This is a genomic window from Exiguobacterium sp. SH0S7, from assembly GCF_004337195.1.
Taxonomy (GTDB): domain Bacteria; phylum Bacillota; class Bacilli; order Exiguobacteriales; family Exiguobacteriaceae; genus Exiguobacterium; species Exiguobacterium aurantiacum_A.
The window spans coordinates 1-115,343 of record NZ_SJVA01000005.1; the positions used below are offsets into that span (position 1 = coordinate 1).

Below are 115,343 nucleotides of genomic sequence, written 5' to 3' on the forward strand. Positions count from 1 at the left end.
TGCTTTGAATTCATCTGTATAGGTGCGGTGCGCTCTTTTTGGCATATCTGATGTTCTCCTCGTATGGATAATTTGTTTCAGTCTAATCGACCTCTACTTTTATGTCCAATTGAGTGTAGCCTATCCAAAACTACTCGTGGCGTTGAATGATGCCTTGAGCGACGCTCAAAAACGAAAACCGTACGAGACCGTCTCAGAGTGGTTTGCACGCATTCAATTCGATCAATCTGCGAAGCCGTATGCCGATGTACGATATGGAGAACGAGACGTAATCGACGAGCGCTCACTTCATGATTTCAAAGTATCTGTCAGACAGTACATACAACACCATAAAGGAGAGCGATCTTGATGAACATTCGTGCAATGATTGAAGAAATCAACCAAGTTTATTTGGGCAACCCGAAAGTGGTCGAACTGTGTGTGACGTCGCTGCTGGCGAACGGACATGTGCTCTTGGAAGATGTCCCGGGCACTGGGAAGACGATGTTGGCAAAGACATTGGCGACGAGTTTCCATGGCGACTTTTCAAGGATCCAGTTCACAGCCGACTTATTACCATCTGACATTATCGGTTCGGATTTTTTTAACCTGAAGACGCAAGAGTTTGAAAATAAGCAAGGCCCGATCTTCTCCAACATCGTGCTCATCGATGAAATCAACCGGGCGGTCCCACGTACGCAGTCCGCGTTGCTCGAAGCGATGGAAGAACGACAGGTGACGGTCGGGGGCAAGACATATCATCTACCTACCCCTTTCTTCGTCATCGCGACGCAAAATCCGATTGAATCATCCGGCACATTCTCTTTGCCTGATGCGCAGCTTGACCGCTTCATGATGTGTCTACATACAGGGTATCCGACTGAGGAATTCGAACTTCAATTGCTAGAGGAATCCGTCACCGAGACCCGTAAGACCATTTTAGCGAATGTCGATTTTGAGCAACTCTTACAATATCGAGCCGATGCAATGAAAATTCACATCTCGAAAGACGTGTCACGTTATATCGTCTCAATCGCGACCTCGTCACGTAGCCACCAGAACGTTCAGACGGGCATCAGTCCACGTGCGACGATCGCTCTCTCGAAAGCCGCGCAAAGCTATGCCTATATCCACAATCGTGACTATGTCACACCAGAGGACATCAAGTTCTTGGCCCCGTACGTTTTCGCTCATCGGTTGACACTGACGCTCGAGGGCGAGATCAAGTCCTCGAAGGCCATGGTCATGGAAGAACTCTTGGCGACCGTCCCGGTCCCGGTCGAGATGGGCATGTGACTCCGATGAACATCTCGACCAATGTATTTTTCTTGCTTGAGAAGCGCATCCAAATCGTCTTGTTTTCAGTGATTCTCATTTTATTGTTCGTGCCGTACCTCTCGATCCTTTCATTCGTTCTCGCTGTTTTTTTGGCGGCAAGTGTTTATATCGAGCGTTACACGAAACGGATTACTGCACAAATGGATGTCACCTGGAGGCAGTACGACTCGATTCTGTTCAAGGGCGACAGGTGTAAGTTCACCCTCGACCTGACGAACGTGCACCTGTTAAACGAAATGAGCACGAAAACATATATACGTACGCCGAAGGATGGACATTATGTCGTGAACTTAGAGGGGCATACGGAATCCATCATCGAATTGGACGAGCTGCCGTCTGATTTCGTCTTCGAACTTACAGGTAATCGAAGGGGACCCATCGAAGTAGCTGAAATCTCTATCACGATTAGCTTGCCTCTATCGTTAGGGACGCTGACACTCTATTTGGCTCCCCCTTTACGTTGGACGGTCTATCCATCGATTTCAAGTACTCATGCGCAACGTATCCGGTCACACCTAAAGCTTGGTGAGCGCGTCTCTAAATATTCTCCAATTAAAGATCGGTTATTACAAATCTCCTCGAAGCCCTATGAGGATGAACCGTCTAGACAAATCGACTGGTATGCGACGGCGAAGAAGTCCACCTTGCAAACGAAACTGTACCAGCCAGTCAATCAAGACATGTTCACGGTGTATCTCGACTTGTCGGCTTCGAACGGGATCGGCCTACATCATAAGTTTGAGGAACTGATAGAGGATACGGCATTGGTCAGTCGGGAATTGATTGAAAGCGGCGGGAAGGTCGAGCTGTTTGTGAACCGATTAGATCAAAAGGGGCACGTCAATCACTTGAGCATCCAAGAAGGGGCGAAGCAGCTTAAAAACATCCTTGCCTTACTCTCTAGTCTATCGGAACAAGATCACTATATGGGTTCAACCCGTTTCTCCCCTTACGTGACGAAAATAAAAAATAAACAAGCTCAGCTCATAAAAATCGCATCAACTAACTGACTTTTTAAAAGACAAGTTAGCTGATGCGTTTTTTTTATTCAAAAAGCAGTTCAACCAGCTGATTATGGTACATCTGTAACTTCACTAACGCTTTCTTTATGACATGACTCATTTCAAACAAGAGATCGAGCGTTATGTCGACTCCTACTATCATCGCCGCATCAAAAAACGACAAAAAAACTGAGCCCGGTGGAATACCGGACCCAGGTTCTCGAAGTCGCCTGACAAATTATTTAGTGTCTAACTTTTTTGTTTCAGTTCACGAGAGCGGTTTTTAGTCTTCAAAGAACCACTTCTTGCGCGGTTCCACTTTCAAGTTGTCGCTATGCTTCTTCATCTCGGTGATGAGGTAGCGTTCGAGTTCGTTCATCGCCTTGACCCAGTTCGTCATCGCCGCGACGAGCGGGACGACGGTCAAGATGAGTTCTTCCTCTTCGTCGCGCATCTTCTCGATCATCAGTTTGGCGAAGTCGAAGTTCTCGTGGATCAAGTCTTCCTCGCGGTCGATGATGTGTTCGTTCTCGAGTTCATACGCCGAGAACAAACGCTCATGCCGACGCAGCAAGTGCCGCATATGGCGCAACAGTTCTTCTTCGAGTTGTGGCGGCAGATGTTCGACCGTCAAATAATCGTCGTACAACTTGTCGAGCACGTGGATGGCGGCACTGTTCGTGTCGATCATCTTCGACTTGAGGACGGCCCGACGGTAGATCGGCGTCTTCTTCTCGAGCCAGCGGTTGGCTTTGATCTCTTCTTCGAAGTAATCATACGTCGTCTTCGAACCGCGATGTTTCTTTTTCGTCTCGTCGAGCGATTCGAACGACGAGCGGCCGCCTTCCGTCTCGGAGAACAAGCGAGCGATCCGGACCGCCATTTGAAAGACGGTAGTGATCTCATCTTCGAGCTTCCGTTCATAGCGCGGCGGGAACAATAACGCGTTGACGAGCAGCGCGACGGTGATCCCCATCATGATGAGCAAGTAACGTTCGCCGGCGAACATCCAAATCGACAAGTCGGACTGGCTCGCCCCTTCCATGATCAAGATCGTCGTCAAGATGACGGTCCGCGTCGTCGACTCGAGGTTCAAGAAGAGCAGGATCGAGATGGCGATGATGATGACGACGCCGATCGCGATCGGTGTCGGGTTCGGTGTCAGCATCAACGAGAACACGGCCAGTAAGGCACCGATCAAGTTCCCTTTCATCTCCTCTAAAAGCCGGACACCCGTCTGATACACCGACGGCAGTAAGGCGAGTGAGGCCGCGAGTGCCGGGACGACGATTTGTTCAAATTGAAACGCTTCGGCAATAAGTAACACCAGGGCGACAGAAATCCCGGTTTTGATCGTTCTAGCTCCAAATCTCATGCGTTCTCGACACCGGAGTGTCTTCCCCCTTTGTACACGTCATGCAATTTTTTTAGCCGACTTCGGCGTGCGTGAAATATTTGGCCTTCGAACCGGTCGAAGTCAGGTCATTTTGCCCGATTCGAGAGCGCTTCCGTGGTATGATGGCGTTGGATATTTTCTTTAATCTTGATGGGGAGGGGTTTACTTGTCAACCATTGCTTTATTTGGAGGAAGCGGCCGCACGGGGATGCGGATGCTTGAACGATTACTGGAGGACGGACATCACGTCCGCCTATTAACGAGACGACCGCTTCAACCGAGGGACGGTCTTGACGTCATCATCGGCGACGCCACCGACCAGGAAGCTGTCATTGAAACGATACAACGTGCTGACGTCGTCATGTCAGCGCTCGGCACCGACAAACAAAACGTCTTGTCGCGCTTCACCCCGCTCGTCATCGCAGCGATGCAACAGGCAGGACTCAAACGCATCTTGATCGTCGGCACAGCCGGCATTTTACGGGCACACGACTCGGACAACTATCGCTTCGAGACGCGTGAGTCGAAACGGTCGATGACGACCGCAGCCGAGGACCACGCCCGAGCCTATGAGCTGTTCGAAGCATCCGACCTCGACTACACGATCGTCTGTCCGACGCAATTGATCGAAGGCGAATCTGTCGGTGAGATTGTCATCACGGCCGACGTGTTGGGCACGGTGAACTCAGGTCCGATCGCACGGGATGACGTCGCCGAGCTCGTGCTTCGCGCCTGGAAAGACAGAACATACATCAGACACCGCGTCGGGATCACGACGGAATCATGATTAGGGGATGGGGATTATGAACGAACAACGCATGCGCCTGGCGCAATTGACCGACGTATTTGAAACACAAGACGAGACCGAGTCGGCTCGGCTCGCCCGGACCGCACTCCGGAAAGTGACGCGTGACGAGATTTGGATCGCCGTCTGCGGTCACTTCTCGGCCGGTAAATCGACGCTGCTCAACAACTGGCTCGGCGACGGGGTATTACCGACGAGCCCGATCCCGACGAGCGCGAACATCGTCACGCTCCGTAACGGTGATGCAAGTGCCTCGGTCGCCATCAATGACACGGACTGGATCCGACTCGGGACCGATGAGCTCGAACATTTAGGCGACTACTGCAAAATCGAAGAGATCAAAGAAGTCGAATACGCGCTACCGCGCTTCCCGTTCGGAAGTGACGTCGTCTTGATGGACACCCCCGGTATCGACTCGACCGATGAGCGTCACCGCCAAGCGACGGAACGTTCGCTCTTCCTCGCCGACCATTTGTTCTTCATGATGGACTACAATCACGTCCAATCGGAACAGAACATCCAGTTGATGAAACAGTTCAGCGCTGAAGCCCGCCCCTACTCGATCATCATCAATCAGATCGACAAGCACGATGAGACGGAACTTCCGTTTGACGCGTTCAAACGCTCGCTCGAGACGGCGTTTATGCGTCATGCCATCAATCCGGACGATATGTTCTACATCTCGCTCCGTGAATTCGATCACCCAGAGAACGAGGTCGAACGGCTCCGGACCCACGTCCAAGCCGTCATCGAGACGGCCCGAGAGCAGAGTGAGGCGCGAGCAAGTCTCCTCGTCGACACGTTGCTCGACCGGTCTGTGCGGTCAATCGAGACAGCGCTCGAACAGCTTCCGGTCGTCGAGAAGCAGACGGCGGAGATCCAATCCCGGCTCCAGCGACTCGAGAAGAAATCGACGTGGCTGCAGTTGTTCCGTCGTGAGTTCTTTAAACACCAGTCCCCGATCGTCGCCAGTGCGCCGATCATGAACTATGAGTTCCGTGAACTGTTGCGGGATTATCTGGAGAGTTGTGCACCTGAGTTCAAAGTCGGCCTGTTCTTCTCAAAAGAAAAGACGCGCCAGGAACGTGTGCGGCGTGAAGACGTCGCCGCCAAAGAGTTCAACCGATTGATTGATACGAACTTGCGGCCCCACTTGATCAAATACGCCGAGGACATCGTCCGTGACTTGAAGCTGCCAGAAGCGATCTTGTCTCGTCCCGACACATTGCCGTCCGCACCGAAGACGCTCATCAGCGAGCAAGTGAAGGCCGGGGCGTCACTCAGTGGCGACACGGTCCTCCAGTTCAGCCGTGACATCGAGTCTGCCCTCGCCGCTTGGGTGACGAAAGTGTCCGACCCGTGGGTCACCTCGGTCGAGACGTATCTCGAGGCTGAAGGAAAAAAACGGATCGACCAAATCAAGGCCGAGCAAGACGACTTATATGACATGCTCGATACGCTGGCGCTTCAACGCCGGCTTGCTGAAAAGCAAGCGCTGCTCTCTACTTACGCCACACGTGACATTTCGGAAGACCGGTTGGGCGACCTCGAGACCCGACATTACGTAGAGGCCGACCAGTTACCGAAAAAACAAGTCGAACACCAGCAACAAGAAGTTGCGTCGACCTCGCTTTTGGGCGATAATATTGTTGCTTTTTCATTAGATTTTTCTTATGAATATTCGGTATGTGAAATATTAGAACGTCATCCGTTGTTTAAGTCACGCGTGAAGTCGTTGCGCCACAAGTTGGCCCGGGCCGAGTCCGAGCGTTACACGCTCGCCATCTTCGGTGCGTTCTCGTCCGGAAAGTCGTCGACGCTTAACGCGTTGCTCGGCGAAACGGTGCTCCCGACGTCGCCGAACCCGTTGACGGCCTCGATCACAAAGATAGTGCCTCCGAACGGTCAAGCCCATAAGAGCGCCTCGATCACGTTCAAGACACGGGACGAGCTCGAGGCGGAACTGAACGGCTACGGCGCTTCACTTGAAGCGCTCAGCATCGACCACCCGTTCGTCAACGCCGTCAAGAACGCTCCTCTGTCCTATCTCGGCAGTGAGCAGTCGGTCGACTACGACACGTTCTGCTCGTTCGTCACCGAGGAAGAGAAGAGTTGCATCGTCAAGGAGATCGCGCTATATGTCGACTCCCCTTGGGCCGAGCGCGGGATCATCTTCGTCGACACGCCGGGCGCCGACTCCCAGTTCAACCGCCACAGCGAGGTACAGTTCGGCTATATGCGCGACGCCGACGCCGTCCTGTTCGTGACGTACTACAACCACGCCTTCACCGAGGCCGACCGCGAGCTCGTCATCCAGCTCGGGCGGGTCCAAGGGACGGGCGGCCATGACATGTTCTTCCTCGTCAACGCGTCCGATTTGGCGACCGATGACGCGGAACGCGATGCCGTGACCGATTACGTGTCGAACCAGTTGACGAAGCTCGGCGTCCGCAATCCGACCGTCCTGCCGATCTCAAGCCGGAACGCCATCCAAGGCAGAGACAATGGTTTCGACCGCTTCTCGGCCAAGATCGAGCAGTTCGTCGACCATGACCTGCGCCAAGCGAACGCCGTCCGCATCAAAGACGAGACGAGCGCTCTCGTCGCCGCGTTCGAGGACGTATTACGCGAAGCCGAAGCCGATGCGACTGTTAAAGAAACACATCGTACACAACTCGAACAGTTGCGTGAGTCCGACAACCGATTAAGCGTCACGACGCTCGTCGACCCGTTCACGCGCGAAGTGAACGAACTGCTCGCCCACCTCGAGACGCGCTCCCTCTTCCGGCTCTCGGACTTCGTCAAGGAGACGTTCCATCCGGTCGAAGTCGACGGCTCGAAGGCGAGTCTCGAGCGCGCCCTGACGCGTACGCTCGATAAGTATGCGTATGACATTCACCAAGAGCTGCAAGTGTTCCAATATCGGCTCGAGCGCTTCTTGAAGCAAGAGACAGAACGGTTGATCGAGCGTGAGACGCTCAAACTGCGCCCCGTCTTGCCGACGTTATCATACGAAGAAGACATCGACATCGACTGGCTTCGCGACGCCGTCGATCCGGTCACGTTCGAAGCGGACCCGTTCCGTCCCGTGTTGAAGCACTATAAGAACGCGAATCAATTCTTCGAAGCCGACGGTCGGACGAAGCTGCGCGACGACTTGAGCGCGCGCTTAAAAGCCGCCGTCCGGGAACAGCTCGAAGCAGTCGGTGCCGCTCAAGCCGAACGGACCGCTTCGCACTTACAATTGCTCGAGACGACGCTCAGCACTGCTTGGAACCGTGAAGTGAACGACCTCGTTACTGGCGAACTGAGCATGCTCACGGACGGACAGTCGTTCGATGACATGAAACAGCGCCTCGACGCACTCAGAAAGGACTGAACGCATGGGTTCATTATTGCTCGTCGGCCTGATCCCGGCCGTCATCATGACGGTCGCACTCGGGTTGTTTATCCGCCACCTATATTTGAATAGAGAGTAAACCATCGTGAGTTCCGATGGAGATGAATCAAATCATATAGTACTTAAAGGATGGGACCGAGAACGGCCCCATCCTTTTTTCATGACGTCGTGAGTCGACTTCAAATCTCTTCTTGACGGTCCCATAACTTTTCGACGTTTACGAGTACATGTTGATCGAAGGTCACTTTATATACATCTGGCATATCGAGATCTTTCCAGAATGAATAACCATACTGCTCATCAAAATAATTCAGGATTAACACCATGATATTCCCGTATGTACCGATTGCGATTCGCTTGCCTTCGTATTGATCAAGTAATGATCGGATGGCTCGGACTCCCCTTTTCTGAGCATCAACGTTCGATTCTCCACCTTCCCATGTAAAAGTAGGGTCTTTCCACACTTTTGTCATGGCCAACGTAAAGTCTTCAGCCGGTTCTGTCGTCAATGTCCGTTCTCTCAAGTCATCAATGGTCAGAACTTCTGTTCCAATCTGATCAGCAATTCCTTGTACCGTTTGAATGGCCCGTTCATATGGGCTCGAGACGACGAGATCAATCGCTTCTTCACTTAAGATGTTTGTGATCTGAGGGACGTCTCCCTTTCCCTTTTCGGATAAAGGTCTCGTCCACTCATCTGCTGTATATGTAGAGTGTGCATGTCTAACGAAATATAAGGTCGTCATGTCATTGTCTCCCATTCTTGATTTGTCATCATTCACTATCATTCCACCGAAACTTATTGTAAAATTATCCAGCGATACTTTAGTATACCCCTTAAATTGTTAAATGCTGTTGATTCTGCTTCGAACCATTTACAGCTCTCATAGCGTTACAAACAACTCAATCGACGGGAACAAAAAGAGAGGACGGATGCATTTGAATAGACAAACACAAACCAATAAAACTGCTTGGGAATACCGTGCCTATGAGTTTTGGCAAAAGCGCGATGGCACGCCGGTAGACAAGGCAAAAGAGCTTCTAAAAGACCCACGAGCCAGCCTTAAGAAGCACAAAGATTATTTTCATGACGTCGAAGGACTGAACGTGGCTAATATATGTGGGTCGAACGGAAGAAAAGCCGTCCCGTTGTCGTTGATGGGGGCGAACGTCACAATTTTCGACGTATCCGAAGAGAACAAAAGATATGCACTGGAATTAGCGACTTGTGCCCAGACAAGCATCGATTATGTAGTGGGTGATGTCTATGACCTAGATGTCAGCAAGTATGAGGGCCGATTCGATCTTCTTTACTTGGAGGGAGGCATTTTACACTACTTTGATGATCTCAAGCGATTGTGCAATATCCTTTATTCAATCTTAAAACCCGGGGGAAGTATGATTTTGAGTGATTATCATCCTCTTAAAAGATGCATTGGTCCTGAGTCTACATATATGCCCGTCTATTTTGACAACGAGTTATATCCTGAGGACATCTCTTACAAATCATTTTTCAGCAAAGACGAACAGAAGGATTTCCCTGATGTCTTGCTGACACATCATACGCTGAGCGACATCATGAATTCAGTGATCACTGCCGGCTTTCAGATTCGTCGATTTGACGAACATCGAGGGTGGAACGATGAAAATATCCCATGGGAGTTCACGATGTTGGCCGCGAAAAGTATAGGTCGATGAGGGAGACAAACATGAAAAGTAGAATTCACATAGTAGGTGCTTCGGGTTCTGGAACATCGACTCTCGGAAACGCGTTAGCCGCAGTCCTGCCCCATACTAATCTAGATACGGATGAGTATTTCTGGGTCACCAAATTCACCGAGCCGAGACCAATACCCGACAGACAGGAACTTCTCAAGAACGACCTCCAACAATTCGAACATTGGGTGCTATCCGGCTCCCTCGCAGGTTGGGGCGACTGCTTCATCCCCTGCTTTGAGTTAGTCATTTTTCTGTGGATCCCACCCGAAGTTCGATTGGCCAGATTGGAGCAACGGGAACTCGAGCGCTATGGAGCTGAAGCACTAGCTGGCGGCAGTCTATACGAGCAATCACAAGCCTTTTTGAGATGGGCCGCCCTCTACGACCACGCCGGGACGGAAGTCAGAAGCAAGACGTTGCATGAACAATGGTTGGCTGAATTGTCTTGTCCCATCCTAAGAATTGAAGGCGACTATTCGACCGAAGAACGGATTGCGATGGTGATGGATGTGTTAAAGCGGGATCAGCATCAATGATATTCCTTCCCAATCCGGATTTTGGTGAAATGAATTTCAGCGCTTGCCGGCGGAAACAATAGATTGCATACGAATATTTCGGTTCCGTCCAACATGTAACTCGAGACAGCGATATCTTGCATGAAGTAAGGTAGCTGCCCTTTAGTTAATTCTTTGATGGGTGTCGCCCGGTCGTTCAAAGCAGCAGAAATGTCCACTTTGATACACCCTAAAAATTCAATCTGATGATGCTAATACTCATATTCTTCTTCGATTTTGTTCAACACTTCATCCCCGTAGTACCGACAATCACACCCGAGAACACGATCATCCCAATAATGTATCTTTTCAATTTCTTCTAAAATCTCTTGTACGTTCATTGTTTGATATTTCTCCTCCATTCAGAATGAGAGCCTCGAGCACATGCTCGAGGCTCATTTATTAGGCGTCGGCCGGGTAACGGACGTCGATGCGCCGCCGGATATCGGTCATGACGTCAGCAAGCAAGAACATATCGTCAAATGAATGGATCTCGGTCTCCCGCTCCCCTGCCTCAATCATGTTCACGAACGTTTGAATCTCATACGTCATATGGCTCGCCTGTTCTGAACCAAGTTCGACGGTCGTCCCGTCGCGCCCGACGAACGTCAAGCGGTCGAGCGAGGCGATATCGTCGATGACGATGCGGCCCGCTTCCCCGATGATTTCAGACGGTGCGTCCGTGCCGTGAATCTTCGAATGGAGCACGATAATGTCCATGCCGTCATACGACAAGATGGCCGAACCACTCCCGTCGACCCCAGAGTCGAGTTTGACGGCGTTCGCCTGCACGGCGTCCGGCCGACCGAACAGTTTCAAGGCGGGACCGAGGCAATAGACGCCGAGGTCCATGAGCGATCCGTTCGAGAACATTGGATTGAATGTATTCGGGTTATCCCCGCGCTTATACAAGTCGTAGCGCGACGAGTATTGCGACTTGTTCAAGATGACGCGCCGGACTGGACCGACGCGAGGCAGCGTTTGACGCAATATTTGGAAGTTCGGCATGAATAGGTTGCGGAGCGCCTCAAGGAGGACGACATCATGCTGACGTGCCGTCTCGAGCATCAATTTGACCTCGTCAACGTTCGAGGCGAACGGTTTCTCGCAGAGGACGTGTTTGCCATGTCGCATGAACAAGATGCTCTGCTCAGCATGGAGCGAGTTCGGGCTAGCGATATAGACCGCGTCGATGACGTCGCTCATCGCCATATCTTCAAGCGAGGTGAACGTATGGACGATCCCACACTCTTTTGCGAATTCGGTCGCCCGCTCCGCTGTCCGTGAATAGACGGCCGCAACGGTCGCACCTTCGACTTCGTGGATGGCTTCTAAAAATGAATGGGTGATAAAGTTCGTGCCGATAATACCGAATCGAATCATAGGAAGACTCCTCTTTTCTTTAGGTTGTAATGACTTTGCTAAGAATGATCTCGTCATGTAGCGGGATGCCGTGCTCGCCGATCATTGGAATCGACGGTTTTTGTAGGCGGGCCTCATCAACCGCACCAGGGATGATGCCTGCGAGGCGCCAACCCCGCTTTTGATAGAAAGCGAGCGCTCGTAAGTTATCGTTCGTCGTGATGAGCGACATACGCTTGAGCCCATGAAGCCGGCCCAAGCGCTCTACTTCATCGAGTAGTGACGACCCGATGCCGCGGTTTTCTCGCAAACTATCGAGCGAGATGATTTCAAGTTCCTCTTCTCTAATGACATACGTGATCAGCCCGATGATTGTCGCTTCTTCCATCGCGACGAAACCGTCGAGCGTAGCGCAGTCATACGTCCCGGTCGAGATGACCATTTGAGGTGATCCCCACTCAGCGATAAAGACGTCACGCACCGGCTCACGCAGCGTCGGAATAATAGGTCGAATCATTGTCACTCCGCCCCCTGAACGGAAGGCTGCTTCGGTGCGCTCGCTTCCGTATAGATCCGAAATTGTTTGAACTGATCGTCGTAAATGAGCCGAATCGCCCAAGCAAAGCTTTTCACGTACAAGGAGTACAGCCATGATGATGGGATGAGTGTGAGGCGAATTATTACGTCCGTCCCATTCGGGGTCTCGGTCAGCACATAAGTAGACGTCGATATTCCCTGATTCGTCATCGCTAGCACTTCACACTCATAAGGGCGATTCACATACGTCAATTCGGATTCGACCCGAATCTCTTTCTTCTCGAACTGTTGGACCGAGATGAACCGTTTCCCCGTCACGAGTGACGCGTCCCCATCCTCATAAATATTTTCAATCAAATGATCGTTCCATTTGACGATATGTTCATCTTCTGTGAGGCAGGAGAAAACATGGTCGATTGGTGCGTCAATTGTCATGTGGTATGTAGCTACTTCAAGTTGTTTCACCTCAAATCTCCCTTAAGAAATCCCTTTCGGATAACGGATATACTGTCGTTGCCCCTCGATGATTGCTTTATTTTTATTAATTAAGTGGTCATAATTCAACTTAACCATTTGGTCAAAATCATTGGCTTCGAGCACGTTTAAAGCGTCCATGTTCTTCTGCATATTTTCTTTGCCGACCGCAATCCCTTTGATGAATTTCTTTTCTTCTCGAGACAGACTTGACCACTCTTGTGTGTTTTCAAGAAACGCCGCGAACGCTTGAATGGCTTCACCCTGGCTCGTTAAAATCTTCAACGTTTGATGTTGATAGATGTCTGCTAGCACGGCGAATTCTTTAATCTTAGTCAAATCCGTGTCCGTAATGTGTTTTCGGATCAATACGTCATCGTTATAGTACGCCGTATAGTCACGAAGCACCTGGTTATACGCTTGTTGAACCTCCCAAAAATCTTCAAATGCGTCTCTCCCCTGCTGAACTTGTGGACTCGCATTAACAACCGGTATGCTTAACGGTTTCGTGTAAAAAGTAATCGGAATGTTTAAGCGTTCCGTCGCCATCTGAGATAGGTTGCCGCTTAAATCGGCAAAATAAGACAGGTTTGGCTGCGCAATCAGTACTTCGTCTACTTTCTCATCCCCGATTGTAAAGTAGGCGCTTGCCACCGATTGATTGTTTCGCGTAAAGCCTGCCATGTAGTATGGCGTTTCGTTTACCATCCAATAGACCGGATTGACAAAAACGCCTTCGGTCCATTTTTTATGTTTCTTTGCCTTTTTCATCAGTAACTTCGTTGTTTGATCCCACATCGTTGAATCTCCCCTTCTTGTCATGTTGATGACTGTTCGACGTCCCCTCGTGTATGTAGCCCCTTTGAGTTGCTCCGACTCAGTTCTCTTACATCGGTATAGTAGCCCATTTCCTTTTCATAGAAACATATTTTGGACTTCGTTCAAGCCAAACCGTGACGGCAGACCATTGCATGATTTAGACAAGCTCCTTTTCAAAACAGACATACCGTTCATGCCCTTTCGGTTTCGAATCAAAATGGACGTTTCCGCGTTCGACGTAACCGTGCCGCTTATAAAAGTTGCAAGCTGCTTCATTCCCTGTGAAGCTGTCGAGCCGGATACTGGCATAGCCTCGCTCGACAGCCAATCGTTCCGAGAACTCGAGCACGTTTCTTCCGAGACCTTTGCCTTGCCCCTCAGGATGTACCATCAAGGAATGGATGACGAGCGGGTTATCGTGACGCCAGTCGATTTCTCTCCATTCCGGCGACTGTAATTCATCGATTACGACGACTCCGAGCAACTGCTCACCGTCTTTCATGATATAGATAGAGCCTTCTTTGATACAATCCTCGAAATAGGCGCGGTTCGGGTACGTGTCGTCCCATTGGAAAATCTGTCTGTGGAGCAAATCGTCTTTACAGGCGAGATACAGTTGTTCGATTGCATTCACATCTGATGGTTTGGCTAAAGAGATTGCTTTCATTCCAATGCTCCATTCTTAAAAGTGACTATTTTTTATTGATCATCCGCTCATATTTTTTATACTCGTCATGGGACATGCTTAGACCGAGCAGCTCAGCGATGGTGTCTTGTCGCCACGTGGTGGGATTGAAATATTGTGATCCCGTATTGAACCAGCGCCCCTTTTGATCGAATCCCCATGTATCCTTCACTCGGTCAAGTCCTTGCTGGATGAGCATCTTTCCTTCTGCAGAATTAGAATAAAGGTGGCGCTTCCCGAGCCATAAGTAAGGTTCTGGTGTCCAAGGACAGCGTTCGATGGCGAGTTGATAACAGTGCTGCTTCAGATTTTCGCCAACGCAATGCAAAGCAAGCCACTCACTTCTTCCGGTCCTTGTTCGATGAGCGACTCTGCCAAGGCGACGTCCTCATCCGTGATGACAAAGTTATTCCATCCCGTCCAATATAAGGCGAGCGCATAATAGAACGTATCATTCGGATGATATGTATAGGCGGTGAGAGCGAAGCTGTTCACCCGTGCAAAATCTTCGATTGTTTCAATTAAATTATACCCAATGAGCCAGTCCCATCGGCTTTTATCAGTCGGGTCCATCATCACGTGGTCAATCAACAGCTGTTCGATACCCTGGGTCTGTTGAAGGTAATACTCGAGCTGTTTGAACTGTTTTGCCTCAACGTATGCATTGATGCAATCCATCATCGCTTGTTGCTCCGCCGAAAGAACCTCGTTTCCTGAGTACAGCTCAAAAATATTCCCTACCGTGTAATCATTCAAATTGGGCTCTCCTCTCACACGTCGCTTTCCACAATACGCGCTAGTTCTTCAATCCATTCACGTGTGATGCCTTCCCACTGCTCAACGGCTAGCGGATGATCAGTCGGCTCTAATTCGATGAACGGCCGCATCACGACCTCTCGGATATGGACATTCGTCTTCAAATTAATTGTATCCGGATAATCGGGCAAGTCTGTCGAAAACCAGCCGAACATCGGTTCAAGTCCGACACGAGCCGGGTCTTCCCACGCATCAAACATCCGAAAGAAGTTATCAGCGCTGAGCGATACCCAGACGTTCCAAGTGAAGACGTCGTCCTCTCCGATAATCTGGAGTTCGAGGCAACCATTCACAAAGAAATGTTCCTCGTCTAGGACGCAGATGCCCTCGGTCAAAAAGACACGCCGCTTCATGTCTTTCTTTGAGAAATCCTCGATATAGGTCGGCATGAGCGAGCCGTATCCAAGCGGTGTGTCGATCGGCGTCTGGCCACACTCGCGCTATGCTTGCGCTTCTGTTTGAAACAGTTCATCATTTTATGCGTTCTTCTTAAAAAAACAAATACAATTGCGGTATGTGAAATAAAATTATTCTGCTTCTTCGATGGCTTCTAGGACGGTCTCGGGATCATATTCCATCCCTTTCAAGTCACTAGGCCAGTCCAACCCGCATAACAACCCGTCCTCTGACATATTCGGCAACCAAGCCGCAATGAATAAATCGAGCGGTAACTCAATCACATGATAGTTGTCCCATTCCTCTACTCTGCAAGAAAGTGCACGTTCACGAGTCGAAAAGAACAGCAATACGTCTGTCTCCTCAATGACCGAGGGCGCATATGCCCAACCGTCATTCGCTTCTGCCGACAACCCGAACACCGTCTCGCTTTCATTGACACGTTCACAGAACGTCTCAATCACGTCCGACTCCAATCGAGTCACCTCGACGAACACCTCGATTGAATCAGCCACTCGTTCGAGTTCATCCGTCTCGTGCCACCAGACATAAATCGTCTCGACGTCTGAAGTCAAAAAGCCGAGCTCGTCCCCGCTCCCGTTCGTAGCGACCGTTATAAAGTGTTCAGGCAAACCGCGCTCGTCCCTGTTCGCACGGATGGTATCGTCCCACGTTTTGTTGAAGAAGCGTTCGTCTTTAATCGGGTAAAAGAACCACTCTCCGACCTCGAATTTACTATCATGTCGCCACGCCTCCCGAAGTTCGTTCGGAAAACGACTCCCGAGCTCTTTTTCGACCGCTTCGATTGTTTCTAACGTAAATTCTGGAAGATTTGTTTCGATTCGCATTGCATTACTCATTTCGTCATTCAATAACATGAGTATACTTTTTTTGGCGAAAAGAGGGAATGCGTTTTTCGTGGTTTGCTTTGGTATTTTAACGCTTCAAACACGAAGAAACGTTACATCCGTTCCGTCGATTTGAAGGAAACCGGCACCTTCGCTATCGTGGACGCCTCGTAGTTTTCCTGAAAGCTGTCCACATGCGACCGCCTTCTTCCGCAGACCGAACGCCCAGCGATACAGTACGCCTTCTTTCACGAAATACGCGGTCTCACCCTCAATCGTCATCGCCTCGCTGTCATGTAGCATCTTCGGCGTCCGGTATGTGACGAGTCGACCGTCACGATGAAGATGAATCAAGTCATACCAAATGGACGGACAAAGCCAAACGCCAGAGGCAGTCGCGATCATCAACTCACAGTCGACGATAATCGGGGCTTTACGCGTGTCGTGGTTATAGCGAAACAAGACGTCTCCGCTTCTTGAGAAACAGACGAGCGCCTCGGTCGATATCCCCTCGCCAAAGATTCCTTCATCTCCATAGCCGACCCAAATACCCGACTCATCGACGACGATGGACGCGATAAACGTACCGGCGTGAAAACTTGTCTCGATGGAACCGTCCGCTCGAACGACCCAGGCGTTTGGTCGCAAGTCATCGCGTGTGAAGTCGACAAGCACAAATGTGGTTTCATCCATCACGCGAATGAACGGATCTGTCAATGCGAGTGCGAGTTTGATTTCTTCGCCTCGCCACGTCACGATGGTAGCGTCGTCTGCTTGATGCAGCGTGATGAGTGTCCCGCTCCACAAGTCGGCATCAAGTAACCGGTTATGTGATCCGCTCATCGTCATCGCGTTTCACTCCTTTTTGTTTGGCTGACTTAAACCATTTTTTCAGCAACTGAATCCCAATCCATAAAATGACAATGATCCAGGCAGACTCACAGGAACTCGTGAATAGGATGAAAGCCAATCGCCAGACGTCTTCAAGCTCACGAAAACCAAACTGTGGAATCTCCCAACTGATAAAAATTTGATAATAACCGACCAGCCCAAAAACAAACGGAAACATCGACCAGAAAAACGGATTTATTCGCTTAGGCAAACGTAGCTCCACGTGATTCCCTCCAAATTAAAGTGATTCCCACTACATCCACGAGCTGAACTTCCGTCTCTGAAACGGGTAACAACGCAATCAACTGTTCTTTCGTCATACTCATTCCCCTTTCCAACTTCATCTATTTTATAGCAAGGATGATTCCGAATTATATACATAAAATGAGAAATCGCATTGACACTGTTCATGCTTAGTGTAAAATTACACTTGTAACTAATTGTAAATAAAACACCTAGAAAAGGGTTAATGCTTTCAAGCAAAGAGGTGCTCGATGAACAAATCGGATTTCATCCAACTCGTATCGAAACAAGTAAAAACGGTTCGTCTGGAACGACAATATTCTCAAGAAGAGATGGCTGACATCTTAGGCTTATCCAAAAAGACGCTCATTCAAATCGAAAAAGAGCGGACCATCGCCAACTGGAGCACGATCGTCACATTGTGCGCCCTGTTTAATGATAGCGAGATTCTTTTGAGCGAAATCGGGGACGACCCAGTCGAGTTCGTCAGACTGATCGCCAAAGACGTCTCGTACGAACCGAAGTCAAAGACACTCGGTGGTCGTGTATGGTGGAAGCAAACCGCAACAGAAGGAGATTATGTGTTGCAACAAAACCTGATTAGCGGGCATTACCGGATTTTAGATCGTCAAAACGTCCGGTGGCACAGCTCGTTCGACGTAGAAGAAGCCACACTCCTGTTGGCCAAACTAGCGCAAGACGTATGAAAGGAGTCAAATCGTGAAAACTAATAAAAGATGCATCGTGACGTTGTCAGTCGTTTATGTCATCGCGTTAATAGTGAACATTATCCCATCGGCCACCTTCCCCGACGCAACGATTCGTCCCCTGCATGCCGCAGCCTCAGTCGCGCTCCTTTTCTGTCTACTAGGAACTTGTTTATTACGAAATCAGGTTTCCAAGCTGTTTATCACGGCACTCCTGTTCGCGAGTGTCACCGTTTTCACATTGAACAGCTTCGAGACGTATATGCGTGACATCCTTCTTTTGGACGCTTTATTTTCAATCCAATACCCGCTCTACATTCTATTCGTGTCCCCGTTGTTCGGCCTCAACTTCTTTTTGAACGTCGGAGCGGAATACGTCTCATTGATCACTTTCTTCATCGCGATTCTGTTACTCATCATCCACGAGGTCGCAATGACGGCTTCACGTGAACGGCTATGACAAGAGCGCAACTCATCGGATCTTCAAGCCTGCTGATTGCCATTCCCTACTTTCTACTCGCTCCGAACTGGACGCATGCTGGATTCGTCTGGATAGGCGGTACAGCCACCTTGCTCATCATTTCGGCCACCGGTTTCAGCTTTCACATATGCCACAGTCGAAAGTGGACGCGACGACAAGGCATTACTTTCGGGATCGGCTTGCTCACAACCTATGCTCTCGCGTTTCTATTTCTATTATGGCGAGTCGTCGCATACAACATGAACACGATTTAGGAGGCCACTTATGAAGTTTTACATCGGGTCCGGTTTTTATAACATCAATCACGTCCGGCAATTGCGGGACCATTTCATCGAACAAGGCCACACCCATACATACGATTGGACCATGAATGAACGAGCAGCGACAATCGAGGACTTGCGAGACATCGGCGCTAAAGAATTCGAAGCGATTCGTACATCTGATTTTGTCGTCATCTTGCTGCCGGCCGGGAAGAGCAGCCACGTCGAACTCGGGATCGCCCTCGGCGCGGACGTACCACTGTTCATCCATGATGGAGCGAATGGGTTCAACGACTTCGAGATGACGAGTACGTTTTATCATCTATCCTCTGTCACTCAATTGACAGGGCCGCTCGAGGCCATCCCTTCACATATCGCCGCCCATTACGCAACGGTATACGTAAAGCAGGATTCTCTATGATTTTCCCAATTTATTTGGTCGTAGGATTTATCATTCTGCTTTATATCATAACTATGGCCACGATTTATTTCACAGTGTACAAACGACGTCGAACTAACACTGTACAATCAAATCCAGGCCAAGGTGCCGCCATCGCACCGCCTGATAAACTTGCGGTTGTCTTATTCATCGTCACTATAGTCGTGAGCGTCTTGATCAGTTATGTTGCAGGATACACCGACGCCTACAAAGCGTATGAACAAGATATCTGGGTCCTTTCACCGTCTGACATTGAAACATTTTATGCAGAAGTACGAGAAGTTGAAGACGATGCTATTGAAGTCCAAAAGATGTCGTTCGATGACGCAACTGATCAAGGCACGCTTCGATATGAGATTGTGGAAGAACAGGTGAGCATCTATCGACAGGATAAAATCATCCAACTTTCTGACTTGTCTGAAGAGGATTTAATCTCAGTCATCCTGATGAAAGATCGATCGGGAATGACGAGTGTATTAAAAATCGAATTACTCAACGCCACAAAATAATACTTCTAAACCGAAAATCGTAAACCAATAAAAAGAAAATATTTGATTTTTCTAGCATGACAATCATTTTTGTGACATACTGTTCAAAATCTTATTTGAACGGGGACGATCTGTATGCACACTTGGAAACATACGATACTCTTACTGACCGGCGTCGGCATCTCGAATTTGGGCGCTTGGGTGTATTTCATCGCCCTCAATTTGATCGTCCTTGACATGACGCAGTCACCGTTCGCCGTGTCTGTTTTATACATCCTCGTCCCGCTCGCGGCCCTTTGCGCGAACTTTTGGTCAGGTACGGTCATTGACCGTGCCGACACGCGACGCTTGATGATAATGCTTGACGCACTCCGCGCAGCAGTCGTCTTCAGCCTCGCCTTCATCGACTCGCTTGCAATCATCTATGTGCTCGTCTTCGCGTTGAACGTTGCGAACTCAATCTTTGAATCGGCTTCGCTCGTCTATATGACGAAGCTCGTGTCGAGCGGCGACCGCCAACGGTTCAACGCTTTGAAAAACTTCGTCCAGTCGGCAGGCTTCATTTTAGGACCGGCCATCGCCGGAATCCTGTTCATGATCGGCACACCGACGCTCGCCATTCAGTTGAATGCAGCAGCACTCCTCATTTCTGTCGGTATCTTGTCCCTCCTGCCGACGTTGTTCACCCCGAAAGATGAAGTCGAGGTGTTCAGCTTGCACATGATTATCGAGGACTGGAAAGCAGTCGTCCGCTTTGCGTCGACGCGGCGTTACGTCACGCTCGTCTACAGTCTGTTCTGCGTCATGACGATCTTCATGTCTGGGCTCGACTCGCTCGAGGCGTCGTTCGCGACGCAAGTGCTCGACTTCTCCGAGAGTCGATACGGCTTTCTCGTCAGTGTCGCCGGAGCAGGGATTATCGCCGGCTCTATCATCAATGCGACGTTCAGTGCTCGGATGACGTTACCGTTCTTAATCAGTTTCGGTGCCATCATGACACCCGTCGGCTATCTCATATTCGCCTTCTCAGAATCGTTCACCGTCGCCGCAATCGGTTTCTTCATATTGACGTTCGCTCTGTCGTTCGGGAACACTGGCTTCTTGACGTTTTATCAAAACAACGTCCCGACCGACCTGATGGGCCGTTTCTCCGGGGTGATCAATGTAGCGGAATCAATCTTGATTATCGGGTTGACGTTCGGCATCGGGCTACTCGCTGAATATGTCGGGATTCGTTCGACGTATATCGCCTTCTCGCTCGCATTCTTACTCGTCGGCTTCATCACCATTCGCGTTGTCCGGGAACGGTCTAAACGTGCGCTGTATGTAATGAACATAGATGAAAAAAATGTGTCGTGATATTTTATGAAACGGGTTTGCAAGAATCGTACTTCGTTTACATTTAGAATAGAAAAACCGGGTGATCGATAGTTGTTTCTCGATCACCCGGTTTTTATATGAATCTAAAATTATACTGAATAAGTCCTTATTCAAACTGTCTACTCGGTTTCAAACGAGACAAGCATTCCTCCACGACCGAAATGATGACGTCTGGACGATCTAAATGGATTGCGTGTGACGCCTGCTCTGCAATCACGAGTCGGCTGTCCGCAGAGAGAGTCGTCTGTTCGCGAATGAGTTGACCCCAAGTTCCTTCTAAAAGTCGTAACTCGGATTCAGGCAGACCGTCCGCCTTCCCTCTGTCTACCTCGAAGTCAGCGTCGCGCCCAATCACGTAAAGAGGTGTGGTTGACAGGTTACCTAATCGTTTGATCAGACGGGCATCGTCATACCAACTCTCGACTTCGGCCAGCATCACTTTATACAAGTTTGGTCGACAGACAAACCCCTTTAATTCGGCTTGAACGTCCACTGGCAACTTTGATTGGTTCGGTGCTAGCGTTGGCTGTATCAATTCGGTTTCGGTTCGTTCCGCATAATCCTGGCATTGTTTCAGCCAATCTTCGTCTGAAGATAAATCGTTCATGACAGGTAAATCTAACGTGTCGAGTCTGTCCAGGTCATGTGATGTGGAATCGATGAGAATAAGTGCAGCCACATCATTTGGATAACGTTTTGCGAAATGCTGCGCACACAATCCGCCATATGAATGTCCCAATAAAACGAGGGGCTCAGTAATTTGTAAGACGTCCAAAAGTTCCCTTAGTTCTCGTACGGTTGCTTCCGTGTTACGTTTGCCTTCGCTCGGCTCACTTCTTCCGATTCCTGGTCGATGATATAGAATCACTCGGTTCGCCTTACTCAATTTTTCCGAGACCTCGTGCCATTCGTCAAATGCGCACCCCATCCCAGTTAAGATGACAATCGGAAACCCGTGCTCACCTTTTGTCATCACTTCAAGTTTCTTCCCGAACACGTTTACGAATCGCTTCATCAGTCACCTCGCTTTTAAAAAGTATTGGGATAAATTCAGAGACCAATTCTGTTGCTTAGTCTATAATCAATAGTTTAGTCTATACTATTACTAGATGAACGAGGAATTTCCGTAAACATGGGACAACACGAACTCAGAAAGAGGAATGATCATGAATCAATGGACTCAAGAATCAATTAAACTATTCGGGCTCATATCTTGCCTAATCATCGGCACCATCCTATACGTGTCTCTACTCTTGATGAGTGACGTCGGAGTCATCGGATTAGTCATCTTACCAATCATCGTCATGGCCTCTCTCGCCTTTGGGATGCGGGCAGGATTGACGTTTTCTGTCGCCTTGCTGGCATTCTTGTTTGTCTACTTCTTGTGGTTCGCTCCTATCTATCAAGAAGGAGAAGTTCAGTTTTTCAACTGGAAAGGGCTTAGCTATACAGCTCTCCTCCTCACCATGTCTATCGTGTCCGGCCTCATTCATCAACTCGTGAAGAAGGTCCAGTTGTCACGACACGAGCTAGAAGAACGGTCCCGGCAACTGATTGCCGTCGATCCCGAGACGTGGCTCGACAACGCCGAACGGTTTCGGATGGACGTCAACTCAGAACGAGACCGTCTCATCCGCCACGGTGGTTCCTTCGCGGTCTCGTTTATCCAGCTGCACGAGTTCACGCATTTCGAGGAACGTTATGGACGGACCGAATATGAATGGTTTTTGAATTACTTCAGTGACGAACTCCACATGGCGACAAGACGTACCGATCAAAAATATCGGATCGCACACGATACGTTCGCTATCATTTTCCCGTATACATCACCTGAATCTGCACAAGTCGTCCATGATCGCATCCGCCCACTGCTCGAACAATATGAATTGCAGAGCGGCGAACACGTTGGATTGACGTATGAGGACACGTTTTATGAAGTGAGTCGAGAAAATTGCAATGCGGTCGTCGAGCAAATCCTCTCTAAAGCATCAGCAACTGGCCCGGACGTACGATGAGACCTTGAATCAGCATCACTTGGTACAAGTGGTCATTCAAGGTCTTTTTAACTGAATGAAATCTCGCTCAATAAGTCGTTTTGATAGGTGAATCAAGTACTTCAACTGTTTTTTGCACCGTATCGACAATCCGAGTGCGGGTATCATCTTTCGAGAGCAAAATTGGCTCGCCCGTCTCATCAAAGAAGAAAGCGATCGGAATCGAGTGACCACAGTTTCGATAGGAACCGTCCGCATGACTTGTCCCTAAAATAATCGCTTGCTGTTGAATGGCAATCTTTTTCGCTTCTTGTGACCAGTCTAGATATTGATCTTCACTAAACATCCCGACACCGATCGGATTGAAGATGATCTGTAACGACGAGTCGTCCTTTAGCCCGTTGAGTCCCATGAAGATTTCACGACAAAGCAAGTAGCCGTATCGAAGGTCATCGTCTTGTACGGTGAACGGGGTGAACAGCGCCATCGTTTCGGGCGTTTTAGCGCGATCTAACATGATGTCGCCTCGAGTATTCATAATGAGTGCCCGGTCTTTCTGTTGCGCATCGCGATACCCCATCACGACAGCCGTCTTAAAACGATTGGCTAGCTCGCTGACTGTATCGAGATGCGTAAGTTTACAATACCCTTCCGGATAAAGGATGAGATCGACGGACGGGTTCATCTCGATGTCGTGGATGAATTGCTCTAGATGTTGTTCCAGCTTTGGTTGGCCGATTAAAATTTTCATATTGCTGCACCTCTATATGTATGGATTAGTGTCATCCTCAAACTAATATGGCATGACGAGTCACTCATTTTGTTCATTTACGATTCCAACGACGTGATGTGACTTATTCTGCTGAATCGCCTCGACCACGCCTCCGGCAATCTCTTCATGCGTCAACCAGCGTCGCTCCCCATTCACGACTTGATGACCGAGTTGCACTTGGCGATAGCGGACGCCTTCAGACAGCACCAACCCGCTCCTTACGACGTTAGAATTGGCGCGGCTACCGAGAACATGGAATACGTCCGTGCCCCCGCGTAGTGCTGACAACACACTCGGCAACGCGTCAGCCGCGTCCGAATGAATCCAGGCAACGACCAGGTCAATGTCCCCGTGGACCGCAATCGAACGTTGTAGCGCTTCTTGCAGACGCAAACTGTCCTGATAATCGACCAATATAGCAGACAGTCGGTCGGGCGATTGCTCGGTCAATCGTCTCATTTTCTCGGCATCACGTCCGATGATGGACACGTGATACCCAACCTCTTCCAACCAACGGACCGTTCCAGCCAGCATTCCACTCCCGCCAATCACCAACGCATGCTTCATTGTTTCCCCTCCTCTCGATTCATTTCGTATTCCACGTTCGAACAGGAATAGTGGATTATAAAAGCGAACTGAACGATAGCACTCACCTCAAGTCAAGGAGGACTGATTCCAATTCAATCTACCATCTATTCGATCAAACCAATTGAGACGCCGTTCGCACTCGACCAATCGTTCGTTGTCATGAAAGAGCTTCGCACCGAATTGACGCTAGACACCTATCGCGAACTCGTCGCCGCGATGCAAACGCAAGGCTATGAGCTGTATGCGCTATACGCCGACGACACCATCGTCTCGCTGGCTGGCATCGAGCTTCGCGTCAACCTGTATCTCGGGAAACACGTCTTCATTTATGATCTAGTCACGAGTGCTACGCATCGTTCAAACGGATACGGCGAGAGGTTGCTCCATTTCGTCAACGAGTATGCCCGTGATCAGGGAGCGACGTGTGTCGCGCTCGAGTCTGGGCTCGCCCGGACCGAGGCGCACCGATTTTATACCGAAAAGATGGGCTACACCATCACCAGTTATTCGTTCCGAAAACAATTGTAGAGATGGAAAAAGGAAGAGCGAGCCTCTCTTCCTAGCTTCATTATATCGTGATTTTTAAACCAAAAACAGACTACCTTCTCCTAATTTCAGCCACTATACTTTGGATACATGACCAAAGGAGAGATGCCTCATGACGAATGAAACGAAACCACTCGATCCTGGCCCGTTCTTTCACGGCACGAAAGCCGAACTGAAGATTGGAGAGTTGCTGGAACCTCGACGCAACTCGAACTATCAAGACAAGCAATCGAACTATATCTATTTCACGGCGACGCTCGATGCCGCCAAATGGGGAGCGGAACTGGCGAGCGGAGATGCCCGTGAGCGCGTTTATCTCGTCGAACCGACCGGTGACTTCGAGAACGACCCCAATTTGACGGACAAACGCTTCCCCGGCAATCCAACCCGGTCGTACCGCTCGAGCGCCCCGCTCAAAGTCGTGGCCGAACTCGGTGCTTGGGAGCGACATCCTGACGACATGATTGCGCACATGCTCGTCTCGCTTGAGAAACTGCGGCAAACTGGAGAAGATGTGATTGACGATTGAGCATGTGGGAAAATCCTTTTAAGAAACCACACACAAAACGCCAACGCCTTGCAATCGCTTGTCTCGTGCTCGGGTTGCTGTACGCGACGACGTATATCCCGCAGCGGGTCATCACGACATCCCCGTCGGAAGTGTCCCGTATCCATGTATTTGACGGTCAGAGCGGCTATGAGGTCTCATTAAGCGAGCAGCGTGATATCGACTCCATCATGCGTAATCTGAGTGACATCACGTTTCAAAAAGGAAAACCTAGCTTCGGCTATATGGGGTACTCGTACCGTGTCACATTGTACGATGAGGACGGGGACGAGCTCGATGAATTCATCATCAATAGCGAGAACACGCTCAGGTACCACGGTTTCTTTCACACGGCGAAATCAGGAGAAATCGACTATGACACACTTGATGAATGGATGGAGCAAGTAAAATCACAGCCTGGGAAATGAAAACTATATCATTTTAAAAGCAAAAAACGGATGACATCACTTACTGATGCCATCCGCTTTCTTTTGATTCATCTGTTGAAACGATGTATTCGCATGCATGAGTGTGAACGGGCCCTCAAGCGTTGCCGCTGCCGCCTCAGCTTCAGACATCGTCGCCTCGGTGAAGACTACTTCTTGACGCCGTAACCGGAACGCCCGCTCGAGCCGGCTCGTTAACAAGTTACTGACGAAAACGAGCAGGGACAGTCCAATCGCTGGAACGAGAAACATATGGTTCGTCATCCATGTCGTCGCCGTAAACTGCGTGAAATAAAAACCGAACATCGACGACCACTCAAACAGCGTCGGTCGGACCCCTTCAAACAGGAAGACGGTTCCTCCGAAAAAGACCCCGAATAAAGATAAATGAATGAGCAACATCAGTGTTTGCACAAATTGCTGCATGAAGACGATGACCAACGTCGGGACGAGGTGCGGCCACAAGTGCCGCCTTGTCCGATGCCAGACACTGCCGCCTAACGTCTCGGCGACGATCATAAACTCTTGTTTAAGTAATTGCCGTACCTCTGTAGTCAAATAGAGCGTGACGGCAGGCAATCCTAGCACCACGAAGACCGTCAACTGTAGCGTTACGCGGTCTAATAACGGCGGCACCATCGTCGAGTCTGCGAAGAAAAAGGACGGGAATAACATCATCATGGCCAACAACGAGATTGGCAGAATCAAGAATCCATCTAACACCATTTTGAAGATTCGGTTCAGACGTGCCCCGCGAAATGCGAGTGGGATCCCGACCAATAGGCCGAGCGCCATCCGTCCGAGCGCGACCGTCGCACAAATACCGACCGTCCACTTAAAGCCCTCAATCATCATTTGGAACAAGTCATTCCCGGCCCGGTCGGTTCCGAGCCATTGATCTTTAGATGGTTCGAGTGGTGGGATACCGATCAAGCGGCCCTCGTCAGAGTAACGGTTCAGGAATTGATCGACTTGCCCATCACGGAACACGGTATTCCCGATACTGAGTAACAGCAGACTTACAAAAATTATAAAACCGATCATAAAAATTGGGTCACGTAGGAGTGTACGACGCATCAAATCCCTCCTTTCCAAGCGTTCGGGATGAGCCATTCCGCCAGTAAATCCAATATAAAGATTGGGATATAGACGACCAACAAGATGACAAGTAGGATCGGCATGACAGGATTATAGACGACGAAACGGAAAATCCCTTGTACGTTAAATAAATATTCGATGATTAAAAGACTTGATAATACCGTGATCAAGTTCGAGCGGAAAAAGAGATAGAAGCGATACACCAAATTCGGGAGCAAGTGTCTCCAGAACAGGGCGGCCGGTCGGACGCCTTTGGCCCGCGCCAGCTCGAGAAACAGCGTCGCTTCCTCCTCAAGGATGTGTTTCGTCAACCATTTGAGGAAGAAGAACAGGATGGTGAGCGTCAACGTCACAATCGGCAAAAAGCGTATGTATTCGGCAAACCCGCCTGCGACTTCAATCCGATCAAACCCCGTCTTCTTGTAAATCGTGATGGCGAGGAATTGCGAGAAGATGAGCCAAAATAAATCCGGGATCATCTCGAGCGTCTGGCTCGTATGTTGGAGCACCGTGCGCACGCGCTTCCCGCTTCGATAAAAGAAATAAGCGTACAGAAGAGCGAACCCGACCGAAACGACAAGCGACGTCATAAAGATGATGACCGTCTCTTTCATGAGCGGACCGAGTGCAGGCAATAACGGTAATTCTCGTTGCGCGGTTACGTTGAAGTATGTAATCTCATCAAGTTTCGCCAACTGACTAAATTGTTGTTGCAGCCCGTTCCAGTAACTCGATGGCACGAACTCGAGCTGCACGACGAGTGACGGCAAGGCACTGATCGCAATCAACACAAACAGTGTGATGAAAAACTGAGCCGATTTTTGAGCAATCAAATTCATCATGTCTTCCCCTTTCTAAAAATAAATCGATTTTTGATGAGGTCGTTGGTCTCGCAAATAAGCAATGAGCCATGGGATTTTCTAACCGTTGTGTTCTTTATGAAAGGAACATCTAGTCGAAAAATCTTTATCGGAAATAAAGAAGCCAAACCAAAATAAAGCATATCATTGATACGAAAGTAAAAAATATCCATAGACACTGTTATGATTCTATCACAATCCATATAGAAATAAAAACAATATTCCGAAAATTATGCATTTAAGACGGAGTAACATCTAATCGTAACCAATAGCAGTGCTGGGACTTATAGGCATTTCACAAAATAAAGCAGCCTACTACATATTATCCTTTAAAAAAAGTATTCCCATTTGAAAGGAATACTTCAGTATGTCGAAAACAGAACGTTACCGTCCTCAGACCGTAACTCATAATCGACGAGCGTATTCAATTGTTGCGTCAACGTAACACTGCAATCAAATTCATTTCCCGGACCGTACGGTATATCGGGCCGGACGCGCGTCTCATACGGTATGTCATTCATATAGACGTCGACATCACGGGCTCTCGCCCCGTTATCAACGACATAACACGACCCCGTCTCCGTTTTATACCGACCGCTCGCCCGGTCATACGTATCAGGGACTATCATGAGTAACACGAGAACCACTAATAGCATCGATCCTATGGACGCAAACAGCTTTGCAACTTTCCGTTCCTTTCGCCACTGGACATAATACATCAATGTCGCACCAATGAGTGCGAGCGCGATGCACCAAAAACCAATAAAATCAATCATGCCATCACTACCTATTCTTCAGTGTGTAGGAGAAAACATTTGAATATATATCGACTATGTGTATCCGGAATGGCAAGCAGGAAACACATGATGGTAAAGAGAATACTAAACATGGCTCCCAACAATTTCATCAGTTTGCGCTCGCTCCGCCACTAGGATGCATAATAAACATCGAGAGCACACACATGAATCCAACAAACCAAAACGCAGTTAATTATGCCAACCTAATCACTTCTTCCATACTATACGAGCTCTTCTGAATAATGTTTCATCAATTCTTCATTTCCAAGGAGACTGTTATGACCCATTTTCTTAAATTACAAACAATCTCCATCTTGCTAGCGGTCCTACTATTTTTGAACATCCAACTCCTCGCCAACAGTGGACGGCTCTATTTGATAATGGATAATGTTTATATGCTTGTCATCGCTACTATCGGTCTTGCTTCACTCGTCTTGTTCACACAGGTCATCGTCAAACGCATCAGGCGACTTGCACCTTCAACATGGAACCTATCCCTGTACGTTTCATGGCTCCCTTATTTGGCGCTGTTCACATACGGCTGGACGCGTGTCATCCCTGCTCCTAGCGAAGCAGCCTGGCCAAGTCCCGCCATCGGACTCGTCATCATCGCGCTCGTATTGACGTTCCCGCTTTATATATTCATCGTCCATATGATTGCCCGCTCCAAACAACCAACGACCTAAAAAAACGTGTGCGACCGATTCCGGTTGCACACGTTTTTCACGAGAGACCTTGACGCCGCTTCTGCCACGCCACGAGCAAGATGCTGATAATGACGAGCAAGAACCACGATGACAACTTGCCGAGGTCGACGAGTGCCCAGCCGCTCAACTGATTCGGATACGCCCAACCGTTATAGAACGTGACGATATTCTCGGCGAACCAGATGAAGCAGGCGATCAAAAAGAAAGCGACGACGACCGGCATCGTGAAACGGCGGTCGTCAAGCCGATACGTGACGATGGCCCGACCGAACGCGAGAAAGACGAGTCCGATCAACAGCCAGCGCAAATCGAGCCAAATGTGGTGCCAAAAGAAGTTGAAGTAGATGGCAATGCCCAGCCCGAAAGCGATCAGCGGTGGGGGCATCTTCAAAAACTCGAGGTCGAGCCGGCGCCACGACTGGACGACGTAACTGCCGACACTCGCATACATGAAGCCGGCGTAAAGCGGGACACCAAAAAGTTTCGTCAGCGCCTCGTCGGGATAGCTCCACGACCCCATCTGTACTTTGAACAGTTCAAGGCCGAGACCGATGACGTGGAACCAACTGATGACTTTCAGTTCTTCCATCGTCTCGAGCCCTGTCTTGACGAGCACGACTTGGACGAGCAGACACCAAATGAGCAGCACGTCATAACGTGGCAGCGGAAAGTCGAGCCATTTCGTCAGCGCGAGCGCGCCGAAGATCGCAACCGGGAAGATGCAACTGAGCGCCTGTTCGTAACCGAAGATGAACAAATAACGTAGCCGTCGCATGATGTCACCTACAATTCGATGTATTCATAGAGGAATGACGACTCACCGTCAAAGAAACGCGGATCGTATAGACCAAGACGTTCATCCTCTTCGACGACGACAACGAACGGGGACCACTGTTTGAGCGTGATCGCTTCTTTATTCTCATCAAACAGCGGCGTCAAGTCCGCATCGTCCGCGCTCGTCAGCTCGTATTCGAGCTCAGGTGTCTGGTAGATCGAGTCACTGAAGATCGAGACACTTTCGTCCGTTTTCGTAACGACCGTGAACTGGGTCGGGATGAACGAGGCCGATAGTGCCACTTCTTCATGCTCGGCGGCGTACGTCTGATACAAGTACGCACCCTGCGCACTTTGAATCAAGACGTGGACAACGATGGCTGCCCAAGCGTAGCGATACACCGTATGCCGGACGTCCGCCCGACGCGCGATCAGCCAAGCGACGAGGAAAATCCCCCAATAGACGAAATCGACGATCGGGATGACGCCGAACGTGACCCGGACGTCGGACAACGGTTCGAAATAACCGGTCCCCCAGGCGTTGAACAAATCGGCCGTATTGTGGATGAACACGGATAAGAGCGCCCACCAGAAATAGCGGACATCGGTCACGTTGAACAAGACGCGGACGAGTATGTAAATCAGTAACGCGAACAGCGGCACGAGGAAAATCGAGTGGGTGATGCCGCGGTGCCACATCTGATACATCCCTTCCGTGTCCCATAACCGCGAAATGACGTCACTGTCCGGGATCTGACTCCCGACGAGCGTCGTCACGAACAGCGCCCGCTTTTCATTTTTTTGTAGTTCCCGTTTGTCGGCCGCCCCGTAGAGCGTCAAACCGAACAACGTATGTGTGATCGTATCCATGCAACACCTTCTTTCTGTTTTGAAAAGACATCCCCCTCATCGCGAGGCGGATGTCCGTCCGTGCTTTATTTCTCTTGGTCCATTTTCATGGCGCGTCTTGCGACGACGGCGACAAAAATGACAGCGACAATCGGAATGATTAAAGGCATCCAATTCAACATCCGCCTGTCCCCCTTCTACAAGTGTCGCAAGCAGTATATCACAGTTTCAAATCAATCGTTTTAGTGGATGCTCTCCTTGGCGTAACGGCCTGCCATCGACTCAATCGTTTCACGCATATGGTCGCGGAGCGTGACCGGTTCGAGCACCTCGACTTGCGTGCCGAGCGACAGGAGCCAGAAGACGAAACCGTCTGATACGGCCGCGTCGAAGCGGATGAGGAATCGTTCCTCTTCACGTGTGATCGATACATCTTCCCCGAGCTTGTCGAAGATGACCGGGAGCACCCGCTCATCGACGGCAAGAATGATCTCCTCATCGAGCCCGTTATACATGTTGAACGATTTTTGGAAGTAATCGTCCGCCAGATGATGCTTCAGGCGCGGCGTGTCGTCTTCGACGATTTCCGAATTGACGATGCGATCGACACGATAGTTGCGAATCTCCCCGATCGATTCGTCGATGCCGATCAAATAGTACTGCTCATGGTTCCAGTGCAGATCGATCGGATTGACGACGTAGCGCTCGCCGTCACGGCGGAGCGGGAACGTGCGTTTCGTGACGTCGAAGCCGACGACGTCCGTGTATTGGAACGAGATCGCCTTCTGTTCTTGGATCGCCCGTTGGATGCGGTCGATATGGTACGGGATCTGTCCATGCTTTTTCTTCGGTGTCTTGATGATTGATTGGAGCGTCTCTGCTTCCGGGATGCTCGTCAGCTTCTGGAGCTTCTCGACGATACTTTCCGTCACATCTTCCGAGATGAACTTGGCCGCGACGATCGCATCGACCATCATGCGAAGTTCATGAATTTCAAACAGACGGGCCGAATGCCAGTATTTTTTGGCGAGACCGTTCTTTTCAAGCTCATCCTGCACCTCGAACCCCGAATCGGTCAATGCTTGGATGTCGTCTTTCACCGATTTTTTTGCTAACTTAGAAGTATCTCCAATTGTCGATAAATATTCGAGCAAGTCTTCTAACGTCTTTGGATGATTGTCATCTGTGTGGCGTTCGAAAAACCGTCTCACCTCGAGTAACCGTTCTCGGTTGTTCACGGTTTAATCCCCTTTCAGTTCTCTATATGTATGATGTATAAACAGACATTATCATGTAATTTCCATGAAATAAAGTTATTTTCCATTACAATTCATTTAAGGAGGCGCACGCCGCTGTGAAACACTATGCCCATGTCAACGGCACGAAAATCGAATATATGGACCGCGGTCATGGTCCGGTCGTCATCTTGATTCATGGGACCCAATCGTCGAGTCTAGAACCGTACCATGTGGACCGTCTCGTCTTGTCCGGCTTCCGGGTCATTGTCCCATCGCGACCTGGATACGGTGAGACTCCGTACTCATTTTCGGCCACGCCACAACAGTTCGCAGGACACTTACAGCGCTTGATGGAAATCATGGCCATCGACCGCTATCACATCTACGGCATCTCGGCAGGTGGACCGACGGCGATCGAGCTCGCTTCTGACAATGAGCGGGCGTCGAGTTTAACGCTCGCCGCCGCCGTGACGAGCGTGGTCGACTTCCCGTATCGCGACTACGTCAGCCGAAACGTCGCTCAGCCCGCGTTCATCCTGGCACAATATGCGATGAAGTACTTCGTCTTTAAAGCGATTCAAAAGCAACCGTTCGAGGCGACAGCACGGATGATCGAATCGACGAGTCTGCTCGCGCTCGACGTCATCCGGGACGAAGTGACGCCGTACGATATCTTCTTATTGAAGCGGGTCGCGAGCCAGATGGCGTTCGGGCTCGGTGCCCAGTTCGATCTTAGGCAACGTGTCGCCGCCGAGGCGTTGCTCGGGGTGATTTGTCCGACGTACATCGTCCATTCGAAGAACGACAAGGCCGTCCCAATCCGTCACGCCTATTATGCGAAGCGGCTCATCCCGCACGCCCAACTCACCATCTTGAACAGCCCCGGTCACTTGATTTGGATCGGCCGCCACGCCCGGAAGAGCGAACAACAAATCGAACGCTTCATCCGCTTCAACTCGTAAGGCGCCATTCTAGGCGTCTTTTTTAGTCGCCTGACTCGAGCAGTTTGATCAATTCCTCCGTCACGTCAGCAGGGAGGCGATAGCCGATGTTCGTGTCGTCCGCGTCGTAAAGGCTACTGACCGATTTCGGATCATCGTTGAGCCACAAATAATAGCGGTCCGTCTCCCCGTCCTCGAAACGGATTTCGATATCGTATTCAGGTCCGACCGAGTCTGCTACTCCCGGCAATTCATCAGCCTGTTCGATCATGTGCTCGAACACTTGAATCGCTTCCGGCGTGTCGAACGTCAAGATGTCTCCCTCTTGAAAGCTTGAGAATCCGTCCGATTCCGAGACGCGGACCTCTTCAATCCCATCCGTCCGGAAATCGTTCGAGCCACAGCCGGCCAAAGCGATTGTCAAAACGGTTAGAGCAATTACCGTTCCCATCCGTCCTCGCTTCATAAGTCACCTCTGCCTCTTGTCATGTGCAACTAAGCCCCCAACATGATTGTTGAGAATCACTCTGCAATAAGTCGAACGAGCGATTTTCTGAATCAATTGTACTACCCATCAAAGGTATCATCCCAATCGACGTCATCCTCTTCAACGAGTTCACGTTTCAAAAGTAATCCTTCACCCAACATGATTCTCGCTTCTTCCACACGAGCCTCCATATCAGGTGCATCCATCTGCTCCGTCAATTGGTAGAAACATCCGCTTTCGATTCGTTCTCGACCGAACCATTCGAACGCGTCAATATCTGTCGCATCTCCACTGGCCAGTAAATCGTCGCTCCAATAATTGAACCACGAGACTTCTTCGGGTTTGAGAAACCAAAAATTTTCCCGGTCATAATCATAAAACGAAGATTTTGAACTATGATCCATACACATGTCGGCTCGATATGGTTTAAGTTCGATACACATCGCTTTAAATAGAGTGAGCCATCGGTTTGGCCGGTCGTTATAATGGGATTTCGACAGACTGAGCGAGATATATACACTAGCCGGTCCGTCATAACAAGGATTGATGAGTAGAAAACTTTTTCGTTTATGCAGGCGCGCAAAAAAATCAGACATACCGTCCTGTTCGACACCCCACATATTCATGAATCCGTCTCGCGAAAATGGTGTGTTGATGGGTTCATAATAGCCGACATAGCCAATCTCAACATCGTACTTGTCAAGTAATTGAAGGAGCTTTTCGCCATACGTTTTGTCAGAAAGGTCTTTATCGAAGCGAAATTTCAAATCAATGTAATCCATTTTTCATAATCCTCACGTTCCTCACCTTATTCGTCCACCCCGAGCACTTGAATCAACTGATTTGTCATGTCTGCCGACACGCGGTAGATGAGGTGTGGATGGGTCACGTCCATCAAATAACTCGGTTTCAGCTTCTGACCGAGCCAAAGCTGATACTGTGCCATCAATCCGCCCTTCCAATGAAGCTCCAGGTCAAAGTCCGGTTCCCCCTGAATGGAATCTTCGAGCGCCTCATCTGCATTGCGCAACATGTCCGCGAACGGTCTCACTTTTTCGATTCCATTGAACATGATGAAATCCGTCTCATTGAACGAACCAACCCCTGACGACTCAGCGACTCGCGCTTGAATCATTTCTTCGTTGTTCAATTCATTCCAGTCCGGTTCCATGAACGCTTTGATCATCGCCGAAGCCCCTGTCAACATGGCTCGATTTAATTTCATGTCCTCCACCCCATTCACGTTGATAGTCATCCTTTACGAAAATCCGGACGAAAGGTTTCACAATTTTTGACATCAGATCATTCATGCCTGTTTCCGCGTTCGCTCCAAGAAAATCGGCAACAGGTTCAAGAAAATTGAGATGCTGGTGAGCACCCATAATGCCCGTCCCATGCCGGGGATGACATCCGCCAATGCACCCCAATCTTCCGCTTCGACCCAGACCGACAAATAACTGTAATCTGCACACACCGTCAACGCGGTCAGCGATAACGCAAGCGCCATCGGCAGTTTGTAATCTTTCCCGACGCTGAACGTATACAAGTTGAACAGCGTCGCCGCAATCGCAAGTAATCCAAATATGATCCACATTGTCCTATCGTCTCCTGTTGTTTGATATGTAAGTTATTACCTATTCCCAGAATAACACACGCAAGGAATGAAACAGTCGGATTTTTAGGACAACAAAAAAGCCGGGCCGAAGCCCAGCTCTTCCTTATTGATACGTCCAACCTGTCAGACTTGCGACCGCACCCACGTAGCGCAACTGCTTCTCGAGCTCGCTCGGGAACACGCGGAGCGTGGCGACGGCCTCGCCGTCATTGACGAAACATTCGACACTCGACGAGTCGACGAACACGTGAAGTGATTCGACGGCGATCGTTTTCGTCCGGGTCGTTCCGAACTCGGTCGCGAACGGCTCACCGGCGTTCGTCCGGTCAATCGTCAGTTCATGCGTCGCTGCATCATAACGAATGACGAGTGACTCATTCCCGACTTGGAGCAAGTCGAGCGTGAAGTCAGATCCATCCGTTTTTAGCTCGAGCTCGTAACGGTCCGGAGTCGAAGTTTCAATCACCGTACCGGACGCGTTGACGAATTCGTCTTGGCGCAGCTTCGTCATCGCTTGCACCGGACGCTGTTTAAGCAATCCGTCCTCGAGCGAGAGTTCACGCGGCAACGTCAAGGCGTGGGCCCAGCCGTAGCGGTCCGTCGGGTAGTCGATCTCCGGTAAGCCCATCCAACCGACGAGCACGCGACGTCCCTCATGTTCGGTCGTCTGCGGTGCGTAGAAGTCGAAGCCGAAATCGAGTTCTTCGAACGTTCCGTGCGTGAACGTCAACGTTTCGACGTCGAGTTTGCCGATCAAGAATCCAGACTGATAGATGTTGTGGTAACGGTGACCTTCCGGCTCGATGCCTTGCGGCGAAAAGACGAGGACGTGTTGACCGTTCAGTTCGAACACGTCCGGGCATTCCCACATGTAGCCGAACGGGTCGAGACCCGTTTTGACTTCGCCGAGGAACGTCCAGTCGTTCAAATCAGCTGAACGATACAAGACGACACAGCCCGTCTCATTATCACGCTGCGCTCCGACGATGGCGTAATAGACATCGTTCTCGAGCCACACTTTCGGGTCTCGGAAATGTTCCGTGTACCCGGCCGGTATGTCCGGGATGGCGACGTTCCGGCGTTCAATCTTGCCGTCTCGTAGCACGCCGATGATTTGCGAGGCGTGACGCGTCCAGTCGTCGGTCCGGTGGTTGCCGGTGTACATGACGTGGAGTTCACCGTCCTTCACGAAGCCGCTGCCCGAATAGGCACCGTGTGAGTCTTCGGTCGTCTCCGGGACTAACGCCACCCCGCGGTCCGTCCACGTGACGAGATCGGGTGATGTGACATGATACCAATGCTTCAGACCGTGTACCGGTCCGAGCGGGAACCATTGATAAAACATGTGATATTCCCCGTTGTAATACGTGAATCCGTTCGGATCGTTCAGGAGGCCCGTCGGCGGTTGGATATGGTATCCGAACCGCCACGGGGAAGCCGCCGTCTTCGCACGGAGCGTCTCCATTTCGAGGGCACTCACGTCACTTAACGAGCGGTAACGCTCTGCCTTCGTCCAACTCATACAATCACTTCCTTTTTCTTTCTTATGCTGCTTGTTTAACTGCTTCTTTTTTCGTTTGGCGTTTCGCAAGGACGAACGTCAATCCGAAGGCGACCGCGAAAGCGATGGCCATACCGATGATATACGAGACAATTGATGCCGGTGCAATCGAGATGATCCCTGGAAGACCTGCCGCGCCGAGGGCGACAGCGAGGACTTCACGACCGACGATGAACGCCGAGGCGATCCCTGAACCGATGATGGCCGCGATGAACGGATAGCGTAGTTTCAAGTTGACCCCGAACATGGCGGGCTCAGTGATACCGAGTAGTGCCGAGATACCAGATGCCGAAGCGACACCTTTCATCTTCTGATCGCGTGTCAAGAAGAAGACGGCAAGCGTAGCCGCACCTTGGGCGACGTTTGACATGGCCGCGATTGGGAAGATGAACGAACCACCTGTGCGCGCGATGTCTGCGAGAAGTTGCGTCTCGATGGCGATGAAGCTGTGGTGCATCCCTGTGATGACGATCGGGGCGTACAAGAGACCCATGACGAGACCACCGAAGAATCCGAGCGAATCATACGTCCAAACGAGCGAATCGATGATCAAGTTACCTGCTTCACGCGTGATCGGTCCGACGAAGGCGAACGTGACGAACGCCGTGATGAGGAGCGAGAGGAGCGGTGTGAGCAAGATGTCGAGTGAAGCCGGCATGAACTTACGGATGTTGATTTCAAGTTTCGATAAGATATAGGCGGATACAAGGACCGGTAACACTTGTCCTTGGTAACCAAGCTTCTCAATCTCAAAGCCGAGAATGTTCCAAACCGGAATGTCACCGACCGTCGCTTGTGCGTAGGCGTTGACGAGATCCGGGTGGACCATGATCATCCCGAGCGCGGCGCCGAGGTATGGATTACCCCCAAACCGCTTGGCGGCGGAGAACCCGATCAGGACGGGTAGGAAGACGAAGGCGGCGTTGGCGAACGTGTTGATCATCGCGGCAAGATCGGCGATACCAGGGTACTGGTCGATCAGCGAGCTGCCTTCGAAGAACAAATCAGGTGCTGTGAGCAAGTTGTTGATCCCCATCAAGAGACCACCGGCGACGATGGCCGGGATGATCGGTACGAAAATATCAGATAGCATCTTCACGAACTGTTGGAGCGGGTTACCTTTCTTCGCCCCAGCCGACTTGACGTCAGTCGTCGACATGTCACCGAGACCTGTCAATTCGGCGAATTCGGCGTACACTTTGTTGACTGTACCTTGGCCGATGATGACCTGATACTGCCCGCCCGTTGAGAACGTCCCTTTGACGACGTCAAGTGCGTCGAGTTTCTTCTCGTCGACTTTCGATTCGTCGTTTAGGACGAGGCGGAGCCGGGTCGCACAGTGGGCCGCAGCTGCAACGTTGTCTTTCCCGCCGACCGCCTCTAAAATCGCTTCTGCTTCTTGTCTGTAGTTCATACTGGTTTCCCTCCTAGTGCTTCAAGCACACGTTGTTGTGATGGTATGGCTGGAATCGCGCCGTAAGCGGTGCACGTAAGCGCTCCGGTCACGTTCGCATATTCGATATCCTTTAGTAAACGAGCGTCATCGACCCCGAGTGTCGCTAAGCGATACAAGTAGGCACCGACGAAGGCGTCACCCGCTCCCGTCGAATCGACGCTGTCAATTTTCACCGACGAAATCACGTTGTTGCCGTCTTTCGTGGCGATCAACGTCCCGCGCGAGCCGAGCGTGATGGCAATCCGTGACGCACCCGTTTCGAGAAGTGACGCGACCGCTTGATTTAAATCGTCATGCCCGGTCAAAAGTTGCGCTTCCTCTTCGCTCAACTTCACAAAATCGGCTTCTGCGATAAAGTGAAGCGAGTCTTCTTTGAACGCGTCGATGTCTGTGACGAGCGCGTCCCGGTAGTTCGGGTCGAACGAGACGAACAGGCCGTCACGCTTGGCGAACTGTAACAGTTTGAAGTAAGCATTCTTCAACTCACCGTCGAGCAGTGCCGTCGCTGAACCGAAATGGACGATGTCACCTGGCTTGAACGCGGTCAAGTCGATCGCTTCGAACGCATAGTCGCCGTCACTCCCACGACGGAACGTGAAGTCACGCTCCCCGTCCGCTTGGATCGAGACGAAGGCGAACGTCGTGTCACCCTGTTCGACTAGATTCTCGACGCCGACGCCGTTGTCGACGAGCGTCTGTTTTAAAAATTGTCCGAATGGGTCGGCTCCGACCTGTCCGAGAAAACTTGAGCGTCCCCCATGTTTACTGACGACGGCGGCCACGTTCGCCGGTGCGCCACCTGCTTTCTTCACGAACGTCGTCCCATTGACGAGATCGCTCGACGCGTCTTCACAAACCCAATCAATCAATAGTTCACCAATGCAATGTACGGTGTTCATCCGTCCACCTCCATGTTTGAATGTATTGCTTCGTATCATTTATCGAACCGGTTCCAAAAGCGAATAAAAAATGTTGCGGAACCGGTTCCGCAACACAAATGTAAACGATTTAATTCAACATGTCAACGCTTTCTCGCAATTTTAATTCGAAAGTTGTGAACGTTTTCATCGGGGTGGCTTCACCTGTCAGCAACTGGAGGATCATGTCAGCCGCACGAGAACCAGTCCGCCGATATGGAAGGTGGACCGTCGTCAGCGATGGATGCAATACTTCTGTGAAATCGTACCCACCGAAACCGCTGACCGAGATGTCGTCCGGCACTCGTTTGCCGCCGTTCGCTAACCCTTTCAAGACACCGAGCGCGATGTTGTCGGTCGCACAAACGACGAGCGTCGCGTCCGTCACGTCGGTCGCGAGCTGCTCACCGATCGGGATGGCGTCGTCGATTCTGAACGTCGTCGTCATCGAACGGACGATGGCGCCAGCTTCATTGAACGCTCTCAAAAATCCGTCACGACGGGCTTGTCCGACGGCGATATCATCCTCTGCCACCCCGACATAGATGATGTCCCGGTGCCCCCACTCCATGAACTGTCGCCCGAGCGCATAAGCCGACTCATTGTCCGGGTAGACGAGGCTATGCACGTCATCGTGCTGCTGACCAATCAACAGGACCGGGATTTGAATCGCTTCGATCGCCTGTAGATGCGCTGGCGTCACGGTCGTCCCGAGCCAAATGATGCCGGCCACTTTTTGCTTGGCCAAGTTATACAGTTGCTCGATCTCACGCTCGGTCTGTTGGGCCGTGTTGACGACGAGCATCTGATAACCATGCTCGGTCAAGCGTTCATCAATCCCCATCATCGTCCTTGAAGCCGCATACGAATCGAGACGTGGGACGATGACGCCGATCATCTTCGTCTGCTTCGACTTCAAACTTTGGGCGAACTGGTTCGGTTCATATTTCGTCTCACGGATGACCCGCTCGATTTTCTCACGAGTCGCCTTCCCGACCGACCCTCCATTTAAATAACGGGAGACAGTACTTTTGGCGACACCGGCGAGTTTAGCGATGTCGTTGATCGTCACTTGTTTCATCCAAAAACCCTCCATACGAAAAAACTGACGCGCTAGACGCCGTCAGTTCAGTGGTTCATCACATATCGTTTTTTAAAGTTTAAATAGTAAAGTCCGTTGCGTTTCTCGAAGCCGTTCTGTTCGAGGACCCGACGCATCGCTTCTTGATGCGGACTGGTCGGCGGGATGCCGGCGCGGACGGTGTGACCGTCTTTTAAATCGGACTGTTCGAGTGCAAGGCGTAATCCCTCTGTCGCATAGCCTTTATCTTTATACGGGTCAAACACCATCAAATCGAGCTGATAGACGCGAGCTAGCTTGAAAAGCAGTACTTTACCGACGATTTGTCCGTCTTGAACGAGGTCGTAGTAAAAATCCTCGCCATAACTATGTTCGTCGGCCATGTATACATGTTCGGCCCCCATCTCGACAAAAATACCTTTTAGTTCTTCGGCCGACATGCCGTATGAGCTTTGACCATATTTCTGAAAATGTTCATATTCGATCTCATCGATCTGGCGAATAGGTTGACGCACGATTTTCATCCCGTGCCCTCCTTAACAGTTATTCCAACGTCTTTCCAAACTCATTATATACGAAGCGCATCATGAAGCGCAAAAGATAACCTAAATCAGACCGGTTCGATATGAATGTGGACCGAATCCACGGCGTGGTGTTTATCGAGTTCCCGTTCGATATCGTCACAAAGCACATGAGCCTCGTCGACGGTCAAACCACCGTCAACGGCGATCGTCACGTCGAGCATGACGTGGTTGCCGAGGTGCCGGCCCTTGATCTCCCGAACTTCTTTGACGGTGTCAAAATGTTGAATCGTCTCTTCATAAGACTCGACGAGATCAGGCGGGAAACCGTCAGACAGTTGATGCGTCGCATCGAGAAAAATTTGGATGGCCGTCCGGATGATGAGCCCCGCGATGACGACCGCGAGCACTGTATCCATCCACGGCAGCTTAAAATAAGCGAACAAGACGCCGAGCGTCGCACCGATCGAGATCAAGGCGTCGGCCAAATTGTCTTTCGCGGCCGCTTTCAGCGCGAGTGATTTGGTCTGTTTCGCCAAGTTCAAATTGTAGCGATGGACGCCGTACATGACGATTGCACTAAAGAATGCGACGACGGCGGCGAGCGGGTTCGGCTCGACGTAGACACCTGCGAGCAGATTGGCGATGCTGTTCAATAACACGAACACCCCGACCGCGACCATGATGAGCGAAGCGACGAGCGCGGCAATCGTCTCCATCTTCGCATGGCCATACTTATGTTCAGCATCCCGCGGCGTTGCCGCCACACGAATCCCGATATAGACGGCAATTGATGCGATGACGTCGGTCGTATTGTTGAAACCGTCGGCGAGCACGGCTTCCGAATTGTAAATATAGCCGAAGACGACTTTGAGAACAGATAAAATCAAATAAGTCGTGATTGATAAAATGGCTCCTTTGAGCGCTTTTGGTGGATGATTTGTCGAATGCATCCGCCCACCTCCTTTTTAGCTAAGTTAGTATACCAGTTGTTCTTCGTGTGGGCATAGAGAAACAGTGTTTCCCGAAGTCAAAATAAATGGAATATATTCCCGGTAGTTTCGTCTTCCGAAAATTATGGTAAAGTAAACAAGAAGAGACCCTTGTGGTTAAACCGTAAAAGAGGTGAAAGATATGTTCACAGAACGTGATGGTATTAAACTTCGTTTGGAACAAATTGACAGATTGTTATCCGATTTGAATCGTGAAGCGAAACAATTGATGGTACGCTTACGCGAACTTGATGCGAGTGGTGAGAGCCCACAAGAAGCGTCACTTAAGCCAGAAGATCGTGATACGCTCAAAACGTCGATCGATGAGACGCTCGAAGCGCTCCAAACCCGCTCGAAACGCCCGATCAACCCGAACGATGAGAAAAAGAAAGAACTCGCCTCAAACAAGGCGCTCATCGACGAGTTGTCAGATCTACTCAGTAAGAAAAAATGAGACGCCACCGCGTCTCATTTTTTAAGTAAGGAGATTAAATGATGTATATCGTCACAACTTGTCTACGGCCGACTGAAGCAATCATTCATAAGGCAAACGAGCACTCATTGCTACACGATGTGCCGTTCGTCTCGCGGCGAAAGCATTCAATCGAGACGTTGATGAGCCGGCACGGTGCCGCCGTCCTCGTTTTCGATAAGCGCCGCGTTGAGTATACGCCGCTCGGCGGCAAAGAGCCGTTCTTCTTCCATCCATCAAGCTCGGTCTTCCGTGTCAAGCAACTGCTTCGTGATGGCAACGACCCACTGATCGATGCGGCCGACCTTCAACTCGGAGACCGCGTGCTCGATTGTACACTCGGACTCGGTTCCGACAGTATCGTCATGAGCCACGCCGTCGGCCCGAGCGGTCGCGTCGTCGGCCTCGAGAGCGAATTCATCACAGCGACACTCGTCAAAGAAGGCATGTCGGTCTGGGAAGAGAAAGAGAACGCTTTGAATGAAGCGATGCGACGCATCGAGGTCGTTTGGACCGACGCCCTCACTTATTTGAAAAATTGTGCGGATGACGAATTTGAGGTCGTCTATTTCGATCCGATGTTCGAAAAAACGATTTCAGAATCAGTTCATCTGAACCCGTTACGAGCGTTGGCAAACGAAGCGCAGTTGTCAGATGAACTGATTTCAGAAGCCAAACGCGTTGCGAAAAACAGAATTGTCCTAAAAGCACATTTTGAGAGCCCGGCATTCGAAAAGTATGGATTTAAGCGACTTTCACGCAAAACTTCGAAGTTCCATTATGGATATATCGACTGAGAGACTCGTTCGGATTAGGTAGTTTGACTTAATCGGGACGAAAGTCTCTTTTTTCTTATTTTTCATAATTGTTATTTTCTGAATATTGACATTAATCAGACACAAGTTTAACGTTTACATCAAGCTCACACAATTTCCCATTATTTTTACAGGAGGTCAGTCCAAATGAAAAAACGTTCCATCCGTCGTACGACGCTCGCCGTCGCGCTGACATCGGTCATGAGCGTCAGTGCGATCCCGGCCGTCGGTGCCGCTCCACTTGCCGCTTCACCGTTACCAACCGCAAGCAACACCGCCCCATTCGATCACAACATCATCGATGAGGATCGACTCGCCAAAGCGCTCGAAAAGCGTGGCGTCATCAAAAAAGGGCTTTCAACGAAAGAGCGACAGAAAGCCGTCGACGCGTATATTAAAAAGAAGCAAGGTACAGCGCAAGATGCCCACGATCACAAACATGATGACAAATTGAATGACAAAGCGGCGAAAGCGAAAGAGAAGATACATAACCAATTCGAAAAAGAATCGAAACGTCTCCTCGACAAAGCGAAAAAAGGTCAAGGCAATTATCGAAAAGGCAAACCGAATGGCCAAATCAAAGTCGATCCGGCCAAAGCAACGGGCTATAACGGTGCGGTTCGTGAAGACAAAGTGCTCGTCCTCCTCGTCGAGTACAGCGACTTCAAACATAACAACATTGTCCAAGATCCCGGTTATATGTATAGCGACAATTTCAGCAAAGAACACTACGAGCAGTATATGTTCGGTGATAAGTCGTTCGAACTGTTCAACGGTGAGAAAGTTCAGACGTTCAAACAGTATTATGAAGAACAGTCTGGCGGCAGCTACACAGTCGACGGTACCGTCTCTGATTGGTTGACCGTACCAGGTACGGCGAAAGACTACGGCGGTGACAATCCGGCCGGCGGGAATGACAACATTGGTCCAGGTCCCCGTCAACTCGTCAAAGACACGTTGAATGCGGCGGTCGCTTCAGGAATGGACCTCGCCGAATACGATGAGTATGACTTGTATGACCTCGACGGCGACGGCGACTTCAACGAACCGGACGGCTTGGTCGATCACTTGATGATTATCCATGCTGGTACCGGCCAAGAAGCGGGCGGCGGTGTCCTCGGTGACGACGCGGTCTGGTCACACCGTTGGGTACTAGATGGCGTATATGGCGTGGAGAACACGACGGCTGACGTCCCGTATTGGGGCGGTAAAATGGCCGCATACGATTACACGATCCAACCTGAAGACGGAGCGGTCGGCGTATTCGCCCACGAATTCGGTCATGACCTCGGTCTTCCTGACGAATATGACACGCAGTACACAGGCCAAGGCGAGCCGGTCCAATCATGGTCGATCATGAGCGGCGGCAGCTGGGCTGGTAAAGTGGCAGGAACGGAGCCGACGAGCTTCTCGCCACAAAACAAGGAATACTTCCAAAAATTGATGGGCGGCAACTGGGCCAACATCACGGAAGTCGATCTTGAAGACATCACCCAGCAAGGTTTCGTCTCGAAACTCGATCAATCCGTGACGAAATCGAACAACCCAGGGTTGTTGAAAGTGAACCTTCCGGACAAGAAAGTGAAAGGTATTGAACCTGAGTTCGGACAGTACTACTACTACTCGACAAAAGGTGATAACTTGCACACTGAACTCGTGACACCAAGCGTCAAGCTTGGTGCTGACGGCACACTCGCCTTCGATACACGGTTCGAGATCGAATATGATTACGACTACTTGTACGTCAAAGCACTGAGCGGCGGCAAAGAAGTCGTCCTTGACGTCTACGGTGACGACAACACCGGAAATGACGCCGAGTCAACAAACGGCGCGTGGGTGAACAAATCGTACGACTTGTCACAGTTCGCCGGTCAAGACGTCCAGATCGTGTTCGAATACGTGACAGATGGCGGTCTCGCCCTTGAAGGATTCGCCCTCGACAACTTGGCGATCACGTCAGGCGGGCAGACGCTTCTCGCAGATGACGCGGAAGGTGCTGAGGCGGTCACGCTCGACGGCTTCGTCAAGTCGGACGGTTATGACACGAAACCGCACTACTACTACCTCGAATGGCGTAACCACGCAGGCGCTGACACGGGTCTCTTGAACGGCCGTGGCGTCAAGTACAACACCGGTCTCGTCGTCTGGTATGCCGACGACTCGTTCTCGGACAACTGGGTCGGTATCCACCCGGGTGAAGGTTTCCTCGGAGTCGTCGACTCACATCCAGAGGCGATCGTCGGTAACTTGAACGGAGCGGAGACGGTCTCAGGCAGCACGCGCTACCAAATCGCGGACGCCGCGTTCAGTTTAGACAAAACGCTCGCTTGGTACCTCGATTCTCCGAGCCGCGGAATTTACGACTACAAGGCGCAATCTGGCGTGAAACAGTTCAATGACGCCAATACGTACATCAACTCGCTCATCCCGGATGCGGGCCGTAAGCTTCCACAATACGGACTCGTCGTCGACGTCGTCGGCGAAGCGAAAGACAATTCGGCTGGAGCTGTTTGGGTCCGGACGAAGTAAGCATGATTTGTTTGACCCTCGCTCTTCTCATCAAGAGAAGAACGGGGGTCTTATTATTCTAAAAAAGCTTGAATTTTCAATCGAGACTGTGTAACATACTAGTTGTAACGCCTCTGTAGGTTAGTGGCAGACCTCAGCAATGGTAATGCTGCAGCACGAGTTCGATTCTCGTCGGAGGCATCAACTGATTCGACCTCTCCCGATCATTCGGGAGAGGTCGCTTTTTTGTCTAATCAATCATGTGAACTGTCTTGACACGTCTCCGGTTCCTCTATAAACTTGAAAAGTTGAATTGAATGATTTTTTTGGAAGGAGCATGACAGATGCTGAATGAATGGTTATGGATCCCTTCTGCCCTGCTCACGCTCGGTCTGCTCGTCCTCAGCTATAAACTGTTCGGACGGGTCGGACTGTACGCCTGGATCGCGATGGCCTCGGTCGTCGCCAACATCCAAGTGACGCAGCAGATTGTGATTGGTGGTTTCATCTTCACACTCGGGAACATCGTCTACGGTTCCCTTTATTTAGCGACAGACATCTTGAACGAGAAACATGGCCGTCACGCCGCCCGCAAAGGCGTCTGGCTCGGCTTCTTCATCTTGATCGTCTCGACGGTACTCATGCAGTTCGCCTTGCTTTACGAACCGTTCGAAGAAGCGCTCTACATGCATGAGAGCTTCAAGGCGTTGTTCTCGATGCTCCCGCTCATCACGCTCGGCAGTCTCGCGGCGTACCTCGTCTCGCAACTGTTCGACGTCTTCATCTATTCGAAGATTCGGGCGAAAACGGGTGAGAAGAAACTGTGGCTCCGGACGACTGGATCGACGGTCGTCTCACAGTTGATCGATACGCTCACGTTCTGTACGATCGCCTTTTGGGGAATGGAATGGGATATCTGGTGGAACATTTTCGTCACGACGTATGTCGCGAAGTTCATCATCGCTTGGATGGCCACGCCGTTCATGTATTATGCGAAACGGACCGAACCACAAGACGACGAGACGGAAAAAGCAGCCTAAATAAAAAACCGCAACCTCAACGGGTTGCGGTTTTTTCTCGAATTTGCAGACGCACCGCGTAAGGCCGCGCATCTTCGAGTGACGACGTCTCCCGACAAACAGTGAGCGCCATGTAAGCGTCGATAGCGAGCGCTTCGATGGTCTCGTCCGTCGTCTCGACCTCAAGTATGGTGTAGGGCGGCAGATGTTCGAGCTTGACCCACTGCCCGTGCAGGTTCTTCACATAGATGATTGGTTCGTCAATCGAGTAACGTCGGAGTAAATCAGACACGTTCACGCGATCCCCTCCTTAAACCAAACCTTTATCCTCATTATAGAAAGCGCTTACGATTCTGTAAACCGTGCTTCCCGAAAATTTGGCAGTCTAACGCTTCAAAAATGGTGGAATCGAACCGATAATCTAGAAGAGAAATGAGGTGAACCGATGCGTTATCGCCGACAAGAAACGTTCCGCTACATTTTACCGAACCCCCGTTTCATCCCCTACCGCCTCGTATGGGAAGATAAGGAGTTGCATGACGGTGAAGGCATGCTGCTCAACATTAGTGCCCACGGCTTGAAGTTGCGCTGCGACTACTTGTTCCCGCTGTCGGAAGGGCTGAAAGTTCAGGTCGTGCTCGACCTCGTCCCGCTCATCCAGTCAATCGAGTTGACTGGTCACGTCCGTCACCGCAGTCAAATAGGAAGCATGTACGATTACGGGATCCGTCTTGAAGCGAATTCAGAAGAAGCCCAACAGCTCGTGACGATGATCAAAGCTTATGCAAGAGAGAACCAATGAGAACGTGTCGTCAGACACTTCTCATTTTTTGTTCGTCCGATAACAGGGTATACTAATGACAACAGAGACAGATTAGAGGTGTAGCCATGACTAGAAAATTTTTATTGATTCCTTGGGCCGCCGCGATCGCGATCGCGCTACTTGGTCCCAACACCCCGTTCTCGAGCCGGTTCTTGCTCGACTTCCTGACGTACAATACCGATGCCTATGAAGGATATTCTTTATCCCTCTTTAGCGTGCTAGGCGTCTACCCGCTCGCGCTGTTCCCGCTGCTTTGGTCGGAAGTGAACCAACTGCGGCCGAATCCACTCCTACCGGCAGCAACCGGTTTCGTCGTCGGAGGATTCATCATCGCTCCGTATCTCGCGTTCGCACGGCAGTCGCCCTACCCGACGCCAATCAAGCCGTTGCCGACGAGACTGCTCGGGGTCGTGTTGCTCCTCGTCACGATCGGTTTATTCATCGCTGCCGCGATGACTGGGAATGTCGCACAGTATTGGTCATACGTCGAACAGAATCAATTCGTCCGCACGATGACGGTCGATTTCTTTTTGCTCGCCTTCGTCCAAATGACATTGATGACCCGGGATGCGAAGCGCTATAAGATGAGCTTGTGGCCGCTCCCGTACATCCCGTTATTCGGTCTATTGTTTTGGCTCATCATTCGTCATAAGCAACCGTTCAACGAGGCGCCGCCGCGACGGCCGAAAGTGGTTTGATGCTGTACTTGAGAGTGGGTTTCCCAAAACCTACTCTTTCCTTTATACTAGAGCGAGAGTTTATCTAGAGAAAGAAGGGTCAAATCCAATGAGATTTTTTAAAGTAATGACACACACGAACGACAAGGGAGAAGACGTCATCCTAAGCGAGTATTTCAAAATCGCCGACAAACAGGCTGAACAATTCCTCAAAGATACGTTAGAGCTCGACATGTTCGACGAGAAAGTGACGCTCAAAGAGTGCCAAGTCGCGAAAGACCGGTGGGAATGCCCGGTCGGTGACTTCGTCGTCGTCGAATACTTCAATGAAAAAGAGTTTGATAAAATGAACGAGTATCGTGTGGTCGCACCGAAAAAGTGACCCACAGCAAAGGCGACCTTCCCGATTGAATGGGAAAGTCGCCTTTTTATCGTTCGAGTCATCGACGTGCGTTATGACTCCTCGTTATCTTCTTCCGGGTCCGGATCTGGATGTTGCGTCGGAGCCGGTTTTTTCGCCGGATCAGACTCATCGTCTGGCATCGGGTCTGGGTGAACCCCAGGTTGCGATTCGTCACGTTTCATTGAGCATCCCTCCTCTGTCATAGTGGACTAATTCCACATCGATCAAGAGTCGAAACATCAGTGTATGTCTTTATTGCCGATGACACGACGTGAGATCGCTTTTTCAATCTCGACGATGACGAAGACGATGGCACCGAAGACGACCGGATAGATCCAATCATTCAAATCAAGTGCCGCTGTCCCGAACAACGTGTGCATAAACGGCACGTACGTGATGAACAGTTGAAGTGCAATCAATAGTGCCGATACGATAAACGCAATCTTGTTATCGAAAAAATGCCGGTTAAACGCCGGAGCGAGTTCGGTCCGACAGTTATACAAGTGGAACAACTGGGCCATGACGATCGTATTGAGTGTGATCGTCTGCAGCTTCGCAGTCGAGAAATCAAAGTCGGCTAACATGTAGTTGATGATCAAGCTGCCTCCCCCGATCAAGATCGAGACGAAGATGATCCGGAACACGTAATAGCGACTCAACAGCGGGACGTTCGCCGGACGCGGCGGACGTTTCATCGTGCTCTCTTCGAGTGGTTCGAAGGCGATCGCGAGCGACAGCGTGATGGCAACGACCATGTTGACCCAAAGGATTTGGACCGGGCTGAGCGGGGCCGCGGCACCGAGCAAGATGCTCATCGCGACGAGGAGCGCTTGTCCACCGTTCGTCGGGAGCAAGAACAAGATCGTCTTCTTCAAGTTGTCGTATACACGGCGGCCTTCACGCACCGCGTTGTAAATCGTTTTGAAGTTGTCGTCGACGAGGACCATCTGCGACGCCTCTTTTGCGACTTCGGTCCCTTTGATACCCATCGCGACACCGATATCGGCCCGTTTTAAGGCCGGGGCATCGTTGACACCGTCACCGGTCATCGATGTGATGAGCCCGTTTTGTTGCAATCCTTTGACGAGACGCAACTTATCATTTGGGCTCGTCCGGGCGAACACATCGTTATGAATCGACGCTTCTTTGATCTCCTCATCCGACATGTTCGTCAATTCTTTCCCTTCAAGTGCGCCTTCGACTTCCATGCCGAGTTCACGGGCGATGGCGACGGCTGTGTCTTTATGGTCACCCGTGATCATCTTGATGCGGATACCGGCGTCGCGGCACGCCGCGACGGCTTCAATCGCCTCTGGACGTGGTGGGTCGACGATTCCGTACAAACCGAGGAACGTGATACCGGATTGGACGTCCTCATGGTCGACCGTCTCTTTCGAGCGATCGACCCGTTTGAATCCGCCACCGAGGACACGTTGTCCGCGGTCGGCGATCTCTTTACGTTTCTCATCCCAATAAGCGCGGTCAAATTCCGTATCTTCAGCCATATCGAACAGGCGGTCCGGCGCCCCTTTGATGAAGATCATCCGCTCATCTTTATAGTCGACGAGCGTCGCCATATACTTATACTCCGAATCGAACGGGATTTTCGAGATGACTTTCAGCCGCTCAATCGGTCGCTCCGCTTTTTCGGCGAGCGTGAGCAAGCAGGCTTCCGTCGGGTCGCCATTGATGACCCATTCACCGTTTTCTTCATACAATTGGGCATCGTTACACGTCTTCCCGACCGTGAGCAAGTCGATCATCGACTCGTCATCATCGAGGTCGAACGGTTGACCGTTTTGTTCGAGGTCCCCATCTGGAGCGTATCCGCCGCCAGACACTTCGATGTCGTGTTTCGCCGTGACGACTTGCTTGACGGTCATCTCGTTTTTCGTCAGCGTACCCGTCTTATCGGTACAGATGACAGAGACCGCACCTAACGTCTCGACGGACGGCAGACTACGGACGATCGCTTTCTTCTCGGCCATGTTACGAACACCGAGTGCGAGAATAATCGAGATGACTGCAGGGAGACCTTCCGGGATCGCTGCGACCGCTAACCCGATCGTCGTCAGCATCAGTTCGATTGGATCGAAATCACGTACAAAGTAGCCGAACGCGTAAATGATGACCGAGATCACAAGGATCGCAATCGAGACCGTTTGACCGAATTTCGTCGTCTGACGGATGAGCGGTGTCTTCACCGTCTCGACTTCAGCGATCGATGCGTTGATTTGACCGAGCTCCGTCCCTTCACCGATCGACGTGACGATCGCTTTCGCGCTGCCCGTCGCTATACTCGTTCCTGAATAAATCATGTTTTTCCGGTCACCGAGGACAGCATCTTCCGCCACGACTTGAATTTTCTTCTCGACCGTCGTCGCTTCACCTGTCAAAGCCGATTCTTCGACTTTGAACTTCTCGGCTAGAATGACTCGCGCATCGGCCGGCACTTTGTCACCGGCGGCGAGCACCAAAAGGTCTCCAACGACGAGTTCGCTCGATTCGATTTGAATCTGCTTGCCGTCTCGGATGACGCTTGCTTTCGTCTCGAGCAGTTTTTTAATCCCTTCAAGCGCCTGTTCAGCCTTGTTTTCTTGCAAGTATCCGACGACAGCAATGATCGTGACGACGAGCGCGATGACAATCGTATCGATATACTCACCTAAAAAGCCAGTGACGACGGCCGCACCGATCAGGACGTACACAAGAATGTCATTGAACTGTCTCAAAAATTTTATGATTTCAGGTGTCTTTTCCTTTTCCGGCAGAACGTTCTTCCCGAACTGTTCTTGCCGACTCGACACTTCTTGCTTCGACAGCCCGTTGTCTACGTCTGTCTCAAGACTACTCCTCACCTCTTCCGGTTCGAGTGCGTGCCAATTTTTGTTCTCCATTTGCATCTCTACTCCTCCTTGGTCGATCCTATATGAAAATCTATCTCTTTTATGTTCCCACTCCACGGCTTCCTGACACATCAGACGACACATTTTCACAACTTTTTCAAAAAATCCGTTCACATTTGTCTCGTTTTCCATTTGAAAACGCTCCCATCCAAAAAAGTCGTGTCAGATGGATGAAATGGCTTTACATAACGGTCTGAATGGTTAACTATAGAGAAAATAAAACAGAGAGAAAGAGGTACACGTATGGTCATTATTCAAGGGATCGCCCTGTTGCTGTTGATTCTCGCCTTGTTCACGTTATTCAGTTACAAAGCACCGTTCGGGATGAAAGCGATGGGAGCACTCGCCGGCGCCGCAATCGCGAGCTTCCTCGTCGAAGCGTTCAACGCCTACGCGATCGGTGGGTTACTGCCGCTCCCTTTATATGAAGAAGTCGGCCAAGCTGCCGGTGCGCTGTCGGGACCTGCGGCAGCAGCACTTGTCGCGATTGCGCTCGGCATTAACCCGGTCTACGCGTTGATGCTCGGTTTGTCCGTGTCAGGCTTCGGGATTCTCCCCGGCTTTTTCGCAGGGTACGTCCTCGCCTTACTCGGCGGCAAGCTCGACCGGCACCTCCCGGCCGGTGTCGACATGATTTTTTACGTCATCGTCATGGCACCGCTCGCCCGTCTCGTCGCCATCGGTGTCGATCCGCTCGTCTCGAACACGCTCGCTCAAATCGGGGCGGTCATCGAGCTCGCAGCGACGCAAAATCCGATTGTGATGGGACTCGTCCTTGGTGGAATCGTCACGGTCGTCTCGACATCACCGCTCAGTTCGATGGCGCTCACGGCGATGCTCGGTCTGACCGGTGTCCCGATGGCAATCGCGGCCCTTGCCTTGACGGCGTCGATTTCGATGAACTATTTACTCTTTAAGCGATTGAACATCGGCTCGAAGAAAGACCAACTTTCGGTCGCAATCGAACCGCTCACACAAGCCGACCTCATCTCGGCGAATCCAATCCCAATCTATAGCGTCAACTTTGTCGGTGGTGCCATCGCCGGACTCATCGTCGCGATGACCGGAATGGTGAACAACGCACCTGGGTCTGCCGCCGGTATCCCGGGACTGCTCGTCATGTATGGCTTTAATGACTGGCAGACGGTGACGGTGACGGCAATCATCGTGTTCGCCGTCGGCATCATCGCCGGTCTTGTCGGCAGCAAACTGTTCAGCAATTTCCCGATCGTTCGACATACGGAAAAGATGGCAAATCCGGAAGAGGAAGCCGCATGAAAAAGCAGGAAGTCCAATTCGCGGACTTCCTGCTTTTTCGTTATTCAAACGATAATGTTGTTTGCGTTCGAGACGATTGCCGTGCAAGTTCGATCACACGCGTCGTCAACAAAGCGTCCTCGAGGGAAACGACCGGCCGTCGCGTCGAATAACTGTCAGCGAGCTGGCGATAAAATGCCAAATAACGCCCCGGCTCGATTTCAATCGTTTGCGGCTCATTTACAACGAGCGTCCCCGTCTCACGGACACCCGCTTCGATCGTGCCGTCTCGGAGCGCGGCCTCTTGCGGGTCGAGACCGTATTTCATAAAGCTGCCTGCCGTACCGTGGACTTCAAAGCGAGGCGCTTCAACGGCGACGAACGGGTTCGAACGTAAGTAGACGCGCTTTTCACCGTAGTGTAGCGTCACGTTGAAGCCGTCGTCGGACTGTCCGCCGTCTCGTTGGACCATGACGTCTGCTGAGACGTGGTCCGGTTCGCCGAACAACACGAGCGCCTGATCGATCAAATGACTGCCGAGGTCGAACAAAATACCAGACCCAGGACCTGCGTTCTCACGCCATCTGTCCCGGACATGCGGACGGAACCGGTCAAAGCGTGATTCATACACTTTCCAGTCTCCGATTCGGTTTGATTCGAGCAGTGACGCCACCGTCAAGAAATCTCCGTCCATGCGTCGGTTGTGGAACACGTTGACGATCCCGTCACGCGTCTTCTCGAGGGCGATGAGGGATTCCCCTTCCTCAGACGTTAGGAACGCCGGCTTCTCGACGAGGACGTCTTTGTTTGCGTCGAGACACGTCGTTACCATGTCTTTATGTAAGTTCGACGGTGTCGTGATCACGAACAGCGTCGCATCGGTCGCGATCGCTTCTTCGAGCGTCGCGTATACGTCCACGTCAGGGAGCACGGCACGGACGTCATCCGGTCTAGAGGAGACGACCCCAGTGATGTTGAATTCCTCGAGCGTCGTCAAAAATGGCAGGTGGAACGTCGTCGCCGAGAAGCCGAAACCGACCAATATAGTGTTGATCATATCTATTCCTCCTTTGTTTCTTCATGATTCATTGTAACAAAAAAAGGGGTACATTGACCCCTCACGCACTGACACTTTCATCCAAACCATATTCAAACGTGTTGTATCCGTTACGTGAATCGACGTAAACGAAACCAAAACGTGGATAATACTCGTTCAAAAACTCGTTGTCGGCGACACAGTCGAGACGGATCGGCTCGTTACCATCGGCTTCGCGGAGCACATGTTGCATCAGCTGTTGACCGACGCCACGGCCTTTCAATTGCTCACTGACGACGATGCGATGGATGTATTGACCGCGCTCGCCATCTTCCCATAAATTGTGATCCCATTCATCCGGAGGAAGCAAGGCGATCGAGGCCAAGACAAAGCCATGTTGTTCATACACGTACACACTTCCCGTCGCAATGTCGGTTCGCACGCGTTCTAACAAATCTAGCTCCAAATATTCCGTCCACTGGTCACTTCCTGTTTCATTAAGCGCTACGGCTCGTTGTTCGATTAGGTGCGCGATGTGTTTAGCATCGCGTTTCGTCGCGAGTCGAATCATAACGTCCTCCTTTATTTATGCAGTATTTGAAATACCAATATAACGGAGACGTTCGACCGATTTCAACCATCTTGCTTGAGCGATGTCATCGGAACGGGATGACGTCGCCCCCGTTCAATTGATAGCTATACGTCAAAGTCGCGTTCAAGCTATGCGATACCGAGCAATAGCGGTCGACGGACAGTTCGATGGCACGGCGGACCCGTTCCTCCGGCATCTCCCCTTCGAGTACATATAAAATATGGATTGTCGTGAACCGCATCGGGTGCTCGGTCGCCCGCACCGCATCGACTTCCATACCGAACCGTTCGAGCGGCAGGCGCATCTTGTGCAAAATCGAGACGATATCGATGCCCGTGCAGGCCGCCGTGGCGTGCAGCAACATCTCGGTCGGCCGTGGCCCCGTATTCATTCCCCCGACATCCGCCGCCGCATCGAGCGTCATGCTATGTCCGGAAGGAGTCGTCGTTTGAAACGCCATCCCTTGTTGCCAATCCACTTTCAAGTTCATCTCAGTCTCCCCCTTATTTTTTCACTAGCATACTATTCCCTCGATTGAGGTATTATAAAGCTAGTTGCACAATTTGTCGTTTAGGAGTGGGTCGCATGGAATGGTCGGTCATAATCAGTTGGGGGCTGTATATCGTCCTTGGGTTAAATTTATTGTTCGCTTTAGCAGTTATCTTCGCGGAGCGCCGCGATGTCGGTGCCACCTGGGCCTGGTTGCTCGTATTATTTTTCCTACCGATCCTTGGATTTATCATCTACTTGTTCCTCGGTAGACAGCTTAAAAAAGATAACTTCTTTAACTTGAGTGTTGAGGAACGATCGTTTCATTCGTTGCAAGTCGAGAGTCAAATCGAACAGATTCGTCGCAAAGAGACCGCCCTCTCGCAACCGCTGTTTGCGAAGTACGAACAGTTGCTCGAGATGAACTTGCGCTCATCGAAGTCACTCATCAGCGTCCATAACAAGTCGACCATCATGCATGACGGTGAACAGAAGTTCAAGGCGCTGATGGACGATATTCGGAGCGCCGAGACCGAGATCAACATCCAGTACTACATCATCCAGCGTGATGCCCTCGGGAAGGCATTGATCCACGAGTTGATCGAGCGCGCCAAAGCGGGCGTCAAAGTCCGGCTGTTGTATGACGCGGTCGGATCGCGCAGCCTCCGCGATTCAGACTTTAAGGAGTTGATCGCGCATAACGGTGAAGTCCGTGTCTTTTTCCCACCGACGTTCGGCTTGATCAATTTCAAGTTGAACAACCGGAACCACCGAAAAGTCGTCATCATCGATGGGAAGATCGGCTACGTCGGCGGCTTTAACGTCGGTACCGAATACCTCGGCCTCGTCGAAAAGTTCGGCTATTGGCGCGATACCCACCTCCGGGTCGAAGGCGACGTCGTCTACCACCTGCAGCACCGGTTCATCTTGGACTGGAACTTTTCGGGGAGCAAGCATCACGACCCTGAAAACTCGTTCTGCTTCGCGCACCATGATATTAAAGAGCAGTCACCGATGCAAATCGTGACGAGCGGACCGAACTCGGACACCGAGCACTTGAAGAATATGATGATCAAAATGATCGCGTCGGCGAAGCAACGGGTCATCATCCAAACGCCTTACTTCATCCCGGATACGAGCTTCATGGACGCCTGCAAGATGGCACTCCTCTCTGGTGTCGAGATGGACATCATGATTCCCGGAAAACCGGACCATCCGTTCGTCATGTGGGCGTCGCTGTCGTTTCTCGGTGAGCTGCTCGACTACGGGGCGAACGTCTACATGTACGATGAAGGCTTCCTGCACGCGAAGACGCTCGTCGTCGATGATGAAATTTCAACTGTCGGGACGACGAACTTGGACGCTCGCAGCTTCCGCTTGAACTTCGAAGTGAACGCCATCATCTACGACGAGCGGGTCGCTCTTGAGCTCGCCTCGTTGTTCGAGTCGGACGTCGCCGTCAGTCGCCGCTATACGGTCGACGACTATGCGGTCCGGAAGTGGAGCGTCCGGATGCGCGAAGGTGTGTCACGGTTGCTCAGCCCAATCTTATGACCGTTGTGAGATCGCGCCAGCGGTCTCTTTTTTATGTCCATCAGCCGACAGATTCTAGATTTCAGCTTATTTTTATCATGTTTTAGCTAATATTCTTCCAAATAAGGGTATAAAGTATCAGTACGAACGTCCTAAACTCTCGTTTCGTTAAAGAAAGGAGGAAGTATGCGTTCGCGCATATGTCATTCTATGGCTGATCAAGAACGAATTCACCAAGACACCCACACCATGAAACCCGATCCTTCCTCGTGGGACCAGTTACCGATCGGTCTCTTTGCATTCGATACGTTCGGACGCATCATCAGTTACAACGATTCATTCGTCGACTTACTCGGGGTCGTCCCAATGACAAGCTCGACGTTTGAACGGTGCACGACCTCAACGTTTGACTTATACGGTGCCGTCGCCCGTGTATTGGCAGGCGAGACCGTCCGTTTAGCCGGTTGGTATACCCCTCCGAATCGACAGCCCCGTTTCGTCCGGACGACGATGTCGCCCAGCTTTCAGGCTGACGGCCGAATCGACGGCGGGGTCGGCGTCATCGAAGACATGACCGAACAGCGACGTTATGAAGAACGGATGGAGCATCTGTCGTCACTCGACCCGTTGACCGAGTTATTCAACCGTAAAAAAGTCGGCGACGTCCTGACCTCGGCTGTCCAAGATACGGTCGACACGAAAGCACCTGCCGCCGTCATCATGCTCGATATCGACTACTTCAAGCTCGTCAACGACACGTTCGGTCACCCGACCGGCGATCTCGTGTTACGTTCGATCGCTCAATTGCTCCGCCGAAATATAAGGAAGACCGATTCGATCGGTCGCTGGGGCGGCGAGGAGTTTTTAATCGTCGCCCCGCAGTCGACACTTACTGATGGCATCCAGTTGGCCGACAAGTTACGTCAAAAGATCAACGACGAACCGTTCGGTCCGGTCCCGCACGTCACATGTTCGTTCGGCGTCAGTTCGCTTGATGGCGGAAAGACCGTCGAACAAGCACTTCAAGACGCGGACGAGGCGCTGTACGTGGCAAAAAACTCAGGCCGCAACCAAGTGTCGAGCAAACGATGATATGAACTCTAAGAAGAATCGAAATGTACCAAAAAGGCAGAGCGGATCCGCTCTGCCTTTCGTTTATACATTGAATCGTGATACGAGTTCTTGCAACTCCTCCGCCATATCGGCGAGTGCTTTCGCGGATTGCGAGACTTCCTCCATCGAACCGAGCTGGTCTTCTGTCGTTGCCGCGACTTGTCTCGAGGCGTTCGAATTCTCGTCGGCGATGTGAGCGATTTGCGTCGCTGAAGCTGATACTTCTTCGACGTTCGCCGCAATCTCTTCGACAGTGGCCGTCACGTCCTCGATCCGTGGCGTCATCTCCTGCGTCCGTAACATAATCTTCTTGAAACGCTCTGCTGTATTCTCCGTCGTCTCAAGGCCCGCTTTCGTATGGGCCGACACTTCTTTCATCAACGTGACAGACCGCTCCGTCTCTTGCTTGATATTCTCAATCAACTGCGAAATTTGCTTCGTCGAGTCCTGTGACTGTTCTGCTAACTTACGGACTTCACTCGCGACGACGGCAAACCCTTTCCCGTTCTCACCGGCGCGGGCAGCTTCAATCGCAGCGTTCAAAGCGAGTAAGTTCGTCTGCGTCGCGATGCCGTTGATCACATCGACAATGTTTCCAATCTCGTTCGAACGCTTTGCGAGTGACTCGATGACTGCGCCGAACGTCTCGACCGATGTGTCGATCGCTTTCATTTGCGTCACGTTATGGGTGACGGCAGCTGTCCCGTCTTCCGCTTCGATCGCCGTCTCGCGAGACAGTTCCGATACGTCCGTCGAGCTTTCAGCGATGCGCATGATGCCTGCCGTGATCGCTTGGAGTGAGACGGCGTTGTCGTCGAGCTGACGTTTCGAATCGTCGGCGCCGGCCGCCATCTGCTGGACCGCACCGGCAATCTGCTCAGAAGATGCTGTATTTTGCGCCGAGTTGGCCATCAACTCTTGCGATGAGGCTGCGACTTGTCCAATCGATTGATCGAGGTTGATGATGATCGAACGGAGTGACGCCGTCATGCCGTTGAAACTTTCAGCGACCCTGCCGATTTCATCGTTCGAATCGACAACAATTTCTTCAGTCAAATCACCGGCTTGAATCCGTTCCGCACCCGTCGTCAAACGGTTCAACGGTCGAATGATCGAGCGTAAGATGAAGTATAAGATGATTGCGGCCAAAAGACTCATCGCAACAATCACGCCCACGGTCGTCCACAGGATACCTACCGTCTCGTTGGTGATTTCTTCATCGTACAACGTTCCAGCCACTTTCCAGCCGGTCAAGTCGTTCGTCATGAAGTCCATTTGTTTGTCTTCATTTTCGAACACATATGAAAAGCTGCCATCTTTGCCATCATAAAGCGATTCGACCCAATCGCCCGACCCCTTCTCGCCTGCTGCTAACGTCGGATGGGTCACGAACTGCTGGTTCGCATCAAGGATCGTGACGTAGCCTTCTTTCCCGATTTGAATGCTAGTCGCGACTTCGGCGATATCATCAACGTCGACGTCGACCGCGATGACGCCACGACCGTCATCCGTTGTCTGCGATAACGTGACCATCATCTTGTTCGAGGCCGCATCGACGTAAGGGTCTGTGATGACGACGTTTCCTCCAGCACCATCTGCTGCTTCGTACCACGGTCGTATCCGGGGATCGTAATCATCCGGTAATGTTTGCGTCGGGTAGATTGTCATCGCGCCTTCAGTGGATGCGTAATAGATGTTCGTCACTTTCGGGTGGGTCGCTAAATATTCGACTAATTTTTCCTCTAACCCAAGGTTGTCTTCCCCTTCTTCGTAGAGCGACTCGTCGATCCGCCCCGCAAAAAAGGCGACATCGCGCTCGATTGGTTCGATCAGGTTCGTGATCTCATCATTCATCCGCTCCACACCCGCGTGCGCCGACTGCATGATTTGATCCGTGATTTTTTGTTTCGCCTGGTAATAGGCGACGAAGCCGATCAATAACGATGGAATCAATAATAAGAGCAATGACATCGTGATCAACTTTTGTTTAATGCTGATGGCTCGTTGTTTCGTCCGTTTCATAAATAACCCCTATTCCCGAGAATACCTCTCGCTACGTTAACCTATCTATCGGCTAGAATCGGGTCTTTTTTGATAACCCAGACAAAAAATCGTCACCGTTTTTCTATTTTTGTCAATTGAAAACCTTTTCATTCGACAGTTTGTCAAATTAAGCGCAACACTTCATCCACTCGATGATTACCTCGTTCAGTTCCACTTCCTCACCCGTGATCAAAGTACTCTCAACATCTTTTATAGCTCTATTTTTCAATTACTTAGCCCTCGACACGAGTAATTGTTTGAACTTGTTTTCTGTCCAGCTTTCCAACCGGTGTATAAGGCAATTCCTCAACAAAAGCGATTTCTCGAGGAACTTGGTATGCTGCCACTCGTGTGCGTAACCAGCTTAAAAGTGCTTCTTCAGTCATTTTTTTATCAGAATACAGCTGTACGAATGCCTTCAGAATTTTGCCAGCGTAGACATCCTCTATACCGATTACAGCGACGTCTTCGACACTCGGATGAGTGCACAAAGCAACTTCTATTTCCGAAGGATAGATGTTGTTGCCGGCTGAAATGATCAAATCGTCTGTTCGTCCACACAGGAAATAATAGCCGTTCTCGTCCCGGTATCCGATATCGCCAGTTTGAATCCAGAGGCTTGGGCTGTTTTTCATTGACCACTTATTCCGAATACAAAATTGCCCAATACTGCCGGTTTCAACTTCTTTCCCATCCACTACTACCTGCAATTGACTTCCCGAAATTGCTTTTCCAAGCGTGTTTGCATGATAGTTTAAATCTTCAGGTGTAGCAATGATATTCAAGCCGGCTTCCGAAGTTCCGTATAGATTGTATAAGATATTTCCCAGATGATTGTTTACTTCATCCACTAAAACCGGATTTAGTTTTGCACCTCCAGACGCAATGCAAGCTAGAGAACCGAGCGCTTCTTTATCGTGCTTCAACATTTTATGAACCATCAAAGGAACTACTGTGACAACTTCTACCTGATGCTGCCGAATAAGGGCGCATGCTCTTTTCGCATCAAAGCTCTCCTGAATGACAACTTTCTTCCCCAAAGCAAAAAATGATAACAGGACAGCGATGCCGTAGCCATGGTAAATCGGCGTTGCAATATAGGCAGTGCTGTACGTTGGCAGCTGCAGTCGGTTCAGTAAAGCAGCAAAAGGATCCAGGAAACTAAAGAGGGATGGGCGGTGAATCGCTTGTTTGGGCTTTCCAGTGGTGCCACCGGTCAACAGCACAATCTTTCCGCTGGAAGAGGCCGTCAATTTTTCTTTTCTATGTAGAGCCGAATCCGACAAACTGTTGATGGATTCATTTTTTTCATGATAACTGACGATTTTTGAATGTTGGTAAGACGATTTTTCAATCAATCCGCTAAACTCTTCGTCGTAAATCAGGAAGTCGAAGTGATGTTCTTGCACTAGCCGATTGAACTGCAGTTGACTCATGGAACAATTGAGCAAGTATATATCTGTGCCGAGCCGCGAAGCAGCAAAAATGCCCTGCACGAAGGAGGCGTGATTTTTACAGAAGAATGCCACTTTATGTCCTTTACAAATCCCATGCCTCTCTGCTAGAAGATAAGCGAGATTTTCACAGTGCTTCTGCAGCTCCTGATAATTGAGTGTTTCCCGACTATCCACCAGAGCTGTTTTTTGGCCTCTCGTCTTTTCTGTCAATGAAAAAAGAAGCATAAGGTTTACACCGTTTTGACGGATCGCGAAGCAAAGACGTCCTAAGTTTGATGGGGAAAGAAAATTGAGCTGCGACAATATTTTCAGCAAATTAAACATCGCCTCTTTCACGCTCCTTTTTTCTTAATAACCTGAGGACGATAAACGATAACGGTGATCTGAAAATAACTGAAGCCCATTGACCTAGAATCAGCCACCACGGTTTATAAACTTTTCTTTTCGTATACAAGGCGTGTCCGATCAGTTCCGCCACGTGACCCGGTGACATGGCAGGGGCAGTCTGATAAGCAAGTGTCGGTTTAATCATTGGTGTCTTCACAAGAGGAAGATAAATGGAAGTGGTGGCAATGTTTTTGATTTTCAGTTCCGGCTCCGCCGAGCGCAACCACGTATCAAAAGCGGTTTTCGACGCCTGGTAGGCAGCCCAGTGAGGTATAGGGAATAGCAACACATTTATGGTGGAGACATTGATGATGTGCCCGTTCTTTTTCGCAAGCACTGGAATGAGCGATAGCAACAACTGTACCGGAGCAAAATAATTAAGCGCCATGGTACGTGTGAAGTCATGGTAACGATCCAGCGACTGGGCAATTGGACGGTTGATGGAGATTCCGGCATTGCTGACGACAACATCCACTCCGTCCGTTAATTGATGAAGAAATACCAGCAATCCTTTTCGTTCCTCTTCATTGCGCAAATCTGCCGGGAATACCGTTACACTGGCTGTAGCTTTTTCGATTTCGACTTTCATGACGTTCATGTTGGCTTCTCTGCGGGCCACCAGAATCAGATGCGCAGTTGTATTCGCTAATAGATAGGCGAACTCCTTGCCGATTCCTGAACTCGCTCCAGTAATCAGGACAGTCTTTCCATCCATCTCTTTTTTCAGCTTCTCGAAATTGAGGGAAGGCGATAAAAATAGGGCTCTCTCCAGTAGAGTGTAGTTATGCATGTAGCCAGCACCTTTTTGTAAGATATCGTTATAAAATCGGGAATCTTCCGACTCTTATTTTTTAAATTTTACCATTTAAACATGATTAACGGATAGATAAGGAGGAAAGATAAACAACGTCCTGCCCTGATCCTCTAAGTCGTTTATTTAGTATCACTTTGACTTAATCTTCGAGATACATATCCAAATGCAACAACTCGTCTCGCAGCGGCGACAAATCGTTCAACGAATGGACGCCCATCATATAGTCGTATCCAAAGAACACTTTAAAGCTATATTGTTCGTCCGACTCATTCACTTTATATTCTAACTCGGCATAAAGCGTATTCCGGAACATGAGGCGAAGCATGTTCGGGATTTGGTCGCGTGACAGCACCTTCCCTGGCTTCACTTTTTTGCGAAGGTCTCTCATTCGGATTGGATAAAGCGTATTGAACGCGCGTTTCGAAGAAGGTCGATAGTCATAGTCGCGTCGTTCTAGATAGGAGACGGTCAATGTCTTCACGCCTAAATAATCCATGATTCGCTCAATCGCTTTAACGTAATTCGATTCCACGCGGAGATATTCCTCCAACGTGAAGACGACACCGTCAAACGTTCGATTGATGTCCGAGATTTCGGTCCACTCGTCAATCTCCCCTCTCGTTTCAGGATGATATTTGGTTACGTTATAGATGTTCACATCATCACCTAGCCTGTTTCTTGTTTTGTAAGTAGTCTAAAAAAACGGACACGACGGTTGAGTCGTGTCCGATCATGCTCCGACGATGGCGTCGTGATTTCCTTCCGTCCACCCGTAGGCGATCTCACGGAGAGACAGTTCCCCGAACAGCCGCTCTTTTGAATCAATGACTTGCCCTTGTTTTTGTTCATAAAACGCTCGATGCGGATTCAGCTCGAGCGACCAAATGATCAATCCATGTCCGTGCATCGCATGAACTGCTTTTTCGAGCAGCATCGAACCAAGACCGTTTCGCTGGTGCTCTTCGAGAATATAAATCGCATAAATCTCGTTTGGATGGTCCGGATAGTCCCCCGTCCGCTCGTCCCCATACAAAACGAAACCAACGATTTCCTCATCGACTATGGCGACGAATCCGCTGACTTCGCGGTTAGAAAGGGCAGTTCGGATTTTTTCCGACCACTCGATCGAGCCAGAAGAGAGCTTTAATAAAACCTCAGTCGGAACGATCCCCCGATAAGTCGTTCGCCAACCGTTGACCCTGACGCGTGCGATCCCGTAAGCGTCTTTCGGCTCAGCTTTCCGTATTTGCATCCGTACCCCCTCCTATCCTAAGTTTTACAAGTATTTTACCACAAATCACCGAATCGAAATCACACATCTTCTCGAAACGACTGACAATCATTTGACAAAAAACGACCGTAGGAATCCCTACGGTCGAGTTTGTTAAGCGACATCACGCGTTGGCTCTGCCGTCGCTGTCGTAAGCGGTTTTTTCAAGAACGAGAGGAGGAGTGCTCCGACGAGTGCCCCTACGAGAATCGCAAGTGCGTAGAGACCCATGCTCATCGCGACGTTTCCAGCTCCTTCAAGTAATGGGAAGACGAAGATCCCACCGTGCGGCGCCGGCAATTGGATGGTGAAGAAAGCAGATAAGCCACCGGCAATCGCTGACCCGAGGATCGCTGACGGCAACACCCGGATCGGGTCGGCCGCAGCGAACGGGATAGCCGCTTCTGTGATGAACGAGGCGCCCATGATGTACGCCGTCTTACCAGCTTCACGTTCTTGTTTCGAGAACTTCTGACGAGCGAACACGGTTGACGCGAGCGCGACGAGAAGCGGTGGCACCATGCCACCTGCCATGACGGCCGCCATGACTTCTTGGTTTCCGGCTGTAAGTGCCGCCGTACCGAACACGTATGCTGTCTTGTTGATCGGACCGCCCATATCGACGGCCATCATACCACCGACGATGACACCGAGCAAGATGGCGTTAGCACCACTCATGCTGTTCAAGACTTCCATCAACCATGTCATGAACGCTGCAATCGGTTGGTTGACGACGAGTAACATGATCATCCCGGAGATGAACGAACCGAGCAACGGATACAAGAGGACCGGTTTGATCCCTTCAAGCGAGGCCGGAAGTTTTGCGAGTGCTTTGACTAAGAAAAGGACGACGTAACCAGCAAGGAAACCGGCGATGAGTCCACCGAGGAAACCAGCGCCACCTTGACTAGCGAGCAAACCGGCGACGAGACCTGGTGCGAGACCCGGACGATCGGCAATCGACATCGCGATGAAACCGGCGAGAATCGGGACAAGGAAGCTAAATGCCGCTCCACCAATCGTATTTAATTGGGCAGCAAATTCATTGAACGACGGGTCATCTGGGTTAGCTGAGTTGATGCCCCAGAAGAAACTGATGGCGATCAACAGTCCACCAGCGACGACGAGTGGGAGCATAGCTGATACACCGCTCATCAAGTGCTTATAAATCCCAGTGCGTTGATCTTGCGAAGCTCCAGACTTGCCTGATGCCTTGTATACAGGTCCGTCTTGTTTGACGGCCCGGTTGATCAACTCTTCCGGTTTACGGATGCCTTGCGCGACCGGAACTTCGATCACATGTTTTCCGGCGAACCGCTCCATTTCAACGGCCTTGTCGGCAGCGACGATGATTGCTGTCGCTTTGGCGATATCCGCTGCCGTCAATTCATTTTTGACGCCGGTCGAGCCATTCGTCTCGACCTTGATGTCGACACCCATCGCTTCTGCTTTTTGTTTCAAGCTGTCTGCTGCCATATACGTGTGTGCGATGCCGGTCGGGCAAGCTGTGACTGCCAAGATGTATGGTGCGTCCGCTTTGACTGATTTTTCGGCAACAGGTGCCGCTTCGGCCGCTTCTTTTTCTTCGATCGCGCGAATGACATCGTCTTCAGACGTTGCCGCATAGAGACGTTCCTGGAATTTTGGATCCATCAGGAAGACTGATAATTTCGAGAGTGTCTCCAAGTGTTCGTTGTTGGCGTGTTCGCCTGCAGCGATCATAAAGAACAAGCGGCTGTCTTGACCGTCGAGCGCTTCATAGTCGATCCCGCTCGAGCGACCAAAGGCGATCGCGGGTGCTTTGACAGCTTTCGTCTTCGCGTGCGGGATGGCAATCCCTTCACCGAGTCCGGTCGTGCTTTGCGCTTCGCGGGCCAAGATGGCGTCGCGATAACCGTTCCGGTCCGATAGCTTACCGGCCCGGTCGAGCACGTCGACGAGTTCTTCGATGACGTCCGCTTTTGAACGACTGCGGAGATTCAGTTGGATCGTGTCCTTTTTGAGTAGGTCCGTGATGTTCATGTTGTTTCCTCCAATCGTGATAGTGGGGTGACGTCGACTTCGCCGACCAAGCGGTCCACGTCTTGTTTCGTACAGAGGCCAAACGTATAAGCAGATGCACTGCCGGTCGTGACCGCATAGCGGAACGCCTTGGTTGCGTCATGGTCTAAAATGTTGGCGACAAAACCGGCGACGAGTGAATCGCCCGATCCGACCGAATTGACAAGTTTCCCGCTCGGAGTATTCGCCGTATAGGCGCCTGAACCGTTGACAAGCATCGCTCCGTCTCCTGCGAACGAGACGATGACGTTTTTGGCGCCACGCTCGACTAACTGTTCAGCGTAAGGTAGCGCCTGGTCAAACGTCTCGATGTTGACGTCAAACAGTTCACCGAGCTCGTGATGGTTCGGTTTGATCATGAGTGGTTCGAGCGAGAGCACTTCTAGCATCGCTTCTTTTGTCGTATCGACGACGAAGTCGGCTCCGTTCGCTCGAACTTTCTCAGCGAGCGTCCGGTAAAGTGTGCTCGGCAGATTGCTAGGGATGCTTCCGGCCAAGACGACGATATCACCTGCTTGGACGTGTTCGAACTGTGCCGTCAACTGTTCAAGTTCCGTGTCCGAGATGACAGGACCACTCGCATTCAATTCCGTCTCTTCTTTCGCCCGGATCTTGACGTTGATTCGGGTCTCGCCATCGACTTCGATGAAATCGGTCTCGACACCCTTGTCCGTCAACGCTTTCTTAATGAACTCACCTGTCGTCCCGCCGATGAATCCTAGTGCGACCGTATCGGCGTCAAACTCACGTAGGACGAACGAGACGTTGATACCTTTTCCTCCGGCCCGTTGCGTCGTCTCTTGGATGCGGTTAACCTCACCTAAGACGACTTCTGGCAAAGTGACGTAATAATCGATTGATGGATTAAGTGTTAATGTGTAAATCATTGGGCGTTCACCACCTTTGTTAATGTTTGGACTGAACTGACGTACGGTGCATCGCTAATCGTGATGAGTGTCGCCGCCTCGAGGGGCGCGACTCGGCTGAACGAACGTTTCCCGAATTTTGAATCGTCCGCCAAGATGTAGGCTTCCCGAGCTAGTTCAATCGCTGTCTTTTTGACGAGGGCTTCTTCTGGGTCAGGCGTCGTGTAACCGGCTTCTAGGTCGACACCGTTGATACCGAGAAAAGCGACATCGACCCGATAGTTCATCATGCTCTCGCGGGCGTTGTAGCCGACGAGCGCTTGCGTCGAACGTTTCAACTCGCCGCCGATCACGAACGTCTTAATGTCGAGATCGAACAAGTCGTTGGCAATCGGGAGGCTGTTCGTGACGACGATGACTTTCTTACCTGTCAAGTAAGGGACCATCGCCTGTGTCGTCGTCCCGGCATCGAGATAGACGGACATCCCGTCTTCGATGAACGTCGCGGCCTTCCGTGCGATCGCGACTTTCTCATCGACGTGCCGATCCCGTTTTTCCTCGAACGTCGGTTCGTCTTCAGCGCGAACGACGAGCGTTGCCCCGCCATGAACCCGTTCAAGGTAGCCTTCGACCTCAAGGTCTGTCAAATCACGGCGGATCGTCGACTCTGACGCCCCCATCCATTCGACCAACTCTTTCAGCTTGACGATCTTTTGTTCCGACAACCGTTGCAAAATCATCTGATGTCGTTGTTTCGTTAACATCGTATTCCCTCCGTATCTCTAATATAAAGCGTTTACATTCAAAAAACAATCAAAAACATTCAAATTCATTCACTTTTTATCTTATTGTCACAATTATAACATAAAAAACGGTCAACTAGTGACCGTTTCCGACTGTTTTTGACTATTTGATTAACCAATCGTTCAATTTCTGTAACAGCTGTGGATGAAGCGGGGCCTCGATCGCCTCACGATATTCTTTGTGCAACGTTAAAAGTGAATGCGGGCTCGTCCGTTCGACGAGCAGGTGGTTCATATCTTTAATGATATAGCTGTCGACATCGCCTTTCGTCCGCAGTGAATGGACGTGTTCAGGCGGGACTTGGACGTCACGGTCACCGGTGATGGCAAGCAGCGGGACGCGCACGAGCTCGAGCCGTTCCCGGACGTCATACGACGCATGTTCACGAATCCATTTGGCGTTGACGACTTGGCCTCGGTATTTGAACGCAGCGACGTTCGTCCGGAGCGAGCGCTCGAGCAGATCGTCTTGCCGTTGTCTGACTTTTTTCGGGACGCCGGTCAACCGATAAAACATCCCTTTCAACCCTTTCACGCGCCCGATCTCGCTCGCGAGTGCGTCGGCTTGATGTAAGAACATCTGTTTCGACGAGTCGTTGAATCCGGCGAGGAGGATCAATCCGGCCGCATTCGTCTCGAGTTGAACGGCCGGGGCGATGACCGCCCCTTCGCTATGGCCAAGCACGTAGACATCGCCCGTTTTAGGCAACCGTTGGATCGTTTTCACGACTTCGATCGCATCGTTGACCAAGTCATGGAGTCCGACTTTATTAAAGTCACCGTCCGACTCCCCGATCCCTTGTTTGTCGTACCGAAAGACGTTGACGCCCATGCCATATAGCGCGTCGGCTAGTTTTTTATACGTATTGAACTGGACAGGTCCGACGTTGCCGTTCCGGTCGCTCGGCCCGCTCCCGCTCAAGATGACGACCGTCTTTCGCTGCCCGTCATGCAATGATAACGTCCCGGCTAACTCACCATAGTTCATCTTAATCTTCATATCTCGTTCCATTGTATCGCCTCCTCTTTCATCATACCGGACATCGCGACGCGTATCGAGTAAAAGTAAAGGGCGTCATCATCTGATCCTTCGATGTTTCGGGACTGAGTTCAGAAATGAATTGAATTCCCGCTATACAAATCCGACCAAACTAAAAGGTTAATTATTCCAAATTGTCGAAATGTAGTATTAAGAACCTATGCCCACTTCATTATATGAAGTAGTATGCTTTATCGGCAATTCAATCTCATTTACAGAAAGGATTACGAGAATGCTTGAAAAAATAGTAAGGTACAGTTGGAATGCTCTCTCAGGCACGTTTGTTTTGGTCAATTCGTTTGGGTTAACTGTCGGCCGAGCGTTTTTTGCGGAAACGGATACGCCAGAATACAGATGGTACTTTATGTTGTGGTTTGCACTGTGGACAATCGGTTTCCTCTTACAGTTCAGACAGCGAATGAAATGGATTGGTTTGTTGATTACGTTTATTCCAACGGTTTATCATCTGTTTCTTGTACTGCGAGCGATGGAACTTTTTTAGTTTTCTCTTCTTCTATTCATGCTTCATAAAGTACGTGTAGTCATCACGAAAGGACTTCTGCATATGCGGAAGTCCTTTTGGTCTAGAAGTTCAGTTCAATACATAGAAATGGCTTAGTTCAATGCTTGTAGTGCGAATGAAATGCCGTTTAATGCGTTGATCAGCTCATTAATGTGCCATGCGATATAACCAGTGCTAATCGCTATAATCGCGAGCATTGATAACTTGAGCACTTGAATTTTATCGCTCATTCATATCACCCTTACATTTTTAGTTTTAACTTCAATCACTATAAACAAGCATACCATTTTTCCATTATTATGTAATTATTCATTAGGAAAGAATTCACTGTTAATACACTTACTCATCTCCATCCCGCAAGAATATCTCGAAACATTGAAATTCAAACACTCTAATTTCAATCATCGAGTGGTTCAACTAAAATCCCAACTCAGCTTCTGTATGGGGTTCGTCCCCGCGAACGCTTTTCAACATATGTTCTTCACTTGCGATAAACATGCCGCTCTCAAACTGAATGACATGTTTGACCCGCTCCGCCAACTCACATGTACTTTCACTTGTGATTCATATAAAAACAGCTTAGTTGTTGCTCTTCACTCGAACTTCCCCAAACACACACGCTGTAATGTTTTCTACATAATAAGGGAACTAGTTTCGAGAAATCGAACTGTATATGATTATTGATTCCTTCCTCTAACAATTTGTCCATTAGTTGTTCAGACGACTCGTCTTCTGATTTGTTTATCAAGACAATGCCATAGTGGTTGGAATAGCCACTTGCGAGCTTTATGGCAGGTAACAAAAAATCGGCATTGAATTCTGAGATTCCGACATAGAAAGCCTCTCCATTCTTCCACACTAACTTTTCAATTCTTGAGGTAAAGCCACTGCAATCCATCTCATTATCGAGAGCTTTCCATAGCTTGTAATAATGAAAGATTTTTTCAGTTTGTCTATACTCATTCTGTTTCAAGGCAATCAAGTAGAGTTTGTATCGCATATGACTTAGCTCGTTCGTCAAATGATTTTTAAACAATTCCTCACATTTGATTTTGAACTGCTCGATTTCTTCTGGGAAAAGTAACATTTCCCCCACAATACAAAAAGCGCTTATTTGTCTAAGGTCGTCTTCTAAATGAGAATCTAACTCTCTGCCCTTCCAACCAAATGCTGAGTAAACGTCTTTGATTTCTTCAAAGTAAACGTTCATGTTTTCTCCGTTTCTTCTATGTGATTGACACGACTCTCATCTAGGTTACGATGCGTCCACTACCTTGGCGAAAATCATTCTTATCATTACTGTGACAACCTTTTTTTCATCTCTTGATCAGCTTGCTGCCTAATCATTCGCCCCAAGGAGTCATGTGAACAAAAAGACTGCAGACCATGTGTCGTCTATAGTTCAAGATTAGCTTATTGCCTTTTCAACCACTCGACCACCCATTCTACGTGCTCGAGCATCGCTTCGTCAGAGAGCCGATCGATTGTGTCGTCCTTGGTGAAGACGTCCTGGTCTGCCGTGATTGAATCGTTCAACGAGACGACGTCGATACCGGCTTGTCGATATTCGTCTAAAATTGACACCCCTAAACTTCTCACCTCGACATCTTCAAATGATACATCATCCATAAACGGGTACGACGTCATGCCGTGCGTTTTGAGGAATCGATCCGTGTCACCTGTCCCGATTAAGTCGAGCAACATGACGGTTCTCGGCGTCATGCCACGTCCCTCTAACAATCCGAGGTAATGCGTGCTCGCCTCATATCCTTCACCATACCCATTTAAAAACACGTAGCGAATCGTCGCATCCGTCTTCATGCCATCCATCGCTTGAATGACATGAAACAGAATCGAGGCACCACCGAGGCCAATCAACGCGTGGTCACCATACCCGCTGCTATCGAGCCGTGCCATCACGATGACTTCTTCATCGGTCGTCCCCGCCTGAACGAATTCAGTGTAAACCATCTCCGTCTCGAACGGCTCAATCGTCACGGTTTGACCATCGGTGATTGCTTCGGCGGCATCGGCTCCAATGCCGGTCCCAGCGAGACGAATCGCGGCCGACACATAAACGAATCCGAACTCGTCTGGTGCATCTTTATGTGGGGTGATCAAGTAGCCAGCCGCTCCCGCCTCTTTCAATTTCGACAAGTAGCGATTCGCCGCCTCATCATTGAGGACCTCACCGTAATGGTCAATCTCGTAAGCGTCTTCTCGCATCTCAAATGACGCGTCGGTCATCGGCAAGACGACGATTTTACCTGTCACGTCAGGAATTGGTGCGTCCCACTCGGCGTGGATGATTTCGCCTTGAATCGGTTCTTGAATCATCATCGACGAGTAACCTTCGAACGCCTCATCTTCTATCGTGACATCCGTCCAAAACGTTTGGATCGGTGCGTCGTGCATAACACGCTCCATGTTCAAATCAAGGTCGACACCGAGCGACTCAAACAGCTCCGTGTTCTCCCAACTATCGATTTGTCGGTCGTACGTGGCAAAATATCCGGCCGTCTCGTACGGTGTCTCTTGCGAGAACGGGAACACATATAAAAACGTGACATATAGGGCATAAACCAAACTGAATAAGATGTTCATGTTGCGTGTCTCCAATACATATAAATAAATTCGCCAAGAAATTGTAAAGAATGGATAACTTGGCATTTATTATTATAGATGCGTTCTCAAAATAATTGAATTTAAATTTCTAAGTTTTTCAATATATTTTAAGATTTCATCGACCTACCGTTCTCTAATTCATCTAATTCATTATGAGGAAAAAATAACGCATTGATACATCGTAATAATTACGCTATGATGTAATTCGTAATCATTACAATTTGAAAGAAGGATGTCATCTCTATGAAATATGTAGTTCCGCTCATATGTACTATCGCTCTATTTTTTTTAACGGCTTGCAACGATTCCAATCAAGACGATCGGCATTTACATTTCGTCTATAACTTCTCAACTCAGTCGCTAGACCCCCACCGCGATTCAAGTTACGTTCCGCTCCGGGCCGGTGTGACAGAGACGCTTTTTAAATTGAACGATGAGACGTTATCGGTCGACCCCTGGCTCGCACAATCGTTCGAACAAGTGAACGAAACGACGTGGCGCATCTACATACGAGAAGACGTGACGTTCCATAACGGGAAACCGCTCGACACGCAGGCCGTCAAACGTTCACTCGACCGTTCTCTCGAAGAGAATACAGGGATCCGCAGTGCATTGCGTATCGAATCGATTACAGCGGAAGCATCGAGCCTCCTAATCGAGACGACCGTCCCTTATCCAGAACTCGTCAATGAACTCGTCCATCCGAACACATCCATCATTGACGTCACTGCAGATGATGCCATCGATCAAATGCCTGTCGGGACCGGCCCTTATCAAGTGACGTCGTTCCAACCCGGCTCGAACATCCAACTTGAACGGCATGATGCATACTGGGACGGTCAACCGAAACTCGATACGGTCACGTTCACGTTCAACGAAGACCCGGGGTCGCGCACGATGGCGCTCCGGTCTGGCGAAGCAGACATCGTCTATCGTCCAGAAATCGAGATGATCGACACGTTGGAGCAGGACGGGTTCGTCGTCGACAAGGCGGAGACGTTCCGTGTCCATCAGTTGACGATGAACCTTGAACGTGAACATATGCAGTCACTCGCGATGCGCCGCCTGATTGACTCGCTCATCAATCGCGAACAAATCGTGGACGGCATTTTGAATGGCTATGCCACACCTGCTGTCGGTCCATTCTTACCGTCTTTCCCGTTCGCCCCGTCCTACCCTTCTGACGAGGGACAAGATGTCCTGGACCTGGTCAAACAAGACGGTTACGAGCAAGTCAACGGCGTGTTGATGAAAGACGGTGAGCCGGTTCGGCTCAATCTGTTGACGTATAGCTCACGACCTGACCTACCACTCATCGCACAGTTGATTCAATCGGATGCGAAGCAAGTCGGGATAGAAATCGATATTCAAATGATTGACACACCGGAAGAATATATGGCCGCCGAACGAGACTGGGACCTTGCGACGTATAGCAATTTGACCGCACCACGTGGGGACGGCGGCTACTACTTGAACGCCACGTTCCATCCGAACGGCGCGTTGAATTTCAGTGGCGTAGAAGATGCGACATTGACGCAGAAAATCGACCGCTTGAATCAGACGGTCGACCGTGCTGAACGCGACCGAATGACCGAAGAAATTGCGCAATATGTCGATGAACGTGTCATCAACTCATTTTTAGTCCACCCTTCGACGAATGTTGCTTTGAAAGACAACGTGCATGGGTGGGTCACTGAAAAGAGCGAATACTATATGATCACAAAAGATTTGGATGTGTTGTGATATGACGCGATTCGTGGCACGTAAATCGCTTGAGTGGGGACTAGCTTTTCTAGTCTTCACTTTTTTCAGTTTTTTGCTTCTCCGACTCGTCCCGGGAGATCCCGTCCTATACTTATTGAAGGTCGACGAACTGCAAGTCGATGTCGCCGAGATTGACCGCCTCCGCGAGGAGCTTGGCTTCACGGATCCGGTATGGGTCCAATACGTGAATTGGCTCTCTGAAATCGTTCGATTAAACTTAGGCGATTCACTCATCACCGGTCAGCCTGTGACACAATTGTTTAAAAACAACTATGCCGCGACGTTCGAACTCGCGGCCGGAGGTCTCCTCGTGGCGATTGTGCTCGCCGTCCCGCTCGGTACCATCAGCGCTTTCCGACCAATGTCTGTCTTTTCCAAGCTAGCAACCGGATTGTCGATTGTCGGGTCATCGGTCCCTAGTTTTTTAATCGGCTTGTTTTTGATGTATGTATTCGCCGTGTCACTCCAATGGTTCCCTGTAATGGGACGAAACGGCTGGGACAGCCTCGTCTTACCGTCTTTGACGTTAGGCATTGCCGTTGGCGGCGTCTATATCCGGCTCATCCGCTCGACATTACTCGACGTGATGGCGGCTGATTACGTCGTGATAGCAAAAGTTCGGGGAATCCGTTCAAAAAAGTTACTGACGCGCTATATCGCCCGGGCCGCCTTGCCCCCTGTCATCTCGATGTTCGATGTGAGCGTGGCGAGCCTCATGGGAGGAGTCGTCGTGCTCGAAGTGTTATTCGCTTATCCCGGGGTCGGCAAACTGATGGTGGATTCTGTTTTACGCCGTGATTTCCCCGTCTTGCAAGGGTATCTCGTCTTTACGACTTGTTTAGTCGTCAGTATCAATCTCGTGACCAACGTGATGTTACGTTTACTGCAGCCTCACCTCTATCGAAAGGATGTGTCCCGATGAAACAGCGCCGATTCATCATAAGCGGTTTGGCAATCTTCGTCGTGATGTATGCATTGACATCGATGGTCGACCCGTTCGCGACGAACGTGACGAATCGACTTGCCTCACCATCGCTGCATCATCTGCTCGGCACCGATCACCTAGGGCGAGACGTCTTGTCACGACTCCTTCTTGCAGGCGGGATCACGGTCGGTTTAAGTACCGTCATCATTCTCATCACAGCGACGGTCGGCATCATTCTTGGGACGATCAGCGGGTTCGTCTATCGCAAATTGGAGCGAATCGTCACAAAAGTGACAGATGCGACCATCATCTTTCCGGATACGGTGCTCGCCATCGTCCTCGCTGGAGTCCTAGGTCCGAGCATTCAAAGCCTTGTGCTCGCCATCAGTTTAATTAAGTGGACGTCCTATACACGACTCGTACACACGCTCGTCCTGCAAGAGAGCACGAAGGGACACGTCCTCGCTGCGCGCGTGAACGGTCTTTCGAAACCGAAAATCGCACTCCGGCACGTCCTTCCTGCCGTCTGTCCGCACATTCTTGTCGTCATGAGTCTTGACCTTGGAAAAGTCATCCTCTTGATTTCCGCCTTCTCCTTCATTGGACTAGGTGTTCAATTACCGTTACCAGAATGGGGGGGGATGATCAGTGAAGGACGACATTACTTTGCAACGAATCCGGCGCTCGTTCTTTGGCCGGCGTTCTGTATCGTGTTAACCATTATCGGGTCGACGAGACTCTCGACAAAACTGACACGTCATTTTCAAGTTTAAGCGTTAGGAGGCAACGTAATGTTAGTCATTGATCAACTTTCTATCAAGCATGACGAACGTCCACTTTTACAAGACGTCTCATTCGCCATCGAACGAAATGAGTGGGTCTGTCTCGTCGGCGCGAGCGGAAGCGGCAAATCACTTCTCGTCAAATCGATTTTGCAGATGCTTCCCAACACGCTTCAGACGACAGGTACAATTTATTGGAACGACCAAGAGATTGGGGATGCCAGTAAAACGTGTTCCATTTATGGGTGCGAGATTGGATACATCCCACAACATTACACGACGTCGTTCGCACCATTTTTGACGATGGATGAGCATATTCGGGACTTGTTCGAAAGTCATGACGAGGCATACGACAAAGACCGTATCCGCTCCGCCATGGCCGAGATTCATTTATCGGAAGAACTCCTCAATCGCTATCCACTCGAACTGAGCGGTGGTCAACTTCAGCGGTTTTGCTTATTACTTGCGAGCATTCTTCAACCAACACTCATCATCGCGGACGAGATCACGAATGCGCTCGACGTGCTGACGGCTCGGCAAGTGACCGAATGGTTGAAGTCGATGATCGGTCAAACATCGAGCATGCTGTGGGTCACTCACGATTTAGCCGAAGCGATGACCTATGCCGATCACATCCTCGTCATGAAAGATGGGCGCATCGTTGACGCGGGAAATCGTGAGCACCTGATCGCCTCGGAGAACCCGTATACCAAGTCTTTGCTTCAAGCGGCACCGATTTTAAAACGAGAGGAACGACTCGAACATGTTATTACACGTTGAAAAAGTCTCGAAAAACTATGGCGGCCACTCTGTATTACGTGACGTCACGTTCACGGTTCAGGCTGGTGAATCGGTCGGCTTGATTGGGACGAGCGGTAGCGGAAAGAGCACCTTGTCTCGCTGTATACTCGGACTTGAGCTGATTGACGCGGGACAGATTCAGCTATGTGATTTGTCTTGGCAGACCGCTTCATGTCGGGAGATCACACAGATGAGGCAACGCATTCAAGCTGTGTTTCAAGACAGCGCCGAATCGTTCAACCCGAGATGGACGCTCGCAGATTCCATCTTGGAGCCGCTTCGCCATTTTCGGCTAATCGAACCGTACGATGAACGAGCCAAGTTAGAACACTTGTTTGACATCGTTCAACTTCCGCACACATGCATGGCCTCGTATCCTCGTGAATTGAGCGGAGGGCAAAAACAACGTGCCGCCATCGCCAGGTCTCTTAGCCTGAATCCTCAACTCATTCTTCTCGATGAGGCAACGACAGCACTGGACACCATCACGCAACATCACATCGTCGACATGCTAAAGTCCTATCATCGCGACCAGTCGATGGCATTTTTAATCATCTCCCACGATTTATCGGTCGTATCGAAACTGTGTGACCGTATCCTTGTCTTGTCCGAAGGGACGATCGTGGACTCTTTCAACGGCAATGAATTGTTTGATGACTCGCGCCATCCGTACACGATTGCATTGTGCGACGCCTTCGTCGAGAAAGGTCGTTTCTTGCATGGTGTCGACTAAATCATTTTGGCTCATCGCTTATCCGCTCGTGCTCGCCGGTTTCTCAACGCCGCTGCTTGGTGTCGTCGATACGATTGTAATCGCGAACACGGACGAATTGACCGCGATTGGTGCAGTCGCCGTCGGGGCGGTCGTCTTTAACACCCTTTATTGGCTGTTCGGCTTTTTAAAGATTAGTACGAGCGGATTCACAGCGCAAGCACTCGGTCAAAACGATTCAACACGCGTTCAAATGAGTCTATTTCGCCCGCTCGTCATCGCGTTTGATGAATGAACGCAGGAGACGATACTGTCTGTTTTCGCCATCTCACCTTTCTTAAAAATGGTATAGTGAAAAGATATTACAAAGTCGAAAGATAGAAATACGAAAACCCAAAGACGGTTGGTGCAATCTATGAATAATGTTTACAATCCGAATCAACAAATAAAGAAAAAGCGCTACCTGTGCGCTTTCCTCCTCCTCGCCTTGCTCAATACAGTACAACATGCATACGACATTGGTTTTGACGCATCCTCTCCGTACCGACTCGTCGGCGGTCTAGTTTTTTATGCATTCTTGCTTTATTTTGGGCTGAGAAATAAAGCGTGGCTGAGATCGCGATCAAGTTTGTCGTCTGGTTCAACGTCATCGCTTTATCCGTCATCCTCCTGTTCATGGGACTTTCCTTAATTGCATGACAAAAGGCGACCACTCGTTGGAGTGATCGCCTTTTTTTGATTATACGCCTTCGTACGCCGCGTACATGATTTCTTTCAATTCTTCGACGAGCGGCATTTTCGGGTTCGCCGTCGTACATTGGTCTTCGAACGCATCGACCGCCATTTTGTCGATCTTCGCATCGAGGTCCGCTTTCTTGATGCCTTGTGCTTTGAACGAGAGTTTGATGTTCAAGCGCTGTCCGAGCTCGATGATCGCTTGGACGAGTGACTCGACACCTTCTTCAGTCGTCTTCGCCGGGAGTCCGAGGAAGCGTGCGATTTCAGCGTAGCGCTCGTCAGCGATGAATGACTCATATTTCGGGAACGCCGCGAGTTTCGATGGGCGTGTCGCGTTGTAGCGGATGACGTGCGGCATGAGGATCGCGTTCGTCCGACCGTGCGGCACGTGGAACTCGCCACCGATTTTGTGCGCGATCGAGTGGTTGATCCCGAGGAACGCGTTCGCGAATGCCATACCGGCCATCGTTGAGGCGTTGTGCACTTTTTGACGAGCTTCAGCGTCGCTTCCGTTTTCGTAAGCTTTCGGGAGGTAGTCGAAGATCATCTTCATCGAACGGAGGGCCAGTCCGTCTGTATAGTCGTTCGCCATGACCGATACGTACGCTTCGATCGCGTGTGTCAAGACGTCCATTCCTGTGTCAGCCGTGATTGAAGCCGGTACCGTCATAACGAACTCAGGGTCGATGATGGCGACGTCTGGTGTGATCGCGTAGTCGGCGATCGGGTATTTGACGTTCCGTTTTTTATCAGTGATGACCGTGAACGGTGTCACTTCTGAACCTGTACCTGACGTCGTCGGGATCGCGACGAACATCGACTTGTTGCCGAGCGTCGGGAACTTGTACGTCCGTTTGCGGATATCCATGAACTTCTGGCGAAGGTTTGAGAACTTCTCTTCTGGACGTTCGTAGAAGAGCCACATCCCTTTCGCGGCATCCATCGGTGAACCACCACCGAGCGCGATGATCATGTCTGGTTGGAATTGGCGCATCGCCTCAGCTCCGGCCATGACCGTCTCGACCGATGGATCTGGTTCGACTTGGTCGAAGATGCGGTAGTCAACACCGGCCGGCAAGTTTTTGATGACTTTATCAGCAAATCCGAGTTTGACCATCATTTCGTCTGTGACTATCATTGCTCGTTTTTTTGACGTGAGCGACTGCAAGTATTGAACCGAGTTTTTCTCGAAGTAAATTTTTTCAGGGACTTTAAACCATTGCATATTCACGCGACGTCTCGCCACCTTTTTCACGTTGAGTAGATGTTTCGCCGTCACGTTCTCAGAGACGGAGTTTTTACCGTACGACCCACAACCGAGTGTGAGTGATGGTGTCATTTCGTTGTAAAGGTCACCGATACCGCCGTGTGCCGTTGGCGAGTTGACGATGATGCGGCAAGCTTTCATGCGAAGTCCGAACGCGAGGATCGCGTCGTCGTCTGTCGAGTGGATTGCGGCTGTATGGCCGAGACCACCGATTTCAAGCATTTTCTCAGCGATGGCGAAGCCTTCTTCTCGTGATTGAACTTTATAAGCGCCGAGCACCGGGCTGAGCTTCTCGTGTGAGAGCAGTTCTGTCGCACCGACCGTCTCGAGTTCAGCGATCAAGATTTTCGTGTCGGCCGGGACGCTGAGTCCAGCTTTCTCGGCGATCCATGCTGCCGGTTTCCCGACGATCTCAGGGTTGACCGCACATGTGTCTGTCTTGATGACGAGTGTTTCGAGTTTGGCTTTTTCTTCAGGTGAGCAGAAGTAGCAGCCGAGCGCTGTCATTTCACGCTTCACGTCTTCATATACTTCTTGGTCGACGATGATCGCTTGTTCTGATGCACAGATCATGCCGTTATCGAACGTTTTCGATAAGATGACGTCCGAGATGGCGCGTTTTACTTTCGCTGTCTTGTCGATATAAGCCGGGACGTTACCAGGTCCGACGCCGAGCGCTGGTTTACCTGTCGAGTAAGCCGACTTCACCATTGCCGCGCCGCCTGTTGCGAGTACCATGGCCACGCCTGGGTGGTTCATGAGTGCTTTCGTCGCGTCGAGTGACGGTTTTTCGACCCATTGGATCAAATGTTCCGGTGCACCTGCTGCGATTGCCGCGTCACGAAGGACACGGGCCGCTGCACTTGAACATTGTTGTGCTGACGGGTGGAAGCCGAAAATGATCGGGTTACGTGTTTTGATGGCGATGATCGCTTTGAACATCGTCGTTGATGTCGGGTTCGTGACCGGTGTGACCCCGGCGACGACACCGACCGGCTCGGCGATGTACGTGATGCCGTTTTGCTCATCGTCTTCGATGACGCCGACCGTTTTCTCACCGCGAAGTGAGTTGAAAATATATTCTGTCGCAAAGATGTTTTTGATCATCTTGTCTTCAAACACACCGCGACCTGTTTCTTCATATGCATGTTTAGCGAGTACGACGTGTTGCTCGAGTCCGGCTAACGCCATCGCTTGGACGATCGTGTCGATTTTCTCTTGGTCAAACGTCATCAACGTGTCGAGTGCCGTGTGCGCTTGCTTGACGAGCGTGTCGACCATCTGTTCTGCTGATGTTTCCACTACTGCTTTCTCTTTAACTGCCATGTTGGTTTCCTCCTCATGAATGAGAGCTGATCTTCTGACTTGATGGAGAGCACGGGATAATCGGTTTGCCTGATAAGAGTTTGTGCTTTCCTTCACATTCATAGAATACACCGTTTTATTCAATTTGTGCGTGACAACAATGTGAACTCTTTCACAATATTTTTTTGCTGTTTGAGGATAGGTCTTGATTTTTACAGATCAGCTCAGTAAAATCGTATGCGTTTTCATGAAAACAAGGACAAATCCATATGTAAACGCTTACATTGTTTGTGTCATTAGTTTGGCGGAATCGGTGTGTAAATGCTCACAGTCCGATGATTGCTCGTCCACCCCGCCTGTGGTCGTGTATAATGAAGAAAGAACCTGACTAGGAAGTGACTATGACTATGCCAAGACAAGATGCAGCCGATCAGTTTGTGAAACTGATCCCATTAATCAGAAGAAAACTGCTCCGCCGCTCCGACCTCCCGCAAATCCCGAACTTGAACTTCTCTCACTTTCATCTACTGATGTTGATTGAGGATGAAGGCGCGGTCACGAACGGACAAATTAGTGAGACGTTATCGATTGCCCCGCCGAACGTGACGCCGCTCATCACGAAGCTCGTCGACGAAGGGTATATTACACGTGTCCCTGACGAGCGCGACCGCCGTGTCATCTGGAACCAATTGACCGACCAAGGAGAGCGTGTGCTCCTCGAGCGGCGCGACTCGTTTCGGCGCCTGTTCGAGGATCGGTTAGCGTTCCTCGATGAGGATGAGACCGACCGCTTGATCGACAGTTTAAAGACGCTGACCGAGATCGTTGAGAAGATGGACAAGAGCGAGGGATGATTTTCTCTCGTCAACGCTCGCTTCTTCTTATATAATCGACAGTGAATCTATCGAACAATGGAAAGTGAGATGACACGTAATGGGTCGTAAATGGAACAACATTAAAGAGAAAAAGGCGTCTAAAGACGCCAATACGAGTCGTATCTACGCGAAGTTCGGCCGCGAGATCTACATCGTCGCCCGCCAAGGTGAACCTGATCCGGAATTGAACCAATCGCTCAAGTTCGTCGTCGAGCGCGCGAAGACGTATAACGTCCCGAAAGCGATCATCGACCGGGCCATCGACAAAGCGAAAGGCGGCGACGAAGAGAACTTCGACGAACTCCGCTATGAGGGCTTTGGGCCGAGCGGGTCGATGCTCATCGTCGACACGCTCACGAACAACGTCAACCGGACCGCCTCTGAAGTTCGGGCCGCGTTCGGCAAGAACGGTGGTAACATGGGCGTCAGCGGGTCGGTAGCGTATATGTTCGATGCGACGGCCGTCATCGGTGTCGGCGGGATGACAGCAGACGACGTGCTCGAACTCATGATGGAGCACGACCTCGATGTCCGTGACGTCATCGAAGAAGACGAGACGGTCATCGTCTATGCCGAGCCGGAAGAATTCCATGCCGTCCAGACCGCGTTCAAAGCGGCGGGTGTGGAGACGTTCGAAGTCGCCGAGCTGACGATGCTACCGCAAAACGAAGTCGAACTCGACGAAGCGTCGAAAGAGCAATTCGAGAAACTGCTCGACGTACTCGAAGACTTAGAAGACGTTCGTCAGGTGTACCATAACGTCGAACTATGATGAAGAAGCGATAACTTTTCGAAGTTGTCGCTTTTTTTGTTTTCATGATTTGACAAGTCATAAAACGTATGTTAAATTTCAAAAGTCTTTATCGTATTAAAGTGATAACAAGAGAAAGAACTTATGATTCGAAAGGTGTTGGAACTCATGAATGCTGTATTATTAGCTGTCATTGTCTTATTTGCTCTCGCGATCAGTCGTGTCCATATCGTCTTATCGCTCATCCTCGCCGCCATCGTCGGTGGACTTGTCGGAGGACTCGGTTTCAACGACACGTTGACCGCTTTCAGCGACGGGCTTGGTGGCGGTGCCACGATCGCCCTCAGCTACGCCCTGCTTGGTGCGTTCGCTGTCGGCTTGTCAAAGACCGGCCTGCCTGACGTCCTGGCTGAACGGTTGATCAGCATGTCTGGCCGTGATGTGACCGGCAAGAGTGTCGGTCGCGTCAAAGCGTTACTGCTGTCGCTGCTGCTCTTACTCGCTATCAGCTCACAGAACGTCTTACCGATCCACATCGCCTTCATCCCGATCGTCGTACCGCCGTTACTCGTCTTGTTCAATGAGTTGAAACTCGATCGCCGGCTCGTCGCGACGATCCTCACGTTCGGGCTTGTCACACCGTACATGTTGCTACCGGTCGGCTTCGGCGGCATCTACTTGAACGAGATTTTGCTCCCGAACGTCGAGACGAACGGGATGGCTGTCGGTGACGTCAATATCGTCAGCATCATGGCCATCCCGGCACTCGGTATGCTCGTCGGACTCATCACCGCTTTCTTCCACTACCGGAAACCGCGGTCGTATGAAACGATCCAACTCGGTCCGAGCGACTATGAGGTCCGCACGTTGAGCAACATGAAGATTTGGTTGACGGCGATCGTCGTCTTGGTCGTCTTGGTCGTTCAATTACAGACCGAATCGATGATCGCTTCGGCCGTGACCGGTTTGATCCTGTTGACGCTCTTCCGTCTCATCCCTTGGTCAGAAGCGGACGATATCTTTACGAGCGGCATGCGCATGATGGCCTTCATCGGTTTCGTCATGATCGCCGCGAGCGGATTCGCCGCCGTCATCCGTGAAACGGGTGCGATTGAACCGCTCGTGAGCGGAGCAAGCAACTTGATGGGTGACTCGCAGTTCCTCGCCGCCCTCGTCATGCTCCTCGTCGGTCTCGTCATCACACTCGGTATCGGCTCGAGCTTTTCGACCATACCGATCATCGCCGCTATCTTCGTGCCGTTATGTATCCAGTACGGCTTCTCGGTCGAGGCGACGATCGCCATCATCGGAACGGCCGGAGCACTCGGTGACGCCGGTAGCCCGGCGAGTGATTCGACGCTCGGACCGACGAGCGGTTTGAACGCGGACGGGCAACACGACCACTTGCGTGAGACGGTCTGGCCGACGTTCCTCCACTACAACATCCCGCTCATCGTCTTCGGCTTGATCGCCGCGATGGTATTATAATCACTTCCGGTTACGCCGCGCGTAAATCGTGCCGAGCAAGACGAGCACGAGTAAAAACCAAAAACCCGTATACATGAGGACTTCTGTTAGCATCTCTGACTCCTCCTATTGATCAATCTAAAAAGGAGCGACATCGCGTCGCTCCTTTTTATGATGAAGTTTTTAGACGAGATTGACAAGCCTCCAAGTAAGCGTCGACCGTTTCAGCGACTTCTCGCCCTTCGCGGATTGCCCAGACGATCAAGCTTTGTCCGCGTCTCGCGTCCCCGGCGACGAAGACGCCGTCCACGTTCGAAACGTAGTCTTGCTTCGCTTCGACGCCAAGTTTGCGTAATTCGGATTCAGGACGTTCAAAACCGATGGCGACGAGGACGAGGTCGGCCGGATACGTCTTAACTGAATCTTCGACGACGAAGAACGTCGCGTGACCGTCCGGCTTGACGATCTTTTCCATCCGTTCCGTCTCGATGCCGGCGACGCGACCGTCTTGGCTAATAACTCGGTTTGAGCGGATCAAATACGTTCTCGGGTCATGCTCATAACGTTCGATCGCCTCGGCGTAAGCATAATCGACCGAAAGCGTGTCTGGTTGAAGTGGCCACGGACGTTCTGGCGCCCGGAACATGCCTTTTTCCGGGTGTTTGCCGAACTGTGTGACCGATTTCGCACCTTGCCGGATCGCCGTCGCGACACAATCGGCCCCGGTGTCACCGCCACCGATGACGATGACGTCTTTCCCGGCCGCGTCATACTGTGCGTCGATCATTTTTCCGCCGAGCACCCGTGTCGACTCGGTCAAATAGTCCATCGCTGGTTCGACGCCGGTCGCGTCGTCCCCTTCGATCCCGAGCGTCCGCTGTTTCTGTGCCCCCGTCGCGAGGATGACGGCATCAAACTTGTGGCGGAGTGACTCGACCGTCACATCAACACCGACGTTGACACCTGTCTTAAAGCGGATTCCTTCCGCCGCGAGCAAGTGAATCCGGCGCCGGACGACGTCTTTATCAAGCTTCATGTTTGGAATCCCGTAAAATAATAATCCGCCCGCCTCGTCAGCTTTTTCATACACAGTGACGTGATGACCGATTTGATTCAACTGGTCCGCCGCAGCGAGACCCGCCGGACCACTGCCGATGATGGCGACCGAGCGTCCGGTCCGCATCTGGACGAGTCGCGGCTGGACCCACCCTTCTTCAAAGGCGCGGTCGATGATCGTCCGTTCGATCGATTTGATGGCGACCGGGTCTTCGCTGATGCCGAGCGTACACGACCCTTCACATGGGGCCGGACAGACGCGGCCCGTGAACTCTGGGAAGTTGTTCGTCTCCATCAACCGCTCGTAGGCACGATACCAGTCTTGGTCCGAGACGAGCTTGTTCCATTCCGGAATCAAGTTGTGGATTGGGCACCCGATCGTCTCTTGCCCGATCATGTCACCGACGTGACAAAACGGGGTCCCGCAGTCCATGCAGCGCTCGGCCTGCTTGACAATCGGTTCATCGTCCATCCGGGATGCATACTCATCATAGTCACGTATCCGCTCGAGCACTGTACGCTCAGGGAGCGTCTCACGTGGGATATCGATAAATTTATGTCTCATACTACGCCTCCTTCAGTCACGACCCGGAACAGTTCGAGGGCACGGTCTGCCTCGTTCAGTTCCGGACGAGTGGCTTCAATTTGACGCATGACGTCAAGTACGTTCGCATAATCGCGAGGTACGATTTTGACGAAGCGCTTCCGCTCGTCATCGAACGACTCGAGGATACGACTTGCTTTCACACTGTCCGTGTGGAATTGATGCATCTCGAGCAGCGTGTAAATTTGTTCTGTGTCCTCATCGGTCAACTCGCGTTCGACCGCTACGAGTTCCGTGTTGACGAGTTGGTCATAGTCTTGGTCACCGTATAGGAAGGCGACACCTCCGGACATCCCGGCCGCGAAGTTGCGGCCGACCGTTCCTAGGACGACGACCGTCCCACCGGTCATATATTCACACCCGTGATCCCCGACGCCTTCAGTGACGGTGACGGCACCTGAGTTTCGGACCGCGAACCGTTCCCCCGTGTGTCCGTTGAAGAATGCCATCCCCGATGTCGCCCCGTACAGGCAGACGTTGCCGGCGATGATTTGTTCGCTCTCGTCGAACGGGGCATGTTTCTCAGCGATGACCGCGAGTTTCCCGCCGCTCAACCCTTTTCCGACATAATCGTTCGCATCCCCGATCACAGAGATTGTGATGCCATGAGGAAGAAATGCGCCTAAACTTTGTCCGGCCGATCCGCTCAGTCGGAGTGAGATCGTATCTTCAGCCAAACCGATGTTGCCGTGAACTTTCGTCACTTCGTAGCCGAGCATCGTCCCGACGGCCCGGTCCGTATTGCGGACCCGCCCGACGAAGAACGTCGGTTGAAGCGATTTGATCGAACGCGATACGGCTGGGATCAATTTTCGATGGTCGTACGACTGAAAAGCCGGATGAGGTAACTCTTCCTTCCCCGGTAACGCTGTCGGGACCGATAACATCGGTGTCAAATCGAGCATTTTCGCTTTCGCGTGCTCCTGTTTCCAGGCGCTCTCTTCTAGCAAGTCCGTTCGGCCGATGACCTCACCGATCGTCTTCGCGCCGAGCGAGGCGAGTATTTCGCGCACTTCTTCGGCGAGGAACGTCATGAGATTGACGACGTGTTCCGGTTTACCCATGAACTTTTGGCGAAGCGCCGGGTCTTGTGTCGCGACGCCGACCGGACACGTGTCCAGATGACAGGCCCGCATCATGATACAGCCGAGCACGACGAGCGGTGCCGTCGCGAACGCGTATTCCTCCGCCCCAAAGATGGCGGCGAGGACGATATCGCGTCCGGTCATGAGCTTGCCGTCCGTCTCGAGCGTGACGCGACCGCGAAGTCCGTTCAATGCGAGCGTCTGGTGTGTCTCAAGCAATCCGAGCTCCCAAGGAAGACCCGTATGCTTGATCGACGTCCGAGGCGAAGCCCCTGTCCCGCCATCGTAGCCGCTGATGACGATCGTGTCGGCGTTCGCTTTGGCGACGCCGGCCGCAATCGTTCCGACACCGGATTTCGAGACGAGCTTGACGCTCACTTTTGCTTTCGGATTGACGTGCTTCAAGTCAAAGATCAACTGGGCCAAGTCTTCGATCGAGTAGATGTCATGGTGCGGTGGCGGCGAGATGAGCCCGACACCTGGGACTGAGCCGCGCACTTCGGCGACCCACGGGTAGACTTTATTGCCCGGCAACTGCCCACCTTCCCCTGGTTTCGCACCTTGCGCCATCTTGATTTGGATCTCATCGGCATGATACAAATATTCGGCCGTGACACCAAATCGTCCACTTGCCACTTGTTTGATCCGGCTGATGCGTTCGTTCCCGTCCGCGTCAGGAGTGAAGCGGTTACGGTTTTCACCGCCTTCACCTGAGTTGCTCTTCCCGCCGATCCGGTTCATGGCGATGGCGAGCGTCTCATGTGCCTCTTTCGACAGGGAGCCGAACGACATCGCGCCCGTCTTGAAACGGCTGACGATCGAGGCGACCGATTCGACCTCGTCGATCGGGATAGGCTCTTGCGATTTAAAGTCGAACAGCTGTCTTAAAAATTGACCGGATGCTTCGTGCTGTTTGACGTAAGCGTCATAGTAACGGCGTTCGTTCTCACGGCAAGCCCGTTGCAACAAGTGAATCGACTTAGGGTTAAAGGCGTGCTCTTCCCCATCGGCTCGCCACTGGAAATCTGCTCCTGCTTCAAGCGGACGGTCACGGCTAAATGCCGATTCGTGCTGACGCCGTGATTCTGCTTCGAGCTCCTTGAACCCGATCCCGGACAGTTGTGACGTCGTCCCGCGGAAATGACGGTCGATCAATGCGCGGTCGATGCCGACCGCCTCAAAAATTTGTGCTCCCCGATAACTTTGCACGGTCGAGATCCCCATCTTCGACATAATTTTGACGATTCCATCGACTGCAGCCGTTTGATAGCGGCGGATCGCTTCTTCGACCGAGAACGAAATCAATCCGGCTTCTACCGCTTCGGCGATCGTCGCGTACACTAAATACGGATAGACCGCATCGGCCCCGTATCCGATCAAAGCGGCGGCTTGGTGCACTTCTCTCACTTCTCCGCTTTCAGCGATGAGACTGCATGACGCCCGTAAGTTCGACCGAATCAAATGTTGATGGACCGCGCTCATGACGAGCAGGGCCGGCATCGCGAGCGATGACTCGGACATGTCACGGTCAGACAAGACGATGACTTCAGCCCCATCTCGGACGGCCGCATCGACACGTTCAAACAATGACTCGAGCGAACGTTCGAGGTCTGTTTCATACGTTGTCGTGATGCGGGCGACGTTCATTTTCAACTTCACCGCCTCGACTGTCGTCGCGTCAATGATCGGATGTTCGAGCCAGACGCGGCGGGCGTGTCCCCGACCGGTGTGAACCGGATTCGCTTGAGGACCGAGCCAAGTGAACGTCGCCGTGACGATTTTCTCGCGCAACGCGTCGATCGGCGGGTTTGTCACTTGGGCGAAGTGTTGCTTAAAGTAATGGAACAGCGACCGCGGTCGCTCTGACAAGACCGCGACCGGTTGGTCATGGCCCATCGAGCCGATCGGATCTTTTTTCTCGAGGATGAGCGGCACGAGATATTGCTCGATATCTTCTTTCGTGTATCCGAACGCCCGTTGTTTACGGTGCACCTGTTCGACGACCGGTTCATTCACAGGCTGGTCCGCAATCGTCGTCATCTGCTTCAACCATTTCCCGTACGGTTCGGCCCGGGCGATCGTCTGTTTGATCTCTGCGTCTGGGATGAGACGTTTCGATTCCAAGTCGATGAGGAGGAGCTGCCCGGGACGGAGACGCTGCTTTGTCTTGACGTTCTCCGCATGGACCGGGATGACCCCGCTCTCAGACGACAGGATGAGTTCCCCGTCCATCGTCTCGATATAACGCATCGGCCGCAAGCCGTTCCGGTCCAAGATTGCCCCGATTTGACGCCCGTCCGTGAAGACGACGCCCGTCGGTCCGTCCCACGGCTCCATGATCGACGAATGGTACTGATAAAAGTCTTTTTTGAACGGATCCATCGATACTTCGGCGAACGGCTCAGGGATGAGCATCATCGCCGTATGTGCGATCGAACGACCGGTCCGAGTGAAGAACTCGAACGCGTTGTCGAGCATCGAGGAGTCACTGCCCGTTTCTTGGAGCACGGGGAACAGTTCGTTCACATCATCGAACAGGTCGGTCGAGGTCACACCTTCGCGGGCACGCATCGCATCGATGTTCCCGCGTAACGTGTTGATCTCACCGTTATGCACGATCATCCGGTTCGGATGGGCCCGCTCCCATGACGGGAACGTGTTCGTCGAGAACCGCGAATGGACGATCCCGAACGTGCTCTTATAAGCCGGCGATTGCAGATCGAGATAAAACCGCTCAATCTGGATCGGCGTCAACATCCCTTTATAAACGATCGTCTTCGTCGACAGGCTCGGAAGATAAAGGTTTAATTCGTCTGTTTTCTCGATCATCCGGCGAAGCTGATAGAGCGAGCGTTCGTTTGAATCGTAGTCCGCGAACGGGCACGACACGAACCATTGATAAATCGTCGGTTGTGTCACCCGAGCGTGTTCACCGATCGCCAAACTGTCGACCGGTACTTCCCGCCAGGCGATTGTCGCGAAATCGAGTTCATCGGCGAGTCGCTCCATTTGTTGCTGCTTGTCGCGCAACTTTGTCTCGTTCGGTTGGAAAAACACCATCCCGACCGCATAGCCCCCCGGCGCTGGCAAGTTCATCGTCTGAGTGAACAACTCGTGTGGCAACTCGGTCATGATGCCGGCCCCGTCACCAGCGTCGATGACGCCTTGCCCACCTCTATGTTCGAGCTTACAGAGCATCGATAGCGATTTGCTGACGATATTGTGCTTTGTTTCTCCCATTAAATTGACATATAACCCAATACCGCATGCATCTTTTTCGAATCGTGGATCGTACAAACTTGTTCGCTCCATCGAATCAGCCCCTCTCTATCCATCTTGTTCGTAAATTTTATTTTGTTCTAAATATTCTGAAAAATCAAGTGTGTTGAATGAATTTTTGCATAACGGTAACGGAATGAATATTTTTTGAAAGCGGATACATATTTGATATCAAGGGATTTTTAAAAACAACTTATAATCCATAATGAATATTTATCCATCAAATATATTTATGTATAGGTTCATCAGAACTTGTTATTCCCAAAGAAAAAGATAGCCCGTTTAGGCTATCTTTTTGCTTGTCATACTGTTTTTCTGGAGTGATGCAAAAACGAACGCGGCCGTTTCCAAATGATCAAGCCGACGTAACCGAGCGCGAGCACGATGAGCGCGCTCACGAGGACGACGTAAAGCGTCCCGTTGTCGATTCGGGCGAAGATGCCCACATACGCCCAGGCGAAGACGAGCGGGTAGATGAAGTCGCGGTGCCACCACATGAACACCAAAGCGAGGACGACCCCGACCATGAGCATGAGTGACGTCCATGCCAACTCATCTAAGCCGAGCAACGTCGTAATCCGTTCCGTCTTCATGACGATGAAGACGTTAACGATCATCGCGACCGACACCCAACCGAGGTAAACCGAGAATGGGAAACGGTCAAGCCAGCTCGTCGACGTGCGGAAGGCGATGTAATACAACCAAGCGAGCGTCGCTAAAAAAGCCGCCATGACGACGAGCGAGGCGATGAACCACTCGTTTGTGAACGCGAGCAGCCAAAGACCGTTCAAAATACACGACACGAGGAAGCCTGCCTTCATCCGGTTAGCCTGTCGGTTCGCGACCGACCCTTTCTTCAATTGGAGTACGAGCCATACTGCGAGCGCGACGTAAATGAGTCCCCAAATCGAGAAAGCATATCCAGCCGGTTTGAAATAAATATCGATCCGGTCTGACACGGCTGCGTTATCACCGCTCGCGAAGTAGTTGATGACGACCGTCGCTAAAAACGCCAGCCAGTTGACCAAAGGCCATTTTGACAAGTCCATAAATAGGATCTTCCGAAGAAGACCTGACACCTCCTTTATTAACATAGTATTCTATACCCGTGTGTCTCTGCTCATACACAAGCGAAATGAAAAAGAGACTCAAATAATGAGTCTCAATCGGTTTAAAATTCAATCGTGTCAGGGTCTGGACCGATGCGTTCATGTGTCGCGACCGCATCGATTTTCGCCATATCGTCCGCATCGAGTGTGAAGTCGAAGACGTTGAAGTTTTCTTCGATCCGGTGTCGGGTCACCGATTTCGGCAAGGCGACGTTCCCTGTCTCTAAGTGCCAACGGAGGACTACTTGGGCCGGTGTCTTCCCATGCTTGTCAGCGATTTCGGCAAACGCCGGGACATCGAGGAATTTTCCTTGCATGAGCGGGCTCCACGCCTCGATTTGAATACCTTCATCTTGGCAGTACTCGACGAGGTCCGGTTGCGGGAGTTGCGGATGAAGTTCGACTTGGTTGATGAGTGGCGTCATCAGACCCGCTTCTTTCAACGCTTCAAGATGATGCTCTTTGAAGTTCGAGACGCCGATCGCTTTGATTTTTCCGGCCTCATACAAGTCGACAAGATCTTTCCAAGCGGCGACGAAACCGTCGACCGGCCAGTGAAGCAGGCACAAGTCCAAATAGTCGGTCTCGAGGCGAGCGAGCGACTCGTCGAACGCATCCTTCGTCCGTCCTTGACGGATGTCCTCGTTCCAAATCTTCGACGTCAAAAAGATGTCGGCGCGGTTGACGCCTGAAGTCATAATCCCTTTGGCGACGCCTTCTTCGTTTTTATAGACGGCCGCCGTATCGATGTGACGGTACCCGACTTTCAACGCCTCGGCGACAGCTTGCGGCGCCTCGGTCTCATTGTCTACTTGCCAGACGCCAAATCCGATCATCGGGATTTGAACGCCGTTTCGTAACGTTGCGAGTTGCATAAATCATTCCCCTTTCTAATCTGTCGAGCTGATTGTAACATACCCGACATCTTATTCCGAAAAACTAAATCGTCAAGTCTTTCCGTGTGAACCAGCCATAGCAGGAGACGATGATCAACACGTTCAGCGCTGTCAGCCAAAACAACGACAACCAAACCGAATCGCCTTGAATCAATGCGTTTGCGTCAAATAGAGAGAAGATCGACAGGTTTCGCAACCAGTCGAGTTGATCGCTGAAGCCTGAGAAGATGTTGGCAATCAAGAAGATTGAAAAGATGCCGCCTGTGACCATGTACGACCGGGTGCTGTCATCGAACAGGCTCGCGAGCACGTAAGCGAGCGACCCGAGGACGAGCAAGATGAGACCGGCGTTGAGTTGCAACGTCCACAACAGACCGCTATCGATGTTTAAGTCGAACAACACGTTCGCGAGCATGAGGCTGAGCCCGTTCAACCCGACGAACAAGACGGTCGCGATGACCAGCAAGGCGATACTCGCCGTCACGTAGCCGCTTCTTGAGATCGGGGCCGCCATGTAGAGCATGACCTCGCCCGAGTCGACCGGTTTGGCCATGAGCCTTGACGCGAACGTCAACGCGAACAAGATGGCGAGCACGTAGAAGATGAGCCCATAATAGTTCCCGGCGAGCAGGTTGATGACGTTGTCCATCGCGAGATTCGGGTCGATCTTGAACACGTCGAGCAGCTCTGGCGGTAGTGAATCGAGCTTCCCTTCGATCAGGCCGGTCTCTTGAATCGATGGGAAGATGGCCGCCAAGAAGAACAAGTACACACTCGTCCCGAGCGCGTAACCTAATATCCAACCCCGATTTTGCTTGAACAGTGACGATACGAGTACCATTTAAGTCGCCTCCCCGTAATATTGCATGAACATGTGCTCGAGTTCGTCGGTGCCGCTCGTCAAAGACGCGATGTCGTGACGGGCGAGCAGCTCGATCAAGCCGTTCAACTCTTCTGACGTCGATAACGACACCGTGACGAATGTCTGTTCACGTGTCCCGATCTGTTCGCTCAATTTGATCGCCGCCGCCTCGTCTTTCATGCCGATGCGATACGTCTTTTTGCTTCGCCGTTTCAGCTCCGCCATCTCTTCTTCGATGATCATCCGGCCGTCGCGGATGAGGGCGGCCCGGTCACACGTCTTCTCCATTTCCGGGAAGTGGTGCGAGCTCATCAAAATCGCTTTCCCGGCTGCTTTTTCAGCGAGCACCCAGTCGACGAGACGCTCTTGCATGAGCGGGTCGAGCCCGCTCGTCGGCTCGTCGAGGACATACACAGGAACGTCTTTCATGAAACACGTGACGATGGCGAGTTTTTGCTTCATCCCTTTCGACATCTTCCGGACTTTCAAACCCGTATCGAAAGCGAACACGTCGAGCAATTGACGCTCCCGCTCCGCACTCGTAACGTGAAGGCGTCTCGTGAGACGAATGACTTCTTCCCCGGTCATGTCTTGCGGGTAGTTGATCTCACCTGGCAAATAGCCGACGAGCGCTTTCACCGTCTCGGTCTCCTTCCAGCAGTCATGCCCCATCACGGTCGCTTTCCCTGAGTCGGCGTGGAGCAGTCCCATCAAATGACGAATCGTCGTCGACTTCCCGGCCCCGTTCGGACCGATGAAGCCAAAAACGGTGCCGGGCTCGACACGGAACGAGACATCGAAAATACCGTGCGTCTGGTCAAACCGTTTCGTCAACTTCTCAATTTGGATCATTTCGCCCTCTCCTTTTTGAAATATAAACATGATATGATTACAAAACTAGTATATCACGTTATTTTTTGAAATGGAAATGGTATATTGATTACAAAACAATGGAGAAGAGGGATGAAGGTGGACGGTTTTACGAAACGGACAGAGACGAAACAACGGGCCATACTTGATGCCGCCAAGTCGCTGATGGGCGAGAAGCAGTCACGCTTCACGATCAGTGAACTTGCCCGCTCTGCCTCAGTCTCACCTGTCTCAATTTACAATTACTTCGGCTCGAAGGAACAAGTCGTCCTTCAAGTGCTCACGCGTCTGACCGAAGATGAGATGGGCTGGATCGAGGAGCGCATCGGGGAACACATCCCGTTCGAGGAGTTACTGATTGAGATATTAAGACGGAAAATTGAATCGGCGGCATTGTTCGATGACGCGGTGTTATCAATCGTCACGGCCGACCCGTCATGGCAACAACTCGCGGCCCGTGGCTATGCCGTGTTTCGAAGCTTGATCGAGTACGGCAAGACGACCGGGGCGATCGACCCAGACGTATCGACCGATGCTTACCTTCGTTACGTTCGCTTGATGCAACAGGCAGTTTTATCAGATCCAGATTTCACTTCGCACGAAATGACCGAGACAATGCAGGAGTATTTTCATTTTTTCTTGCACGGGATCATGCGACGAAGCCGTTAAAACAGGCGACAATCCGCGGATTGTCGCCTGTTTCGTTCACTGCAGTTGTCGGTAGACATGGTCTTCTATCGGATAAAGCGACAGATCAAGTTCGCAGTCTCCCGTCAGCACCAAGTCTGCAAGTACTTTGCCGATAAACGGGCCGACCGTCAAGCCCGATGAACCGAGACCGTTGGCGACGAGTAATTTCTCCGCCCCCGGCACACGACCGAGAACCGGAATCGAGTTCGGTGTGACCGGACGGAAGCCGACACGCGTCTCGATCAGTTCGGCTTCGGCTAGCCCTGGTGCCGACTCTAATCCTTTCGCCAGCACTTCATGGACGCCGATTGCCGTCGGACGTGCGTCGAACGCCTTGTCCCGCTCATGCGTCGAACCGATGACGACCCGACCCCCTTCGAACCCGAGCAAATAGCGACGTCGCGGCGGCATAACGACCGGCCAATCTGACGCATCGACGTTTGGCAACTGGACGTGGACGATTTGCGCTTTCTCCCCCGAGACGCGTGCCGTATAACCGATTGGCTCCATCAACTCAGGCAACCATGCCCCACAGGCGAGCACGATCTCATCGGCCTCATAGCGGACACCGTCACATTCGACGTGATAGCCGTCTTCTTCGACGAGAACGGCAGAGCCGTCGATAAGTTTCACGCCACGTTTGACGGCGACTCGTTCTAGTGCCGCGCGCAACTTCTCGCCATCGACGCGGGCCCCGCCTGCGACGAGGAGCGCATCGTATTCATCTGACAGCGGTGGGAAAAGAACTTTCGCCTCTTCAGCAGACAGTCTTGTCAACTCACCGATCTCTGGTGCCTCTTCCCGGCGCAGCGTCGTCCGCTCGAGCATCTCGTTCAACTTCTTGTCTTCATGCAACGCGAGCGTCCCGACGCGTTTATAGCCGGTATCACGCTCACCCTCATTCATTAACTCGGCGACGACGTCTCTATAATAGCGGGCACCGCCTTTTGCGAGCGCGTACCAGGCTTTATTGCGGCGTTGGGCGATCCACGGACAGACGATGCCTGCGGCCGCGTCGGTCGCCCGGCCCACTTCTTTTCGATCGATGACGGTGACATCGGCTTTCCCGGCCAAATGATAGGCAGCCGAGATGCCGACGATGCCCGAACCGATGATAATAATTTTTTTCATAAGTTTCGCCCTCTTTAATCGCGAGGGCGGTCACATCCTTTCCTGTCTTCCTAAAAAAATCATCGGCCCAAGGCCGATGATCAGTCTCGCATCGCGAGGCGGTACAATAAGTCGAGCAATTCGATATAGAGCCAGACGAGCGTCACAATCAATCCGAACGCCGCCACCCATTCCAACTGCTTCGGTGCCCGGGCTTCGACTTGACGTGCGATATAGTCGAAGTCGAGGACGAGCGCGAGTGAGGCGATGATGACGATGACGAACTGGACACCGATCGCGAGCGGTGACGACCCCGTCATGAACGGAAGTCCGGAACCGAAGAAACTCATGCCGATCTGGACGAGATACAATAGCATGACCGTGAAGATCGCGGCCGTGACACCGGCCCGGAACTTTTGCGTCACTTTGACGAGCCCGGTCGAATAGACGAACCACATCGCGAACGCGACGATAAACGTCGTCAAGACGGCGCGACCGACGATGCCCGGTGCCATCGCTTCAAAGAAGTACGAAATCGAACCGACGAACACGCCTTCGACGATGCCGTAAAGTGGTGCTACGACAGGCGCCGTGTTTGGTTTGAACGTGATGATGAGCGCCATGATCAAGCCGAGAATGAGCGAGCCGATCATGAGTGGGAACAACAGCGCTTCCCCGATCGTCGGAACGAGCAGCCATGTCGTGCCAGCCGCGGCCGTGACGAGCAAGAGCAACGTGAACACTTTCGACCACGTACCGGCTTTCGTCATCGGCTCCGTGCTATAAGCAGTCGACTCCATCGATTTACGGAGAATTGGGTTAGATTTTAAGTTCAACTGTAGAAATCTCCTTTATTCTTTTTTCAGTTTTTGGCCATGACCTTGATAAACTCACGCATATAGTCGGGCAGATCTGGCGGACGACGGCTCGAGACGATATGGCCATCGACGACGACCGGCTCATCGTGCCAGATCGCGCCCGCGTTTTCCATGTCGTCTTTAATGCCCGGTGTACTCGTCACGTTGACGCCATGAAGGATATTAGCTGAAATCAATACCCAGCCAGCGTGACAGATTTGACCGATCGGCCGTTTTTGCTCATCCATGTAGCGGACGAACCCTTTCACCGAATCGAAACGGCGTAACAAGTCAGGAGACCAGCCACCCGGGACGAGCAACGCATCATATGACGAGATGTCGACGTCGTCGAACGCGACGTCCGACTTGGCCGGAACGCCGTACTTCCCAATATAAGCGTGATCCGCTTTCTCGCCGGCGAGGATGACGTTCGCCCCTTCTTCACGTAACCGGTGGACCGGATACCATAGTTCTAAATCTTCAAAGTCGTCACTGACGATCTGCAAAATATTCATACCTTGTAACTGCATCGAATACCTCCCTTGATTGTCTTTCAAAATTATACCCTATAAGCCACGTCGCGAAAACACGGACTGTACACTTGAACTGAAAATCTTCGCTCTGGTCGACTGAATGCTGTCTTACAACTCAGACAAGTTGAGGAATCAGAATGACGGCTGAGAGAAATACAGCGGTGATCAGTGCTTTGTTTCGTTTCAATGTGAACGGCAATACAAATAATCCAAGCAAGGTGACCGTAAGTACGAGTAACCCTTCTATGAAATAACCTTCATTGGATGCAATCGGAATACTGATCACACGAGCGGTCGGATTAGAGAAAAAGCCCGTTGCATCAAGCACAAGACTCCCAAATAAACCGATAGCGATTAAGCATAGAGATAAGAAAAAGATGGTTTTGGTTTTTATCACAATTGTCCTCCTCGTTGATTGCAAGTAAATTCGTAAGATAAGGTAGTGACTAGCAGTATTCTTTTACATCCATATTATAACCAAAGAATAAATTTATATGGAAAAAGTTTCATCATAAATTTTCGTTACTGTTGGATCGATTCAGGAGTAAATTAATGAAATTACACAACACGTAAAGGAGAATTCGTATGACAACCTACTACTATCTCGGATGGTTTTCGCATTACTTCCCACAAAGGTTGGCGAGGGCGATCTCTCAAGACATTGTGACGCGTGACTCTCTTGTGTTAATCAGCTCGAACCCCGCATCGGCTGAAGTGAACGGGACCACCGAACTATCGTGGTTAAAAGAAGCCAACATCTTATTCAACGAATACCATCTAATCAATTACGAAATGAATCAAACAAAGGCGAAACGCCTCATCGATGAGGCGTCGGTGATTTTCTTATTAGGCGGGGACACTGTAAAACAGAATATGTTTTTACATGAGTACTCCTTATTCGAACAAGTTCATACTAGTGAAGGCGTTATCCTAGGCGCAAGTGCCGGCGCCATCAATATGTCTTCAAAATGGTTATGTTCGCCAAACTTCGGTTATGAGGTTGCATCGCCAATTATTTACCGTGGCTTGGCCCTTCATAACTTTTCGGTGCTCTCCCACTTTGATCTCGAAAATAATATGGATGTGGTCAAACAGGAACTCGCTCTTTTATCCACAGAGTTACCGGTATACGTGTCAAACAAGGATTGCGCGATTCGTGTTCAAGAAAATAGAATCGATATATTCGGAGATGTATTTCTATACGCTTATCGAAACATGACGAAGCTAACTGAGACCATCTAATTCGATACCAATTTTCCCAGCATCCTCTCAAGATTATGCCACGCATAGAAAATCAAGTTATTACAAGCAATCCAATCTGCATATGGTAATTGCAACATCGTTTTATCAATATATTGTGTTATAATGAACACGATTATTTAGCGAAAGGGGACTTCCCAATGAAACAATATCACGATTTATGTACCCACATCCTCGACCATGGCGTCGTTAAAGAAGACCGGACCGGGACCGGGACGACGAGCGTGTTCGGTTATCAGATGCGTTTCAATCTTCAGGACGGGTTCCCTCTCATCACGACAAAGAAATTACATACCCGCTCGATCATCCATGAACTGCTCTGGTTCATCTCCGGTGACACGAACGTGCGTTACCTGCAAGACAACGGTGTCCGTATCTGGAACGAATGGGCGGATGAGGATGGCGATCTTGGCCCTGTATACGGCGCCCAGTGGCGTTCGTTCCCGAAACCGGACGGCTCAAGCGTCGATCAACTCGCGCAGGTGATTGAACAGATTAAGACGAACCCCGACTCTCGTCGACTCGTCGTGTCTGCTTGGAATCCCGGTCAACTCGATGACATGGCGCTCCCGCCGTGCCATCTGTTGTTCCAGTTTTACGTCGCGGACGGCAAACTATCATGCCAGTTGTATCAACGCAGCGCCGACACGTTCCTCGGTGTGCCGTTCAATATCGCCTCATACGCCTTGTTGACGCACATGGTCGCCCACGTGACCGGCCTTGAAGTCGGCGATTTCGTCCACACGCTCGGCGACGCGCACATCTATCATAACCATCTCGAGCAAGTGAAGCTGCAGCTGACGCGTGACACGCGCCCGCTTCCGCAACTGAACATCTTGCGTGACGTATCATCGATCGAGGACTTCAAGTTCGAGGACTTCGAACTTGTCGGTTACGACCCGCACCCGCACATTAAAGGAGCGGTCAGCGTATGATCATCCATGTCGTCGCTTGCGGGTCGAATCGTGAAATCGGGAAAGACAACGCTTTGCTCTGGCGCCTGCCTGACGACTTGAAGTACTTCAAAGCCGTCACTATAGGTCAGACAGTCGTCATGGGACGGAAGACGTTTGAATCGATCGGCCGGGCGCTCCCGAACCGGCGCAACATCGTCGTCACATCGAACCGTGAATTTTCAGCACCCGATGTCGAAGTCTGGCACGACCTTGATCGCATCCTCGCCCCACAAGATACTGAGGACTTCTTGATCATCGGCGGGGCGACGCTTTACGAACAGACGATGCCAGTCACCGAGCGTTTCTATATTACCGAAATCGACGGGACGTTCGAGGCAGACACATTCTATCCGCCCACGCCGCAAAATCTCGTCGTCACGGACGAACAGTTCCATCCAAAAGATGAGCGGCACGAATACAGTTTCACGCTCCGCCAATACGACAAAAAAGACATCGAGTGAGATTTCGATGTCTTTTTTCAATCTGGCAGTTTTTCAAGCCATTGCTCAATTTTTTTCGTGATAACATCATTATGGTTTTGCTCAGTCAAATCATCGTACAGCGTCCCGAGCTCGGTCGCCGTTCGCTTCGTGACGGCGAGGATATGGCTATACTTGCCGCGTTGTTCTTTCACGGCCGATAGCGTCCCTTTCGTCGCGGTCGATCCCGACTCGTCTAAGATGAACATCTCAACGTTGTCGTTACAGACGTATAAGTCGTACGGTCGATAGACGACCTCATAGCGCCGATGTTGTTTCGGTAGCTGTTCGGCGAGTGAGGCGTATTGCTGTGGACTCATTGTCACATAAGCGAGACGCTTCTCTTCACGAACCGCTGACGAGTACCGGATGATGCGGTTACGCCCGTCACGCTTCGCTTTATATAAGGCCTCGTCGGCATAGGCACACCATTCCCCTAGCGTCATCCCGGTCTCGCAGACACGCGTATAACCGATCGACACGGTGACATGGTGCTCATAAGGAAATTCCATCTGCTCAATCCGCGTCCTGACACGTTCGAGCACCGCATCGACGATGGTCCGATCGGAAACGTTAAGGATGACCAAAAACTCTTCGCCGCCGTACCGAATCAACTCATCGCTCGACCGGATGGCTAGACGGATCTCTTCGGCGATGCGATGCAACACTTCGTCGCCATACGTATGGCCAAACGTGTCATTTAACTGCTTAAAGTGATCGATGTCTAAAAGTGCAAGCGTGAAGCTCTCTCCGGAACGTTCTAAGCGGGAGACGAACCGGCTGAACGTCGCTTTTAAGTATTTACGGTTAAAAGCACCCGTCAATTCATCGATGAGAAGCGCGTTCGAGACGAGCCGTGCCTTTTCAATATGTAAGCCGAGCCGGACAAGCCGTTCTTCCATCGGGATCCACGATTCCCAGTAATCATCAAAGCCGTATGAGTAAGCGGCCAAGCGGTAATGCTCATTCGTCCCGATGACGATGAGCGGCACATAGAGTTTCTTCATTTTGCTGACGAACGACTGAATGTCTCGCTCTGGAAAGTGTGGCCACAATTCGACATCCATGACGATCGCTTTCGGGACGTCTTCATAATCGTACTCGACCGCTTCTGCGATCGTCTGCAGAAACACCGGCCTCGCCCCTAACTTTTCAACTCTCGGTTTGTAGCGACTAAACGTAGAGAAACTACCCGATAAAATCAATACTAAGTCTTCATCTTCTTGTTCGATTCCCAAAACCGTATGAATATAACGTTTGACCGGCGCAATCAACGCAATCGCTTCTGACTGCGTCAAGACTGGCGGCAGCTCACGCACGTCAGACTCGACCCGGCTAAAAATCTCAAGAAGATGCATGAGTCGACGGTTTTTGACTTCCGTTTTCATCCAATCCAATAAAAATTCGATTTCGGTTTTTTGAATCTGTCTAGCTTCCGTGATTTTCGCCAAAATTCTATGTACTTGATCTGTGAGTTGATGTTGCTCCATGCCCGACCCCCCAGTTTCGTTCTCCCCGATATTCGCTTATGTCTCTGATTATGCGACTTCACTCGCGAAAATACAACTATTTCCTCATTAATTTCCTATTGTTTGACATTAGTCTAGTTCAAACGTCCTATAAAACCAAAAAAAGCGGTTCAACGACCGCTCTTCCTGTTATTTACCAACTTTTAGATTAGGTGATGTCATCTCTTCCGGACGAATCCACTGGTCGAACTGCTCTTCGGTCAATAGACCCGTCTCGAGCGCTGACTCTTTCAATGAGATGCCTTTATTATGGGCATGCTTGGCAATCTTCGCAGCATTTTCGTAGCCGATGTGCGGATTCAACGCCGTGACAAGCATAAGGGAGCGTTCGACGTTATGGGCGATCACATCTAAATTCGGCTCAATCCCGACAGCACAGTGCACGTCGAACGAATGAAGGCTGTCTGTCAATAAACGGCACGTCTGCAAGAAGTTGTACATGATAACCGGCTTAAAGACGTTCAATTCGAAGTTCCCTTGGCTCGCACCGAACCCGATCGTCGTATCGTTGCCGAGCACCTGGGCCGCGACCATCGTCAACGCCTCACTTTGCGTCGGGTTCACTTTTCCAGGCATGATCGAGCTACCCGGTTCATTTTCAGGAATCGTAATCTCGCCAATTCCGGCACGGGGACCAGAAGCGAGCCAGCGCACGTCGTTGGCAATCTTCATCGCGTCCATTGCGAGCCCCTTCAACGCCCCGTGCGTGAAGACGAGTTGATCGTGACTCGTCAGTGCGTGGAACTTGTTCACGGCTGTCACGAAATGTTTACCGGTCTCAGTCGAAATTTTGGCAGCGACAACTTCACCGAAATCCGGGTGCGCGTTGATACCTGTCCCGACCGCTGTCCCTCCGAGTGCGAGTTCTGTTAACGGTTCAAGCGTCCGTTCAATCATCTGTTTTGATAGTTCAAGCATGCGGACCCAGCCGCTGATCTCTTGCCCGAGCGTGACCGGCGTCGCGTCCTGCAAGTGGGTGCGCCCGATCTTCACAACGTCCATATACGTTTCAGCTTTCTTCTCGAGCGTCGCGTGGAGCGCTTCGATGGCCGGAATGACTTTGTCCTCGACGGCGAGGATAGCGGCGATATGCATCGCAGTCGGATATGTGTCGTTTGAACTTTGTGATTTGTTGACGTCATCGTTCGGATGAATCGTCAGCGTCTGCCCGCGTGCTTTTAACTTGTCGTTCGCCAAGTGGGCGATCACTTCGTTGACGTTCATATTGGATTGTGTGCCTGATCCTGTCTGCCATACGACGAGTGGGAACTCGGCGTCATGATCACCCGCCACAATCTCATCTGCGACCTCGGCGATGATGTCCGCCTTGCCTTGCTCGAGGACTCCTAATTCAGCGTTGGCCAAGGCCGCGCCTTTTTTCAGAATCGCGAACGCATGAATGACTTCGAGCGGCATTTTCTCCGTCCCGATTTTAAAGTTCTCTAAGCTTCGTTGTGTTTGTGCTCCCCATTTTGCTGAAGCTGGGACGTTGATTTCCCCCATCGTGTCCCGTTCGATCCGATAATCCATGAAAAATTCCCCCTCTTTTTTTGACTTCGCTTTCATTTTAGCGAAATTTTTGCAAAAAAGAAACGTGCGCCTATGAGAATCGAAAAAAAGTCGAGACGTGTCTCGACTTCTTCATCTGCCAAGCAGCGCTGCCTTTGCGACCGAGTCAGCCCGGTTGTCTGCCCGTGGGATCCACTTGATGAACGTGACCGGCAGTTCGTCGTAGGCGATCAACGCCTCGAGAAATAGCGGTTTGACCGATTTGTCTTTCATAAAGCGTTGCTCGAGCGCACGCACGATTGTCTCGGCGTCTGAATAAAAGAGGAACGTCGACTCCCCTTCGAGCGCTTCTGCTTGTTTGAGCGCGAAGACGAGTGCCGCGAGCTCGGCTTGAACGCTCGATAGCCCGGTCCGCTTCTCTGTGAACGTAACGACCGTCCCATCGGATGCCTTTAGCCAGACACCGAGCCCGTTCTCCCCGGTCTGCTGATTCGTGGCCGCGTCAAAATAAACGTGAACCAAAGCGGTACGCCTCCCAGTCGGTCTCGATCGGAGCGTCGATATCGATTTGTGACAGACGCTTCGACAGCAACGCGACTTCTTCGTGACCGTCCAATTTTTTCACATACTTTTGGTGTGCTTCAAGCAACTGTTCCGTTCGCAACAGTTCGTATAACTGCTCGACAGTATCGTATGACTGCACGAGGATCGTCGCCGTCTTCGGGCCGATACCTTTAACGCCCGGAATGTTGTCCGACGCATCGCCTTGGAGCGCCTTCACATCGACGAACTGTAACGGTCTCACCCCGTACGTCGCTTCGAACAATTCCCGGTTCATCAACAGTTCCTCACCTTTTTTAGGGACGATTTGAAACACGTTCGGGGATAACAGTTGATGCAAGTCCCGGTCGGACGAATACATGTACGATTCTCCGGGAAACGCCGTCGCGACGGCCCCCATCAAATCGTCCGCCTCGTACCCGGCCAGCTCAGACTGAAAGATGCCGCGTTCCGTGAGCGCGGCCCGCAGTTTGACATAATCATGAAACAACGGCTCCGGTAGACCGGTCCGGGTCGCCTTATAGTCAGGGAACAAGGCGAATCGATGCGTCGTTTCAATCGGTCCGTCCCAAAAGAAAGCGATGTAGGTAAACTCGTTCGTCCAGCCGTCGACTTTACGGAGCAAACCTTTCAACGTCACTTCGGGGTCGAGCGCTCGGCGTCGTTCGGTCGCAAAATAATAACGTGATAATAAGTTAAATCCGTCTACTAGCATCAATCTCATCGTTCATTCACCTCACAAGCTTTCATCCCGCGTTCAAGCGCTTCCCGGTCAAGTTCTTTGCCAATCCAGACAAAAACAGACCGGGTATCGTCGCTCGGTTCATTGGCGAACGTCGCGCCCATCAACTGGTTCGTCGCCTGGACGACAAATTTTGAAGACTCGCCTTCAAGGCGGACGATCGCTTTGAGACGATAGACGTCTTGTTCATAGTGCATGAGCACTTCTCTGACGTAACGTGTGACCCGCTCACGGTTTAGCGGCACGTCAGTCGTGATCGTGATGGCCCGCAGCGTCGAGACGGACGTATGTCCGGCCGTCAGTTCGCCGAGCAGACGTTCATCGATGCGGGAGAGCTGGAACGTGTTCTCGAGTAAATCATACGCTCCGACCGTCTGCTCGGTCTCGATGACACGAACGGTCGGGTTCAATTCACGAATCCGGCCGTGGGCCCGCCCGAGCTCGGCCTCGCTGACGAGATCGACTTTGTTGAGCAAAATCACATCGGCATAGGCGATTTGATGGATACCTTCGATGAACAGTTCGCGGTCCATCTGGCTCGCATCGACGACGGTCAAAATCGCCGTCAGTTTAAAGCGCGAGCGTAAGTAATCGTCGTAATAAATCGTCTGGATGATTGGGGCCGGGTCGGCAACACCGGTCGTCTCGATGACGATGCGGTCGAACGACTCGCCTCGTGAGGCGAGTTGATAAAACGTCTTGCTCAAATCATTTTGGATCGAACAACAAATACAACCGTTCGACAGTTCGATCTGTTCTTGATCCATGTTGACGATCAATTGTTCATCAATGTTGACCGAGCCGAGCTCGTTGACGATCAAGAGCAATCGTTCGTCCGTCGCTTCTAAAAGACGGTTCATATATGTCGTTTTTCCGGCGCCTAAAAAGCCGGTCACTAATTGCACGGGAATCATGCCTTGCACCTCACTTTATAAATTTTCGTGGACCCGTGCCCACTTCTCGTAGCGAGCGTCCAACAAGTCGATCAAATGGAGCAGCCACCCTTCGGTCGTGGCCGGCAGGACGCTAGAACCCCATTCCCGTTTTCCGTGGTGGGACAAGATCATATGCCAAATCCGGTGGTGGACGTCAAGCGGCAACGTGATGCCGGCGGCTTGTTGACTCTTCTCGAACAACAGCCCTCCGTACGGCATATGTCCGACCAGACTCCCCATCGGATTGATGGCGATCCCTGTCGTCTCACTCGTGCCGGTGACGTAAAACAGCTGCTCGAACCGTCTCGGTGACGACAACAGATGACTGTATTCGAACAACTTGCCGATATCATGGAACAAGATACCGAGCGCGAGTTCGTCCCAGCGGAGCGGTTCTTTCAGTTCTGCCATCGCCTCACACGCCGTATAGAGCGACTCAAACGTCCCACGGAACGCCTGCTCGACTTTAACACCGTTCATCGTATTCCATACGTCTACTTTGTGCAACTGCTCGGCTTCTTTGATGATCCGGAACGCAGTCGCCAAATAATCGTCTTGCTCTTGGATGCGGTAACCGAGTCGCAACATGCAGACCGTATGTTTTAACAGTCCACCGACGTAGTTGTGGTGATGGTAGAGCGCAGCCGGGGCCAATACGAAATCGTCCCAATATTGATCGAGGAGCGCCAACGCGATCGCCTCATAGTCCGGAGACAGCGTCGACAAAATCGCGAACAGCTCTTCGGCATACTGATCGAACGTCTCGTCGCCTGGAAGTCCAGGTAAGAGCGACACCGCCTCGTCCCGGGACATCGGTTGGACACGATCGATCGTGATCGATTTGGCGCCGTCCGGCTTCGGATAGACGTCAATCTTTCCTTCTAATGCGATCACGCCCGATTCGTAAATCGGTAGCAGTTGGTCTTCGTTGCCCCGTAGCCAGTGTTTGGCCCGAATCAGCCCGCCAGACGTCGTCAAATTAAGTTGCAACCATTTGGCGCCAGACTTCCCTTCCCGCACCTCGACCGAACTGACGAGCGCATTCGTCTGAATCGGTGTCCCATCCGACAAATCTGCTAGCCGAAGCGTCGACTTCTCGACTTTCGGAACTTGAAACCGGGCCCGGTCGAACGTACCACCACCTGCGACCGCGTCGATCTGTTGATAATAATTCATGATATGACCCCCTTTTTCTTCTCTTTGCCCATTGTATCGTGTTTTATCGTTCGAGGCGAACATACTTTCGTTATTGGTCAGAAACTTGCGAGGAATATATTGAAAGCGCTTACCTATATTGTTACGATATAAGTAGTTACAAAAAGGGGGAATGATGATGATTTCACTACTAGACACGTATGAACGGTTGATCGCGACAGGGGAAGCGGCACGTTATGCAGATGTCCATCCAACGATTGACGGTATCCTTGAAGGGGCGGTCTGTCCCGTATCAGACAATGAGCTTGAACAGGCAGTCGCCGGTCACGCCGGAAATCCATATACGCACGACGACCTCATCGACTCGGTCGTCGCGCATGAGATGAAAGGGGCGATGGCCGCTTTAATCGTCTCAGGGTATCCGGTGCAAACACCGCTCGCGAAAGCGGTCGTCTTATCTGCCTTCGCCCGGACGAACCGGATGAATATCGATAAGCTGAAAGAGCTCGGTCACGCCGACCTGCTCGTCCGCATCCAGTCGGCCGACCGCTCGTGGAAACGGACGTATATGCACTTGTATCGGTCGAGTCCCGCCCAAATGTGCGAGCAACTCGACTCGTTGCTCGGTGGCTGCGCCATCCATCGCGTCCTCGAGGCGCTCCATGATGACCGCAACATAAAAACGGCATAAGAAAAGAGCGGTCCCCGGGCCGCTCTTTCCTTATGCTTCAATTAACCTTCCGTCATCTCGACCGCTTCCGGTTCGAACAACGTGACGTTCCGTGCTGGCGAGAACGTCGAAATCGCATGTTTATAAATCAACTGTTGGCGCCCTTCCGACTCGACGATCACTGTGAAGTTGTCAAATGATTTGATGACTCCGCGAATTTGGAAGCCACTGACTAAAAACACGGTCGTCGGAACCATCTCTTTGCGCAATTGGTTCAGAAAATGATCTTGGATGTTATAGCTTGCCTTCATGTTGCATTCCCCCTAGTCTATGTCTCGTTCAAATAATCGGAATTTTCGAAAAAACTCCTCAACCTCATCATAGATATTTTTATACGATAGTTCAAATGATTTCTTTCCCATATCTACCCAAATCCCATCAAATTGATGACGGAACCACGTTAATTGCCGTTTGGCAAACTGGCGTGTATGTTGTTTTAACGTCTCGGTCATCCGCTCTCGCGTCAGTTTCCCGTCTAAGTATGGTACGACTTCTTTATAGCCGATGGCCCGTAGCGCCTGTGTCTCACGGTACCCGGCACGCAATAGACGCTCGACTTCTTCGATTAGACCCGCTTCGATCATCAAATCGACGCGATGATTGATCCGCTCATATAAGACGTCGCGATCGGCGTGCAGGACGAACAACTTATAATCATAGTGCTCAGATGGGGCACTATCCATTGCCTGCTCGTCACCTGAGAGCGCGACTTCGAGGGCACGGATGACACGGCGGACATTATTTGGATGAATGATGTCGGCGCGCCTCGGGTCGAGGCCACGCAAGCGGTCGTGCAACGCCTCGGCGCCATGCGCTTCCGCTTCGGCTTCTAGCGCTGCACGCAGTTCCGTATCGACCGGTCGCTCCGTGAACTCGTAATCGTATAAAATCGCCCGAATATACAGGCCCGTCCCACCGACTACAATCGGCACTTTCCCGCGCGAGTAGATATCGTCGATCGCCGCGCGGGCGAGACGTTGAAATTTGGCGACGCTCATCGCCTCATCCGGGTCACAAATGTCGATCAAGTGATGCGGTACGCCTTCCGCCTCTTCGACCGTCACTTTGGCGGAACCGATATCCATTCCGCGGTACACTTGGACCGAGTCGCCTGATACGATTTCTCCGTCGAACGCCTTGGCGAGCTCGATGCCCGTCTTCGTCTTCCCGACTGCCGTCGGCCCGACGATCACGATGACTGGTGTCTTTTTCATCTCTGTCACTCCTCAAACGAAAGACCGTTCCTAAAAAAGGAAACGGCCCGTCAAATTCTTCTTTTAATTGTATCATCAAACACGACCGCAAACAGCATCCAACCGCAGATTAATAAACCGAGCAGTAAAATCAAGCCATCACTCATCTGTGACCGCCTCCTTTACCTACTTCATTCCCACTTTTCACACTTTAGACACAATTTAACATGCAAACTAAAAACGCTCAGGATGAGCGTTTTTGGTTTGCCGTCTCGACTTGGCGTTTGAACCGCGACATCGCGAAGCCAAAGTAGAGGACAGCCGTACCGCTCGCCGCCCACCAAATGACGTCATAGAGCGGCGTCATCAAATTGGCCAAGCCGAGCAATGCGGGTACGATCAACGTCAACCAAGCGAGGACGAAGGCGACGCGTGCTGTCACGCCGTCGATCGCTCGTTCCAGCGCCATCCCATAGAAGAACAATCCCCAAAGGAACGACCAGAACAACCACGTCACCGCGCCCATGCTGTCACCGTTCGCGAACCCGACGACGGCGTAAAATAGTGCTGAAATCGCGACGAACAGTGAGAACCAGCCGACACCGCGTCCGTCCAAGTTAAATATGAACGTCACACCGACGTACAAATACGTGAATGCGAACAAGTAAATACCTGCGTATCCAAACAGTTCTGACGGGCTCGCCCCGATGACGAGCCATGTCGCGATGAACGCCTGGAACATGCCGGTGAACAGGCTGAACACCCCGGCACTTTTCATATCGACTTTCCCAAACAGGACGAGGCTGTTAATGAACAGTGCCACGCCGCCGAACAACAAACTAATATTCCCCACAATGATTGCTCCTTTGTATAGATGTCTGACGTCTGATTCGATACGTCCACTGTACATTGGATTCGCTTTCAACGCAATAGGGAAATCAATCGTTTCAGCACACGACGCTCAATCATTCACTTTCTAATTCTTTAATCGCCTCGTCAATCTTTTCCTGCTCATCTTCTGTGAACGTCGGGAACTGCGGATTGATGTTCTCGAGCACGTCGATCATAACGGTCGAGACGATATAACGCGCGTACCAGTCATCGTCGGCCGGAAGAATATACCATGGTGCCTGGCTTGTCGACGTATTCGACAACATGTCTTCGAAGATGGCCTGGTAATCGTCCCAATGTCTCCGCTCCTCGACATCACTGAATGAAAACTCCCAATTCTTCTTCGGGTCTTTCAGCCGTTCGAGCAGACGATCGCGTTGCACTTCTTTTGAGACGTTAAAGAAAAATTTGATGACCTCAAAGCCGTTCTCCTTAAGATACTGCTCATAATCGTTAATCTGACGGTAGCGCACGGCCCATACGTTCTCTTCATCTGGGATCACCTCGTCGCCTAGTAGATCGTGGACGCGGGGTGCGATGACTTCTTCGTAATACGATCGGTTCAAAATACCGACTTGCCCCCGCTCCGGCATCAAATCGTGCATCCGCCATAAGTAGTCATGTTTCTTTTCGGTGTCCGACGGCTTTTGGAAGGCGTTCGTCTTCAACCCTTGGGCATTCAAGTTTGAGAAGATATAGCTGATCGCTTCATCTTTCCCCCCGGCATCTAGCGCCTGCAAGACGACGACGACACCCTTTTTAGCCTCGGCATATAGCTTCCAATGTAACTCTTTTAACCTGTCGACACTTTTTGGAATCAATTCCTCAGTCAACGTCTCATCAGACGGCCGGTCTTGCATGCTCGTTTGGAAGTCGCTCAAGCGAATTCCATTTTTATGGTCGATGCGAAATTGGTGAATATTCATAAATCCTCCTCTGAATCAGTTCAGTTTAAACTACAACCCTATTTACCCTCTTTTGCGAGTCTATCACCTACTAAACTAAAAACATCTCTTCCGCGCGGGAAGAGATGTCTGTCTACTTAATTGATTCCGATTAATAGATGCCGACTGCGTCAAACGATTTCGCGGCAGCGACGGCTTGTATGCTCGTCGAACCGTAAAGGTCTTTAGCCGATTGGACGACCGCTTGGCGAAGACTCGAGAAGTTCGAAGTCGGTGTCAAGTAGACCGTGAGGGCGCGGTAGTAGATGTCCCCCATCTCCATGACGCCGACACCTTGGACCGAGACACCGTAATGCGATCCGCCATTCCCTAACAAGTAGGCCGCTTTGTTGACGATTCCTGAGTTGATATGGACACCGCCATTGTCTTGCGTTCCTGTATAACGCACCGAATAGTGATCCGGGTCACCGTAAGCGGCCGGGTTCGACATCGAACGTAGAGCGTCCCCCGCAACGCCTGGCGTGTAGATATCCTCCCCGACCAACCAGTCAAAGTTCGATCCGACACTGTATTCAGCGACCGTACCAAAGATATCAGACACCGCTTCGTTGATCGCACCCGATTCATTCTGGTAAATCAAGCCGGCCGTGTACTCGGTGACAGCGTGTGACAACTCGTGGGCGACGACATCGAGCGCACCCGAGAGGTATGTGAACGTCTGTCCATCCCCGTCCCCGTAAACCATCTTGCTGCCGTCCCAGAACGCGTTGTTGTAACTGCGGCTGTAATGGACCGTCGAGTTGAGGGCCGCCCCGTTGTTGTCGTAACTATTGCGGCCGTAAGTGTTTTTAAAGAAATCGTACGTTTTCGTCGCATTCACGTGCGCACTGACCGCTGCCCGGTCATACGTCGTGTTCAACACGTTATCGACATCGGCCCAAAGTGATCCGGGAAGACGTGTCTGGTTTCCGGCATCGTACGTGTAGATGCCTTTACCGCGCGTCGAGTCTTGTAAATAGTAGTATGACCCGCTCTTCGTCGTCTTGAACGTCTGACTCTGTCCGAGCACGTCGATCCCCGTCCCGGTAAACGTCGTTCCGGTAATGCCGTTCGTCGGTTTGGCGTGGGCCAACTGGTTGTATTTGTTCAACACCTCGCCGCTCGTCGCATCGATGAAGTACGTCCAACGTGAGGGTTCCTCAGCATCGAGGATCGTCCCGGTCACCTCATAGGCATAAGCCGCTTCACCTTTGTTCGGGTAGATGACGAGTTCCGCTGCCGGCTCGAGCTCGTAGGCGCCTGTATGACCGACAAGTTCTTTATAGCGGGCGATCGCTTTTCGTTCGTTCAGTTTGATCGATTTATGTAGTCCTTTCAGTTGTTTCGTGTCATCGACGACCGTCTTCAATTGCCCGGCCTCGTCGACCACTCCGACGACGATACCGCCGAATACAGGAACACCGTCCACCGTTTGTTGAAGTTTGACGACTTGTCCGACTTTGTCGCGCTTCGATTCGATCGTCTTGAATTCTCCTTTCGCTTTGGAGAACTCTTTGACGATCGTCACCGGCGCCTCAGTCGATGGTTTTGTCAACGCGCCTGTCTTCAGTTCTGCCGCCCCGGCGAATTGTGGAACGAGTAAGACGCCTGCAATCAGTGATGTCGATAAAACTTTTTTCATATGTGTTTCCCTCCTTATGTGGTGTCTCTTACTTTACATAGTTTCCCACAGTTAAGGAATCCAACTTATTGATTATTTTGACAATTCTAACTATTGAGACATTTAACCTATTCAGTCTTCCTGTTTAGTGCTTTCAACCGTATAAAAAAAGCGCCACCGGGATGGTGACACTTTCTCATTTAATAGACATCTTTTTGAGTGAAGTGATAGAACGCGTACGCCAAAGCCGCAAGCGACCAAGCAAAAATGACGATGAGCGAGAACGGCAGCGTCATCCCATCGATCGGCGGGGCTTGTCCCTCGAGATAGGTATGAAGACCGAAGTTGACGTTCACCAAGTATTTCGAGCTGTCCCAGTTCGAACCGAGCGACGTGAGGAGCGGTCCCGAAATGAGGATGGCCATCATGATCCCGATCCCGGTCGCCGTATTTTTGACGAGGACCGAAATCATGAGTGCGATCGTACCGACGGCCGCCACGACGAACCACGATAGACCGACCGACATGAGCAAGTATTGCCACATCGGCAACGTATGGACGAAGTCGGTCGAGAACGTCCCGGTCGCTGAGGCCTGGAATCCGGTCAAGATCGGTGCCGTCCAACCGTCCCATCCGAGCACGATCCCGGAAATGGCGTAACTGACGAACGCCGTGATGAAGATGAGGATCGATGTGTACAACAGCGTCGTCATCCATTTCGCCAACAAAATCTTAAAGCGCCGGACCGGACGTGACAACAGCGTCTTGATCGTCCCGTCATTATGCTCGCCGCTGACGATGTCTGCCATCAGAACGATGATGAACAGCGGCAGGACGAGCGTCGTCCCTTGGGAGAAGAAGACACGCATGAACGTCGGCGCCCCAGGATAACTCGGGTTGATGTCGTTATCTAAGTAGTATTGATTTTGTTGCACTTGGAACTCGAGGATTTGCCGGAACTCGTCTTGGACGTTCGCCGAGGCGAGCCGGTTTTGCGTATCGACGATCTCTTGCTGCAAGTCGACACGCCAGTCAATCGTCCCTTGCTCTTCACGCTGCTTCTCGATTTGACGATAGTTGGCGTACGTGAACATCGAGACGAGTACGACGAGGATGACCGAGACGACCAATAGTCGTCGCTTATTATGGATCTTCAACACTTCGTTACGAATCAGGCCGAGTAAAGATGGATTAGACAATATGGTCACCCCCGGTCAATGTGATAAACAGTTCTTCGAGCGTCTGAACACGTCGTTCGAGACCAAAGACTTCCACATCTCGATCAAGCAAATAACGATTTAATCGGGCCGTGTCTTCTAAGTTCATCGAGACACGGATCGTCCGTTCGTCGACGACGTCCGCCTGCTCGATCGATTCAAAACCACGAACAATCGGCAACACCTCAAAACTGTCCGCCACTTGAACGTCGACCGTCGACGCCAATTCATTGATCAGCTCTTGAACGGTACCGACTTTCACAATCTTGCCGCGCGACATGATGGCGACACGGTCAGCGAGCAACTCAATTTCCGCCAAGATGTGGCTTGAAACGAGCACACTGAGTCCGGTCTCTTCGACGAGGCGACGGATAAACAGTCGCAAATCACGGATCCCCATCGGATCGAGCCCGTTCGTCGGTTCATCTAAAATCAAGACACGCGGGTTGTTGAGCATCGCTTGCGCGATCCCAAGCCGTTGGCGCATCCCGAGCGAGTACGTCTTCACTTTGTCATCGATCCGGGCCGTCAAATCGACGAGGTCGATCACTTCTTGAATCCGGGCCTCCGTGATACCCGGTAACATGCGCGCGAACACGTTCAAGTTCTCGCGGCCACTCAAAAATTTATACAGCTCGGGATTCTCGACAATCGCCCCGATCTGGTTCATCGCTTGGACGAACTGGCGCTCGACGCCAAAACCGCAAATCGAGACGGACCCTTTCGTCGGTTTGATCAAGCCGACGATCATCCGGATCGTCGTCGTCTTACCAGCACCGTTCGGTCCTAAAAAGCCGAACACTTCCCCAGGAAACACATCGAACGAGATATCGTCGATGATGGTTTTTTTCCCGATTACTTTTGTCAAATGGTCTATTTTCAATGTTGGTTGCATCGTCTCACCTCAACTCTATTCTAGCGGACTCGTCCGCTTCTGTCCTATTCGAACATTCACATAGGGCAGGTTCAAATATATTTGATATGATGGTCTCATAGAAAGTGAGGTCATCAGATGAAAAATGGGAAATGGTATGCCTTTTTAATCGGCTCTGTCTTATTGACGGCAACGGCCTTGTTTGGTCTTTGGATCGGGTATCAAGACATCGTCAACCCGCCGGAGCGTACGCTCTCGGTCAGCGAAGATACGAGACCTGAACCAGACGGCGAAATTTTCGTCGCTCTCGGTGATTCAATCACACGCGGCGTCGGTTCGACGTCAGGCGCCGGTTACGTTCAACCGGTCAGCGCCGCTCTCGAAGACCAAGATATCCGCACACAAAACTTGGCCATATCGGGGGCACGCACCGAGGACCTGCTCGCTCAGCTCGCTCAGCCGGAAGTTCAGCGGACAATCAAAAACGCCCGCTACATCACGCTAACGATCGGCGGCAACGACCTGTTCAACCGGGGCGAGAACGTCGATAACTTCGAATCTGTCGATATCGAACAAGTCGTCACGGACGCTAAAGCAAACTTAAATGATATCTTTGCAGAAATCCGTGGTCTGAACGACACGGCTCAAATCGTCTATATCGCGCTTTACAACCCGTTCCCCGAGAACACGAACGGACAGGCGTTCAACCAGCTGATTCTCGACTGGAACGCTGCGGCGGCTAACCTTGGGAATACGTACCGCATCGACGTGATCGATCCGTTCGCGTACGTGAGCGACGTCACCCGAGACCTCGCAAGCGATCAGTTCCACCCGAGCGATCGGACGTATGAAAAACTTGCCGATGACATTTTATTTATCCTCGACTAAATACGTTTGGCCTGATCACATGGATCAGGCCATTTTTACCGTTCATATTGGATAAGCCACGTCTCGTCGACTCGTTTCATCGCCGTGCCGTACCAACCCGTCTTCAATAATTCGACTTGGCCGTCCGTATCACTCATCTCAAGCCACGCCGTCTCACCTAACGGTCGCCAACCCGTATGCAGTTCTTTCATAAAGATATAACGAAGTTTACCGCCATACTTTTGTTTGAGTGCGCCAATTCTTAGACCCAGGACAAACTTGTCCTTCAAGCTCGGGATGTTGAACGGGGCGACGGTCGCACAGACGAGGTCAAACCGTTCATCTTGGCTCAATTCTTCCATCAACAGCTTACCTAAATGTTGCTGCAAACGGTAGCCCCGATAAGACGGATCGACGTTCGTCACCTCTTGGTAGATGATGCGATCGAGTTCATCCTCACGCCGCCCGATGTCACGACCTAAATGTTCGTCATCGAGCGGCGGGATGAGCAACGCCCGAAACGCAATCAACGCATCTTTGTGGAACGCGCCGATGATCGTCTGATCCGACAACAGCTTCATGAATTCGTCTGTCGTGAGCGCTTGGTAATGGCTACCTTCGGCAAGATCAGCAATCACGGTTTGTTGCACCGCTTCGATGGCCGTCAAGTTCATATCGGTCAAATGCCGAACGTCGAGTTCAAGTCCATTGCATTCACCGTGCCACATGATCGGCGCCTCCGACTTCATAGTAATCGGTCGTCAGGCGACGGAGCACGTCCTCATCGACGTCGACACCGAGACCCGGACGGTCGTTCAAGCGGATGAACGGTAAATCGTACGTCAAATTGCCGACGTCCGTAGCGAACCGGAGCGGGCCGGTCAGTTCGACCGATTGAACGATTTTGCTCGAGAACGCGACGTGAAAGCCCGCGCTCGAAGCGATCGACGATTCGACCATCGAGCCGATTTGACACTCGATACCGGACATCTCGGCCATATGGACGAGTTTTTTCGCCGGATAGATGCCGCCGCACTTCATCAATTTCACGTTCACTTTATGCGCCGCTTGCATCATCGTCAAGCGGCGCATGTCGGCGACACCCCGTACCCCTTCGTCAATCATAAGCGGGACCGATATTTTGCCTTTGACTTCGAGCATTCCTTCAAAATCGTCGGCTTTGACCGGTTGCTCGACCCAATCGATATCGAACGGTTCGAGCTTACGCATCGCCTGCAGCGTCTTTGCCGCGTTTACCCAGCCTTGGTTGACATCAACACGGATTGGGACGTCAGGACCGACCGCTTGCCTTACTGCCGCGACACGACGGACGTCCGAGGCGACATCGACGCCGACTTTCATTTTGACGGCCGTGTAACCTTCTCCGACCTGTTCCGACGCTTCCGCCGCCATCGCTTCAGGCTCACCGATACTTAAGACGTGTGTGACCAGGAAGGCGTCGTGATAGCGTCCGCCGAGCAACTCGTAGATGGGTTGTCCGAGCTTCTTCCCGATCAAGTCATGACAAGCGATGTCGAGCGCTGCCTTGGCCGCTGGAACGTCACGGATGGCCCGGTCCATCTCGTCGTGAATCCGTTCTAGATGCATCGGGTTCCGTCCGATCAACAGTGGACCGAGCAAGTGGCGAATGACACTGATCGTACTCTCAAGCGACTCGCCCGTCACGTGTTCGTCGGCAACCGCCTCACCGTACCCGACGAGACCGCATTCGGTCGTCATCTTGACGATTACCGACGGCATGACGTCATAGCGATGGTAGCTGACGATGAACGGGACTTTGAGCGGTAGTTCAATCGCAAACAGTTCTATTTTTTCTAGTTTCATGATAAGAGCTCCTTTACATTTAAAAGTTCATTGTATATATTGTCGTTAAATAGTCGCTAAATTGCAAGGAGGAGTTTTCGTATGTCGATTCATTTAGCAATCGTCGGTTCGGCCGACTTCGTCGCTACCATCACGGCGCTGGCCCCTGATTATGAAGATGTTCGCTTCGCCTACTATACGTATAAACATCCGCACGAGGCGGCCACGATCGCCAAACAGCTCGGTTCGTTCGACGGCGTCTTCTTCTCGGGCTCGTTCCCTTATTCGTACGCGCTGCCTTATCTCAGTACGAATATGGCGCACCACGTCGTCCAAGACGAGACCGTGCTGTTGACGACGCTCTTGTCGGCGGCGCTCACTC

General features: G+C 51.1%; 119 protein-coding genes and 1 tRNA gene (1 of these 120 running past the window's edge). 45 read left to right on the top strand and 75 right to left on the bottom strand.

Annotation, left to right across the window (positions count from 1 at the left end):
* The first annotated feature begins 109 nt into the window (after window positions 1-109).
* Genes EVJ22_RS15495 through EVJ22_RS09460 form a run of 3 tightly spaced genes read left to right on the top strand, consistent with a single transcriptional unit; the run spans window position 110 to window position 2,327 of the window.
* A complete protein-coding gene (locus EVJ22_RS15495; protein ID WP_158625518.1) occupies window positions 110-349 on the top strand; it encodes a hypothetical protein in 240 nt (79 codons plus the stop codon).
* Window positions 349-1,275 (top strand): AAA family ATPase, encoded by a 927-nt coding sequence (locus EVJ22_RS09455; RefSeq protein ID WP_071397495.1) that lies wholly within the window; start codon window positions 349-351, stop codon window positions 1,273-1,275. Before EVJ22_RS15495 ends, EVJ22_RS09455 begins: the two co-directional genes overlap by 1 nt.
* 5 nt (window positions 1,276-1,280) lie before the next feature.
* The gene (locus EVJ22_RS09460) at window positions 1,281-2,327 is read left to right on the top strand and encodes a DUF58 domain-containing protein (RefSeq protein ID WP_158625519.1); all 1,047 of its coding nucleotides are present in this window, start codon (window positions 1,281-1,283) and stop codon (window positions 2,325-2,327) included.
* Between the two features lie 274 nt (window positions 2,328-2,601).
* On the opposite strand, the gene EVJ22_RS09465 is transcribed toward EVJ22_RS09460, so the two are convergent.
* Window positions 2,602-3,693 (bottom strand): FUSC family protein, encoded by a 1,092-nt coding sequence (locus EVJ22_RS09465; protein ID WP_071397493.1) that lies wholly within the window; start codon window positions 3,691-3,693, stop codon window positions 2,602-2,604.
* Window positions 3,694-3,880: 187 nt separating this feature from the next.
* On the opposite strand from EVJ22_RS09465, the gene EVJ22_RS09470 reads away from it, so the two are divergent.
* Together EVJ22_RS09470 and EVJ22_RS09475 are read left to right on the top strand one after the other, a co-directional pair.
* The gene (locus tag EVJ22_RS09470) at window positions 3,881-4,501 is read left to right on the top strand and encodes an NAD(P)-dependent oxidoreductase (RefSeq protein ID WP_131443810.1); all 621 of its coding nucleotides are present in this window, start codon (window positions 3,881-3,883) and stop codon (window positions 4,499-4,501) included.
* Between the two features lie 16 nt (window positions 4,502-4,517).
* Complete coding sequence (locus tag EVJ22_RS09475) at window positions 4,518-7,898, top strand: dynamin family protein (RefSeq protein ID WP_233589667.1); 3,381 nt, start codon at window positions 4,518-4,520, stop codon at window positions 7,896-7,898.
* Window positions 7,899-8,098: 200 nt separating this feature from the next.
* On the opposite strand, the gene EVJ22_RS09480 is transcribed toward EVJ22_RS09475, so the two are convergent.
* Window positions 8,099-8,665, bottom strand: coding sequence for a histidine phosphatase family protein (locus EVJ22_RS09480; RefSeq protein WP_131443812.1), 567 nt, complete (start codon window positions 8,663-8,665; stop codon window positions 8,099-8,101).
* 193 nt (window positions 8,666-8,858) lie between these two features.
* On the opposite strand from EVJ22_RS09480, the gene EVJ22_RS09485 reads away from it, so the two are divergent.
* Window positions 8,859-9,617, top strand: coding sequence for a class I SAM-dependent methyltransferase (locus tag EVJ22_RS09485; protein WP_233589668.1), 759 nt, complete (start codon window positions 8,859-8,861; stop codon window positions 9,615-9,617).
* An 11-nt stretch (window positions 9,618-9,628) separates the two neighbouring features.
* On the top strand, window positions 9,629-10,174 hold the full coding sequence (locus EVJ22_RS09490) for a P-loop NTPase family protein (protein ID WP_131443813.1): 546 nt from the start codon (window positions 9,629-9,631) through the stop codon (window positions 10,172-10,174).
* A gap of 230 nt (window positions 10,175-10,404) precedes the next feature.
* Here the strand turns inward: EVJ22_RS09490 and EVJ22_RS15655 are convergent, their stop codons facing one another.
* The 11 genes from EVJ22_RS15655 to EVJ22_RS09540 form a co-directional block, all read right to left on the bottom strand.
* Window positions 10,405-10,533 (bottom strand): hypothetical protein, encoded by a 129-nt coding sequence (locus EVJ22_RS15655; protein WP_255569980.1) that lies wholly within the window; start codon window positions 10,531-10,533, stop codon window positions 10,405-10,407.
* 61 nt (window positions 10,534-10,594) lie between these two features.
* Window positions 10,595-11,575: a Gfo/Idh/MocA family protein gene (locus tag EVJ22_RS09495; RefSeq protein WP_131443814.1), complete on the bottom strand. Its 981-nt coding sequence runs from the start codon at window positions 11,573-11,575 to the stop codon at window positions 10,595-10,597.
* A gap of 19 nt (window positions 11,576-11,594) precedes the next feature.
* On the bottom strand, window positions 11,595-12,071 hold the full coding sequence (locus EVJ22_RS09500; protein ID WP_131440659.1) for a GNAT family N-acetyltransferase: 477 nt from the start codon (window positions 12,069-12,071) through the stop codon (window positions 11,595-11,597).
* Between the two features lie 2 nt (window positions 12,072-12,073).
* On the bottom strand, window positions 12,074-12,556 hold the full coding sequence (locus EVJ22_RS09505) for an SRPBCC family protein (protein WP_131440657.1): 483 nt from the start codon (window positions 12,554-12,556) through the stop codon (window positions 12,074-12,076).
* 12 nt (window positions 12,557-12,568) lie between these two features.
* The gene (locus tag EVJ22_RS09510; RefSeq protein ID WP_131443815.1) at window positions 12,569-13,363 is read right to left on the bottom strand and encodes a hypothetical protein; all 795 of its coding nucleotides are present in this window, start codon (window positions 13,361-13,363) and stop codon (window positions 12,569-12,571) included.
* 178 nt (window positions 13,364-13,541) lie between these two features.
* Window positions 13,542-14,051, bottom strand: coding sequence for a GNAT family N-acetyltransferase (locus tag EVJ22_RS09515; RefSeq protein ID WP_131443816.1), 510 nt, complete (start codon window positions 14,049-14,051; stop codon window positions 13,542-13,544).
* A gap of 321 nt (window positions 14,052-14,372) precedes the next feature.
* A complete protein-coding gene (locus EVJ22_RS09520; protein ID WP_131443817.1) occupies window positions 14,373-14,825 on the bottom strand; it encodes a hypothetical protein in 453 nt (150 codons plus the stop codon).
* Window positions 14,826-14,839: 14 nt separating this feature from the next.
* Complete coding sequence (locus EVJ22_RS09525; RefSeq protein ID WP_233589669.1) at window positions 14,840-15,274, bottom strand: DUF2199 domain-containing protein; 435 nt, start codon at window positions 15,272-15,274, stop codon at window positions 14,840-14,842.
* Between the two features lie 138 nt (window positions 15,275-15,412).
* A complete protein-coding gene (locus EVJ22_RS09530) occupies window positions 15,413-16,141 on the bottom strand; it encodes a DUF2750 domain-containing protein (RefSeq protein ID WP_158625520.1) in 729 nt (242 codons plus the stop codon).
* A gap of 84 nt (window positions 16,142-16,225) precedes the next feature.
* Window positions 16,226-16,972 carry a hypothetical protein gene (locus EVJ22_RS09535; RefSeq protein WP_158625521.1) on the bottom strand — a complete coding sequence of 249 codons (747 nt, stop codon included), beginning with the start codon at window positions 16,970-16,972 and terminating at the stop codon, window positions 16,226-16,228.
* A complete protein-coding gene (locus tag EVJ22_RS09540; protein ID WP_131440646.1) occupies window positions 16,956-17,243 on the bottom strand; it encodes a hypothetical protein in 288 nt (95 codons plus the stop codon). Before EVJ22_RS09540 ends, EVJ22_RS09535 begins: the two co-directional genes overlap by 17 nt.
* 271 nt (window positions 17,244-17,514) lie before the next feature.
* Here EVJ22_RS09540 and EVJ22_RS09545 point away from each other — a divergent pair, with 271 nt between their 5' ends.
* The 5 genes from EVJ22_RS09545 (at window position 17,515) to EVJ22_RS09565 (ending at window position 20,997) form a co-directional block, all read left to right on the top strand.
* On the top strand, window positions 17,515-17,970 hold the full coding sequence (locus tag EVJ22_RS09545; protein WP_131440644.1) for a helix-turn-helix transcriptional regulator: 456 nt from the start codon (window positions 17,515-17,517) through the stop codon (window positions 17,968-17,970).
* Between the two features lie 13 nt (window positions 17,971-17,983).
* Window positions 17,984-18,430, top strand: a complete 447-nt coding sequence (locus EVJ22_RS09550; RefSeq protein ID WP_131440641.1) for a hypothetical protein — start codon at window positions 17,984-17,986, stop codon at window positions 18,428-18,430.
* A gap of 285 nt (window positions 18,431-18,715) precedes the next feature.
* Window positions 18,716-19,132 carry a group-specific protein gene (locus EVJ22_RS09555; RefSeq protein ID WP_131440639.1) on the top strand — a complete coding sequence of 139 codons (417 nt, stop codon included), beginning with the start codon at window positions 18,716-18,718 and terminating at the stop codon, window positions 19,130-19,132.
* Window positions 19,133-19,185: 53 nt separating this feature from the next.
* Window positions 19,186-19,659: a hypothetical protein gene (locus tag EVJ22_RS09560; protein WP_233589670.1), complete on the top strand. Its 474-nt coding sequence runs from the start codon at window positions 19,186-19,188 to the stop codon at window positions 19,657-19,659.
* 114 nt (window positions 19,660-19,773) lie between these two features.
* On the top strand, window positions 19,774-20,997 hold the full coding sequence (locus tag EVJ22_RS09565) for an MFS transporter (protein ID WP_131440635.1): 1,224 nt from the start codon (window positions 19,774-19,776) through the stop codon (window positions 20,995-20,997).
* Window positions 20,998-21,124: 127 nt separating this feature from the next.
* Here the strand turns inward: EVJ22_RS09565 and EVJ22_RS09570 are convergent, their stop codons facing one another.
* Complete coding sequence (locus tag EVJ22_RS09570; RefSeq protein WP_131440633.1) at window positions 21,125-22,033, bottom strand: alpha/beta fold hydrolase; 909 nt, start codon at window positions 22,031-22,033, stop codon at window positions 21,125-21,127.
* A gap of 151 nt (window positions 22,034-22,184) precedes the next feature.
* Between EVJ22_RS09570 and EVJ22_RS09575 the strand changes: the two genes are divergently transcribed.
* A complete protein-coding gene (locus tag EVJ22_RS09575; protein ID WP_158625522.1) occupies window positions 22,185-23,033 on the top strand; it encodes a GGDEF domain-containing protein in 849 nt (282 codons plus the stop codon).
* A gap of 67 nt (window positions 23,034-23,100) precedes the next feature.
* Here EVJ22_RS09575 and EVJ22_RS09580 read toward each other — a convergent pair whose 3' ends face one another.
* Together EVJ22_RS09580 and EVJ22_RS09585 are read right to left on the bottom strand one after the other, a co-directional pair.
* Complete coding sequence (locus EVJ22_RS09580; RefSeq protein ID WP_131440629.1) at window positions 23,101-23,763, bottom strand: hypothetical protein; 663 nt, start codon at window positions 23,761-23,763, stop codon at window positions 23,101-23,103.
* Between the two features lie 60 nt (window positions 23,764-23,823).
* A complete protein-coding gene (locus EVJ22_RS09585) occupies window positions 23,824-24,351 on the bottom strand; it encodes a Rossmann-fold NAD(P)-binding domain-containing protein (RefSeq protein ID WP_131440627.1) in 528 nt (175 codons plus the stop codon).
* Between the two features lie 180 nt (window positions 24,352-24,531).
* Here EVJ22_RS09585 and EVJ22_RS09590 point away from each other — a divergent pair, with 180 nt between their 5' ends.
* From EVJ22_RS09590 to EVJ22_RS09600, 3 genes are all read left to right on the top strand, one after another.
* Entirely contained in the window at window positions 24,532-24,900 is a 369-nt protein-coding gene (locus EVJ22_RS09590) for a GNAT family N-acetyltransferase (RefSeq protein WP_131440625.1), read from the top strand.
* Between the two features lie 130 nt (window positions 24,901-25,030).
* Entirely contained in the window at window positions 25,031-25,447 is a 417-nt protein-coding gene (arr, locus tag EVJ22_RS09595) for an NAD(+)--rifampin ADP-ribosyltransferase (RefSeq protein ID WP_131440623.1), read from the top strand.
* 2 nt (window positions 25,448-25,449) lie between these two features.
* Entirely contained in the window at window positions 25,450-25,893 is a 444-nt protein-coding gene (locus tag EVJ22_RS09600; protein WP_131440621.1) for a hypothetical protein, read from the top strand.
* A 36-nt stretch (window positions 25,894-25,929) separates the two neighbouring features.
* Here EVJ22_RS09600 and EVJ22_RS09605 read toward each other — a convergent pair whose 3' ends face one another.
* The 3 genes from EVJ22_RS09605 to EVJ22_RS09615 form a co-directional block, all read right to left on the bottom strand.
* Window positions 25,930-26,988 (bottom strand): ABC transporter permease, encoded by a 1,059-nt coding sequence (locus EVJ22_RS09605; RefSeq protein WP_131443819.1) that lies wholly within the window; start codon window positions 26,986-26,988, stop codon window positions 25,930-25,932.
* Window positions 26,988-27,848, bottom strand: a complete 861-nt coding sequence (locus EVJ22_RS09610; protein ID WP_199749329.1) for an ABC transporter permease subunit — start codon at window positions 27,846-27,848, stop codon at window positions 26,988-26,990. The genes EVJ22_RS09605 and EVJ22_RS09610 overlap by 1 nt, the downstream gene beginning before the upstream one ends.
* Window positions 27,849-28,231: 383 nt before the next feature.
* Entirely contained in the window at window positions 28,232-28,645 is a 414-nt protein-coding gene (locus EVJ22_RS09615) for a hypothetical protein (protein WP_131440617.1), read from the bottom strand.
* 299 nt (window positions 28,646-28,944) lie between these two features.
* Between EVJ22_RS09615 and EVJ22_RS09620 the strand changes: the two genes are divergently transcribed.
* Entirely contained in the window at window positions 28,945-29,352 is a 408-nt protein-coding gene (locus EVJ22_RS09620; protein WP_131443820.1) for a hypothetical protein, read from the top strand.
* Between the two features lie 37 nt (window positions 29,353-29,389).
* On the opposite strand, the gene EVJ22_RS09625 is transcribed toward EVJ22_RS09620, so the two are convergent.
* The 3 genes from EVJ22_RS09625 to EVJ22_RS09635 form a co-directional block, all read right to left on the bottom strand.
* On the bottom strand, window positions 29,390-30,148 hold the full coding sequence (locus tag EVJ22_RS09625) for a DUF817 domain-containing protein (RefSeq protein WP_131440613.1): 759 nt from the start codon (window positions 30,146-30,148) through the stop codon (window positions 29,390-29,392).
* 8 nt (window positions 30,149-30,156) lie between these two features.
* Window positions 30,157-31,017: a metal-dependent hydrolase gene (locus tag EVJ22_RS09630; protein WP_131440611.1), complete on the bottom strand. Its 861-nt coding sequence runs from the start codon at window positions 31,015-31,017 to the stop codon at window positions 30,157-30,159.
* 221 nt (window positions 31,018-31,238) lie between these two features.
* Window positions 31,239-32,234 carry a helix-turn-helix transcriptional regulator gene (locus EVJ22_RS09635; protein ID WP_131443821.1) on the bottom strand — a complete coding sequence of 332 codons (996 nt, stop codon included), beginning with the start codon at window positions 32,232-32,234 and terminating at the stop codon, window positions 31,239-31,241.
* Window positions 32,235-32,350: 116 nt separating this feature from the next.
* On the opposite strand from EVJ22_RS09635, the gene EVJ22_RS09640 reads away from it, so the two are divergent.
* The gene (locus EVJ22_RS09640) at window positions 32,351-33,196 is read left to right on the top strand and encodes an alpha/beta fold hydrolase (RefSeq protein ID WP_071397463.1); all 846 of its coding nucleotides are present in this window, start codon (window positions 32,351-32,353) and stop codon (window positions 33,194-33,196) included.
* A gap of 22 nt (window positions 33,197-33,218) precedes the next feature.
* Here the strand turns inward: EVJ22_RS09640 and EVJ22_RS09645 are convergent, their stop codons facing one another.
* From EVJ22_RS09645 to EVJ22_RS09690, 10 genes are all read right to left on the bottom strand, one after another.
* Window positions 33,219-33,641, bottom strand: a complete 423-nt coding sequence (locus tag EVJ22_RS09645; protein ID WP_131443822.1) for a YhfM domain-containing protein — start codon at window positions 33,639-33,641, stop codon at window positions 33,219-33,221.
* A gap of 101 nt (window positions 33,642-33,742) precedes the next feature.
* Complete coding sequence (locus tag EVJ22_RS09650) at window positions 33,743-34,444, bottom strand: hypothetical protein (RefSeq protein ID WP_071397461.1); 702 nt, start codon at window positions 34,442-34,444, stop codon at window positions 33,743-33,745.
* Window positions 34,445-34,470: 26 nt separating this feature from the next.
* Entirely contained in the window at window positions 34,471-34,887 is a 417-nt protein-coding gene (locus EVJ22_RS09655) for a YhfM domain-containing protein (protein WP_131443823.1), read from the bottom strand.
* An 81-nt stretch (window positions 34,888-34,968) separates the two neighbouring features.
* Window positions 34,969-35,256: a hypothetical protein gene (locus tag EVJ22_RS09660; protein ID WP_071397459.1), complete on the bottom strand. Its 288-nt coding sequence runs from the start codon at window positions 35,254-35,256 to the stop codon at window positions 34,969-34,971.
* A 124-nt stretch (window positions 35,257-35,380) separates the two neighbouring features.
* Entirely contained in the window at window positions 35,381-36,799 is a 1,419-nt protein-coding gene (locus EVJ22_RS09665) for a glycoside hydrolase family 32 protein (protein ID WP_131443824.1), read from the bottom strand.
* 22 nt (window positions 36,800-36,821) lie between these two features.
* A complete protein-coding gene (locus EVJ22_RS09670; protein WP_131443825.1) occupies window positions 36,822-38,252 on the bottom strand; it encodes a sucrose-specific PTS transporter subunit IIBC in 1,431 nt (476 codons plus the stop codon).
* Window positions 38,249-39,193, bottom strand: coding sequence for a carbohydrate kinase family protein (locus EVJ22_RS09675; protein WP_131443826.1), 945 nt, complete (start codon window positions 39,191-39,193; stop codon window positions 38,249-38,251). Before EVJ22_RS09675 ends, EVJ22_RS09670 begins: the two co-directional genes overlap by 4 nt.
* Window positions 39,194-39,302: 109 nt before the next feature.
* Window positions 39,303-40,292, bottom strand: a complete 990-nt coding sequence (locus EVJ22_RS09680) for a LacI family DNA-binding transcriptional regulator (protein WP_131443827.1) — start codon at window positions 40,290-40,292, stop codon at window positions 39,303-39,305.
* A 47-nt stretch (window positions 40,293-40,339) separates the two neighbouring features.
* Window positions 40,340-40,816, bottom strand: coding sequence for a GNAT family N-acetyltransferase (locus EVJ22_RS09685; RefSeq protein ID WP_071397451.1), 477 nt, complete (start codon window positions 40,814-40,816; stop codon window positions 40,340-40,342).
* 86 nt (window positions 40,817-40,902) lie between these two features.
* Complete coding sequence (locus tag EVJ22_RS09690) at window positions 40,903-41,766, bottom strand: cation diffusion facilitator family transporter (RefSeq protein ID WP_131443828.1); 864 nt, start codon at window positions 41,764-41,766, stop codon at window positions 40,903-40,905.
* Window positions 41,767-41,947: 181 nt separating this feature from the next.
* Between EVJ22_RS09690 and EVJ22_RS09695 the strand changes: the two genes are divergently transcribed.
* The 5 genes from EVJ22_RS09695 to EVJ22_RS09715 all read left to right on the top strand — a co-directional run bounded on the left by EVJ22_RS09695 (window position 41,948) and on the right by EVJ22_RS09715 (window position 46,640).
* Window positions 41,948-42,259 carry a hypothetical protein gene (locus EVJ22_RS09695; protein WP_070327307.1) on the top strand — a complete coding sequence of 104 codons (312 nt, stop codon included), beginning with the start codon at window positions 41,948-41,950 and terminating at the stop codon, window positions 42,257-42,259.
* A 41-nt stretch (window positions 42,260-42,300) separates the two neighbouring features.
* Complete coding sequence (locus tag EVJ22_RS09700; RefSeq protein ID WP_233589671.1) at window positions 42,301-43,074, top strand: class I SAM-dependent methyltransferase; 774 nt, start codon at window positions 42,301-42,303, stop codon at window positions 43,072-43,074.
* Window positions 43,075-43,239: 165 nt separating this feature from the next.
* Window positions 43,240-45,621, top strand: a complete 2,382-nt coding sequence (locus tag EVJ22_RS09705; protein ID WP_131443830.1) for an immune inhibitor A domain-containing protein — start codon at window positions 43,240-43,242, stop codon at window positions 45,619-45,621.
* A 109-nt stretch (window positions 45,622-45,730) separates the two neighbouring features.
* Window positions 45,731-45,801, top strand: a tRNA-Thr gene (locus tag EVJ22_RS09710).
* 143 nt (window positions 45,802-45,944) lie between these two features.
* A complete protein-coding gene (locus tag EVJ22_RS09715; protein WP_070327311.1) occupies window positions 45,945-46,640 on the top strand; it encodes a queuosine precursor transporter in 696 nt (231 codons plus the stop codon).
* Window positions 46,641-46,656: 16 nt separating this feature from the next.
* On the opposite strand, the gene EVJ22_RS09720 is transcribed toward EVJ22_RS09715, so the two are convergent.
* On the bottom strand, window positions 46,657-46,917 hold the full coding sequence (locus EVJ22_RS09720; RefSeq protein WP_233589672.1) for a hypothetical protein: 261 nt from the start codon (window positions 46,915-46,917) through the stop codon (window positions 46,657-46,659).
* Between the two features lie 147 nt (window positions 46,918-47,064).
* Here EVJ22_RS09720 and EVJ22_RS09725 point away from each other — a divergent pair, with 147 nt between their 5' ends.
* From EVJ22_RS09725 to EVJ22_RS09735, 3 genes are all read left to right on the top strand, one after another.
* Entirely contained in the window at window positions 47,065-47,421 is a 357-nt protein-coding gene (locus EVJ22_RS09725; protein ID WP_071397445.1) for a PilZ domain-containing protein, read from the top strand.
* Window positions 47,422-47,507: 86 nt separating this feature from the next.
* Entirely contained in the window at window positions 47,508-48,140 is a 633-nt protein-coding gene (locus tag EVJ22_RS09730; RefSeq protein WP_016509573.1) for a hypothetical protein, read from the top strand.
* Window positions 48,141-48,246: 106 nt separating this feature from the next.
* Window positions 48,247-48,501 (top strand): hypothetical protein, encoded by a 255-nt coding sequence (locus tag EVJ22_RS09735; protein WP_070327313.1) that lies wholly within the window; start codon window positions 48,247-48,249, stop codon window positions 48,499-48,501.
* Between the two features lie 71 nt (window positions 48,502-48,572).
* On the opposite strand, the gene EVJ22_RS15660 is transcribed toward EVJ22_RS09735, so the two are convergent.
* Both EVJ22_RS15660 and EVJ22_RS09740 read right to left on the bottom strand, forming a co-directional pair.
* The gene (locus EVJ22_RS15660) at window positions 48,573-48,704 is read right to left on the bottom strand and encodes a hypothetical protein (RefSeq protein ID WP_016509559.1); all 132 of its coding nucleotides are present in this window, start codon (window positions 48,702-48,704) and stop codon (window positions 48,573-48,575) included.
* 57 nt (window positions 48,705-48,761) lie between these two features.
* On the bottom strand, window positions 48,762-51,425 hold the full coding sequence (locus EVJ22_RS09740) for a cation-transporting P-type ATPase (RefSeq protein ID WP_131443831.1): 2,664 nt from the start codon (window positions 51,423-51,425) through the stop codon (window positions 48,762-48,764).
* A gap of 246 nt (window positions 51,426-51,671) precedes the next feature.
* On the opposite strand from EVJ22_RS09740, the gene EVJ22_RS09745 reads away from it, so the two are divergent.
* Window positions 51,672-52,706 (top strand): PTS sugar transporter subunit IIC, encoded by a 1,035-nt coding sequence (locus EVJ22_RS09745; protein WP_131443832.1) that lies wholly within the window; start codon window positions 51,672-51,674, stop codon window positions 52,704-52,706.
* Window positions 52,707-52,746: 40 nt separating this feature from the next.
* On the opposite strand, the gene EVJ22_RS09750 is transcribed toward EVJ22_RS09745, so the two are convergent.
* The 3 genes from EVJ22_RS09750 to EVJ22_RS09760 form a co-directional block, all read right to left on the bottom strand.
* Window positions 52,747-53,742 carry a Gfo/Idh/MocA family oxidoreductase gene (locus EVJ22_RS09750; protein WP_131443833.1) on the bottom strand — a complete coding sequence of 332 codons (996 nt, stop codon included), beginning with the start codon at window positions 53,740-53,742 and terminating at the stop codon, window positions 52,747-52,749.
* A gap of 61 nt (window positions 53,743-53,803) precedes the next feature.
* Window positions 53,804-54,292 (bottom strand): GNAT family N-acetyltransferase, encoded by a 489-nt coding sequence (locus tag EVJ22_RS09755; RefSeq protein WP_071397441.1) that lies wholly within the window; start codon window positions 54,290-54,292, stop codon window positions 53,804-53,806.
* Window positions 54,293-54,377: 85 nt separating this feature from the next.
* Window positions 54,378-54,803, bottom strand: coding sequence for an OsmC family protein (locus tag EVJ22_RS09760; RefSeq protein WP_131443834.1), 426 nt, complete (start codon window positions 54,801-54,803; stop codon window positions 54,378-54,380).
* 95 nt (window positions 54,804-54,898) lie between these two features.
* On the opposite strand from EVJ22_RS09760, the gene cls reads away from it, so the two are divergent.
* Window positions 54,899-56,356, top strand: a complete 1,458-nt coding sequence (gene cls, locus EVJ22_RS09765) for a cardiolipin synthase (protein ID WP_071397439.1) — start codon at window positions 54,899-54,901, stop codon at window positions 56,354-56,356.
* A gap of 228 nt (window positions 56,357-56,584) precedes the next feature.
* Window positions 56,585-57,427 (top strand): GGDEF domain-containing protein, encoded by an 843-nt coding sequence (locus EVJ22_RS09770; RefSeq protein ID WP_158625523.1) that lies wholly within the window; start codon window positions 56,585-56,587, stop codon window positions 57,425-57,427.
* A 63-nt stretch (window positions 57,428-57,490) separates the two neighbouring features.
* Here EVJ22_RS09770 and EVJ22_RS09775 read toward each other — a convergent pair whose 3' ends face one another.
* The 11 genes from EVJ22_RS09775 to EVJ22_RS09830 form a co-directional block, all read right to left on the bottom strand.
* Entirely contained in the window at window positions 57,491-59,470 is a 1,980-nt protein-coding gene (locus EVJ22_RS09775; protein ID WP_131443835.1) for a methyl-accepting chemotaxis protein, read from the bottom strand.
* A gap of 254 nt (window positions 59,471-59,724) precedes the next feature.
* Complete coding sequence (locus EVJ22_RS09780; protein ID WP_071397436.1) at window positions 59,725-61,272, bottom strand: AMP-binding protein; 1,548 nt, start codon at window positions 61,270-61,272, stop codon at window positions 59,725-59,727.
* Entirely contained in the window at window positions 61,265-62,125 is an 861-nt protein-coding gene (locus tag EVJ22_RS09785; protein WP_071397435.1) for an SDR family NAD(P)-dependent oxidoreductase, read from the bottom strand. The genes EVJ22_RS09780 and EVJ22_RS09785 overlap by 8 nt, the downstream gene beginning before the upstream one ends.
* A gap of 163 nt (window positions 62,126-62,288) precedes the next feature.
* Window positions 62,289-62,807, bottom strand: a complete 519-nt coding sequence (locus tag EVJ22_RS09790) for a hypothetical protein (protein WP_071397434.1) — start codon at window positions 62,805-62,807, stop codon at window positions 62,289-62,291.
* A 72-nt stretch (window positions 62,808-62,879) separates the two neighbouring features.
* Window positions 62,880-63,401 (bottom strand): GNAT family N-acetyltransferase, encoded by a 522-nt coding sequence (locus EVJ22_RS09795; protein ID WP_131443836.1) that lies wholly within the window; start codon window positions 63,399-63,401, stop codon window positions 62,880-62,882.
* Between the two features lie 132 nt (window positions 63,402-63,533).
* A complete protein-coding gene (locus EVJ22_RS09800) occupies window positions 63,534-65,441 on the bottom strand; it encodes a PTS fructose transporter subunit IIABC (RefSeq protein WP_131440572.1) in 1,908 nt (635 codons plus the stop codon).
* Window positions 65,438-66,367, bottom strand: a complete 930-nt coding sequence (pfkB, locus tag EVJ22_RS09805; protein WP_071397431.1) for a 1-phosphofructokinase — start codon at window positions 66,365-66,367, stop codon at window positions 65,438-65,440. Before pfkB ends, EVJ22_RS09800 begins: the two co-directional genes overlap by 4 nt.
* Window positions 66,364-67,110, bottom strand: a complete 747-nt coding sequence (locus EVJ22_RS09810) for a DeoR/GlpR family DNA-binding transcription regulator (protein WP_131440570.1) — start codon at window positions 67,108-67,110, stop codon at window positions 66,364-66,366. The genes pfkB and EVJ22_RS09810 overlap by 4 nt, the downstream gene beginning before the upstream one ends.
* A gap of 142 nt (window positions 67,111-67,252) precedes the next feature.
* Window positions 67,253-68,161, bottom strand: a complete 909-nt coding sequence (locus tag EVJ22_RS09815) for an alpha/beta hydrolase (RefSeq protein WP_131443837.1) — start codon at window positions 68,159-68,161, stop codon at window positions 67,253-67,255.
* Window positions 68,162-69,264: 1,103 nt separating this feature from the next.
* A complete protein-coding gene (locus EVJ22_RS09825; protein ID WP_131443839.1) occupies window positions 69,265-69,921 on the bottom strand; it encodes a hypothetical protein in 657 nt (218 codons plus the stop codon).
* A 203-nt stretch (window positions 69,922-70,124) separates the two neighbouring features.
* On the bottom strand, window positions 70,125-71,315 hold the full coding sequence (locus EVJ22_RS09830) for a zinc-binding metallopeptidase family protein (protein ID WP_131440564.1): 1,191 nt from the start codon (window positions 71,313-71,315) through the stop codon (window positions 70,125-70,127).
* 264 nt (window positions 71,316-71,579) lie between these two features.
* On the opposite strand from EVJ22_RS09830, the gene nikA reads away from it, so the two are divergent.
* Genes nikA through EVJ22_RS09860 form a run of 6 tightly spaced genes read left to right on the top strand, consistent with a single transcriptional unit; the run spans window position 71,580 to window position 76,615 of the window.
* The gene (nikA, locus tag EVJ22_RS09835; protein WP_131443840.1) at window positions 71,580-73,079 is read left to right on the top strand and encodes a nickel ABC transporter substrate-binding protein; all 1,500 of its coding nucleotides are present in this window, start codon (window positions 71,580-71,582) and stop codon (window positions 73,077-73,079) included.
* A gap of 1 nt (window position 73,080) precedes the next feature.
* A complete protein-coding gene (locus EVJ22_RS09840) occupies window positions 73,081-74,022 on the top strand; it encodes an ABC transporter permease (protein ID WP_158625524.1) in 942 nt (313 codons plus the stop codon).
* Window positions 74,019-74,798: an ABC transporter permease gene (locus EVJ22_RS09845; protein ID WP_131443842.1), complete on the top strand. Its 780-nt coding sequence runs from the start codon at window positions 74,019-74,021 to the stop codon at window positions 74,796-74,798. The genes EVJ22_RS09840 and EVJ22_RS09845 overlap by 4 nt, the downstream gene beginning before the upstream one ends.
* An 18-nt stretch (window positions 74,799-74,816) precedes the next feature.
* A complete protein-coding gene (locus EVJ22_RS09850) occupies window positions 74,817-75,587 on the top strand; it encodes an ABC transporter ATP-binding protein (protein ID WP_070327334.1) in 771 nt (256 codons plus the stop codon).
* A complete protein-coding gene (locus tag EVJ22_RS09855) occupies window positions 75,571-76,341 on the top strand; it encodes an ABC transporter ATP-binding protein (protein ID WP_071397422.1) in 771 nt (256 codons plus the stop codon). Before EVJ22_RS09850 ends, EVJ22_RS09855 begins: the two co-directional genes overlap by 17 nt.
* A complete protein-coding gene (locus tag EVJ22_RS09860) occupies window positions 76,328-76,615 on the top strand; it encodes an MATE family efflux transporter (RefSeq protein ID WP_158625525.1) in 288 nt (95 codons plus the stop codon). The genes EVJ22_RS09855 and EVJ22_RS09860 overlap by 14 nt, the downstream gene beginning before the upstream one ends.
* 444 nt (window positions 76,616-77,059) lie before the next feature.
* On the opposite strand, the gene adhE is transcribed toward EVJ22_RS09860, so the two are convergent.
* Window positions 77,060-79,651 carry a bifunctional acetaldehyde-CoA/alcohol dehydrogenase gene (adhE, locus tag EVJ22_RS09865; protein WP_131443844.1) on the bottom strand — a complete coding sequence of 864 codons (2,592 nt, stop codon included), beginning with the start codon at window positions 79,649-79,651 and terminating at the stop codon, window positions 77,060-77,062.
* A gap of 386 nt (window positions 79,652-80,037) precedes the next feature.
* On the opposite strand from adhE, the gene EVJ22_RS09870 reads away from it, so the two are divergent.
* The 3 genes from EVJ22_RS09870 (at window position 80,038) to EVJ22_RS09880 (ending at window position 82,744) form a co-directional block, all read left to right on the top strand.
* Window positions 80,038-80,484: a MarR family winged helix-turn-helix transcriptional regulator gene (locus EVJ22_RS09870; RefSeq protein ID WP_070327337.1), complete on the top strand. Its 447-nt coding sequence runs from the start codon at window positions 80,038-80,040 to the stop codon at window positions 80,482-80,484.
* A gap of 79 nt (window positions 80,485-80,563) precedes the next feature.
* Window positions 80,564-81,277, top strand: coding sequence for a YebC/PmpR family DNA-binding transcriptional regulator (locus EVJ22_RS09875; protein WP_070327338.1), 714 nt, complete (start codon window positions 80,564-80,566; stop codon window positions 81,275-81,277).
* A 147-nt stretch (window positions 81,278-81,424) separates the two neighbouring features.
* On the top strand, window positions 81,425-82,744 hold the full coding sequence (locus EVJ22_RS09880) for a Na+/H+ antiporter family protein (protein ID WP_131443845.1): 1,320 nt from the start codon (window positions 81,425-81,427) through the stop codon (window positions 82,742-82,744).
* Window positions 82,745-82,892: 148 nt separating this feature from the next.
* Here the strand turns inward: EVJ22_RS09880 and EVJ22_RS09885 are convergent, their stop codons facing one another.
* The 6 genes from EVJ22_RS09885 to EVJ22_RS09910 form a co-directional block, all read right to left on the bottom strand.
* Window positions 82,893-84,344, bottom strand: coding sequence for a glutamate synthase subunit beta (locus EVJ22_RS09885; RefSeq protein WP_131443846.1), 1,452 nt, complete (start codon window positions 84,342-84,344; stop codon window positions 82,893-82,895).
* The gene (gltB, locus tag EVJ22_RS09890) at window positions 84,341-88,780 is read right to left on the bottom strand and encodes a glutamate synthase large subunit (protein ID WP_131443847.1); all 4,440 of its coding nucleotides are present in this window, start codon (window positions 88,778-88,780) and stop codon (window positions 84,341-84,343) included. The genes EVJ22_RS09885 and gltB overlap by 4 nt, the downstream gene beginning before the upstream one ends.
* Window positions 88,781-89,049: 269 nt before the next feature.
* The gene (locus EVJ22_RS09895; RefSeq protein ID WP_071397417.1) at window positions 89,050-89,796 is read right to left on the bottom strand and encodes a TspO/MBR family protein; all 747 of its coding nucleotides are present in this window, start codon (window positions 89,794-89,796) and stop codon (window positions 89,050-89,052) included.
* Between the two features lie 122 nt (window positions 89,797-89,918).
* The gene (locus tag EVJ22_RS09900) at window positions 89,919-90,731 is read right to left on the bottom strand and encodes an aldo/keto reductase (protein WP_131443848.1); all 813 of its coding nucleotides are present in this window, start codon (window positions 90,729-90,731) and stop codon (window positions 89,919-89,921) included.
* A gap of 64 nt (window positions 90,732-90,795) precedes the next feature.
* Window positions 90,796-91,593: an ABC transporter permease subunit gene (locus tag EVJ22_RS09905; RefSeq protein WP_071397415.1), complete on the bottom strand. Its 798-nt coding sequence runs from the start codon at window positions 91,591-91,593 to the stop codon at window positions 90,796-90,798.
* Window positions 91,594-92,466 carry an ABC transporter ATP-binding protein gene (locus EVJ22_RS09910; RefSeq protein ID WP_201740699.1) on the bottom strand — a complete coding sequence of 291 codons (873 nt, stop codon included), beginning with the start codon at window positions 92,464-92,466 and terminating at the stop codon, window positions 91,594-91,596.
* A gap of 111 nt (window positions 92,467-92,577) precedes the next feature.
* Between EVJ22_RS09910 and EVJ22_RS09915 the strand changes: the two genes are divergently transcribed.
* Window positions 92,578-93,153, top strand: coding sequence for a TetR/AcrR family transcriptional regulator (locus EVJ22_RS09915; protein WP_233589673.1), 576 nt, complete (start codon window positions 92,578-92,580; stop codon window positions 93,151-93,153).
* 36 nt (window positions 93,154-93,189) lie between these two features.
* Here the strand turns inward: EVJ22_RS09915 and EVJ22_RS09920 are convergent, their stop codons facing one another.
* From EVJ22_RS09920 to EVJ22_RS09935, 4 genes are all read right to left on the bottom strand, one after another.
* On the bottom strand, window positions 93,190-94,305 hold the full coding sequence (locus EVJ22_RS09920) for an NAD(P)/FAD-dependent oxidoreductase (protein WP_131443850.1): 1,116 nt from the start codon (window positions 94,303-94,305) through the stop codon (window positions 93,190-93,192).
* 80 nt (window positions 94,306-94,385) lie between these two features.
* The gene (locus EVJ22_RS09925; RefSeq protein ID WP_084812878.1) at window positions 94,386-95,120 is read right to left on the bottom strand and encodes a Bax inhibitor-1/YccA family protein; all 735 of its coding nucleotides are present in this window, start codon (window positions 95,118-95,120) and stop codon (window positions 94,386-94,388) included.
* A gap of 26 nt (window positions 95,121-95,146) precedes the next feature.
* A complete protein-coding gene (locus EVJ22_RS09930; RefSeq protein WP_071397411.1) occupies window positions 95,147-95,671 on the bottom strand; it encodes a type 1 glutamine amidotransferase domain-containing protein in 525 nt (174 codons plus the stop codon).
* Between the two features lie 118 nt (window positions 95,672-95,789).
* Window positions 95,790-96,071 (bottom strand): hypothetical protein, encoded by a 282-nt coding sequence (locus tag EVJ22_RS09935; RefSeq protein ID WP_071397410.1) that lies wholly within the window; start codon window positions 96,069-96,071, stop codon window positions 95,790-95,792.
* 188 nt (window positions 96,072-96,259) lie between these two features.
* On the opposite strand from EVJ22_RS09935, the gene EVJ22_RS09940 reads away from it, so the two are divergent.
* The 3 genes from EVJ22_RS09940 (at window position 96,260) to EVJ22_RS09950 (ending at window position 98,351) form a co-directional block, all read left to right on the top strand.
* A complete protein-coding gene (locus tag EVJ22_RS09940; protein WP_071397409.1) occupies window positions 96,260-96,916 on the top strand; it encodes a Type 1 glutamine amidotransferase-like domain-containing protein in 657 nt (218 codons plus the stop codon).
* Window positions 96,917-97,074: 158 nt separating this feature from the next.
* Entirely contained in the window at window positions 97,075-97,869 is a 795-nt protein-coding gene (locus EVJ22_RS09945) for a thymidylate synthase (RefSeq protein WP_071397408.1), read from the top strand.
* Entirely contained in the window at window positions 97,866-98,351 is a 486-nt protein-coding gene (locus EVJ22_RS09950) for a dihydrofolate reductase (protein ID WP_071397407.1), read from the top strand. The genes EVJ22_RS09945 and EVJ22_RS09950 overlap by 4 nt, the downstream gene beginning before the upstream one ends.
* A 17-nt stretch (window positions 98,352-98,368) precedes the next feature.
* Here the strand turns inward: EVJ22_RS09950 and EVJ22_RS09955 are convergent, their stop codons facing one another.
* The 6 genes from EVJ22_RS09955 to EVJ22_RS09980 form a co-directional block, all read right to left on the bottom strand.
* Window positions 98,369-99,859, bottom strand: a complete 1,491-nt coding sequence (locus EVJ22_RS09955) for a GGDEF domain-containing protein (protein ID WP_071397406.1) — start codon at window positions 99,857-99,859, stop codon at window positions 98,369-98,371.
* Between the two features lie 168 nt (window positions 99,860-100,027).
* Window positions 100,028-101,428 (bottom strand): class II fumarate hydratase, encoded by a 1,401-nt coding sequence (fumC, locus tag EVJ22_RS09960; protein WP_131443851.1) that lies wholly within the window; start codon window positions 101,426-101,428, stop codon window positions 100,028-100,030.
* Between the two features lie 111 nt (window positions 101,429-101,539).
* Entirely contained in the window at window positions 101,540-101,929 is a 390-nt protein-coding gene (locus tag EVJ22_RS09965; RefSeq protein WP_131440526.1) for a reverse transcriptase-like protein, read from the bottom strand.
* On the bottom strand, window positions 101,910-102,692 hold the full coding sequence (locus EVJ22_RS09970) for a 5'-3' exonuclease (RefSeq protein ID WP_131443852.1): 783 nt from the start codon (window positions 102,690-102,692) through the stop codon (window positions 101,910-101,912). Before EVJ22_RS09970 ends, EVJ22_RS09965 begins: the two co-directional genes overlap by 20 nt.
* The gene (locus tag EVJ22_RS09975; protein ID WP_131440522.1) at window positions 102,689-103,624 is read right to left on the bottom strand and encodes a CobW family GTP-binding protein; all 936 of its coding nucleotides are present in this window, start codon (window positions 103,622-103,624) and stop codon (window positions 102,689-102,691) included. The genes EVJ22_RS09970 and EVJ22_RS09975 overlap by 4 nt, the downstream gene beginning before the upstream one ends.
* Window positions 103,625-103,639: 15 nt before the next feature.
* Window positions 103,640-104,821, bottom strand: a complete 1,182-nt coding sequence (locus EVJ22_RS09980) for a DNA-binding protein (protein WP_233589674.1) — start codon at window positions 104,819-104,821, stop codon at window positions 103,640-103,642.
* Between the two features lie 157 nt (window positions 104,822-104,978).
* On the opposite strand from EVJ22_RS09980, the gene EVJ22_RS09985 reads away from it, so the two are divergent.
* Entirely contained in the window at window positions 104,979-105,491 is a 513-nt protein-coding gene (locus EVJ22_RS09985; RefSeq protein ID WP_233589675.1) for a hypothetical protein, read from the top strand.
* A 41-nt stretch (window positions 105,492-105,532) separates the two neighbouring features.
* On the opposite strand, the gene hfq is transcribed toward EVJ22_RS09985, so the two are convergent.
* From hfq to EVJ22_RS10020, 7 genes are all read right to left on the bottom strand, one after another.
* Window positions 105,533-105,781 carry an RNA chaperone Hfq gene (hfq, locus tag EVJ22_RS09990; RefSeq protein WP_016509830.1) on the bottom strand — a complete coding sequence of 83 codons (249 nt, stop codon included), beginning with the start codon at window positions 105,779-105,781 and terminating at the stop codon, window positions 105,533-105,535.
* A 12-nt stretch (window positions 105,782-105,793) separates the two neighbouring features.
* A complete protein-coding gene (miaA, locus tag EVJ22_RS09995; protein WP_070327357.1) occupies window positions 105,794-106,744 on the bottom strand; it encodes a tRNA (adenosine(37)-N6)-dimethylallyltransferase MiaA in 951 nt (316 codons plus the stop codon).
* Window positions 106,745-106,967: 223 nt separating this feature from the next.
* On the bottom strand, window positions 106,968-107,576 hold the full coding sequence (locus tag EVJ22_RS10000) for an AmiS/UreI family transporter (RefSeq protein ID WP_071397399.1): 609 nt from the start codon (window positions 107,574-107,576) through the stop codon (window positions 106,968-106,970).
* Between the two features lie 112 nt (window positions 107,577-107,688).
* The gene (locus EVJ22_RS10005) at window positions 107,689-108,540 is read right to left on the bottom strand and encodes a PPK2 family polyphosphate kinase (RefSeq protein ID WP_071397398.1); all 852 of its coding nucleotides are present in this window, start codon (window positions 108,538-108,540) and stop codon (window positions 107,689-107,691) included.
* Window positions 108,541-108,670: 130 nt separating this feature from the next.
* Complete coding sequence (locus EVJ22_RS10010; protein ID WP_131443854.1) at window positions 108,671-110,200, bottom strand: M4 family metallopeptidase; 1,530 nt, start codon at window positions 110,198-110,200, stop codon at window positions 108,671-108,673.
* Between the two features lie 179 nt (window positions 110,201-110,379).
* On the bottom strand, window positions 110,380-111,378 hold the full coding sequence (locus EVJ22_RS10015) for an ABC transporter permease (protein ID WP_071397396.1): 999 nt from the start codon (window positions 111,376-111,378) through the stop codon (window positions 110,380-110,382).
* Complete coding sequence (locus EVJ22_RS10020) at window positions 111,371-112,291, bottom strand: ABC transporter ATP-binding protein (protein WP_131443855.1); 921 nt, start codon at window positions 112,289-112,291, stop codon at window positions 111,371-111,373. The genes EVJ22_RS10015 and EVJ22_RS10020 overlap by 8 nt, the downstream gene beginning before the upstream one ends.
* Before the next feature lie 117 nt (window positions 112,292-112,408).
* On the opposite strand from EVJ22_RS10020, the gene EVJ22_RS10025 reads away from it, so the two are divergent.
* Complete coding sequence (locus tag EVJ22_RS10025) at window positions 112,409-113,158, top strand: GDSL-type esterase/lipase family protein (protein ID WP_071397395.1); 750 nt, start codon at window positions 112,409-112,411, stop codon at window positions 113,156-113,158.
* 35 nt (window positions 113,159-113,193) lie between these two features.
* Here EVJ22_RS10025 and EVJ22_RS10030 read toward each other — a convergent pair whose 3' ends face one another.
* Both EVJ22_RS10030 and EVJ22_RS10035 read right to left on the bottom strand, forming a co-directional pair.
* Window positions 113,194-113,865, bottom strand: a complete 672-nt coding sequence (locus EVJ22_RS10030) for a hypothetical protein (RefSeq protein WP_131443856.1) — start codon at window positions 113,863-113,865, stop codon at window positions 113,194-113,196.
* Complete coding sequence (locus tag EVJ22_RS10035; RefSeq protein WP_131443857.1) at window positions 113,852-114,982, bottom strand: mandelate racemase/muconate lactonizing enzyme family protein; 1,131 nt, start codon at window positions 114,980-114,982, stop codon at window positions 113,852-113,854. The genes EVJ22_RS10030 and EVJ22_RS10035 overlap by 14 nt, the downstream gene beginning before the upstream one ends.
* An 81-nt stretch (window positions 114,983-115,063) precedes the next feature.
* Here EVJ22_RS10035 and EVJ22_RS10040 point away from each other — a divergent pair, with 81 nt between their 5' ends.
* Window positions 115,064-115,343, top strand: partial view of an HTH domain-containing protein gene (locus EVJ22_RS10040; protein WP_131443858.1) — the 5' portion only. It continues 917 nt past the right edge of the window; 280 of the gene's 1,197 nt are visible here — the first part of the coding sequence; the start codon lies at window positions 115,064-115,066; its stop codon lies beyond the right edge, outside the window.

Bases quoted from the DNA above. Each gene is read 5' to 3' on its own strand.
- EVJ22_RS09455 (WP_071397495.1), top strand. From the start codon at position 349: ATGAACATTCGTGCAATGATTGAAGAAATCAACCAAGTTTATTTGGGC.
- EVJ22_RS09460 (WP_158625519.1), top strand. From the start codon at position 1,281: ATGAACATCTCGACCAATGTATTTTTCTTGCTTGAGAAGCGCATCCAA.
- EVJ22_RS09465 (WP_071397493.1), bottom strand. From the start codon at position 3,693: ATGAGATTTGGAGCTAGAACGATCAAAACCGGGATTTCTGTCGCCCTG.
- EVJ22_RS09475 (WP_233589667.1), top strand. From the start codon at position 4,518: ATGAACGAACAACGCATGCGCCTGGCGCAATTGACCGACGTATTTGAA.
- EVJ22_RS09480 (WP_131443812.1), bottom strand. From the start codon at position 8,665: ATGACGACCTTATATTTCGTTAGACATGCACACTCTACATATACAGCA.
- EVJ22_RS09490 (WP_131443813.1), top strand. From the start codon at position 9,629: ATGAAAAGTAGAATTCACATAGTAGGTGCTTCGGGTTCTGGAACATCG.
- EVJ22_RS15655 (WP_255569980.1), bottom strand. From the start codon at position 10,533: ATGAACGTACAAGAGATTTTAGAAGAAATTGAAAAGATACATTATTGG.
- EVJ22_RS09495 (WP_131443814.1), bottom strand. From the start codon at position 11,575: ATGATTCGATTCGGTATTATCGGCACGAACTTTATCACCCATTCATTT.
- EVJ22_RS09500 (WP_131440659.1), bottom strand. From the start codon at position 12,071: ATGATTCGACCTATTATTCCGACGCTGCGTGAGCCGGTGCGTGACGTC.
- EVJ22_RS09510 (WP_131443815.1), bottom strand. From the start codon at position 13,363: ATGTGGGATCAAACAACGAAGTTACTGATGAAAAAGGCAAAGAAACAT.
- EVJ22_RS09515 (WP_131443816.1), bottom strand. From the start codon at position 14,051: ATGAAAGCAATCTCTTTAGCCAAACCATCAGATGTGAATGCAATCGAA.
- EVJ22_RS09525 (WP_233589669.1), bottom strand. From the start codon at position 15,274: ATGCCGACCTATATCGAGGATTTCTCAAAGAAAGACATGAAGCGGCGT.
- EVJ22_RS09530 (WP_158625520.1), bottom strand. From the start codon at position 16,141: ATGAGTAATGCAATGCGAATCGAAACAAATCTTCCAGAATTTACGTTA.
- EVJ22_RS09535 (WP_158625521.1), bottom strand. From the start codon at position 16,972: ATGAGCGGATCACATAACCGGTTACTTGATGCCGACTTGTGGAGCGGG.
- EVJ22_RS09545 (WP_131440644.1), top strand. From the start codon at position 17,515: ATGAACAAATCGGATTTCATCCAACTCGTATCGAAACAAGTAAAAACG.
- EVJ22_RS09555 (WP_131440639.1), top strand. From the start codon at position 18,716: ATGAAGTTTTACATCGGGTCCGGTTTTTATAACATCAATCACGTCCGG.
- EVJ22_RS09560 (WP_233589670.1), top strand. From the start codon at position 19,186: ATGGCCACGATTTATTTCACAGTGTACAAACGACGTCGAACTAACACT.
- EVJ22_RS09565 (WP_131440635.1), top strand. From the start codon at position 19,774: ATGCACACTTGGAAACATACGATACTCTTACTGACCGGCGTCGGCATC.
- EVJ22_RS09570 (WP_131440633.1), bottom strand. From the start codon at position 22,033: ATGAAGCGATTCGTAAACGTGTTCGGGAAGAAACTTGAAGTGATGACA.
- EVJ22_RS09575 (WP_158625522.1), top strand. From the start codon at position 22,185: ATGAATCAATGGACTCAAGAATCAATTAAACTATTCGGGCTCATATCT.
- EVJ22_RS09580 (WP_131440629.1), bottom strand. From the start codon at position 23,763: ATGAAAATTTTAATCGGCCAACCAAAGCTGGAACAACATCTAGAGCAA.
- EVJ22_RS09585 (WP_131440627.1), bottom strand. From the start codon at position 24,351: ATGAAGCATGCGTTGGTGATTGGCGGGAGTGGAATGCTGGCTGGAACG.
- EVJ22_RS09590 (WP_131440625.1), top strand. From the start codon at position 24,532: ATGAAAGAGCTTCGCACCGAATTGACGCTAGACACCTATCGCGAACTC.
- arr (WP_131440623.1), top strand. From the start codon at position 25,031: ATGACGAATGAAACGAAACCACTCGATCCTGGCCCGTTCTTTCACGGC.
- EVJ22_RS09600 (WP_131440621.1), top strand. From the start codon at position 25,450: ATGTGGGAAAATCCTTTTAAGAAACCACACACAAAACGCCAACGCCTT.
- EVJ22_RS09605 (WP_131443819.1), bottom strand. From the start codon at position 26,988: ATGCGTCGTACACTCCTACGTGACCCAATTTTTATGATCGGTTTTATA.
- EVJ22_RS09610 (WP_199749329.1), bottom strand. From the start codon at position 27,848: ATGAATTTGATTGCTCAAAAATCGGCTCAGTTTTTCATCACACTGTTT.
- EVJ22_RS09615 (WP_131440617.1), bottom strand. From the start codon at position 28,645: ATGATTGATTTTATTGGTTTTTGGTGCATCGCGCTCGCACTCATTGGT.
- EVJ22_RS09620 (WP_131443820.1), top strand. From the start codon at position 28,945: ATGACCCATTTTCTTAAATTACAAACAATCTCCATCTTGCTAGCGGTC.
- EVJ22_RS09625 (WP_131440613.1), bottom strand. From the start codon at position 30,148: ATGCGACGGCTACGTTATTTGTTCATCTTCGGTTACGAACAGGCGCTC.
- EVJ22_RS09630 (WP_131440611.1), bottom strand. From the start codon at position 31,017: ATGGATACGATCACACATACGTTGTTCGGTTTGACGCTCTACGGGGCG.
- EVJ22_RS09645 (WP_131443822.1), bottom strand. From the start codon at position 33,641: ATGAAGCGAGGACGGATGGGAACGGTAATTGCTCTAACCGTTTTGACA.
- EVJ22_RS09650 (WP_071397461.1), bottom strand. From the start codon at position 34,444: ATGGATTACATTGATTTGAAATTTCGCTTCGATAAAGACCTTTCTGAC.
- EVJ22_RS09655 (WP_131443823.1), bottom strand. From the start codon at position 34,887: ATGAAATTAAATCGAGCCATGTTGACAGGGGCTTCGGCGATGATCAAA.
- EVJ22_RS09660 (WP_071397459.1), bottom strand. From the start codon at position 35,256: ATGTGGATCATATTTGGATTACTTGCGATTGCGGCGACGCTGTTCAAC.
- EVJ22_RS09665 (WP_131443824.1), bottom strand. From the start codon at position 36,799: ATGAGTTGGACGAAGGCAGAGCGTTACCGCTCGTTAAGTGACGTGAGT.
- EVJ22_RS09670 (WP_131443825.1), bottom strand. From the start codon at position 38,252: ATGAACTACAGACAAGAAGCAGAAGCGATTTTAGAGGCGGTCGGCGGG.
- EVJ22_RS09675 (WP_131443826.1), bottom strand. From the start codon at position 39,193: ATGAACACCGTACATTGCATTGGTGAACTATTGATTGATTGGGTTTGT.
- EVJ22_RS09680 (WP_131443827.1), bottom strand. From the start codon at position 40,292: ATGAAACAAGTGACGATCAACGACATCGCTAAACTCGCCGGTGTCGCC.
- EVJ22_RS09685 (WP_071397451.1), bottom strand. From the start codon at position 40,816: ATGAAAATCGTGCGTCAACCTATTCGCCAGATCGATGAGATCGAATAT.
- EVJ22_RS09690 (WP_131443828.1), bottom strand. From the start codon at position 41,766: ATGCATTCGACAAATCATCCACCAAAAGCGCTCAAAGGAGCCATTTTA.
- EVJ22_RS09695 (WP_070327307.1), top strand. From the start codon at position 41,948: ATGTTCACAGAACGTGATGGTATTAAACTTCGTTTGGAACAAATTGAC.
- EVJ22_RS09700 (WP_233589671.1), top strand. From the start codon at position 42,301: ATGTATATCGTCACAACTTGTCTACGGCCGACTGAAGCAATCATTCAT.
- EVJ22_RS09705 (WP_131443830.1), top strand. From the start codon at position 43,240: ATGAAAAAACGTTCCATCCGTCGTACGACGCTCGCCGTCGCGCTGACA.
- EVJ22_RS09715 (WP_070327311.1), top strand. From the start codon at position 45,945: ATGCTGAATGAATGGTTATGGATCCCTTCTGCCCTGCTCACGCTCGGT.
- EVJ22_RS09725 (WP_071397445.1), top strand. From the start codon at position 47,065: ATGCGTTATCGCCGACAAGAAACGTTCCGCTACATTTTACCGAACCCC.
- EVJ22_RS09730 (WP_016509573.1), top strand. From the start codon at position 47,508: ATGACTAGAAAATTTTTATTGATTCCTTGGGCCGCCGCGATCGCGATC.
- EVJ22_RS09735 (WP_070327313.1), top strand. From the start codon at position 48,247: ATGACACACACGAACGACAAGGGAGAAGACGTCATCCTAAGCGAGTAT.
- EVJ22_RS15660 (WP_016509559.1), bottom strand. From the start codon at position 48,704: ATGAAACGTGACGAATCGCAACCTGGGGTTCACCCAGACCCGATGCCA.
- EVJ22_RS09740 (WP_131443831.1), bottom strand. From the start codon at position 51,425: ATGCAAATGGAGAACAAAAATTGGCACGCACTCGAACCGGAAGAGGTG.
- EVJ22_RS09745 (WP_131443832.1), top strand. From the start codon at position 51,672: ATGGTCATTATTCAAGGGATCGCCCTGTTGCTGTTGATTCTCGCCTTG.
- EVJ22_RS09750 (WP_131443833.1), bottom strand. From the start codon at position 53,742: ATGATCAACACTATATTGGTCGGTTTCGGCTTCTCGGCGACGACGTTC.
- EVJ22_RS09755 (WP_071397441.1), bottom strand. From the start codon at position 54,292: ATGATTCGACTCGCGACGAAACGCGATGCTAAACACATCGCGCACCTA.
- EVJ22_RS09760 (WP_131443834.1), bottom strand. From the start codon at position 54,803: ATGAACTTGAAAGTGGATTGGCAACAAGGGATGGCGTTTCAAACGACG.
- cls (WP_071397439.1), top strand. From the start codon at position 54,899: ATGGAATGGTCGGTCATAATCAGTTGGGGGCTGTATATCGTCCTTGGG.
- EVJ22_RS09770 (WP_158625523.1), top strand. From the start codon at position 56,585: ATGAAACCCGATCCTTCCTCGTGGGACCAGTTACCGATCGGTCTCTTT.
- EVJ22_RS09775 (WP_131443835.1), bottom strand. From the start codon at position 59,470: ATGAAACGGACGAAACAACGAGCCATCAGCATTAAACAAAAGTTGATC.
- EVJ22_RS09780 (WP_071397436.1), bottom strand. From the start codon at position 61,272: ATGTTTAATTTGCTGAAAATATTGTCGCAGCTCAATTTTCTTTCCCCA.
- EVJ22_RS09785 (WP_071397435.1), bottom strand. From the start codon at position 62,125: ATGCATAACTACACTCTACTGGAGAGAGCCCTATTTTTATCGCCTTCC.
- EVJ22_RS09795 (WP_131443836.1), bottom strand. From the start codon at position 63,401: ATGCAAATACGGAAAGCTGAGCCGAAAGACGCTTACGGGATCGCACGC.
- EVJ22_RS09800 (WP_131440572.1), bottom strand. From the start codon at position 65,441: ATGAACATCACGGACCTACTCAAAAAGGACACGATCCAACTGAATCTC.
- pfkB (WP_071397431.1), bottom strand. From the start codon at position 66,367: ATGATTTACACATTAACACTTAATCCATCAATCGATTATTACGTCACT.
- EVJ22_RS09810 (WP_131440570.1), bottom strand. From the start codon at position 67,110: ATGTTAACGAAACAACGACATCAGATGATTTTGCAACGGTTGTCGGAA.
- EVJ22_RS09815 (WP_131443837.1), bottom strand. From the start codon at position 68,161: ATGGAACGAGATATGAAGATTAAGATGAACTATGGTGAGTTAGCCGGG.
- EVJ22_RS09825 (WP_131443839.1), bottom strand. From the start codon at position 69,921: ATGAACGTTTACTTTGAAGAAATCAAAGACGTTTACTCAGCATTTGGT.
- EVJ22_RS09830 (WP_131440564.1), bottom strand. From the start codon at position 71,315: ATGAACATCTTATTCAGTTTGGTTTATGCCCTATATGTCACGTTTTTA.
- nikA (WP_131443840.1), top strand. From the start codon at position 71,580: ATGAAATATGTAGTTCCGCTCATATGTACTATCGCTCTATTTTTTTTA.
- EVJ22_RS09840 (WP_158625524.1), top strand. From the start codon at position 73,081: ATGACGCGATTCGTGGCACGTAAATCGCTTGAGTGGGGACTAGCTTTT.
- EVJ22_RS09845 (WP_131443842.1), top strand. From the start codon at position 74,019: ATGAAACAGCGCCGATTCATCATAAGCGGTTTGGCAATCTTCGTCGTG.
- EVJ22_RS09850 (WP_070327334.1), top strand. From the start codon at position 74,817: ATGTTAGTCATTGATCAACTTTCTATCAAGCATGACGAACGTCCACTT.
- EVJ22_RS09855 (WP_071397422.1), top strand. From the start codon at position 75,571: ATGTTATTACACGTTGAAAAAGTCTCGAAAAACTATGGCGGCCACTCT.
- EVJ22_RS09860 (WP_158625525.1), top strand. From the start codon at position 76,328: ATGGTGTCGACTAAATCATTTTGGCTCATCGCTTATCCGCTCGTGCTC.
- adhE (WP_131443844.1), bottom strand. From the start codon at position 79,651: ATGGCAGTTAAAGAGAAAGCAGTAGTGGAAACATCAGCAGAACAGATG.
- EVJ22_RS09870 (WP_070327337.1), top strand. From the start codon at position 80,038: ATGCCAAGACAAGATGCAGCCGATCAGTTTGTGAAACTGATCCCATTA.
- EVJ22_RS09875 (WP_070327338.1), top strand. From the start codon at position 80,564: ATGGGTCGTAAATGGAACAACATTAAAGAGAAAAAGGCGTCTAAAGAC.
- EVJ22_RS09880 (WP_131443845.1), top strand. From the start codon at position 81,425: ATGAATGCTGTATTATTAGCTGTCATTGTCTTATTTGCTCTCGCGATC.
- EVJ22_RS09885 (WP_131443846.1), bottom strand. From the start codon at position 84,344: ATGAGACATAAATTTATCGATATCCCACGTGAGACGCTCCCTGAGCGT.
- gltB (WP_131443847.1), bottom strand. From the start codon at position 88,780: ATGGAGCGAACAAGTTTGTACGATCCACGATTCGAAAAAGATGCATGC.
- EVJ22_RS09895 (WP_071397417.1), bottom strand. From the start codon at position 89,796: ATGGACTTGTCAAAATGGCCTTTGGTCAACTGGCTGGCGTTTTTAGCG.
- EVJ22_RS09900 (WP_131443848.1), bottom strand. From the start codon at position 90,731: ATGCAACTCGCAACGTTACGAAACGGCGTTCAAATCCCGATGATCGGA.
- EVJ22_RS09905 (WP_071397415.1), bottom strand. From the start codon at position 91,593: ATGGTACTCGTATCGTCACTGTTCAAGCAAAATCGGGGTTGGATATTA.
- EVJ22_RS09910 (WP_201740699.1), bottom strand. From the start codon at position 92,466: ATGATCCAAATTGAGAAGTTGACGAAACGGTTTGACCAGACGCACGGT.
- EVJ22_RS09915 (WP_233589673.1), top strand. From the start codon at position 92,578: ATGAAGGTGGACGGTTTTACGAAACGGACAGAGACGAAACAACGGGCC.
- EVJ22_RS09920 (WP_131443850.1), bottom strand. From the start codon at position 94,305: ATGAAAAAAATTATTATCATCGGTTCGGGCATCGTCGGCATCTCGGCT.
- EVJ22_RS09930 (WP_071397411.1), bottom strand. From the start codon at position 95,671: ATGCAGTTACAAGGTATGAATATTTTGCAGATCGTCAGTGACGACTTT.
- EVJ22_RS09940 (WP_071397409.1), top strand. From the start codon at position 96,260: ATGACAACCTACTACTATCTCGGATGGTTTTCGCATTACTTCCCACAA.
- EVJ22_RS09945 (WP_071397408.1), top strand. From the start codon at position 97,075: ATGAAACAATATCACGATTTATGTACCCACATCCTCGACCATGGCGTC.
- EVJ22_RS09950 (WP_071397407.1), top strand. From the start codon at position 97,866: ATGATCATCCATGTCGTCGCTTGCGGGTCGAATCGTGAAATCGGGAAA.
- EVJ22_RS09955 (WP_071397406.1), bottom strand. From the start codon at position 99,859: ATGGAGCAACATCAACTCACAGATCAAGTACATAGAATTTTGGCGAAA.
- fumC (WP_131443851.1), bottom strand. From the start codon at position 101,428: ATGGATTATCGGATCGAACGGGACACGATGGGGGAAATCAACGTCCCA.
- EVJ22_RS09970 (WP_131443852.1), bottom strand. From the start codon at position 102,692: ATGAGATTGATGCTAGTAGACGGATTTAACTTATTATCACGTTATTAT.
- EVJ22_RS09975 (WP_131440522.1), bottom strand. From the start codon at position 103,624: ATGATTCCCGTGCAATTAGTGACCGGCTTTTTAGGCGCCGGAAAAACG.
- EVJ22_RS09980 (WP_233589674.1), bottom strand. From the start codon at position 104,821: ATGAATTATTATCAACAGATCGACGCGGTCGCAGGTGGTGGTACGTTC.
- EVJ22_RS09985 (WP_233589675.1), top strand. From the start codon at position 104,979: ATGATTTCACTACTAGACACGTATGAACGGTTGATCGCGACAGGGGAA.
- hfq (WP_016509830.1), bottom strand. From the start codon at position 105,781: ATGAAGGCAAGCTATAACATCCAAGATCATTTTCTGAACCAATTGCGC.
- miaA (WP_070327357.1), bottom strand. From the start codon at position 106,744: ATGAAAAAGACACCAGTCATCGTGATCGTCGGGCCGACGGCAGTCGGG.
- EVJ22_RS10005 (WP_071397398.1), bottom strand. From the start codon at position 108,540: ATGAATATTCACCAATTTCGCATCGACCATAAAAATGGAATTCGCTTG.
- EVJ22_RS10010 (WP_131443854.1), bottom strand. From the start codon at position 110,200: ATGAAAAAAGTTTTATCGACATCACTGATTGCAGGCGTCTTACTCGTT.
- EVJ22_RS10020 (WP_131443855.1), bottom strand. From the start codon at position 112,291: ATGCAACCAACATTGAAAATAGACCATTTGACAAAAGTAATCGGGAAA.
- EVJ22_RS10025 (WP_071397395.1), top strand. From the start codon at position 112,409: ATGAAAAATGGGAAATGGTATGCCTTTTTAATCGGCTCTGTCTTATTG.
- EVJ22_RS10030 (WP_131443856.1), bottom strand. From the start codon at position 113,865: ATGTGGCACGGTGAATGCAATGGACTTGAACTCGACGTTCGGCATTTG.
- EVJ22_RS10035 (WP_131443857.1), bottom strand. From the start codon at position 114,982: ATGAAACTAGAAAAAATAGAACTGTTTGCGATTGAACTACCGCTCAAA.